This is a genomic window from Enterococcus sp. PLH-Efm8, assembly GCF_053011625.1.
In genome coordinates, this window is the sequence record NZ_CP172568.1 from 115,344 (window position 1) to 230,686 (window position 115,343).

At 39.2% G+C, this 115,343-nt stretch carries 100 protein-coding genes, 14 pseudogenes, 1 riboswitch and 1 other annotated feature (2 of these 116 cut by a window edge); of the genes and pseudogenes, 78 read left to right on the top strand and 36 right to left on the bottom strand.

Going from position 1 to position 115,343, the window contains the following annotated elements; translation table 11 throughout:
• On the bottom strand, positions 1 to 117 hold the 5' end (the start) of the coding sequence (locus ACIFUW_RS00585) for an MIP/aquaporin family protein (RefSeq protein WP_002290500.1). It extends 618 nt beyond the left edge of the window; the window shows 117 of its 735 coding nt (coding positions 1-117); its start codon is at positions 115 to 117; the stop codon falls past the left edge of the window.
• Between the two features lie 326 nt (positions 118 to 443).
• Here ACIFUW_RS00585 and ACIFUW_RS00590 point away from each other — a divergent pair, with 326 nt between their 5' ends.
• The 6 genes from ACIFUW_RS00590 (at position 444) to ACIFUW_RS00615 (ending at position 5,021) form a co-directional block, all read left to right on the top strand.
• The gene (locus ACIFUW_RS00590) at positions 444 to 854 is read left to right on the top strand and encodes a CidA/LrgA family protein (RefSeq protein ID WP_002297153.1); all 411 of its coding nucleotides are present in this window, start codon (positions 444 to 446) and stop codon (positions 852 to 854) included.
• Positions 847 to 1,548 (top strand): LrgB family protein, encoded by a 702-nt coding sequence (locus tag ACIFUW_RS00595; RefSeq protein WP_002294273.1) that lies wholly within the window; start codon positions 847 to 849, stop codon positions 1,546 to 1,548. The genes ACIFUW_RS00590 and ACIFUW_RS00595 overlap by 8 nt, the downstream gene beginning before the upstream one ends.
• Positions 1,548 to 3,134, top strand: coding sequence for a helix-turn-helix domain-containing protein (locus tag ACIFUW_RS00600; RefSeq protein WP_002321200.1), 1,587 nt, complete (start codon positions 1,548 to 1,550; stop codon positions 3,132 to 3,134). Before ACIFUW_RS00595 ends, ACIFUW_RS00600 begins: the two co-directional genes overlap by 1 nt.
• An 18-nt stretch (positions 3,135 to 3,152) precedes the next feature.
• Positions 3,153 to 3,374: a DUF2829 domain-containing protein gene (locus tag ACIFUW_RS00605; protein WP_002290506.1), complete on the top strand. Its 222-nt coding sequence runs from the start codon at positions 3,153 to 3,155 to the stop codon at positions 3,372 to 3,374.
• On the top strand, positions 3,371 to 4,132 hold the full coding sequence (locus ACIFUW_RS00610; RefSeq protein WP_002297149.1) for a 3-oxoacyl-ACP reductase: 762 nt from the start codon (positions 3,371 to 3,373) through the stop codon (positions 4,130 to 4,132). Before ACIFUW_RS00605 ends, ACIFUW_RS00610 begins: the two co-directional genes overlap by 4 nt.
• 379 nt (positions 4,133 to 4,511) lie before the next feature.
• Positions 4,512 to 5,021: a QueT transporter family protein gene (locus ACIFUW_RS00615; protein ID WP_002297147.1), complete on the top strand. Its 510-nt coding sequence runs from the start codon at positions 4,512 to 4,514 to the stop codon at positions 5,019 to 5,021.
• Positions 5,022 to 5,095: 74 nt separating this feature from the next.
• Here ACIFUW_RS00615 and ACIFUW_RS00620 read toward each other — a convergent pair whose 3' ends face one another.
• Both ACIFUW_RS00620 and rpsD read right to left on the bottom strand, forming a co-directional pair.
• Complete coding sequence (locus ACIFUW_RS00620; RefSeq protein ID WP_002297145.1) at positions 5,096 to 5,635, bottom strand: biotin transporter BioY; 540 nt, start codon at positions 5,633 to 5,635, stop codon at positions 5,096 to 5,098.
• Positions 5,636 to 5,774: 139 nt separating this feature from the next.
• Positions 5,775 to 6,386: a 30S ribosomal protein S4 gene (gene rpsD, locus ACIFUW_RS00625; RefSeq protein ID WP_002294265.1), complete on the bottom strand. Its 612-nt coding sequence runs from the start codon at positions 6,384 to 6,386 to the stop codon at positions 5,775 to 5,777.
• A gap of 261 nt (positions 6,387 to 6,647) precedes the next feature.
• On the opposite strand from rpsD, the pseudogene ACIFUW_RS00630 reads away from it, so the two are divergent.
• The 10 genes and pseudogenes from ACIFUW_RS00630 to ACIFUW_RS00675 all read left to right on the top strand — a co-directional run.
• Positions 6,648 to 6,899: pseudogene (locus ACIFUW_RS00630) on the top strand (formate/nitrite transporter family protein); the annotation flags it as partial.
• Between the two features lie 111 nt (positions 6,900 to 7,010).
• Positions 7,011 to 7,919 (top strand): IS982-like element ISEfm1 family transposase, encoded by a 909-nt coding sequence (locus tag ACIFUW_RS00635; protein WP_002295743.1) that lies wholly within the window; start codon positions 7,011 to 7,013, stop codon positions 7,917 to 7,919.
• 15 nt (positions 7,920 to 7,934) lie between these two features.
• Positions 7,935 to 8,546, top strand: a pseudogene (locus ACIFUW_RS00640) (formate/nitrite transporter family protein); the annotation flags it as partial.
• Between the two features lie 27 nt (positions 8,547 to 8,573).
• Positions 8,574 to 9,209, top strand: coding sequence for a DNA alkylation repair protein (locus tag ACIFUW_RS00645; RefSeq protein ID WP_002297142.1), 636 nt, complete (start codon positions 8,574 to 8,576; stop codon positions 9,207 to 9,209).
• A gap of 19 nt (positions 9,210 to 9,228) precedes the next feature.
• Positions 9,229 to 10,002: a Cof-type HAD-IIB family hydrolase gene (locus tag ACIFUW_RS00650; RefSeq protein WP_002294261.1), complete on the top strand. Its 774-nt coding sequence runs from the start codon at positions 9,229 to 9,231 to the stop codon at positions 10,000 to 10,002.
• 407 nt (positions 10,003 to 10,409) lie between these two features.
• Complete coding sequence (locus ACIFUW_RS00655) at positions 10,410 to 11,207, top strand: TIGR00282 family metallophosphoesterase (protein ID WP_002297139.1); 798 nt, start codon at positions 10,410 to 10,412, stop codon at positions 11,205 to 11,207.
• On the top strand, positions 11,185 to 11,598 hold the full coding sequence (locus ACIFUW_RS00660) for a YlbF family regulator (RefSeq protein ID WP_002297137.1): 414 nt from the start codon (positions 11,185 to 11,187) through the stop codon (positions 11,596 to 11,598). Before ACIFUW_RS00655 ends, ACIFUW_RS00660 begins: the two co-directional genes overlap by 23 nt.
• Positions 11,582 to 14,227, top strand: coding sequence for a DNA mismatch repair protein MutS (mutS, locus tag ACIFUW_RS00665; RefSeq protein ID WP_002297135.1), 2,646 nt, complete (start codon positions 11,582 to 11,584; stop codon positions 14,225 to 14,227). Before ACIFUW_RS00660 ends, mutS begins: the two co-directional genes overlap by 17 nt.
• A gap of 17 nt (positions 14,228 to 14,244) precedes the next feature.
• Positions 14,245 to 16,353, top strand: coding sequence for a DNA mismatch repair endonuclease MutL (mutL, locus tag ACIFUW_RS00670; RefSeq protein WP_002297134.1), 2,109 nt, complete (start codon positions 14,245 to 14,247; stop codon positions 16,351 to 16,353).
• A 21-nt stretch (positions 16,354 to 16,374) separates the two neighbouring features.
• Positions 16,375 to 16,935, top strand: coding sequence for a Maf family protein (locus ACIFUW_RS00675; protein WP_002294256.1), 561 nt, complete (start codon positions 16,375 to 16,377; stop codon positions 16,933 to 16,935).
• Positions 16,936 to 17,019: 84 nt separating this feature from the next.
• Here ACIFUW_RS00675 and treP read toward each other — a convergent pair whose 3' ends face one another.
• Complete coding sequence (gene treP, locus ACIFUW_RS00680) at positions 17,020 to 19,008, bottom strand: PTS system trehalose-specific EIIBC component (protein WP_002297133.1); 1,989 nt, start codon at positions 19,006 to 19,008, stop codon at positions 17,020 to 17,022.
• A 222-nt stretch (positions 19,009 to 19,230) separates the two neighbouring features.
• Here treP and treR point away from each other — a divergent pair, with 222 nt between their 5' ends.
• The 7 genes from treR (at position 19,231) to ACIFUW_RS00715 (ending at position 23,885) form a co-directional block, all read left to right on the top strand.
• Positions 19,231 to 19,944 (top strand): trehalose operon repressor, encoded by a 714-nt coding sequence (gene treR / locus ACIFUW_RS00685; RefSeq protein ID WP_002294254.1) that lies wholly within the window; start codon positions 19,231 to 19,233, stop codon positions 19,942 to 19,944.
• Between the two features lie 76 nt (positions 19,945 to 20,020).
• A complete protein-coding gene (gene msrB, locus ACIFUW_RS00690; RefSeq protein ID WP_002294252.1) occupies positions 20,021 to 20,467 on the top strand; it encodes a peptide-methionine (R)-S-oxide reductase MsrB in 447 nt (148 codons plus the stop codon).
• Positions 20,468 to 20,636: 169 nt separating this feature from the next.
• Positions 20,637 to 21,239, top strand: coding sequence for a Holliday junction branch migration protein RuvA (gene ruvA / locus ACIFUW_RS00695; RefSeq protein ID WP_002290528.1), 603 nt, complete (start codon positions 20,637 to 20,639; stop codon positions 21,237 to 21,239).
• Between the two features lie 12 nt (positions 21,240 to 21,251).
• Positions 21,252 to 22,253: a Holliday junction branch migration DNA helicase RuvB gene (gene ruvB, locus ACIFUW_RS00700; protein ID WP_002289812.1), complete on the top strand. Its 1,002-nt coding sequence runs from the start codon at positions 21,252 to 21,254 to the stop codon at positions 22,251 to 22,253.
• A gap of 28 nt (positions 22,254 to 22,281) precedes the next feature.
• Positions 22,282 to 22,860 (top strand): TetR/AcrR family transcriptional regulator, encoded by a 579-nt coding sequence (locus ACIFUW_RS00705; RefSeq protein WP_002289813.1) that lies wholly within the window; start codon positions 22,282 to 22,284, stop codon positions 22,858 to 22,860.
• Positions 22,861 to 22,911: 51 nt separating this feature from the next.
• Positions 22,912 to 23,394 carry a low molecular weight protein-tyrosine-phosphatase gene (locus ACIFUW_RS00710; protein ID WP_002289814.1) on the top strand — a complete coding sequence of 161 codons (483 nt, stop codon included), beginning with the start codon at positions 22,912 to 22,914 and terminating at the stop codon, positions 23,392 to 23,394.
• A 116-nt stretch (positions 23,395 to 23,510) separates the two neighbouring features.
• Positions 23,511 to 23,885: a hypothetical protein gene (locus ACIFUW_RS00715; RefSeq protein ID WP_002289815.1), complete on the top strand. Its 375-nt coding sequence runs from the start codon at positions 23,511 to 23,513 to the stop codon at positions 23,883 to 23,885.
• Between the two features lie 677 nt (positions 23,886 to 24,562).
• Here the strand turns inward: ACIFUW_RS00715 and brnQ are convergent.
• Positions 24,563 to 25,915, bottom strand: a complete 1,353-nt coding sequence (gene brnQ / locus ACIFUW_RS00720; RefSeq protein ID WP_002294246.1) for a branched-chain amino acid transport system II carrier protein — start codon at positions 25,913 to 25,915, stop codon at positions 24,563 to 24,565.
• Positions 25,916 to 26,061: 146 nt separating this feature from the next.
• On the opposite strand from brnQ, the gene ACIFUW_RS00725 reads away from it, so the two are divergent.
• The gene (locus ACIFUW_RS00725) at positions 26,062 to 26,652 is read left to right on the top strand and encodes a TMEM175 family protein (RefSeq protein ID WP_002297079.1); all 591 of its coding nucleotides are present in this window, start codon (positions 26,062 to 26,064) and stop codon (positions 26,650 to 26,652) included.
• Positions 26,653 to 26,779: 127 nt separating this feature from the next.
• On the opposite strand, the gene ACIFUW_RS00730 is transcribed toward ACIFUW_RS00725, so the two are convergent.
• From ACIFUW_RS00730 to ACIFUW_RS00745, 4 genes are all read right to left on the bottom strand, one after another.
• On the bottom strand, positions 26,780 to 28,129 hold the full coding sequence (locus tag ACIFUW_RS00730; RefSeq protein ID WP_002294242.1) for an amino acid permease: 1,350 nt from the start codon (positions 28,127 to 28,129) through the stop codon (positions 26,780 to 26,782).
• Between the two features lie 167 nt (positions 28,130 to 28,296).
• A complete protein-coding gene (locus ACIFUW_RS00735) occupies positions 28,297 to 29,037 on the bottom strand; it encodes an amino acid ABC transporter ATP-binding protein (RefSeq protein WP_002294240.1) in 741 nt (246 codons plus the stop codon).
• A gap of 12 nt (positions 29,038 to 29,049) precedes the next feature.
• Positions 29,050 to 30,642, bottom strand: a complete 1,593-nt coding sequence (locus ACIFUW_RS00740) for an ABC transporter permease subunit (protein WP_002297081.1) — start codon at positions 30,640 to 30,642, stop codon at positions 29,050 to 29,052.
• A 137-nt stretch (positions 30,643 to 30,779) separates the two neighbouring features.
• A riboswitch (Lysine riboswitch) is annotated at positions 30,780 to 30,954 on the bottom strand.
• A gap of 255 nt (positions 30,955 to 31,209) precedes the next feature.
• Positions 31,210 to 31,506, bottom strand: a complete 297-nt coding sequence (locus tag ACIFUW_RS00745) for a hypothetical protein (protein WP_002293448.1) — start codon at positions 31,504 to 31,506, stop codon at positions 31,210 to 31,212.
• A 175-nt stretch (positions 31,507 to 31,681) separates the two neighbouring features.
• On the opposite strand from ACIFUW_RS00745, the gene ACIFUW_RS00750 reads away from it, so the two are divergent.
• From ACIFUW_RS00750 to ACIFUW_RS00760, 3 genes are read left to right on the top strand one after another with little or no spacing between them, the layout of a single operon-like run.
• A complete protein-coding gene (locus ACIFUW_RS00750) occupies positions 31,682 to 32,407 on the top strand; it encodes an NAD-dependent protein deacylase (protein WP_002294236.1) in 726 nt (241 codons plus the stop codon).
• Positions 32,400 to 33,242 carry a chorismate mutase gene (locus tag ACIFUW_RS00755; protein WP_002302825.1) on the top strand — a complete coding sequence of 281 codons (843 nt, stop codon included), beginning with the start codon at positions 32,400 to 32,402 and terminating at the stop codon, positions 33,240 to 33,242. Before ACIFUW_RS00750 ends, ACIFUW_RS00755 begins: the two co-directional genes overlap by 8 nt.
• Positions 33,243 to 33,244: 2 nt before the next feature.
• Complete coding sequence (locus ACIFUW_RS00760) at positions 33,245 to 33,766, top strand: transcription repressor NadR (RefSeq protein ID WP_002294232.1); 522 nt, start codon at positions 33,245 to 33,247, stop codon at positions 33,764 to 33,766.
• A 252-nt stretch (positions 33,767 to 34,018) separates the two neighbouring features.
• Here the strand turns inward: ACIFUW_RS00760 and def are convergent, their stop codons facing one another.
• Positions 34,019 to 34,582, bottom strand: a complete 564-nt coding sequence (def, locus tag ACIFUW_RS00765) for a peptide deformylase (protein ID WP_002289284.1) — start codon at positions 34,580 to 34,582, stop codon at positions 34,019 to 34,021.
• 250 nt (positions 34,583 to 34,832) lie between these two features.
• On the opposite strand from def, the gene rpsO reads away from it, so the two are divergent.
• The 5 genes and pseudogenes from rpsO to ACIFUW_RS00790 form a co-directional block, all read left to right on the top strand.
• On the top strand, positions 34,833 to 35,102 hold the full coding sequence (rpsO, locus tag ACIFUW_RS00770; protein ID WP_002289282.1) for a 30S ribosomal protein S15: 270 nt from the start codon (positions 34,833 to 34,835) through the stop codon (positions 35,100 to 35,102).
• A 187-nt stretch (positions 35,103 to 35,289) separates the two neighbouring features.
• Entirely contained in the window at positions 35,290 to 37,416 is a 2,127-nt protein-coding gene (pnp, locus tag ACIFUW_RS00775) for a polyribonucleotide nucleotidyltransferase (protein ID WP_002297086.1), read from the top strand.
• 509 nt (positions 37,417 to 37,925) lie between these two features.
• A complete protein-coding gene (locus ACIFUW_RS00780) occupies positions 37,926 to 38,192 on the top strand; it encodes a GlsB/YeaQ/YmgE family stress response membrane protein (protein WP_002289280.1) in 267 nt (88 codons plus the stop codon).
• Positions 38,193 to 38,335: 143 nt separating this feature from the next.
• On the top strand, positions 38,336 to 40,327 hold the full coding sequence (locus tag ACIFUW_RS00785; RefSeq protein ID WP_002302827.1) for a KUP/HAK/KT family potassium transporter: 1,992 nt from the start codon (positions 38,336 to 38,338) through the stop codon (positions 40,325 to 40,327).
• Positions 40,328 to 40,680: 353 nt separating this feature from the next.
• Positions 40,681 to 40,854: pseudogene (locus tag ACIFUW_RS00790) on the top strand (CNNM domain-containing protein); the annotation flags it as partial.
• A 7-nt stretch (positions 40,855 to 40,861) separates the two neighbouring features.
• Here the strand turns inward: ACIFUW_RS00790 and ACIFUW_RS00795 are convergent.
• Complete coding sequence (locus tag ACIFUW_RS00795; protein WP_002287760.1) at positions 40,862 to 41,815, bottom strand: IS30 family transposase; 954 nt, start codon at positions 41,813 to 41,815, stop codon at positions 40,862 to 40,864.
• A gap of 97 nt (positions 41,816 to 41,912) precedes the next feature.
• Between ACIFUW_RS00795 and ACIFUW_RS00800 the strand changes: the two are divergent.
• Positions 41,913 to 43,049, top strand: a pseudogene (locus ACIFUW_RS00800) (hemolysin family protein); the annotation flags it as partial.
• 129 nt (positions 43,050 to 43,178) lie between these two features.
• Here the strand turns inward: ACIFUW_RS00800 and ACIFUW_RS00805 are convergent.
• From ACIFUW_RS00805 to ACIFUW_RS00815, 3 genes are all read right to left on the bottom strand, one after another.
• Positions 43,179 to 44,549, bottom strand: coding sequence for an MATE family efflux transporter (locus ACIFUW_RS00805; RefSeq protein ID WP_010729628.1), 1,371 nt, complete (start codon positions 44,547 to 44,549; stop codon positions 43,179 to 43,181).
• A 181-nt stretch (positions 44,550 to 44,730) separates the two neighbouring features.
• Positions 44,731 to 45,054 carry a DUF960 domain-containing protein gene (locus ACIFUW_RS00810; protein ID WP_002289744.1) on the bottom strand — a complete coding sequence of 108 codons (324 nt, stop codon included), beginning with the start codon at positions 45,052 to 45,054 and terminating at the stop codon, positions 44,731 to 44,733.
• 324 nt (positions 45,055 to 45,378) lie between these two features.
• Positions 45,379 to 45,987, bottom strand: coding sequence for a 50S ribosomal protein L25/general stress protein Ctc (locus tag ACIFUW_RS00815; RefSeq protein ID WP_002299254.1), 609 nt, complete (start codon positions 45,985 to 45,987; stop codon positions 45,379 to 45,381).
• Positions 45,988 to 46,316: 329 nt separating this feature from the next.
• Between ACIFUW_RS00815 and ACIFUW_RS00820 the strand changes: the two genes are divergently transcribed.
• The 8 genes from ACIFUW_RS00820 to ACIFUW_RS00855 all read left to right on the top strand — a co-directional run bounded on the left by ACIFUW_RS00820 (position 46,317) and on the right by ACIFUW_RS00855 (position 53,605).
• Positions 46,317 to 47,033 carry a 16S rRNA pseudouridine(516) synthase gene (locus ACIFUW_RS00820; RefSeq protein WP_002289747.1) on the top strand — a complete coding sequence of 239 codons (717 nt, stop codon included), beginning with the start codon at positions 46,317 to 46,319 and terminating at the stop codon, positions 47,031 to 47,033.
• A gap of 12 nt (positions 47,034 to 47,045) precedes the next feature.
• The gene (locus ACIFUW_RS00825) at positions 47,046 to 47,741 is read left to right on the top strand and encodes a YjjG family noncanonical pyrimidine nucleotidase (protein ID WP_002289749.1); all 696 of its coding nucleotides are present in this window, start codon (positions 47,046 to 47,048) and stop codon (positions 47,739 to 47,741) included.
• A gap of 83 nt (positions 47,742 to 47,824) precedes the next feature.
• A complete protein-coding gene (udk, locus tag ACIFUW_RS00830; RefSeq protein WP_002289751.1) occupies positions 47,825 to 48,454 on the top strand; it encodes a uridine kinase in 630 nt (209 codons plus the stop codon).
• Positions 48,455 to 48,968: 514 nt separating this feature from the next.
• A protein-coding gene (locus ACIFUW_RS00835) for an IS3-like element ISEnfa3 family transposase (protein ID WP_086953915.1) occupies positions 48,969 to 50,308 on the top strand; the annotation gives its coding sequence in 2 pieces (ribosomal slippage) (positions 48,969 to 49,410 and positions 49,410 to 50,308; 1,341 coding nt in all).
• Positions 50,309 to 50,376: 68 nt separating this feature from the next.
• Complete coding sequence (locus ACIFUW_RS00840; RefSeq protein WP_002294220.1) at positions 50,377 to 50,979, top strand: TVP38/TMEM64 family protein; 603 nt, start codon at positions 50,377 to 50,379, stop codon at positions 50,977 to 50,979.
• 21 nt (positions 50,980 to 51,000) lie between these two features.
• Positions 51,001 to 51,489, top strand: coding sequence for a GNAT family N-acetyltransferase (locus ACIFUW_RS00845; protein ID WP_002305318.1), 489 nt, complete (start codon positions 51,001 to 51,003; stop codon positions 51,487 to 51,489).
• 321 nt (positions 51,490 to 51,810) lie between these two features.
• Positions 51,811 to 53,184: a hypothetical protein gene (locus ACIFUW_RS00850; protein ID WP_002296549.1), complete on the top strand. Its 1,374-nt coding sequence runs from the start codon at positions 51,811 to 51,813 to the stop codon at positions 53,182 to 53,184.
• A complete protein-coding gene (locus ACIFUW_RS00855) occupies positions 53,168 to 53,605 on the top strand; it encodes a YaiI/YqxD family protein (protein ID WP_002296550.1) in 438 nt (145 codons plus the stop codon). Before ACIFUW_RS00850 ends, ACIFUW_RS00855 begins: the two co-directional genes overlap by 17 nt.
• A 279-nt stretch (positions 53,606 to 53,884) precedes the next feature.
• Here ACIFUW_RS00855 and ACIFUW_RS00860 read toward each other — a convergent pair whose 3' ends face one another.
• A complete protein-coding gene (locus ACIFUW_RS00860; protein ID WP_002296551.1) occupies positions 53,885 to 55,630 on the bottom strand; it encodes an ABC1 kinase family protein in 1,746 nt (581 codons plus the stop codon).
• A gap of 195 nt (positions 55,631 to 55,825) precedes the next feature.
• On the opposite strand from ACIFUW_RS00860, the gene ACIFUW_RS00865 reads away from it, so the two are divergent.
• The 6 genes from ACIFUW_RS00865 (at position 55,826) to ACIFUW_RS00890 (ending at position 62,230) form a co-directional block, all read left to right on the top strand.
• Positions 55,826 to 56,902 (top strand): D-alanine--D-alanine ligase, encoded by a 1,077-nt coding sequence (locus tag ACIFUW_RS00865; protein WP_002293424.1) that lies wholly within the window; start codon positions 55,826 to 55,828, stop codon positions 56,900 to 56,902.
• A gap of 152 nt (positions 56,903 to 57,054) precedes the next feature.
• Positions 57,055 to 58,407, top strand: coding sequence for a UDP-N-acetylmuramoyl-tripeptide--D-alanyl-D-alanine ligase (locus tag ACIFUW_RS00870; RefSeq protein WP_002305320.1), 1,353 nt, complete (start codon positions 57,055 to 57,057; stop codon positions 58,405 to 58,407).
• A 321-nt stretch (positions 58,408 to 58,728) separates the two neighbouring features.
• Complete coding sequence (gene cshA, locus ACIFUW_RS00875) at positions 58,729 to 60,240, top strand: degradosome RNA helicase CshA (protein WP_002296553.1); 1,512 nt, start codon at positions 58,729 to 58,731, stop codon at positions 60,238 to 60,240.
• 129 nt (positions 60,241 to 60,369) lie between these two features.
• A complete protein-coding gene (acpS, locus tag ACIFUW_RS00880) occupies positions 60,370 to 60,720 on the top strand; it encodes a holo-ACP synthase (RefSeq protein WP_002296554.1) in 351 nt (116 codons plus the stop codon).
• Between the two features lie 15 nt (positions 60,721 to 60,735).
• Positions 60,736 to 61,857, top strand: a complete 1,122-nt coding sequence (gene alr, locus ACIFUW_RS00885; protein ID WP_002296555.1) for an alanine racemase — start codon at positions 60,736 to 60,738, stop codon at positions 61,855 to 61,857.
• Between the two features lie 10 nt (positions 61,858 to 61,867).
• Entirely contained in the window at positions 61,868 to 62,230 is a 363-nt protein-coding gene (locus ACIFUW_RS00890; protein WP_002289874.1) for a type II toxin-antitoxin system PemK/MazF family toxin, read from the top strand.
• 175 nt (positions 62,231 to 62,405) lie between these two features.
• Here ACIFUW_RS00890 and rpsN read toward each other — a convergent pair whose 3' ends face one another.
• A complete protein-coding gene (rpsN, locus tag ACIFUW_RS00895; RefSeq protein WP_002293413.1) occupies positions 62,406 to 62,675 on the bottom strand; it encodes a 30S ribosomal protein S14 in 270 nt (89 codons plus the stop codon).
• A gap of 189 nt (positions 62,676 to 62,864) precedes the next feature.
• Here rpsN and ACIFUW_RS00900 point away from each other — a divergent pair, with 189 nt between their 5' ends.
• The 3 genes from ACIFUW_RS00900 to ACIFUW_RS00910 all read left to right on the top strand — a co-directional run bounded on the left by ACIFUW_RS00900 (position 62,865) and on the right by ACIFUW_RS00910 (position 69,244).
• The gene (locus ACIFUW_RS00900; RefSeq protein ID WP_002294206.1) at positions 62,865 to 63,812 is read left to right on the top strand and encodes an NADP-dependent oxidoreductase; all 948 of its coding nucleotides are present in this window, start codon (positions 62,865 to 62,867) and stop codon (positions 63,810 to 63,812) included.
• A 305-nt stretch (positions 63,813 to 64,117) separates the two neighbouring features.
• Positions 64,118 to 66,823 (top strand): YhgE/Pip domain-containing protein, encoded by a 2,706-nt coding sequence (locus ACIFUW_RS00905; protein WP_002296556.1) that lies wholly within the window; start codon positions 64,118 to 64,120, stop codon positions 66,821 to 66,823.
• Between the two features lie 597 nt (positions 66,824 to 67,420).
• Positions 67,421 to 69,244: an APC family permease gene (locus ACIFUW_RS00910; protein ID WP_002294202.1), complete on the top strand. Its 1,824-nt coding sequence runs from the start codon at positions 67,421 to 67,423 to the stop codon at positions 69,242 to 69,244.
• Between the two features lie 141 nt (positions 69,245 to 69,385).
• On the opposite strand, the pseudogene ACIFUW_RS00915 reads toward ACIFUW_RS00910, so the two are convergent.
• Positions 69,386 to 69,526: pseudogene (locus tag ACIFUW_RS00915) on the bottom strand (transcriptional regulator); the annotation flags it as partial.
• 37 nt (positions 69,527 to 69,563) lie between these two features.
• Positions 69,564 to 70,523, bottom strand: coding sequence for an IS30 family transposase (locus ACIFUW_RS00920; RefSeq protein WP_002303350.1), 960 nt, complete (start codon positions 70,521 to 70,523; stop codon positions 69,564 to 69,566).
• A 589-nt stretch (positions 70,524 to 71,112) separates the two neighbouring features.
• Here ACIFUW_RS00920 and ACIFUW_RS00925 point away from each other — a divergent pair.
• From ACIFUW_RS00925 to ACIFUW_RS00935, 3 genes are all read left to right on the top strand, one after another.
• Complete coding sequence (locus tag ACIFUW_RS00925) at positions 71,113 to 71,376, top strand: type II toxin-antitoxin system Phd/YefM family antitoxin (protein WP_002296559.1); 264 nt, start codon at positions 71,113 to 71,115, stop codon at positions 71,374 to 71,376.
• Complete coding sequence (locus ACIFUW_RS00930) at positions 71,376 to 71,642, top strand: Txe/YoeB family addiction module toxin (protein WP_002296560.1); 267 nt, start codon at positions 71,376 to 71,378, stop codon at positions 71,640 to 71,642. Before ACIFUW_RS00925 ends, ACIFUW_RS00930 begins: the two co-directional genes overlap by 1 nt.
• Before the next feature lie 200 nt (positions 71,643 to 71,842).
• The gene (locus ACIFUW_RS00935) at positions 71,843 to 72,331 is read left to right on the top strand and encodes a mannosyl-glycoprotein endo-beta-N-acetylglucosamidase (RefSeq protein ID WP_002296561.1); all 489 of its coding nucleotides are present in this window, start codon (positions 71,843 to 71,845) and stop codon (positions 72,329 to 72,331) included.
• A gap of 540 nt (positions 72,332 to 72,871) precedes the next feature.
• Here the strand turns inward: ACIFUW_RS00935 and ACIFUW_RS00940 are convergent.
• The 4 genes and pseudogenes from ACIFUW_RS00940 to ACIFUW_RS00955 form a co-directional block, all read right to left on the bottom strand.
• Positions 72,872 to 73,543 (bottom strand): ABC transporter permease, encoded by a 672-nt coding sequence (locus ACIFUW_RS00940; RefSeq protein ID WP_002302663.1) that lies wholly within the window; start codon positions 73,541 to 73,543, stop codon positions 72,872 to 72,874.
• Positions 73,540 to 74,457: an osmoprotectant ABC transporter substrate-binding protein gene (locus tag ACIFUW_RS00945; RefSeq protein ID WP_002296564.1), complete on the bottom strand. Its 918-nt coding sequence runs from the start codon at positions 74,455 to 74,457 to the stop codon at positions 73,540 to 73,542. The genes ACIFUW_RS00940 and ACIFUW_RS00945 overlap by 4 nt, the downstream gene beginning before the upstream one ends.
• Complete coding sequence (locus ACIFUW_RS00950) at positions 74,454 to 75,095, bottom strand: ABC transporter permease (protein WP_085811560.1); 642 nt, start codon at positions 75,093 to 75,095, stop codon at positions 74,454 to 74,456. Before ACIFUW_RS00950 ends, ACIFUW_RS00945 begins: the two co-directional genes overlap by 4 nt.
• Before the next feature lie 3 nt (positions 75,096 to 75,098).
• Positions 75,099 to 75,677, bottom strand: a pseudogene (locus tag ACIFUW_RS00955) (CBS domain-containing protein); the annotation flags it as partial.
• 160 nt (positions 75,678 to 75,837) lie between these two features.
• On the opposite strand from ACIFUW_RS00955, the gene tnpA reads away from it, so the two are divergent.
• Both tnpA and tnpB read left to right on the top strand, forming a co-directional pair.
• Positions 75,838 to 76,242 carry an IS200/IS605-like element ISEfa4 family transposase gene (tnpA, locus tag ACIFUW_RS00960; RefSeq protein ID WP_002287522.1) on the top strand — a complete coding sequence of 135 codons (405 nt, stop codon included), beginning with the start codon at positions 75,838 to 75,840 and terminating at the stop codon, positions 76,240 to 76,242.
• Between the two features lie 16 nt (positions 76,243 to 76,258).
• Positions 76,259 to 77,407 carry an IS200/IS605 family element RNA-guided endonuclease TnpB gene (gene tnpB / locus ACIFUW_RS00965; protein ID WP_002287525.1) on the top strand — a complete coding sequence of 383 codons (1,149 nt, stop codon included), beginning with the start codon at positions 76,259 to 76,261 and terminating at the stop codon, positions 77,405 to 77,407.
• Positions 77,408 to 77,559: 152 nt separating this feature from the next.
• On the opposite strand, the pseudogene ACIFUW_RS00970 reads toward tnpB, so the two are convergent.
• Positions 77,560 to 78,165, bottom strand: a pseudogene (locus ACIFUW_RS00970) (ABC transporter ATP-binding protein); the annotation flags it as partial.
• Between the two features lie 192 nt (positions 78,166 to 78,357).
• Here ACIFUW_RS00970 and queA point away from each other — a divergent pair.
• The gene (gene queA / locus ACIFUW_RS00975; protein ID WP_002296565.1) at positions 78,358 to 79,389 is read left to right on the top strand and encodes a tRNA preQ1(34) S-adenosylmethionine ribosyltransferase-isomerase QueA; all 1,032 of its coding nucleotides are present in this window, start codon (positions 78,358 to 78,360) and stop codon (positions 79,387 to 79,389) included.
• Between the two features lie 618 nt (positions 79,390 to 80,007).
• Positions 80,008 to 82,647 carry a cation-translocating P-type ATPase gene (locus ACIFUW_RS00980; RefSeq protein ID WP_002289743.1) on the top strand — a complete coding sequence of 880 codons (2,640 nt, stop codon included), beginning with the start codon at positions 80,008 to 80,010 and terminating at the stop codon, positions 82,645 to 82,647.
• Positions 82,648 to 82,814: 167 nt separating this feature from the next.
• Here the strand turns inward: ACIFUW_RS00980 and ACIFUW_RS00985 are convergent, their stop codons facing one another.
• Positions 82,815 to 83,513: a DUF975 family protein gene (locus tag ACIFUW_RS00985; RefSeq protein ID WP_002296566.1), complete on the bottom strand. Its 699-nt coding sequence runs from the start codon at positions 83,511 to 83,513 to the stop codon at positions 82,815 to 82,817.
• A 217-nt stretch (positions 83,514 to 83,730) separates the two neighbouring features.
• On the opposite strand from ACIFUW_RS00985, the gene tgt reads away from it, so the two are divergent.
• From tgt to ACIFUW_RS01040, 11 genes and pseudogenes are all read left to right on the top strand, one after another.
• Complete coding sequence (gene tgt / locus ACIFUW_RS00990) at positions 83,731 to 84,876, top strand: tRNA guanosine(34) transglycosylase Tgt (RefSeq protein WP_002294183.1); 1,146 nt, start codon at positions 83,731 to 83,733, stop codon at positions 84,874 to 84,876.
• A 96-nt stretch (positions 84,877 to 84,972) separates the two neighbouring features.
• Positions 84,973 to 85,353, top strand: a complete 381-nt coding sequence (gene yajC, locus ACIFUW_RS00995; protein ID WP_002294182.1) for a preprotein translocase subunit YajC — start codon at positions 84,973 to 84,975, stop codon at positions 85,351 to 85,353.
• Positions 85,354 to 85,657: 304 nt separating this feature from the next.
• A complete protein-coding gene (adhE, locus tag ACIFUW_RS01000) occupies positions 85,658 to 88,255 on the top strand; it encodes a bifunctional acetaldehyde-CoA/alcohol dehydrogenase (RefSeq protein ID WP_002296567.1) in 2,598 nt (865 codons plus the stop codon).
• A 228-nt stretch (positions 88,256 to 88,483) separates the two neighbouring features.
• Positions 88,484 to 89,590 carry a beta-galactosidase BglB gene (gene bglB, locus ACIFUW_RS01005; RefSeq protein ID WP_002288261.1) on the top strand — a complete coding sequence of 369 codons (1,107 nt, stop codon included), beginning with the start codon at positions 88,484 to 88,486 and terminating at the stop codon, positions 89,588 to 89,590.
• A 16-nt stretch (positions 89,591 to 89,606) separates the two neighbouring features.
• Positions 89,607 to 90,631: pseudogene (locus ACIFUW_RS01010) on the top strand (TRAP transporter substrate-binding protein).
• Between the two features lie 5 nt (positions 90,632 to 90,636).
• Positions 90,637 to 91,116 carry a TRAP transporter small permease gene (locus ACIFUW_RS01015; RefSeq protein ID WP_002300788.1) on the top strand — a complete coding sequence of 160 codons (480 nt, stop codon included), beginning with the start codon at positions 90,637 to 90,639 and terminating at the stop codon, positions 91,114 to 91,116.
• Positions 91,117 to 91,131: 15 nt separating this feature from the next.
• Positions 91,132 to 91,686: pseudogene (locus ACIFUW_RS01020) on the top strand (TRAP transporter large permease subunit); the annotation flags it as partial.
• 55 nt (positions 91,687 to 91,741) lie between these two features.
• Positions 91,742 to 93,081, top strand: a protein-coding gene (locus ACIFUW_RS01025; protein ID WP_086953915.1) for an IS3-like element ISEnfa3 family transposase whose coding sequence is annotated in 2 segments (ribosomal slippage) — positions 91,742 to 92,183 and positions 92,183 to 93,081 — 1,341 coding nt in all. Because the reading frame shifts where the segments join, the coding sequence is not laid out codon by codon here.
• A 25-nt stretch (positions 93,082 to 93,106) separates the two neighbouring features.
• Positions 93,107 to 93,322 (top strand): annotated as a pseudogene (locus ACIFUW_RS01030) (TRAP transporter large permease subunit); the annotation flags it as partial.
• Positions 93,313 to 93,618 (top strand): annotated as a pseudogene (locus ACIFUW_RS01035) (5-deoxy-glucuronate isomerase); the annotation flags it as partial. The pseudogenes ACIFUW_RS01030 and ACIFUW_RS01035, both read left to right, overlap by 10 nt.
• A gap of 19 nt (positions 93,619 to 93,637) precedes the next feature.
• Positions 93,638 to 94,441, top strand: coding sequence for a gluconate 5-dehydrogenase (locus ACIFUW_RS01040; protein WP_033582433.1), 804 nt, complete (start codon positions 93,638 to 93,640; stop codon positions 94,439 to 94,441).
• 248 nt (positions 94,442 to 94,689) lie between these two features.
• Here the strand turns inward: ACIFUW_RS01040 and fni are convergent, their stop codons facing one another.
• From fni to mvk, 4 genes are read right to left on the bottom strand one after another with little or no spacing between them, the layout of a single operon-like run.
• Positions 94,690 to 95,754, bottom strand: coding sequence for a type 2 isopentenyl-diphosphate Delta-isomerase (gene fni / locus ACIFUW_RS01045; RefSeq protein ID WP_002300048.1), 1,065 nt, complete (start codon positions 95,752 to 95,754; stop codon positions 94,690 to 94,692).
• Positions 95,751 to 96,836 (bottom strand): phosphomevalonate kinase, encoded by a 1,086-nt coding sequence (locus tag ACIFUW_RS01050; protein WP_002288233.1) that lies wholly within the window; start codon positions 96,834 to 96,836, stop codon positions 95,751 to 95,753. Before ACIFUW_RS01050 ends, fni begins: the two co-directional genes overlap by 4 nt.
• A 12-nt stretch (positions 96,837 to 96,848) precedes the next feature.
• A complete protein-coding gene (gene mvaD, locus ACIFUW_RS01055; RefSeq protein ID WP_002300050.1) occupies positions 96,849 to 97,826 on the bottom strand; it encodes a diphosphomevalonate decarboxylase in 978 nt (325 codons plus the stop codon).
• Positions 97,819 to 98,763, bottom strand: coding sequence for a mevalonate kinase (mvk, locus tag ACIFUW_RS01060; protein ID WP_002288231.1), 945 nt, complete (start codon positions 98,761 to 98,763; stop codon positions 97,819 to 97,821). The genes mvaD and mvk overlap by 8 nt, the downstream gene beginning before the upstream one ends.
• Positions 98,764 to 99,078: 315 nt before the next feature.
• Between mvk and ACIFUW_RS01065 the strand changes: the two genes are divergently transcribed.
• Together ACIFUW_RS01065 and ACIFUW_RS01070 are read left to right on the top strand one after the other, a co-directional pair.
• Positions 99,079 to 99,738, top strand: coding sequence for a deoxynucleoside kinase (locus ACIFUW_RS01065; protein WP_002352356.1), 660 nt, complete (start codon positions 99,079 to 99,081; stop codon positions 99,736 to 99,738).
• Between the two features lie 84 nt (positions 99,739 to 99,822).
• On the top strand, positions 99,823 to 100,728 hold the full coding sequence (locus ACIFUW_RS01070) for a magnesium transporter CorA family protein (protein ID WP_002300052.1): 906 nt from the start codon (positions 99,823 to 99,825) through the stop codon (positions 100,726 to 100,728).
• A 1-nt stretch (position 100,729) separates the two neighbouring features.
• On the opposite strand, the gene ACIFUW_RS01075 is transcribed toward ACIFUW_RS01070, so the two are convergent.
• On the bottom strand, positions 100,730 to 101,362 hold the full coding sequence (locus ACIFUW_RS01075) for a pentapeptide repeat-containing protein (RefSeq protein WP_002300053.1): 633 nt from the start codon (positions 101,360 to 101,362) through the stop codon (positions 100,730 to 100,732).
• A 150-nt stretch (positions 101,363 to 101,512) separates the two neighbouring features.
• Positions 101,513 to 101,638 (top strand) — a sequence feature (ribosomal protein L20 leader region).
• A gap of 43 nt (positions 101,639 to 101,681) precedes the next feature.
• Between ACIFUW_RS01075 and infC the strand changes: the two genes are divergently transcribed.
• The 4 genes and pseudogenes from infC to ACIFUW_RS01095 form a co-directional block, all read left to right on the top strand.
• The gene (infC, locus tag ACIFUW_RS01080) at positions 101,682 to 102,206 is read left to right on the top strand and encodes a translation initiation factor IF-3 (RefSeq protein WP_002293357.1); all 525 of its coding nucleotides are present in this window, start codon (positions 101,682 to 101,684) and stop codon (positions 102,204 to 102,206) included.
• Positions 102,207 to 102,277: 71 nt separating this feature from the next.
• Positions 102,278 to 102,478 (top strand): 50S ribosomal protein L35, encoded by a 201-nt coding sequence (rpmI, locus tag ACIFUW_RS01085; RefSeq protein ID WP_002289309.1) that lies wholly within the window; start codon positions 102,278 to 102,280, stop codon positions 102,476 to 102,478.
• 52 nt (positions 102,479 to 102,530) lie between these two features.
• Positions 102,531 to 102,890, top strand: coding sequence for a 50S ribosomal protein L20 (gene rplT, locus ACIFUW_RS01090; protein ID WP_002289310.1), 360 nt, complete (start codon positions 102,531 to 102,533; stop codon positions 102,888 to 102,890).
• Positions 102,891 to 103,141: 251 nt separating this feature from the next.
• Positions 103,142 to 103,607 (top strand): annotated as a pseudogene (locus ACIFUW_RS01095) (citrate transporter); the annotation flags it as partial.
• A 166-nt stretch (positions 103,608 to 103,773) separates the two neighbouring features.
• Here the strand turns inward: ACIFUW_RS01095 and ACIFUW_RS01100 are convergent.
• A pseudogene (locus ACIFUW_RS01100) lies at positions 103,774 to 104,947 on the bottom strand (IS256-like element IS16 family transposase).
• A 105-nt stretch (positions 104,948 to 105,052) separates the two neighbouring features.
• Here ACIFUW_RS01100 and ACIFUW_RS01105 point away from each other — a divergent pair.
• From ACIFUW_RS01105 to ACIFUW_RS01115, 3 genes and pseudogenes are all read left to right on the top strand, one after another.
• Positions 105,053 to 105,940, top strand: a pseudogene (locus tag ACIFUW_RS01105) (citrate transporter); the annotation flags it as partial.
• Positions 105,941 to 105,987: 47 nt separating this feature from the next.
• A complete protein-coding gene (locus ACIFUW_RS01110; RefSeq protein WP_002341584.1) occupies positions 105,988 to 108,117 on the top strand; it encodes a hydantoinase/oxoprolinase family protein in 2,130 nt (709 codons plus the stop codon).
• Positions 108,092 to 108,781, top strand: coding sequence for a hypothetical protein (locus ACIFUW_RS01115; protein ID WP_002302159.1), 690 nt, complete (start codon positions 108,092 to 108,094; stop codon positions 108,779 to 108,781). Before ACIFUW_RS01110 ends, ACIFUW_RS01115 begins: the two co-directional genes overlap by 26 nt.
• 407 nt (positions 108,782 to 109,188) lie before the next feature.
• On the opposite strand, the gene ACIFUW_RS01120 is transcribed toward ACIFUW_RS01115, so the two are convergent.
• The 4 genes from ACIFUW_RS01120 to ACIFUW_RS01135 form a co-directional block, all read right to left on the bottom strand.
• Positions 109,189 to 109,875, bottom strand: a complete 687-nt coding sequence (locus tag ACIFUW_RS01120) for a GntR family transcriptional regulator (RefSeq protein ID WP_002289316.1) — start codon at positions 109,873 to 109,875, stop codon at positions 109,189 to 109,191.
• Between the two features lie 135 nt (positions 109,876 to 110,010).
• Entirely contained in the window at positions 110,011 to 110,205 is a 195-nt protein-coding gene (locus ACIFUW_RS01125; protein ID WP_002315615.1) for a hypothetical protein, read from the bottom strand.
• Between the two features lie 49 nt (positions 110,206 to 110,254).
• Positions 110,255 to 110,695, bottom strand: a complete 441-nt coding sequence (locus ACIFUW_RS01130; RefSeq protein WP_002301667.1) for an acyl-CoA thioesterase — start codon at positions 110,693 to 110,695, stop codon at positions 110,255 to 110,257.
• A gap of 3 nt (positions 110,696 to 110,698) precedes the next feature.
• Positions 110,699 to 111,544, bottom strand: coding sequence for an NAD(P)H-hydrate dehydratase (locus tag ACIFUW_RS01135; protein ID WP_002301666.1), 846 nt, complete (start codon positions 111,542 to 111,544; stop codon positions 110,699 to 110,701).
• A gap of 148 nt (positions 111,545 to 111,692) precedes the next feature.
• Between ACIFUW_RS01135 and pepV the strand changes: the two genes are divergently transcribed.
• Positions 111,693 to 113,111: a dipeptidase PepV gene (gene pepV, locus ACIFUW_RS01140; protein ID WP_002294157.1), complete on the top strand. Its 1,419-nt coding sequence runs from the start codon at positions 111,693 to 111,695 to the stop codon at positions 113,109 to 113,111.
• A gap of 75 nt (positions 113,112 to 113,186) precedes the next feature.
• On the opposite strand, the gene ACIFUW_RS01145 is transcribed toward pepV, so the two are convergent.
• Both ACIFUW_RS01145 and ACIFUW_RS01150 read right to left on the bottom strand, forming a co-directional pair.
• On the bottom strand, positions 113,187 to 114,389 hold the full coding sequence (locus tag ACIFUW_RS01145; RefSeq protein WP_002299302.1) for a hypothetical protein: 1,203 nt from the start codon (positions 114,387 to 114,389) through the stop codon (positions 113,187 to 113,189).
• Positions 114,376 to 115,343, bottom strand: partial view of a DUF6020 family protein gene (locus ACIFUW_RS01150; protein WP_002299301.1) — the 3' portion only. The gene runs 820 nt beyond the window's last position; only the last 968 of its 1,788 coding nucleotides appear in the window; its start codon lies off the right edge, out of view; it ends in the stop codon at positions 114,376 to 114,378. The genes ACIFUW_RS01145 and ACIFUW_RS01150 overlap by 14 nt, the downstream gene beginning before the upstream one ends.

Consider the following 115,343-nt stretch of genomic DNA (forward strand, 5'->3'; position numbering starts at 1 on the left):
GCCATATCCTTTTGTACCTTTTAAATCTACGTTTGCTACAGCACCGTTACCTAGAACGATTAGTAATGCTGTACCAATCATTTCCGCCGCAAGACGGGTCATTAGTGAGTAATCCATAAATACCTCCAAAAGTTATAAAAATGCAAAAAAAAAAGAAACATCAACACGAAAAGCATCGGTGCAGTGTTTCGTGTCGGAAGGATTTCTGCAGTCTTAACAAATGTGAATAAAAAAATGAATTCCATTACTTATAAGAAACCAGACCAACAGTAAAACTCCAACTCTTTTTAAAAGTTCTCCACAAATCACCAAGCTTAACTATAAATATACCAAAAAAAAAACATTTTTTTTCTCAAAAATTGTATCTTAGAAACAGCATGTTTTGAAACTTTCAGAAAAGGTTTGTTAGTAAAATGAAAGCTATACGTAAGGAGTGTTGTTTGATGAAATTTTTTCAAGAGTTTTTCATTATTATTTTCTTTTCTGTATTAGGAGAAGGCATACGGATTTTTGCTCATTTACCTATTCCTGGAAGTATCTTAGGTATTCTTTTTTTATTTTTAGCATTTGAAATGCATCTTGTTGATCCTGAAAAAATCGGAGCAACTGGTGATTTTTTATTGAATAATCTAGCCATTTTATTTGTTCCTGCTGGTGTAGGTTTATTGGAATATTTTGATGATATTGCTTCGATATGGCCTGTTTTACTGGGAGCAGTCGTCGTGTGTTCCATCGTCACGATGGTTGCAGCGGGAAAAACGGCAGAAGGTGTAGAAGCTTTGCTGGGCTATGTCCGTAAGAAAAAAGCAGAAAGGGTATCTGTAAACGAAATGGAGGAGAATCAAATTGACTGAGTTTTTTGTGAATCCATTATTTGGCTTAAGTTTGACTTTAGGAGTGTACGTATTATCTGACAAATTTTTGCGGAAATATAAACTGCCTGTTTTGAATCCTCTCGTATTATCGATTGTTGTTATTATCTTATTTTTGCATTTTTCTGGGATCAGCTATAAAGACTATAATATCGGGGGCAATTTTTTGACTATGCTGATTACTCCTGCGACAGTGGCACTTGCCATCCCTCTTTATAAAAACTTCCGTTTACTGAAAGAGAATTTTTATCCTGTAATGGCTGCGATTTTAGCAGGAATAGTCGCAAATTGCTTGGTTAGTGTAGGGTTCGGTTACTTCTTCTCTCTTCATAAAGAGATGGTGATCTCATTACTACCTAAATCTGTAACGACGGCTATTTCTGTCGATTTATCTCATACGATGGGCGGGGTGAATGCCGTGACACTTGCTATTGTTGTCTCTACAGGTATTTTTGGTTCGCTGATCGCCACTCATATTTTCCGCCTATTCAAGATCGAAAGTCCAGTTGCTCGCGGTGTGGCGTTAGGAAGTACTTCTCATGCTATTGGTACAGCAAAAGCAATCGAGATTGGTGAAATAGAAGGAATCATTTCCGGACTTGCGATATGCGTCAACGGAATATTGACCGTTTTATTGCTACCGTTATTCTTTCAGCCTTTTGCTGGCTTGTTTTGATGCGAAAACCACTATTTTATGCTACAATAACCAAAACGTTCGAGCATAAAAAAGGAGGGAAAGACGTGTATTTGTCTTCCGAGTATCTTAAACAATTTGATAAAGATCTATATTATAAGATTCTCCTCCTAGAAAGTTTTGAGGATCAAGCTTGGCATACCGCTGCACAATTAGCGCAAGTTGTTCAGCTGGATGCCCGCAGCGTGTCGAAATACCTGAACGAGCTGTCTAAAAACTATCAGCAGTTTAGCGGTAAGACACACCCTTTGTTTACAAAAAATCACCGTTCTGGTTATAACTTTTATGATACGCTCGATTCAATTGAACATGAGCGTTTTTTGATCTATCTCGTGCAAAGTACGCTGAAATTCCAGTTGCTGCACGACATTTTTTTTGAAGAATTCCATACAATGTACCAATTTGCGCAAAAGCATTACATTAGTGAATCTACTGCTCATCGAAAAATCAATGAATGGAAACAGCAACTGCAAACTTACGGAATTCGGCTGCAACGAGGTACATATATCGCTCAAGGCGAAGAAGAAATCATTCGACTTTACTTGCATATGACATTCTGGCAGTTGTTTCGAGGGAAAATCTGGCCATTTGAAACGATTTCTCAAATGGACGTAAAGAATATGGCAGAACATATCATGGCTTTTTTTAATGTTCGTCTGAACGAGATCAAAAAAAGACGATTGGAATATATGCTAGGTGCCTTTTTTTTAAGAAAATCACAGAAGCATTATGTTGTATTGAATGAGAAAAAAAGACGGCTGATTTCTGACAATCTGTTGTTCCAGCGATTTTGCCAGGTCATGGAGCCGGTATTTCCTAATTATTTTCAAGTAGAAGACGAGTTAGGCGCATTATTTCTTGTACTGATGACTCGTGAAGAATATTATAGTGATCCTAAGATACGGAAGAAAATTTTTGATTTTCATCAACAAGCAAAAACACCGCCCTTTACAGCCCTTTCAGAAGCAAAAGCCGCTCTTTCTCTTTATCAGGAAGAGCAGGGGCTGCCAGCAGAAAATCTAACCTTCGAGGCAGAAAACTATTTATTCAGCAGTCATTTTTTCGCCTATCTTTTTCCTAATGCGAAAGAAACGATTGATGGCAATAGTAGTGATTTTATTAATCATTTAGTTATTGAAAACAAGGAATTGAAACAATGGCTCGTACATTTTTTTGAAAGTAGACACAAACATCCCAATCATCTGGCATTTAAAAATCATGCGTTTTTGATGGGGCGGTATCTGACTGTGTTTAAAACATTAGGAGCCTTTACTCCACAGCTTCCAAAGATCACGATCCTTTTAATGACAGATTTCCCATTATTTGAAGAGCAACTGTTAGAGGAGGGATTACGGACATTTTTCCGTAATGAGTATCAGCTGATTTTTCTGCCAACAGATTATCGGGGGAGAGAAGTTGATCTTCTGATTTCGACAAGTAAAGTCCACCGCAAACCATGGGCGGATCTTGACTATTTTATTGTGACTGAAGAACTAAAATTAATTGATTACATCCAACTATCTCAAAAATTTGAAATGATTCAAAAACAAAAACTATTAAAACAATAACAAAGAAGGAGAAAAAAGATGACATTTGAAGAAATTTTACCAGAATTGAAAAAAGGTGCAAAGATTATTCGTAAAGGATGGAGTGGATTTGAACTTTATGTTGTTCTCGTATCCGATGATGAATTTGATGGCTGTCCGGTGACGCCGTACTTATTGATCAAAACAAGTGACGAAGGTTTTTCCAGCTTCGCTCCTACAGTTTGTGATATTTTAGCAGATGATTGGGCGATCGTAGAATGAAAAACCAGTATCCAGATCTAGCTAAACAGGTTGTATTTATCACAGGAGCTGCTTCTGGAATTGGTGCTGCGCAAGCCCGAGCGTTTCTTGAACAAGATGCTTTTGTATTTGGATTAGATCAAAAGTTCGGTAAAATGGAAGAAATTTCTTTGCGATTTCCTGAAACTTTTGCCTACGCACTAGGTGATGTTCGACAAATGAAAGAACTCCAACAAGCGGTATCGAAATGCCAAAATCATTTTGGTGAAGTTACGATTTTACTGAATACAGCGGGGATATTGGATGCCTACAAACCCTTGATGGAAACTGACGAATCGCTGTGGGATCTGATTTATGAGACGAATGTGAAAAGCATGTATCAGCTGACAAAAATCATCCTTCCTGATATGATCCGCCAAAAAAGCGGAACGATCATCAATATGGCTTCGATTGCTGGCTTGATTGCTGGTGGAGGTGGGATCGCTTATACAAGCGCGAAACATGCGATTGTCGGATTTACCAAACAACTCGCTCTGGATTACGCAGGACAGGGTATCCGAGTAAAAGGAATTGCTCCAGGAGCCATCCAAACACCAATGAATGCGGCTGATTTTGAAGGGAAAGGTGAGATGGCAGAGTGGGTGGCAAATGAAACACCAGTCAAGCGATGGGCACAGCCGGAAGAAGTAGCTGAGCTGACGTTATTTCTTGCCTCTCCTCAAGCAAGCTACATACAAGGAACGATCATCCCAATCGACGGCGGATGGTTGTTAAAATAACCTTGTGTTTTTTTCAAGCTTCTGTATGATAAAACTAAAGAGAGAAACAACGGTTGATGATAAAAAAAGTCGATGACTGTTCCCGACATTCGATGCCGAACAGCCAGTTCAAAAAATTCTTTTTAATAATCGTTAATATTCGAAACTAAGCGGCTTTTCACGACCTCTTGATATAAACGATATTCAAAAGCTTGCAACTGCGGTAACAAGTCCAGCCAAATGAAAAATATAAGGAGCTATTTTTATTTGACCATTCTTATTACTTGTTGCAGGGCAGCTTTTTCACTACCTTCTGCGACACTTCAGTTGGAATTTTCTTCCCATCCTTTGGTCGCGGTCATTACCAAGATAAAATTATCTTGCAAAGGAGAAATAGAACATGGAAAAAAATAATACCCGTTCAGCCAAACGCTGGACAACGACAGATGTGACTCGGATGGCGCTAGTCACTGGTTTATATGTGGCAGTGACGCTGGTTTTGTCTGTCTTTAGCTTTGGAGTGATTCAGATTCGTCTCTCGGAGATGTTCAACTATCTGTCCTTGTATAACAAAAGATACATCGTCGCGGTAACAGCGGGAGTAGCTTTGGCTAATATTGCTTCTCCTCTTGGACTGATAGATGTTGCAGTAGGAAGCGTCAGCACGCTGCTTGTATTGCTTATCAACTATAAAATCACTAGTCGCATCAAAAACATGAAAATCAAAATGGCCGTGACAGCATGCGTATTTGCTTTTTCCATGTTTACAGTAGCTGGTCAGCTAACGATTTTATATCAACTACCTTTTTTCTTGAATTGGTGGGTGATTGCTTTAGGAGAATTGGCATCAATGATTGTCGGTGGGATAATTATTTATTGGATCGGTAAAAAAGTGGATTTGTCAAAATAAAGATCTGTTTAATTTAAAATAGGGCAGCATGGAAGAGACTGAATGTTGAGTCTTCTTCCATGCTGCTTTTTTGATTAATTTGTATGAAGAAATCGATTTAGCCGTTTTTTCATCAAGATACCGATATAAGCTGCTCCAGTTGCCTTGATTGCTTCCGGCAGTAAAAACGGCAGTAGTCCACTGGCAAATGCAGTTGTAAAAGTAAGATCACCACTTATTTTCAGCCAGATCGTTCCGCAGATCAATGCAGCAAGAGAGCCCATTAGATTGGCAAAGATTGCATATAAGTAATGAGCATCCGTTCTTTCGATCATCCAACCAGTTATCCACGTTTGTAAGAGAAATCCAATCAAATATCCGCCAGTTGGCCCAAATAAAACAGCTATACCTCCAGTCATCCCTGAAAATACAGGAAGACCAATCAAGCCAAGTAAAAGATAAACTCCAACAGATATCAATCCTAGTTTTCTTCCGAGAAAAGTTGCTGTTAATCCAATAGCAAATGTTTGCCCTGTCAAAGGAACCAAACCAAAAGGAATGGTCATCTGAGAAAGGACAGAAATAATCGCGGCAAATTCCGCAGCAAGTATCAATTCTTTCAATGTTCGGTTCATAACGCCCTCTTTTCGTTAACTTAATATTTTTATTTGGTTAACGAAATTGTAAAACAAAGTGATTACTTTGTAAATAGAAAATATAAAAAAAGACCAGCTATCCAATAGATAGCGGTCTTTTTCAAGAAAGCTTTTGAAATTATAAGCTTTGGTTGTAGTATTCAACGACAAGAGCTTCGTCGATTTCTGGATATAGTTCGTCACGTTCTGGTAAACGAGTCAATGAACCTTCCAATTTTTCAGCGTCAAAGCTTACGAATGCTGGGCGTCCAACAGTTGCTTCTACAGCTTCTTTTACTGTTACGATGTTTTGTGATTTTTCACGAACTGAGATCACTTGACCCACTTCTACGTGGTATGAAGGGATATCAACGCGTTTGCCATCAACTAAAATGTGACCATGGTTAACTAATTGACGTGCTTGACGACGAGTCGTTGCAAGTCCTAAACGGTAAACAACATTGTCTAAACGTTGTTCTAGTAAGATCATGAAGTTAACACCATGTTTACCTTCTTTGATTTTGCTAGCTTTTACGAACAAGTTACGGAATTGACGTTCGTTCATTCCGTACATGTGACGAAGTTTTTGTTTTTCAGTTAATTGCATGCCGTATTCTGATTGTTTGCCACGGCTATTAGGTCCATGTTGACCTGGTGCGTAAGGGCGACGTGCTAATTCTTTTCCTGTGCCTGACAATGAGATGCCTAAGCGACGAGAAATTTTCCATGATGGTCCTGTATAACGAGACATTAAAATTTCCTCCAATGAATATAAGTTTTTGGAGTAAAATAATCCGTTGAAAAATTCATAATCATATAGTTTGTTCTTCAATCTTCACCTTTGCAGCCGCGGTTACACAATCGAACCCGAGACGGGGCAACAAACTAGGGATGAGTTATTATTTTTCTGCTGCATTATTTTACACAAATTACAGTATATGATAGATCATCCACGAATGTCAAGATAATTAGTACATAAAAACGCTTTACAAACCTAGGCTGTCTTTATAAAATGAGAGGGTATGTGCAAATGGAAAAAAGCGAAGGAAGTTTAAGGAGAAAATCAATGAATCCGGTATCACCATTATTTGAGAAAATCGATGCTTCAATTGAAAAGAAGGCGAATCTTTTTGAAAACAGCTTTTCACGTTACGCTGTTCGAGCGGTTCTCGCCTGTTTGTTTTTGACTTTAGGAACGGCTGTGGCATTTGCGATCGCGATGAAGGGGGAAGATATCGCGCATGGTCTAGGAAAGATTTTATACACCCGTGGTGCTAGTTAATTTTTTCCTAGAGGAAAATGTCTAAACATGTTGGTAAATCAACAAAAAAACGCATATAGTAGTCTCAAAACTCCCAAGAAATGAGGACTACATATGCGTTCATCAAAATATACTGAACATTATACAGATACTTTTATAACATTCAAGGAAATTATGAGAACTGTTTCTAACATATACCACAATTGTGTACCAGATAAGATTAAAAACCGAAGAAATACTGATCAACTGAAGCAACGCGATACAGTGATTATTGCTTGTGTTATATGGGGCATAATTAATGGCTATACTAGCCAAAGAGCCACGTATAGAGCGGTTTGTTCCGTCTTATTTCCTAATGGTGACTTTCCTAGTAGGAGTCGATTCACTCGCTTAAGTTCAAACTTAGCTTACACTATCAAGATTATTCGATACTTTTTCATCAAGAAGCTCACCAAAGGTGAACTAGTCGGAATTATAGATAGTTTTCCTAGTCCATTATGTAAACCAGTTAGAAATAGACAAGCAAAACTATTGAATCAAATAGCCAAAGTTGGCTATAACTCAACAAAAAAATCTTATTTTTATGGTCTTAAAATTCATATGATCGTTACTAAGACTGGCTTTCCGATTACTTACTCAATCACGAATCCAGGTGTCCATGACGTGAAAGTGTTAGAGACTTTATCGGAAGAAGCGAATCTTCCCAATATCCTAGGGGACAAAGGATATATTAGCCATAAAATCCATGAAAAGCTTGCCCTTAAGGGCATTACTATATCCGTTCCGCCACGTAAAAACATGGATAAATCAGAAAAACTAGACCACAGCTTACTTGGAAAACAAAGAAAAACAGTTGAGACTGTTTTTTCTTCCTTAGAAAAATTAGGTTGTCAAAATTTCAACTCACGTTCTGTTAAAGGGCTAGAGAGTAGATTTGAAAGCATATTACTGGCTTACAGTGTTCTATTAAGTCGAGCACAACGACGTTTTGAAGGAACTTTGAGATATTCTTTAGGATATTAAAATTAACTAGCACCACGGGTTTTATACGCATTTATGTTCAGCTGGGGTCTGGTCATGATTCTATACATGAACGCCGAATTAGGAACATCGAATATGCTTTATATGACCGTGGGTGTTTTTCGGCAGAGACTTGCTTTAAGTAAGGCAGCCAAGATTCTATTTGCCTGTATTTTTTTCAATATGATTGGCGGTATATTATGTGGATTTCTAATTTCTATGACTACGCCATTTCAAGATTTAACGTTGGACAACTTTATGTTAGAATCAATAGCAGTAAAACTAGCAAAACCTTCAGCAACGATTTTGGTGGAAGGGATGTTTGCGAATATCGTTGTCAATACCGCTGTACTGATCAGCATGCGGATGAAAGAGGATGTCGGAAAAGTGATCACAGTCGTATTCATCATTTTCATTTTTGCTTTTTTAGGATATGAACACGTGATAGCGAATTTTCCTGCCTTTACGCTTACTTACTTTGCTTCTCACGGACAGATGGATGGAATGACAGTCAGCAATGTGTTACATAATTTGTTTTTTGCTTTGGCAGGAAATTATATTGGTGGCGGTTTAGTAATGGGACTGGGATATGCTTGGCTGAATCAGTCAAAATCATCCTATGTGGACTAAAAAGTCGTTCATTAAAGGGGAAGTGCCATGGAAGTTTTAGTTTTTCCAAAAAATGAGGAAAAAGCGTTACAAATGGAAAAGTACATGAAAAATCTTTTTTCCTTTGCTGGAGTACCTAAGCCGGAACGCGCTCTTTTACAACAACCGTTACTGGATGAGAGCAAAAATTTATCTATTTCTGAAGTTTTAGCTTTTGTTCATTATTATTATGAACAAATCGAAAGAGAGTATCAGTATGTAGCGATCGATTTAGTCCAGAAAAACATCAAACGGCTTACATTTGAAGACTTAGTCGTATTGTTGCCACTAGTTCAGAAAAAAGAATGGTGGGACAGCATCGACTCTTGGAGAAAAGTATACAGCACATGGTGTAAAGCCTACCCAGAGCAGCGTGAAGAAGTCTTTCAATTGTTTGAAAAAAAGGAAGATTTTTGGCTACGTCGAATAGCAATCACGTTGCAATTAGGTTATAAACAGCAAACAGACACAGGACTATTGATCCGAGCAATAGACGAAGATCGTCAAACAAAGGAATTCTTTATCCAAAAAGCAATTGGTTGGGCATTACGCGATTATAGTAAGACCGATGCCGATTGGGTAAAAAGACAGCTGACAACAGATTTGAGTAAGTTAGCTGTTCGAGAGGCAAGTAAGTATTTATAAGAAAGCGAGACGACAAGAGATGAGACGCAAATTATTTGCTTTTGATATTGATGGAACGTTGTTAGATTCAAACAAACAAGCTTTAGATAGCACAAGAGAAGCATTGGAAAAATTACGCAAAGCCGGTCATCTGGTCACGATTGCTACAGGGCGGAGCCGATTTCATGCGCAAGAGATCATTCGCGATCTTGATTTTACGAACTACATTTTATGTAATGGAGCGGCCGGTTTTTTAGACCATGAACAAGTATATAAGAATTTACTAGATCGCGACCAGTTGGATGCGTTCGTTCAAGAAGCGCATCATGAGCAGATCGATACAGCTTTTGTCAGCTTAGACAATATCAAGCGTTCTTCTTCCAATGATGTAACGGTGATGGAAGAAGCGATGCATTCTTTCGGTGCTGTCTTGCCTGAATTAGATCAGTTTTTTGCAGAGGAACAAGAAATATACCAAGCGTTAGCATTTTTCGATCAAACATATGATGGGAAGTTCTCTTCATATGATAAAATTCGATTTGTCCGCTGGCATGAGAACAGTGTAGATGTCGTACCTAAAAATGGTTCTAAAGCAGCGACAATTCTGCACTTAGCAGAACAAGTAGGCATCCCTCATGAAGACATCATCAGCTTTGGCGATGGACAAAACGACCGTGAAATGTTGCGCATGTCAGGAATTGGGATAGCTATGGGGAATGCTGTGCCAGAAGTACAAGCAGAAGCTAAGATGGTCACTGATACAAACGATCAGGATGGAATTTGGAAGGCATTGAAAGAGTTAAGCGTGATTTAAAAGAGGTTGTGAAAAAGCTGTTCTGCATCAAGTAATAAGCCCAGCCAAACAAAAATAGCTCCTCCTATTTTTCGTTTTTCTGGGCTTATTACCGCAGATGCAAGCTTTCGAACACCGTTTAAGGAAGAGGTCGTGACAGAAGTGGTCAGTTTCAAGAAATAAGAAGGGATTTACGAAAATTGCTTCTCAAATTTTTGTAAAATTACGGCTTATTTCTGAAGAAGTAGATGAAACAACGTTTATTCGGGAAATGGGACTGTGACAAGATGTTTGTCATAGTCCCATTTTTTTATTTTATTTTTCAAAACTAAGAAATACCAGGAAAGAGTTCCTTTTGTTTGACCTTTTCTTTCTTATTGAAAACAACTATAATATAGAGTGATGTTAAAAGAGAAGAGGAATTTAGTGTGCGGGTATTGTTTATTGGTGATGTAGTAGGTTCAATGGGACGAGAGATGATTACTGAATATCTTCCTAGATTGAAGAAGAAGTACCGTCCGCAAGTAACGATTGTAAATGGTGAGAATGCCGCTTCTGGACGTGGAATCACAGAAAAAATCTATAAAAAATTTTTGCAAGACGGCGTAGATGTCGTGACGATGGGGAATCATACGTGGGACAACCGCGGAATCTTTGAGTTTGTAAATGAAGCTAAAAAGATGGTTCGTCCGGCAAATTTTCCGGAAGGGACGCCTGGACAAGGGATGGTCTTTGTCAAAGTGAACCAAGTCGAACTGGCAGTGATCAACATGCAGGCTCGTTCTTTTATGGTGGACTTGGATGATCCTTTTCGTAAAATGAATGAGCTGGTAGAAGAAGCCAGAAAACGTACGCCGATCATTTTTGTAGATTTTCATGGAGAAACAACAAGTGAAAAACAAGCAATGGGCTGGTTTTTAGATGGGAAAGTTTCAGCAGTGGTCGGTACACATACACACGTTCAGACAAATGATGCGCGAATTTTGCCAAGAGGAACAGCGTATCTGACAGACGTTGGGATGACAGGTCCCTATGATGGTATTTTGGGTATGCGCAGAGAACCTGTAATCGAAAAGTTTCTGACTGCATTACCAAAACGTTTTGAAGTTGTGGAACAAGGCCGATCGATTTTAAGCGGCTGTATCTTGGAATTGGATGATACGACAGGTCATGCAAAAGAAATCCAGCTGATTCAGATCAACGATGATCGACCGTTCATGGAGTAGAAAGAGAGGCAGTTTTTTGCAGCAGGAGCCGGAAATTCAAAAAGAAGTAAGGAAACTGACAAAACTTTTAAGAGAGAATGAAACGATCATTCGCTACAAAGAACTTGAAGAAAAGATCCAGCAAAACCAGTATTTAGCTGAGTTGAGAGAAAAAATCAAACAAGCGCAAAAAGATGCTGTTCATTTTGCCCACTATGACAAACCAGCAGCAGAAAAAGAAGCAATCAAACAAGCGGATCAATTCATGCAAGAATTTGATCAGCATCCGCTTGTTGTAGCTTATAGAAAACAGCTGTTGGAAGCAGATGATCTGCTTCATCATTTAACAACTATGATACAAGAAGAAATCAATGGACAAATAGAGGAGGAAAAACATGCCTCAAAAAACTAAAAATACTCCTATGATGGAACAATATCTAAGCATCAAGGCCCAATACCAAGATGCTTTTTTGTTCTATCGTTTAGGAGACTTTTATGAACTATTTTACGAAGATGCGATCAAAGCGTCACAGCTTTTGGAATTAACGTTGACGAGCAGAAATCGAAATGCAGAAGAACCTATTCCTATGTGCGGTGTACCTCACCATGCAGCACAAGGATATATCGATGCCTTGATTGAAAAAGGCTATAAAGTAGCGATTTGCGAGCAGGTAGAAGATCCAAAGACGACTAAAGGGATGGTCAAGCGCGAAGTGATCCAGCTAGTCACTCCTGGTACAGTCATGGACAGCAAAGGATTGTCGGCAAAAGACAACAATTTTTTAACAGCTGTAGTTAGTCAAGGAAATGAATTTGGCTTTGCTTATGCCGATTTAAGTACGGGAGAATTGAAGACGGCTCGGTTGCATGATGAAGAAGCTGTTTTAAATGAAGCCTCTGCATTGCAGACAAAAGAACTCGTATTAGGCAGTGAGATCACTGATACCCTTCGTGAACAGCTAAGCGGGCGTTTAGGGCTAGTCTTTTCTCAACAAAATGAGATGGAAGAAAACGCGGAATTTAGCTTTTTGACAAGCGAACTAGTCGATCCGCTGGAAAAAGAAGCAACCGGCAAACTATTGACTTATTTATCGGTGACACAAAAGCGGAGTTTAGCTCATATCCAAAAAGCAGTAGAATACCAACCAGATCATTTTTTGAAAATGGATTATTATTCAAAATTCAACCTAGAATTAAGCCAATCTATTCGGACTGGGAAAAAGCACGGCACTCTTCTATGGTTGTTAGATGAAACAAAAACAGCAATGGGTGGCCGTTTACTAAAACAATGGCTAGACCGTCCGCTTATCCAGGCAAAACAAATTAAAGCAAGACAAGAAATGGTCGCTTCTTTGCTAGACAGCTATTTTGAACGTATCGATTTGCAGTCAGCATTAACGAAAGTCTATGATCTGGAACGCCTAGCAGGTCGAGTAGCTTTCGGTAATGTCAATGGGCGAGACTTGATCCAGCTGAAAACTTCTTTAGAACAAGTGCCAATGATCAGAGGGTTGATTGAAGGAATCGATCAAGGTCAATGGCAAAGTCTGCTTTCAGAAATGCAGCCGATGGACCATCTCGTCCAATTGATCGACCAAGCTATCCAAGATGATCCGCCGTTACAAATAACGGAAGGAAACATCATCAAAGATGGATTCAATGAGCAGCTCGATATGTACCGTTCTGCTATGAGAAACGGAAAGAAATGGTTGGCAGAACTTGAAGCAAAAGAGCGTCAAGAAACAGGAATCAAGAACTTAAAAATCGGATTTAACCGCGTTTTCGGTTATTATATAGAAATTACAAAAGCAAATCTTGGAAATGCAGAACTGGAGAAGTATGAACGAAAACAAACTTTAGCAAATGCAGAGCGTTTCATCACACCAGAACTAAAAGAATTGGAGACACAAATCCTCGAAGCAGAAGAAAAATCTGTTGATTTAGAATATCAGTTGTTTTTAGCTGTGAGAGAAGAAGTCAAAAAGGCTATCCAGCCGCTACAAGTACTTGCAAAAGCAATCAGTGCAGTAGATGTGCTACAAAGTTTTGCAACGATCAGCGAACGCTATCAGTATGTTCGGCCAGAACTTGTCAGTGACAAGCATCAGCTTCTGATCAAAGACGGACGACATCCTGTAGTAGAAAAAGTATTAGGACATCAGGAATATATCCCTAACAGCGTAGAAATGGCAGAAGACGAAATGATCTTGCTGATTACAGGACCGAATATGTCTGGTAAAAGTACGTATATGCGACAGTTGGCATTAACTGTTCTGATGGCGCAAATGGGCTGTTTCGTTCCGGCAAAACAAGCAGTTTTACCTATTTTTGATCGGATTTTTACCCGAATTGGTGCAAGTGACGACTTAATTGCTGGACAAAGTACTTTTATGGTAGAGATGATGGAAGCCAATCAAGCCCTGCGTTATGCTACGCCAAACAGTTTGATTTTGTTTGACGAACTAGGGCGAGGAACAGCAACCTATGACGGAATGGCGTTGGCCCAAGCAATCATCGAATATATCCATCGTCATGTACAAGCAAAAACACTCTTTTCTACTCATTATCATGAACTGACGGTACTTGAGAAAGAACTTCCGCAGCTTAAAAATGTCCATGTTGGAGCCGTTGAAAAAGACGGAGAAGTTGTCTTCTTGCATAAAATGATGGATGGACCTGCGGATAAAAGCTACGGCATACATGTGGCAAAGATCGCAGGATTGCCTTCCAATCTACTAGAACGAGCAGCAGATATCCTGCATACGCTAGAAAATGGCGATAACGGACACCATACTGTTCCAGCTGAAGTAGAAGAGAAAACTAAAACAGCCAAACAGGAGCAAATAAAACCACCTGCAGAAAAAGTAAATCAAGACCATATACAAGACCGTGTAAAAGAAGAAAACCAACAGCTTTCTTTATTCAGTGAATTATCCGAAAATGAAACAGAAGTCATTGAATCACTGAAGCAAATAAATTTACTAGAAATGACGCCAATGGATGCACTAAACACATTATATGAATTACAAAAACAACTGTAGGAAGAAGGCGGATATCGATGGCCAAAATCCAAGAATTATCTGAACGTTTAGCTAATCAGATCGCTGCGGGAGAAGTAGTGGAGCGACCAGCTTCCGTTGTGAAAGAATTAGTGGAAAATGCAATTGACGCCGGCAGTACTCAGATTGATATCTTAGTTGAAGAAGCGGGACTGCGGACGATCCAAGTGATTGATAACGGAGAAGGCATTTTGGCAGACGACGTAGAGAATGCCTTCAAGCGGCATGCGACAAGTAAGATCCATAATCGCGACGATCTTTTTCGCATACGAACGCTGGGCTTTCGAGGGGAAGCTTTGCCAAGTATTGCCTCTGTTTCTGAAATGACTCTGGAAACGGCGAATCAGGAAGAAAAACAAGGCACCTATCTGTCGCTGAAAGGCGGAGAAGTTATTGAGCATCGACCAGCACCACTGCGTCAAGGAACGAAGATTACCGTCAGCAATCTGTTTTTCAATACGCCAGCCCGCTTGAAATACGTGAAAACACTGCACACAGAATTAGCGAACATCGGGGACATCGTCAATCGACTGGCATTGAGTCATCCATCGATTGCTTTTCGTTTAGTACATGATGGAAACAAAATGCTGGCAACTGCTGGAAATGGCGATCTGAAACAAACAATTGCGGGAATCTACGGATTATCTACCGCAAAAAAAATGCTGAAAATCGAAGGAAAAGATCTAGATTTTGAGTTATTTGGCTATGTTTCATTGCCTGAGGTGACTCGTGCCAGTAGGAATTACTTATCGACGATCATCAATGGACGTTTTATCAAGAACTTTTCCTTGAATAAAGCAATCGTTGCAGGTTATGGGTCAAAATTAATGGTCGGTCGTTTCCCTATTGCTGTATTGGAAATCAAAATGGACCCGCTTTTAGTAGATGTAAATGTTCATCCGACGAAGCAGGAAGTCCGGCTGTCGAAGGAAAAAGAACTAACAGAGCTAATTAGTAACGCCATTCAAAAAGCATTGTCTCAAGAAAATCTGATTCCAAGTGCAGCGGATAATCTACGGTTTAAGAAAAAAGTACCTGATCAGCCTAAAACAGAACAAATCGAAATCGATTTGTCCTACGCTTTTGAAGAAGAAAAACCTAAAAAGCCAAGTAGTTTGAATTTTGATCGAGAGACAGGTACCTTTTTCGTAGAAGAACTAAAGAACACATTTGTTGACAGAATTGTTGATAAGTCTGTGGAAAATGTTGAAAACTATTCTGGTTTTTCTGAAGAAAACACCACTTATCCAGAAAAAACAGCGAAAACGGTGGATAAGTTTGGTGAAAATGTTGATAACTTTGTAGAAAAAACAGTGGAAAAATCTGAAAAGAAAGAATTTCCCATTGTGGATAACATGGAGAAAACAAATGAAGAACAAGCAGATAAATCCGTAGAAGAGGATGAAAAGATTTACGAGGAAGAATTGACACTCCATCCTGAATTTGATTTCACTCAAGGAAACGACAAAACATTAGAACAAGCCATCAAGAAATTAGAAACGGAAAAACCAGTACAACGTTTTCCTCAGTTGGAATATTTTGGACAGATGCACGGAACGTATCTTTTTGCCCAAAGTAGCGATGGGTTGTACATCATTGATCAGCATGCTGCCCAAGAGCGCATTAAGTATGAATATTTCCGGGAAAAAATTGGGGAAGTATCTGATGATCTGCAAGAATTGCTTGTTCCATTTGTGTTAGACTATCCAAACAGTGATGCTTTGAAATTAAAAGAGCAAAAACACTTGCTAGAAGATGCAGGGATTTATTTAGAAGAATTTGGTCAAAACAGCTTTATTGTACGGGCCCATCCTACTTGGTATCCCAATGGAGAAGAAGAATCGATTATTCGGGAGATGATCGATATGCTGCTGACAACTGGAAGTGTGAGTGTAAAAAAATTCCGTGAAGCAACAGCAATCATGATGAGTTGCAAACGATCGATTAAAGCCAACCATTATTTGAATGAAGCACAAGCACGTGTGCTGCTGAAGGATCTGGCACGATGCGAAAATCCTTTCAATTGTCCCCATGGCCGTCCAGTATTGATTCACTTTACCAATTCGGATATGGAAAGGATGTTCAAACGAATCCAAGACCCGCATTAAGTCAAAGAGAAGAGGGAAAACATGAAGATTGTATTAGCATCCCAATCACCAAGAAGAAAAGAGTTATTGGCTCATATCGTTTCAGAATTCGAGATTGAACCTGCTGATATCGATGAAACGCCATTTCCAGACGAACAGCCCGTCGATTATGTTCGTAGAATGGCTGAAGAAAAAGCACGAACTGTCTGGGAACAAGATGAAAAAGAAGACCATTTAGTGATTGCCAGTGACACGACTGTTGTTCTCAATCAAGAGATCATGGGTAAACCAGAAGATCTGGCTGAGGCTGAATTCATGCTGAAAAAACTAAGCGGGGAAACACATACTGTATATACAGCTGTTGTTTTAAAAACAAAGGAACGAGAAGAACGGATACTAGCAGAAGCACATGTCACTTTTTATCCTTTGACAGACGAAGAGATCAAACGCTACTTGGAGACGGGGGATTATGCGGATAAGGCAGGGGCATACGGCATCCAAAATGCTGCGAGTGTATTCGTCAAAGAAATTTCTGGAGATTATTACAGTATCGTAGGATTTCCGATTGGTGCTGTCAATCAGGCACTGAAAACATTCATTTAAACAAAAAAGCGGACTATCTGATTTTCGATTGAAAATCCATGATAGCCCGTTTTTTTTATTGAAAAGATTACTTATCTACTCTGACTAAGATTTTACTTCAGCTTTACCGACTGCTTCGCCCGGGCGAACAAGTCCTGATTGGTCAAGAGAAAGTCCTGCAACTTTTTCATTATTGGTCAAAGCAACAATAATGTCAGTTTTCTTGCCAGCTTGTTCTATTTCTGGCAAATCCATTTCAGCAATCAGGGTCTCTGGTGTGACAAGGTATCCTTCTTTCACGAATACATTGAAAGGAACACCCTTTAGTTCAACAGTATCTAATCCCATGTGAACAAGTACTTCCAGCCCCTCATTAGAAAGAATACCAATGGCATGTTTTGTTTCAAAGACACTCGTCACTTTACCGTTTACTGGTGCATAGACTTTGCCGTTTGACGGTTCGACAGCATAACCGTCACCCATCATTTTTTGTGAGAAAACTGGGTCATTTACTTCAGTTATTTCCTTGATGGTCCCTGCAGCGACTGCGAATAATGTTTCTTTTGTTGCAACTGCCGTACCAGTTGCTGAAACAGGTTCGAAAGACTGTGGCGTTGCTGTTGCGCCATTTGCTGTTTGAAGTTGTACATCAGCAGCATTTTCAGGAACAGCAGGATCAATCTTATTCAAAATTCCCTGACGTCTAAAGATGATCGTCAAGCCAAATGGAATGATGACAGCAATGATCATTGCGATGATGAAAGGTACCCATGTTTCTGCTTGGATAGCTAGTATTCCTGGCAAACCGCCTACTCCGATCGCGTTAGCTCGAACACCCATCAAGTTAGCAAACATGCCAGCTAATCCAGAGCCGACCATTGCAGCGACGAAAGGATAGACGTATTTCAAATTGATTCCGAACATAGCAGGTTCAGTTACGCCTAAGTAACAAGAAATCATTGCTGGAATCGAGATTTGTTCTTCTTTTTTATTCCCACGATGTAAGAAGATGATGGCTAAGACTGCAGAGCCTTGGGCGATATTTGATAAAGCAATCATCGGCCATAAATTCGTTGATCCGAAATCTGCAATCAGCTGCATATCGATGGCATTGGTCATATGGTGGAGACCAGTAATCACTAAAGGAGCATACAGGAATCCGAATACGGCACTAAACAACCAGCTGATAGAAGACGTCAATCCAGTATTTACGATATTTGAGATCCAGCTTCCGACTGTCCAGCCGATAGGACCTAAAATAACGTGTGCAGCTAAAACAGTTGGTAACAATGAAAACAATGGAACAAAAATCATCGAGATCGACTGAGGGATATATTTGCGGAAGAAGATTTCTAGATACGCTAACATAAACCCTGCCAGCATGGCTGGAATAACTTGCGCTTGATAACCAATCATCTGGACTTGAGCAAAACCAAAATCCCAAAATGGAATATCTGCTGCGGCTGTGGAAGCTACACTATAAGCATTTAATAATTGCGGAGAAACTAACGTAATTCCTAAAACGATTCCTAATATTTGTGTAGTACCCATCTTTTTTGCAATACTCCAAGTGATACCTACTGGAAGAAAATGGAAAATTGCTTCACCGGGTAACCACAAAAAGGCATTGACACCATTCCAAAACTTCGAGTGTTCAACGATTGTTCCACCAAGACTTTCAAACTGGATACCTTCAAGTACATTTCTGAATCCAAGGATCAATCCACCGACAATGATTGCAGGAATCAGTGGTGTAAAGATTTCTGCTAAAACGGCAATAGCACGTTGAACGGGATGAAGGTTTTGTTTTGCAGCTGCTTTTCCTTGTTCTTTGGAAACCCCTTCAACTCCAGATACTGCAACGAAGTCGTTATAAAAAGTAGAAACATCGTTTCCTATGATGACTTGGAACTGTCCTGCATTCGTGAACATCCCTTTTACGCTAGGTATATCTTCGATCGCTTTTTCGTCCGCTTTTCCTGGATCATTCAGGACAAAACGCATACGAGTCGCACAATGACTAACTGCAGCAATATTTTCTTTTCCGCCGATATCATGTAACAGCTTCTCGGCATCTGCTTGATATTTTGCCATATCAATAAACCCCTTTCTCTTAACTTGTCTATGCAAGTTGTTTCTTCATTTACTATACTTTTTTTCGGAGAGAATTGCAAGCGTTTTATTAAAAAGTACGAGAGAAAATGATATCGTTTTAAAAAGCTTAAAATAAGCTTTTCTTAAAAATAGGAACATTGAAATACAAAAAGAGCTGTAGTATAGTGAAGAAATGATGGAAGAACGAGTGAGGGAAAAAACATGAATAAGTTCAATGAAATTTTTTTAGATTTGGAACAGAAAATTTTAGCGAAAGAATATCCTCCGCATTCGCTTTTACCCAGTGAGAACCAATTGATCAAAATTTATGGTGTTTCACGAGAAACAATTAGAAAAGCGCTGAATCTTTTGACTACGGAAGGTTATATTCAAAAAAAACAAGGAAAAGGTTCGATCGTACTGGATCGGAATCGCTTCGACTTTCCTATTTCTGGATTGACTAGCTATAAAGAGCTACAGGAGACCCAACGTATTCCAAGTGAAACGATCATCCATACGTTAGAAGAAACAGAAGTGACAAAAGCATTGAACGAGATCACTGGCTGGGAGATCGGTGCGCCTGTTTGGCATTTGATACGCGAAAGAAAAATCAATGGCGAAGTAGTTATATTAGACACCGATTATCTATTAAAGGAAATCGTTCCTATTTTAACTCCAGCACAAGCACAAGGATCGATCTATGAATATTTTGAAAATGAGCTTTCTTTGACGATTGCTTACGCGCAAAAGGAGATCACAGTAGAAGAAGTAACGGAAATCATGAAAACAGCGATGGATCTTCACGATGACACTTATGCAGTAGTAGTCAGAAGCCTCGTTCATCTGGAAGATACCCGCTGTTTCGAGTATTCTGAGTCGGTTCACCGATTAGATAAATTCCGTTTCGTTGAGTTTGCCCGACGCCGAAAAGTGTAAATAGTTCAAAAGAAAGCAAATTGTTGGCATCTGTCCACTTTGGCGCTATGATAGGATCACAAAGGGGGCATTTTTAATGGATAAACCAATAAGACCAGAAAAAGAAGAACTGAAAGAAAAGTTATCACCCATGGCTTATGCAGTCACACAAGAAAATGCAACAGAACGACCATTTAGCGGGAAATATGATGATTTTTACGAAAAGGGGATCTATGTAGATATCGTCAGCGGTGAACCGTTATTCAGCTCTGCAGAAAAATATGATGCAGGTTGTGGCTGGCCATCATTCAGCAAACCAATAACGAAAAGACAAGTGCGCGAAAAAGCCGATTTTTCTCATGGCATGCATCGAATAGAAGTTCGAAGCAAAGAAGCAGATTCTCATCTCGGACATGTGTTTACCGATGGACCAGTAGATCAAGGTGGTCTACGTTACTGCATCAATTCTGCCTCACTGAAATTCATTCCATATGAAAAGATGGATGAATTAGGTTATGGGGAATTCAAATCACTTGTAGAATAATGGAAATACACAAAGAGCGGTACAATACGGGGATTTACTCGATCGTCCGCTCTTTTTTTATTCAAGCGATTGCTATTTGAAAGAAACGCTCCCTAGACTCCTTTTTTCACAAGGTGAAATGTGCTACAATAAAGGGAACGTATGTGTGCAAAAGAAAGAGGACTAGAATATGTATGAATATCTGACAGGTGTGGTTACCTTTATCAACCCCTATTACATAGTAGTAGAAACCAATGGTATCGGCTACCAGATCGCACTAGGAAATCCTTACCGCTACAGTAGCAAACTAAATCAAAAAATAAAAATTTATGTCCATCAGGTAATACGTGAAGATGCGCATCTTCTGTATGGATTTGATTCGCTAGAAGAAAAGCAACTGTTTTTGCGATTAGTAAGTGTTTCAGGAATCGGTCCGAAAAGTGCCCTTGCAATCATGGCAAGCGAAGACCACTCCGGTTTGATTCAAGCAGTAGAATCCAGTGATGTCACTTATTTGACGAAATTTCCAGGAGTAGGGAAAAAGACAGCACAACAAATGATCTTGGATCTAAAAGGAAAATTCGGTGAGCTGAGTATCGATACACCTTTTAGTCTATTTGATGAAGCAAACACAAAAGACGCTACAGCTCTATCTGAAGCAATGGAAGCTCTCTCGGCTCTTGGTTACAGTGATCGAGAAATCAAACGTGTAGAAAAACAATTAAAAGAAGTAGATAATCAGACAACGGATGAGTATCTACGCCAAGCACTCAAGCTAATGATGAAAAAATAAGGAGGAGACCAAATGACAGATGAATACTTGTTATCACCAGAATCTGGCGAAAATGAACTGAGTTTGGAAAAATCTCTTCGACCACAGCTGCTTTCTCAATATATCGGACAGAGAAAAGTCAAACAAGAACTTCAGATTTACATCGAAGCTGCCAGAAATCGGGAAGAACCTTTAGATCATGTTCTGTTGTACGGGCCTCCTGGATTAGGAAAAACGACGATGGCCATGGTCATTGCTAATGAGATGACCGTAAATATTCGTACGACGAGTGGCCCTGCTATCGAACGTCCGGGTGACTTAGTAGCAATCTTGAATGAACTGGAAGCAGGGGATGTCCTGTTTATCGATGAGATCCATCGATTACCTAGAGTGGTAGAAGAGATGCTTTATTCAGCTATGGAAGATTTCTATGTAGATATCATGGTAGGACAAGGGCCAACCGCACATCCGGTTCATTTCCCTCTTCCTCCCTTTACTTTGATTGGCGCGACGACACGGGCAGGTATGCTTTCTGCACCTTTACGAGATCGATTTGGCATCATTTCTCATATGGAATATTATGACGAACAGGATCTGCAGGAGATCGTTTTACGTTCTTCGGATATTTTTCAAACAGAGATCATTGAAGAAGGGGCATTGGAAATTGCTCGCCGATCACGAGGAACGCCTAGAATCGCTAATCGCTTGCTCAAACGGGTTCGTGATTTTGCGCAAGTCCAAGGAGACGGGAAAATCGATCGTCCTATAGCGGATCAGGCACTTACTTTGCTACAGGTCGATCAGGCTGGATTGGATTATGTTGACCAGAAATTGTTGCGAACAATGATCGAGTTATATGGCGGCGGACCAGTAGGGTTAAGTACGCTTTCAGTAAACATAGGAGAAGAGCGTGAGACGGTAGAAGATATGTATGAACCGTATCTGATCCAAAAAGGATTTTTAAAGCGTACACCTAGAGGGCGAATTGCTACTGCTTATGCCTATGAACATTTTGGTTACGACTATCATATATGATTTTTGCTTTTAGATTGGAGGAAAATGAATGAGTGATACAACACGTACGAAACAATTGATCAAAAACGTATTGATTGATTTGTGCCAAACGCAATCTTTTCGAAAAATCAGCGTCCAAAAAATCGCAAACGAAGCAAAAATCAATCGACAAACATTTTATTATCATTTTACAGATAAATACGATTTGCTTCGTTGGGTCTATTGTGAGGATGCATTGCATTATTTAGATCCACAATGTCTTTCACTTGATAATTGGGAAGAGCAAGCATTGAAAATGCTGAAAGCAATTGCTGAGAAGAAAGAATTTTATGCAAATACTGTGCTTTCTGACCCAGAAATTTTACAAAAAGAGTTTTCTCAACTGATCCAAAAATCATTTATCAAGATTTTTGAACAAATGGATGAAGAAAGACAACTTTCTGCAAGAGACAAACTATTTTATGCTCGTTTTTTTTCTTACGGTTGCAGTGGTGTATTAGTCAATTGGATCACGAATGAATATGAAGAAACACCGATGGAAATCGCTATGCAGCTTTTCCGTTTAGCCAAGGATACGGAATTATATTCTTATCGTCTTTATGCAAAAGAAGAGTTGGAAGAACAGTAATAGAAAAATTTTTTGTTGGAAAAGCAATAATCGCTAAAAGGAGATGGGGAAATGACAAAAATTTTATTTGTTTGTTTGGGAAATATTTGCCGTTCACCGATGGCAGAAGGCTTGCTGAGAAAACGAATAGCATTAGAAGGAAGGGAAGCAGAATTTTTTGTGGATTCTGCTGCTACAAGCACGTATGAAGTTGGAAAGACACCGCACCCTGGAACGAAAAAAATATTAAACCAAGAAAAAGTAGATATGACGAATATGGTTGCTCGGCAAATCACACCCCACGATTTTGAAACTTTTGATTGGATCATTGGCATGGATCAAGAAAATGTAGAAGAACTGAAACGAAGAGCACCACGCTCAGCGCAGGGGAAAATCCATTTGTTTTTAAGTAGCATTCCTGGAAAAGAAAAAGAAAATGTTCCCGACCCATACTATACCAATAACTTTGATGAGACATATCACTTGATCACAGAAGGCCTGAATCATTGGTGGAATATTTGGATTGATGAAAATAAAATAACAAACAATTTGTAAAGTTAACGCTTTCTTTTTAAGGCGATGTTAGAGCATTTCCTTGTTTTTTTGTAAAATGTTAGGTAAAATAAAATTAATTAAGTAACACTTTCTTAGCTAAAGGAGGAGTGCATTCGATGAACGAAGAGACAGTATCGCCAATGAAGAAGCTTACGAAGTTAGTTACTCATACTTCGTATCAACTTTTTGATTCTTTTGTAAATGACACTGAAGAACATGCTAAGAATGTACGATTGCAAGGAAAGTTTATTCTTGAGCTGCAAAAAGCTGCTACTGAACATAGTCTAGTTATCTTACAAGTAAGAGCAAATCGTTTGAGTAGCAAGTATGAAACGATCTCAGGCTGGGTGGCGACAAAAACGGTCGAAAAAGACCGAGTGATGATCCGCCTACAAAACGAAGAGCAGCAGATCCGGATGGTTCCTGTAGAACAAATTGAAAAAATAACAATCCTTTCACCAGCAGGGGAACAGGAACGGTTATCAAAATAATTTATACCAGATAGAAAAGCACGTATGAGCTTGTACCATCAATCATTACTAATCAAAAATAACCGAATGCTTTAAGCTGATATCAGTAAAACGGAACGTTTTAGGATGAGTATCACAGCATGACAGCATTGGGTTGATTAGTTGAATCGATTGGATGGTACAAGTTTTTTTGATAAAAAAAGGTCCTGCTAGCCGGGGAGCTAGCAGGATAAGGAGTTAAAAATGAAAAAGTGTTGTTAGGGTTGTTTGTTGGTATGCTTATATAATAGTCACTAGTTGTGAATATTTTGTGACGAAAGTTTTCGAAAGTTGTTAAGTTTTTTTGCGAAAACTATTTTTATATCATATATATGTCTAAAATCTATATTATAAAAGAAATGTTGTTTGATCAGCTTCTCTTCGGTATTAGTTCAAAACAAAACGGCAAAGTATATGGAGCTACTTTGCCGTTTTGTTTCTCTAATACTCAGGTCAGTTTATAGACGCTCAATAAACGGTGTTCAAAAGCCAGTTTCTCGGTATTAAGTCAAATTTATGCAAAAATGTGAGAAGCCATTTTCAAAAAATATTTCTTAATACTCGAAACTGAGCGGCTTTTTCACGACCTCTCAATAAACAGTGTTCAAGAGACAGCCTATCGGCAATAAGGCTGAACGTCTCTTTCACAACCTCTTTTATCAATCTGCTACTTCTTCTTTCTTAGCGAAACTCCAAATCAGTCCGATAACAAAACCGATAACTGCTGGTACGATCCACCCCATCCCCAATTTGAAAAACGGCAAGTAGCTTTCCGCAACATATAAAAGATTTTGAACAATAGGTGTTTGTTTGATAGTTTCTGGGCAAGCGTTCAACCCATCAAAAATCGAAGCAATCAATGTAAAATAAGTAGTCATTCGATAAACAGCCGTACGCTGCTTAAACAAAGGACCAACTAACACTAGTAAAATCAGTGTCATTGCTAATGGATAGATGAACATCAAAACAGGCAACGAAAATTGAATGATATTCGTCAAGCCTACGTTTGCCGCTAAACAAGGAAGGATACTAGCAAGTGCAACAAAGAATGCGTAATTTCTTTGCGGAAACAAATCTGTGAATGTTTCTGCAAAAGCTGTAATCAAACCAATACCGGTCTTCAAGCAAGCTAATATAACGATAAATGCTAATAAGATACTGCCATAAGTACCTAAATAATGATCAGCAATCTGAGCCAGCGTGATCCCGCCATTTTCACTTAGAGCAAAGCTACCTAAGCTCATAGCACCTAAATAAGCGAGCAAAGTATAAATGATTCCCATCAATATAATGCTGATCGCACCAGATTTGATCGTGTCTTTAGCGATTTCAGCAGGTTTTGTTACACCCATGTTTTGGATTGTTGTGACAATGATGATCCCAAATGCTAAAGCAGCAAGCGCATCTAATGTGTTATATCCTTGAGTAAACCCTGTGAAAAAAGCATGCTCTTGATAATTTGGCTGAATAGGCGCTTGATTTACAGAACCTAGTGGATTCAAAAAAGCAAGGAGAAGCAAAGCACCTAATAAAACCAAAAATGCAGGATTCAGGAACTTTCCAACATAATCTAATATCTTTGTCGGTTTTCTTGAAAACCACCAAGCCAGCACAAAAAATACAATACTGAAAATTGCTAGATATAGCGTCTGTCTGCTAGGATCGATAAATGGTGCTAAACCAATCTCGAAAGATGTGGTTGCAAGGCGAGGTAAAGCAAAAAACGGTCCGATAACTAAGTAAAGCAAGATGGTAAAAACCATCGCATATGTTTGATTTATCCGTTTTGCTAATTCATATACACCTGAGCTTTTCGATACACCAATGGCAATCACCCCTAAGAAGGGAAGACCGATACCGGTAACCAAGAAACCTAGATTCGCCCAAAAGGTAGCAGCGCCTGCTTCTTGACCCAAATGAACGGGAAAGATAAGATTTCCAGCACCAAAAAATAGACCGAAAAGCATGGAGCCTATAAAAAGATAGTCTTTAAATGATAATTTTTTTGTCATACATAACTCCTTTACGGTTTTTTTAAAAGTAACAAAATTTCGAAAAATATGCAACAATTTTCAGAAAATTTCCTATATAAAACGACGGTTATTTAATAACGTAAGTGATAAAATAAAAGCGCTGAATCATCTGAGGAGGAATCATCGTGACAAAGTCGAGATTAGAAGCATTTACTGATGGAGTGGTAGCCATTGTTTTGAGAGTTCTTGTATTAGAGATCAAGATCCCTAATACATCTAGCTTTCATTCTTTATGGGTCATCCGAAATACATTATTAGCTTATACCATCAGCTTTATATTTGTTGCGGTGATCTGGGTGAACCATCATCGTATATTTCAGATGGCAGAACGAATTAATTACCGAGTGGTCTGGTCGAATATCTTTTTGCTCTTTTGGCTGACTTTATGTCCTTCTGTTACTAGTTGGGTCGGGCGTAACCCTGAAGCTTTTTGGCCTGAGATGGCTTATGTCTTAGTATACACGATGTGGAGTTTTTCTTTTGGTATCTTGATGAGGCAAATCATGAAAGCAAATAAACCAGATTCCCATGTCGTGAGAGTTTTGTCAAAGGACCGTCGAAGTCTTATCTCCATGATGATTAACTTATGCTTGATTGCCGGTGTCTTTTTTGTACCGTTGATCGGGTTATTCGGACGTTTTTTTGTATCTGGTATTTGGATTTTTTCCTATAAAAAAGCAGATGCCTATTATCAGCGGTTGTTTCCGGGGAAATAGAAAAGAGGCTGGGACAGAAGCTTTTAACTCCAAGAAATAAGCCGAAATTTCACAAAAATTTAAGAAGCAATTTTCGTAAATTCCTTCTTATTTCTCGAAGCTGACCACTTCTGTCACAACTACTTTCTTACTTCTTACGTTCATATTTCATATGATAGATTAGTAATAGAAGCAAGAACCACACAGGTGTTAGTAATAAAGCGATTCTCGTATCTTTTCCTAGGAACAAGACGACACACACAAAGGCCATGTAAAGAAATACCAGATAATTACTAAATGGGTACAACGGCATTTTAAATGAATGAGCTTTTTTGCCGAGGATACTTTTACGATATTTCATGTGCGTGTAGACAAGCATACTCCAGATAAACAAGAAACAAGTAGTGGCAATACTGCTTACTAGTGTGAATACTTCACTAGGCATCACGTAATTCAAGATAACAGAAATGAAAATGACGATAGTAGAAAATGTCAAAGCATTCCCTGGCACATGATGTGTTGTTAACTTTTTGAATTTTTTAGGGGCACTGCCTTCTTGCGCTAAAGAACGAAGCATACGTCCTGTACTATATATTGCACTGTTGCAGGCAGAAGCTGCTGCACTTAATACGACTAAATTGATCAAGGAAGCAGCAATCGTGATCCCAATTTCCGAAAATACTTCTACAAATGGACTGTTATCTGGATTCAAGCTGTTCCATGGATAGATTGCCATAATGACAAAAAGAGATCCTAAGTAAAATAAGATGATCCTGATAGGAATATTATTGATAGCTTCCGGCAACACTTTTTCAGGATTTTCTGTTTCTCCAGCGACTAATCCAACTAATTCTATCCCAGCAAAAGCAAAGGTTACCATTTGGAAAGCTAAGATAAATCCTTTTGCACCAGTTGGAAAGAATCCGCCATGAGACCATAGATTCGTGATACTGGCTGTGCCAATATCTGTCGTATAGTGGGTGAGGATCATATAAGCTCCTACGAGGATAAAGGCAATGATCGCTACAACTTTGATCAATGCAAACCAAAACTCTAACTCACCAAACAATGAGACAGCCACCATATTCAAGCAAAGAAGAAGACCTAATGCAATCAGTTCAGGAAGCCACTGAGGAACACCAGGCGCCCAGTAGCGTACATACATTCCGATGGCTGTTAAATCGGCCATTGCAATCGATACCCAGCAGAACCAATACGTCCAGCCAGTGATGAAAGCCGCTTTTTTGCCAAGATATTCTGCAACAAAATCCAGAAAAGAATGGTTATTGGTGTTTGATAACAGAAGTTCGCCTAACGCACGCATAATGAAAAAACAGATGCATCCAGTAATAAGATAGGCGAGCAATATCGAAGGGCCAGCTAGCTGGATAGACTTTCCGGAACCTAAAAACAACCCCGTTCCAATCGCTCCGCCAATAGAAATCAGTTGGACATGTCTATTTTTCAGTCCACGCTGCAGTTCTTGCTCTTCATTCATTTTTAAATCATCCTAACTAAAAAAGTTTAATTACTTCCATATTAAAAGAGTTTTCTGAAAAACACAACTAAGATTCCAAAATTTTCAGAAATTTACCTTTTATGAGTAATTCATAAAAAAGAACTGCGGTAAACACCGCAGCTCTTTGTCCCAATCAGCTATTGATCCTAAGCATTTAAAATACGTGAAAGGAATTCTTTTGTACGTTCTTCTTTCGGATGGACAAAGATATCTTCTGGTGTACCTTCTTCTGCAATCACACCTTTATCCATAAAAATGACACGGTCAGATACATCTTTTGCAAATTCCATCTCATGCGTCACGATAAGCATTGTCAAGCCAGTATGTGCTAAGTCTTTGATCGTATTAAGCACTTCGCCAACCATTTCAGGGTCTAACGCCGAAGTAGGTTCGTCGAATAGCAATACATCTGGATTCATTGATAATGCCCGAGCAATTGCGACACGCTGTTTCTGTCCACCAGATAATTGTGCTGGTTTGGCTTCGATATAACGATCCATACCAACTTTTTCCAGATTTTCGATTGCTACTTTTTTGGCAGTTTCTTTATCTCGTTTCAGGACAGTTGTTTGACCAGACATACAGTTTTCCAAGACATTCATATTGTTGAACAGGTTGAAGGATTGGAAAACCATACCTAGATTCGTTCGATATTTAGGTAAATTATATTTAGGAGCTAATACATTTTCTCCATTATAAATGATCTCGCCGCCTGTTGGTTTTTCCAGTAAATTGATACAGCGCAAGAAAGTAGATTTACCAGAACCGGAAGAACCGATGATCGTCACAACTTCACCTTTATTGACTGTTACGCTGATATCTTTCAATACTTCATTTTCACCGAAGCTTTTTCTTAGATGTTTGATTTCAATAATTTTTTCATTCATGATTCTTCCTCCTTATTCCTGCAAATTTGAATTGTCGATTTCTTCAAGCTTGGTATAAGCTGAAGGACCATCGATTTTCTTTTCTACCGCCCGCAGGATTCTGGTGATCGTAAAGGTCATGACTAAGTAGATGATCCCGACGATCGTAAATGTTTGGAAGAATTGGAAATTCGCACCGGAAGCAGAGTTTCCTTGGAAGAACAAATCAGCTACGCCGATTACACTTAAAACTGCTGTATCTTTGATATTGATAACAAACTCATTTCCTGTTGCTGGCAAGATATTCCGTAAAACTTGTGGAATAACAACTTTTCTCATCGTTTGGCCATGGGTCATACCAATGGCTTGCGCAGCTTCGAACTGCCCTTCATCTACTGCAAAAATCCCCCCACGAACGATCTCTGTCATGTAAGCTCCAGTATTGAGAGAGACAATAAACAAAGCGGCAATCGTTCGGTTCAATGAAATGCCAAAAGCGAGTGCCAGACCGTAGAAGATGACCATTGCTTGTACCATCATCGGTGTTCCGCGGAATACTTCGACATAGATAGAAAGAAGTGCATTTCCGATTTTTTGGAAGAAGCGAGTCAGTGCATTTCCTGATTCAGGTACCGAACGGAAGACACCAATCAGTAATCCAAGTGTAGTACCGACAACTGTCCCGATCAATGCGATGAACAAGGTAAGTCCAGCACCTCGTAAGAACATATTGCCGTATTGTTTCCAAATCGTAGTGAAATCAGAAATGATGCCAGGTTTTTCTTCACTATCAGTTGCAGCAGGCTGATCTTTGACTGCTTGGTCCATAATTTTGGTTCGTTCATCGTTAGAGATGCCAGAAAGAATCTGGTTTACTTTTTGGATATCCGGGTCGCCTTTACGCATACCAACAGAAATCTGAACATCTTCCGGGTTTGTCTGGAAGCCATCTGCACCGCTGAATTCAAGCATTTCCAAGTCTTTGTTCACACTAGTTGCCGTTACACCTTCCGGACGTTCGCTGACATAACCATCGATCATTCCAGAAGCTAAAGCTGTTCTCATTGCTGAGAAATTATCCATTGCTTGTTGTTTCTGCACATCTGGTATCTGATCGATCACAGTATAGTGGAATGTATTTAACTGAGCAGTAATCTTTGCTCCAGAAAGATCTGCTAAACTTTTTGCTTTTGCATATTTGCTATCTTTTTGAACTACTACTACTAATTGTGATTCGTAATAAGGATCGGTAAAATCAATTTCTTTTCGTCGTTCAGCAGTAGGGCTCATTCCGGCGATGATCGCGTCGATCTTGCCTGATTGAAGGGCAGGAGCCAGACCATCCCATTTCGTTTGGACGATGACTAATTTTTTCCCTAAACCATCTGCTACTTTTTTAGCGATTTGAACATCATAACCGCCGGCGTAACTATTTTGGCCTTGAATTGGCAAGGCATTATTCTCATCTGTTTGTTGAGACCAGTTGAAGGGTGCATACCCAGCCTCCATACCTACGCGAAACTCATCGCTCGGTGTTTTTTCATCTGCATTTGCCAGAGATCCCACACTGAATAGTGAGAAGACAAAAGCAAATAGTACGGCAACTGAAACCATATTTTTTTTCATTTTTTTCTCCCTTTCTGATTATATGATACACGAGCGGTCTAGATGAAATGCGGTAAAGCTTTATCTGAAAAAATAAAAAGCGACCGATTTATAGATATAAAAAGGCCGCTAAAATTCCATAAGGTGATAAACCTCTCACAAAACATAGCGCAACTTAGCATCACTGCTAAGACAGTCCGCAAGCTCTTAACTTGCGTCCCAACATACACTCCAAGCAAAAAAGTGCACATTTCGGCGATCCTCCCTATTCCTGCTTCTCCATGTTTGCTTCACTCCACAGGGTTAATGATTCTCGCGACCTCTACCTCATTGATTGAGGCATCTCGTATTCAGTTATTTATACAAAAAAAGTTTACGATACTCGAGAGGCTTTGTCAATCTATAACTGCTGTTTTTTGAAAAAATACTGATAAATATAGAAATCTTTACTTTTACCGAAAAAACAATCAAAATGTGAATCATCTATCCATTGCAAACGATAGTATAATTATACACAAAAATGTATGTAATACAATAAAAAAAGAACTAGAACAGAAAATTTCCTGTGTCCAGTTCCATCTCGATCATTTAAGCTGCCGCTTTCTTTGGCTCACGTCCTAGGATCGCTTGCAAAAGAACAACGACGCCATAAATGGCTAATATTAGATAAATCAAACTTGAGTATTGGGTGATTCCCCAGCCCCATGTTCGATATACGGCTAATGTAATGGCTAAAACAATTGCGGCAATCACGTTGAATAAAGCAAAAGCCCAAAGATTTCCATTTTCTTTGCGTACAAGATAAAAAACAGAGAAATAAACGCTTAACGCTAACCAGGCGATACAAGCCAGAATAACGCCCCAATAAATAAAGAATGGTAACATATCGATTCACCTCACTTTTATACAGCAGTATTGTAACACGTTTTCATTCTTTTGTCAGTGAACATTGTGATAAATTGTTCAAATGCCCATAACACTTTTTTATTCCCATTTTTCTGACTTTTCAACAATAAATTTGTTCGAGTATGGGCTATAATGGAAAGTGAGGTGACAAAACATGAAACAATTAACAGTAGACGAAGCAGCAAAAGAGATATTAGCTTATCAGCAAATTACATTTTTGACCGGTGCAGGGGTATCCACACCTTCTGGAGTGCCAGACTATCGATCTTTGTCAGGAATCTACCACGGGATGGAGCAGCCGGAATACTTGCTGAGTCATCAAGCAATGGTGAATGAACCGGATAAATTCTATCAATTTGTCAAAAAGATTTATCATCCTGAAGCAAAACCCAATATCATTCATTTGGAAATGGCACATCTAGCGAAAGAAAAAAATGTTTGGGTTGTTTCCCAAAACATCGACGGTTTGCACGCAAAGGCTAAAAGCCCGCAACTCGTCAATTTTCATGGAAGTTTGTATCAATGTCATTGTCGAAAATGTCAACAAACGGTAGACTGGAAAGAATATCTTCACAGCGACAAACATCAAGCATGCGGAGGACAAATACGCCCAGACATCGTGTTATATGGTGAAGGGTTTCAAGATGGAGTCATGGAGCAGGCGGCTTATGCCGTCAGCCAAGCAGAGCTGATCGTCATTGTTGGAACGAGTTTTCAAGTTCATCCGTTTTGTGATCTGGTACAGTTTCGCCAGCCGTCAGCCAAAATCTTAGTAATCAATCAAACGCCTGTTTATTTAGCGGAGCCTTATACGTTTATTCAAGAAGACGGAGCGGTTGTTTTCAAAAAAATACAAGAATTAGGAGCAGATTATGACTGAATTCAAAACCGAAAAAGAAAAAATGATTGCAGGCGAGCTTTATTTTGCCAATGATCCTGAGCTGGTTGCCGACCGTATGTTTGCAAGAAGTCAAAGCCAAATCATCAACCAAGCAGAATCAGCGGAACTGCGATCCCAATTGTTGAAAGAGACTTTTGGCCGTACAGGGAAAAAAATCTATATGGAGCCAGTTATCAATTTTGATTACGGATATAATATATTTGTTGGGGAGAATTTTTATGCAAATTTCAATTGTACATTTTTAGATGTCAGCACGATTGAAATCGGTGATAACTGCATGTTCGCTCCGAATGTCCAGCTTTACACGGCGACGCATCCACTACATCCAGTGAAACGTAACAGCGGTCTGGAGTACGCAAAACCCATTAAAATCGGTAATAATGTTTGGTTAGGCGGAGGAGTTATCGTCACGCCGGGTGTCACTCTAGGGGACAACGTAGTAGTCGGCGCAGGTTCGGTTGTGACCAAATCTTTTCCCGACAATGTAGTGATTGCAGGAAATCCTGCTCGTATCATCAAGACAGTAGAGGAAGAACTAACAGAAGAGTCTCTTGAAACATTACGTCATAAGATCGATATGATCGATCGAGAGTTGATTGCTTTATTAGAAAAAAGAATGGATACGGTAACTAAAATAGGACAAGTGAAAAAAGAAGAAAACCAAGCAGTTTATGATGCAAAAAGAGAGCAGCAAGTATTGGATAAAGTTGTTAGTCTGCTGAAAAATAAGGGATATAAGGAAACAATAACAGATACGTATGTTGATTTGATGAAACACTCGCGCGAATACCAAAACAAAATGAAGGAGGAATAAGTGTGATCGAAGGAGAGACACGGCGAAAACAAATCATGCAAACCTTGGCAAATACAGAAAAACCAGTGAGTGCTAGCAAGTTTGCGAAAACTTTTGGAGTCAGCCGTCAGATCATTGTAGGCGATATTGCTTTACTACGAGCTGCAGGTAAAAGTATCGTGGCAACAGCAAGAGGTTATATCCTCGAAACAGAAGAAACCAATACTGGGCACATCAGTAAAATCGCTGTCCAGCATGGAAAAGATCAAACAGAAGAAGAACTGAGACTAATCGTTGAAAATGGTGGTGAAATCATTGATGTAATTGTGGAACATCCCCTTTACGGTGAGTTAGCAGGAACTTTGCACATCAAAACGCCACAAGATATCGATTCCTTTATGAGACGTTATCAAAAAAGTAATGCTACTTTGTTATCCGAATTAACAGGCGGCATCCATCTGCATACGATCCGCTACCCAGAAAAGCATATGCTGAAAAACATCAAACAAAAACTAGCTGAAGCAGGAATCCTCTACGAAGGATAACATCGTAGCTGCTACTTTTTATCCTAGAAACTATTCTATCATCTCTGAGATAAACACCCATATGGAAGAAATAAGAAAAAATAAGAAAAGATGCGTATCCAATACACAGAATTTTTTGGAATTGCGATTTCTAGATGTCTATCTAAATTTCGATTAGTGGAGAAACATAAAAAAGGGAAGTGCAGCTTTTGAGCACTCCCCTTTTTTATAAAGCTTTCTTGTAGCATAGTATCGAAGGAACCTGCCAATTCTCTACTCGATCACCAATACGCCTTCTTTTAGTGCAAATGGATTTTGATCGTTGATGTGGTCATAGAACATCACACCGTTGATATGGTCGATTTCATGTTGAACGACGATCGATTCATAATTCTTCAAACGAATCTTGTGTTTTTCACCATTCATATCATAATAAGACACAGTGATTTTGGCATGGCGAACAACATATCCTGGTACTTCTCGATCAACAGATAAACAGCCTTCACCTTCCCCTAAACAAGCATCTTGAACAGAATGGCTCAAAATTTTAGGATTATACATAACAGTACTTAGAGAAGGTCCATCTGCCTCTGGGTCAGGACTTGGTACGTGAACAGCAATGATTCTTTTAGAAATATCTAATTGAGGAGCAGCTAAGCCAACACCGCCTCGTAAGTGTAGTTCTTCAGCTTTGATTGGATCTTGGCTGTTTTTTAAGAACTCAAGCATCTCTTTTCCTAAAGAGATATCTTCTTCGCTTAATGGAAGAGAAACTTCTTTTGCAACTTCGCGTAAGGTCGGATTTCCTTCACGAATGATATCATCCATTGTAATCATGGAATATGTACCCCTTTCTTAAAAGACTGTGTTTCAAGTCTATTTTCGCATTATAGTTTACCACAAAAATGGAAAAGTAGTAGTAAGATTGTTTGAAAACTACCTTTTCTTAATGATTAACTACTTGATTTTCAACCCGGTTTCAGGTAAAGTATAGCTGTGTGCTCTAGGCACATGACCTGCCACTTGGTTAAGCGAATCACCAACGTTTTACTCAGTCGCAGGGGAATAATCGAAAGAGGTGAAAGAAATGGCAATTTCAAAAGAACGCAAGAATGAAATCATCAACGAATACGCTCGCCATGAAGGGGATACTGGTTCTCCAGAAGTACAAATCGCTGTATTAACTGAAGAAATCAACCACTTGAATGAACATGCACGCGTGCACAAAAAAGACCATCATTCATACCGCGGCCTAATGAAAAAAGTTGGTCACCGCCGTAACTTGTTAGCTTACTTACGTAAAACTGACGTTCAACGTTACCGCGAATTGATCAAACGTTTAGGCTTGCGTCGTTAATTTTAGTCAAAAAGAGTGGGATTCACATGAATCTCACTTTTTTTACTCGTATATCAATTAAGTAAAATTCCGTGATCAAGCTAGATGGACTCCTACTAACCAAATGAAAGCTGCTCAAAAGACGGCTTTCGGCAGTTTTCATTTGTTTAGTAGCGTCTTGCTTTCACGAGAAGGAAAAGGAGAAGTTATGTCAGAAAAACAAGTATTCAAAACGACATGGGGCGGCCGTCCCTTACAAATCGAAGTCGGTCAGCTAGCAAAACAAGCAAACGGAGCCGTTTTAGTCCGTTATGGAGATACAGTAGTCTTAAGTGCAGCTGTGGCCTCTAAAGAAGCAAAAGATACAGACTTTTTCCCATTAACGATCAATTATGAAGAAAAAATGTATGCAGCAGGGAAAATCCCTGGAGGTTTCATCAAACGAGAAGGCCGTCCAAGTACGGAAGCAACATTGACTGCCCGTTTGATCGACCGTCCAATTCGCCCGATGTTTGCAGAAGGCTTCCGTAATGAAGTCCAAGTAACGAACATCGTGATGAGTGTAGAAACAGACTGCTCGCCAGCTATGGCAGCAATGCTAGGTTCTTCTTTAGCACTATCAATCTCAGATATCCCATTTGACGGCCCAATCGCAGGCGTAGAAGTTGGTCGTGTAAATGGCGAGTACGTCTTGAATCCAACAGTAGAACAAGCAGAACAAACAGATATCGAATTGACTGTTGCCGGAACGAAACAAGCCATCAATATGGTTGAAAGCGGCGCGAAAGAAGTTTCAGAAGAAGACATGCTTGGTGCATTGCTGTTTGGTTTTGACGCTATCAAAGAGTTAGTTGCTTTCCAAGAAGAAATCGTTCAAGCAGTAGGGAAAGAAAAAATGGAAGTGACTTTACTGCAAGTTGATGAAGTATTGAAAAAAGAAATCTTTGATGCTTCTTACGCTACAATGAAAGCAGCAGTAATGACTGAAGAAAAACTTGCTCGCGAAGATAATATCGAGCAGGTGAAGATCGATATCCGCGAAGCTTATGCTGAGAAATTTGCAGGTCATGAAGATGAAGATCACTTGTTGAAAGAAGTTAAACAAATCACAGAAGATCTTGAAAAAGATGTCGTACGTGAATTGATCACCATCGATAAGATCCGTCCTGACGGGCGTAAATTGGATGAAATCCGTCCATTGTCATCAGAGGTCAGCTTATTGCCACGTGTACATGGATCAGGTTTGTTCACACGAGGACAAACACAAGCTTTATCAGCTTGTACACTCGCACCTCTAGGAGAGCACCAAATCATTGATGGTTTAGGGGTGGAAGTCAGCAAACGATTCATCCACCACTACAATTTCCCTCAATTTTCTGTTGGTTCTACAGGACGTGCAGGCTCTCCAGGGCGTCGGGAAATCGGACATGGCGCATTAGGTGAACGTGCGTTAGCACAAGTAATCCCTTCAGAAGAAGAATTTCCTTATACGATCCGTTTAGTAGCAGAAGTATTGGAATCAAATGGTTCTTCTTCCCAAGCAAGTATCTGTGCTGGCACATTAGCATTGATGGATGCAGGTGTACCAATCAAAGCGCCAGTCGCCGGTATTGCGATGGGACTTGTTTCTGATGGTGAAAACTATACGATCCTAACTGATATCCAAGGGCTGGAAGATCATCTTGGCGATATGGACTTTAAAGTTGCCGGTACAAAAGATGGTATCACTGCTTTACAGATGGATATCAAGATTCAAGGAATCACAGAACAAATCCTAACTGAAGCATTAACTCAAGCAAAACAAGCACGTATGGAAATCTTAGAAGAATTGACTTCAACGATTGCTGCTCCACGTGAAGAATTAAGCCAATATGCACCAAAAATCGAAATGATCCAGATCGAACCTGCTAAAATCAAAGATGTTATCGGTAAAGGCGGCGATACGATCAACGGAATCATCGATGAAACTGGTGTGAAAATCGATATCGATCAAGATGGAAAAGTAAGTATTGCTTCAGCTGATGCAGAAATGATCAAAAAAGCTATCAAGATCATCGAAGATTTGACCAAAGAAGTCAAAGTTGGTGAAGTTTATCTAGGGAAAGTTGTCCGTATCGAAAAATTCGGTGCATTCGTCAACTTGATCAAAGGAAAAGATGGACTTGTCCATATTTCCCAATTAGCAAACGATCGTGTCAATAAAGTCGAAGATGTTGTTAAACTAGGTGATGAGATCCTTGTGAAAGTAACTGAAATCGATAAACAAGGACGCGTAAATCTGTCAAGAAAAGCAATGTTGAACGAAGATGGTTCAACGAAAAATGAAGAAAAATAATTTAATTCATAGGAATAATGTACTTGTGATCGTGAAGGTGACAGGGGGACAATAATTATTCGAAAAAAGGGGACTGTGACAAAAGCCGTGTCACAGTCCTTTTTTTTCGAATAAACGGTGTTCAAAAGCTTGCATCTGCGGTAATAAGTCCAGCCAAGTTAAAAACATTAGGAGCTGTTTTTATTTGGCTGTTCTTATTACTTGATGCAGAACAGCTTTTTTACAACCTCTCCAATAAACGATGTTCAATCAGCTGTCCCTCGATATTAGCTCAAAAAACGGCAAAATATGAGGAACTATTTTTCCGTTTGTTTCTCTAATACTCAGGTCAAACCGCTGATTTCACAACCTCTGATTCACGGTGTTCCAGAAGCAGCTTCTACGGAAATAAGCTGAACACTTTTGTTACAACTTCTTTTTTTCTGGAGTTTCTTGGCGCATATTTTTGGAGTCCTTCTGAATAAAGCGTAAAATAAAAGTGAGAAATATGGATAAAGGAGGGAAAGGAGATGCTGAATTTTTTATGGTCGTTATTTATCGGCGGTATATTAGGTTTGATAGCTGGCGCAATTTTAGGAAAGGAAGTCCCGGGAGGCGTATCTGGAAATATCATTATCGGTTTTTTAGGTAGTTGGCTCGGCGAATTTTTACTAGGACCACTGGGACCGGAACTCGGCGGTTTTTATTTGATACCAGCATTATTGGGTGCAATTTTTTGCCTTGCTCTTTATTCATTTGTGGCAAGACGTATCAGAGAACGTCCAAAGAAAGAATAATTTTATTCAAATAAGTTGACACTTCAGTGTGTTACTTGGATAATTAGAAGCAATTTAGGAAAGCGGGTGTCATGGATAAGAATATCATCTATCATTCAAGCTTACCTAAAGGATATCCATATAACAAGAAATGAGGGAAAAACGTGGCAACAACGCACAATACCAAAAAGATATCAATGACTGGCCTGCTTGTAGCGATGGGAGTCGTCTACGGAGACATCGGGACAAGTCCGCTTTACGTTATGAAATCGATTGTTGAAGATAATGGCGGATTGTCAGGAATCAATCCTGATTTTGTTATCGGATCAGTCTCATTGATTTTTTGGACATTGACTCTACTGACAACAATCAAATATGTCGTGATTGCATTGAATGCAGATAACCATGGTGAAGGTGGAATTTTCTCACTCTACACACTTGTCCGAAAAGGTGGGAAATATTTGATCATTCCTGCAATGATCGGAGGAGCTGCCTTACTAGCAGATGGGGTATTGACCCCTGCTGTGACGGTAACGACTGCGATTGAAGGCTTGCGAGGAATTCCGCAGTTTTTTGACCGGTTCGGTAATAACCAGAACGTGATCGTCATTATCACTTTAGTTATTATTTTTGTTTTATTCATGGTCCAACGCTTTGGTACAGATATTGTCGGAAAAGCATTCGGACCAATCATGTTCGCTTGGTTTACTTTTTTAGGCGTAATGGGATTAATGAACTTCAGTCAAGACTGGACAGTTATCCGTGCACTGAATCCTTATTATGCTATCCAGCTGCTTTTTAGTGCAGATAACAAATTAGGCTTGTTCATTCTTGGAAATATTTTCCTGGCTACGACAGGTGCAGAGGCGCTTTATTCCGATCTTGGACATGTCGGCAAACGAAATATTCGTCTGAGCTGGCCTTACGTCAAAATTTGTTTGGTTATCAATTATTTTGGGCAGGCTGCGTGGTTGTTGAATGTTTATCAAAACCCTGAAGCACAGCAAATCAAGAACCTGAATCCATTCTTCCAAATGATGCCTCAAAGTTGGATCGTGATCGGCGTTGCTTTTGCAACAGTCGCTGCAGTCATTGCTTCGCAAGCATTGATTACAGGTTCGTTTACGCTAGTTTCAGAAGCAATCAAGTTGAAACTGCTGCCTCGGTTAAAGATCATGTATCCTGGGAACAGTATCGGGCAAATGTATATCCCAGCAGTCAATCTGATTTTATGGATCGCCTGTTCTCTAGTGGTTGTCACATTCCGAACGTCTCATCATATGGAAGCTGCTTACGGTCTATCGATCACTGTGACGATGTTGATGACAACAGCACTGCTTTACTTTTATCTTATCCAAAATGGGCATTCTCGTTGGCTTGCATATTTAGTTACCTTTTTCTTCGGTGCGATAGAAGTCGTTTTCTTTATCTCAAGTGTTGTCAAATTCTTCCGAGGCGGTTTTGTAGCCGTTCTGATTGGTTTGATCATCTTAGTCGTGATGTTTATTTGGGAACAAGGGAACATTATTCGCGAATCGTCAACCGAGGATGTGTCTTTGAGAGATTATATCCCGCAGCTTAGAGAATTACGTGATGATACTTCTTTACCAATCTATCAGACAAATGTGGTCTTCTTGGTTCCTGATATGGCTGAAGATAAAGTTGGCCGACAGTTCATCTATTCGATTTTAGATAAACGGCCTAAAAGAGCACGAGTCTATTGGTTTGTTCATGTGGAAGTGACGGATGAGCCATATACGAAAGAATATCAAGTAGATATGATGGACACTGATTTTATTGTCCAAGTGAATCTGTTCTTAGGTTTCAGGGTCCAACAGGAAATCAACGTATATGTTCGCCAAGTCATCCATGATTTGATGAAACAAGGCCGTTTGCCAAAACAGCCACAAAGATACTCTCTGACACCAGGGCGAGAAGTTGGCGATTTCCAATTTGTCCTGATTGATGAAGTAGTTTCCAATGTGACAACTCTAGGAAAATGGCAACGTCAAATCATGCAGGCAAAACTGGCAATCAAAAAAATCGCTACCTCGCCAGAAACATGGTTTGGGCTAGAGTACAGCGAAGTAAAACATGAAACTGTTCCGCTTATCATTGGAAATACTCGGAAAACATGGTTGAAAGAGCGGTTGTGAAAGTAGCGCTTTGACCTGAACTAATGTCGAATGTCAGCTACTTGAACACCGTTTATCAGAGGTCATGAAAAAGCTGTACTGCAACAAGCAGTAAGAACGAGCAGATAAAAACAGCTTCTCATGTTTTTCATCTGTTTGGGCTTAATGCCGTAGATGCAAGCTTTTGAATACCGTTTTTATCAGAGGTCATGAAAAAGCTGTTTAGCAACAAGTAACGCAATGATTTTGAAGTGATAAGGAGATGTGGCTGAAAAATGCCGCATCTCCTTTTTTATTCCTAAATATGAATACGCATTATTTTCAATCTTTTTGTAGAAAAAGGGTACAATAGAAAAAGAGAAAGGCGGGAGAATATGGTTATCAATTTCATTATTTTATTTTTGATGATTGCAATTACTTCATTTTTTGTAGCAAGTGAATTTGCTTTAGTGAAAATCAGACGATCAAGATTGGAACAACTAGAAAAGGAAAATGTAAAGAACGCCAAGCTAGCTCTTCATGTTACACACCATTTAGATAATATTATTTGTCAAATTAAGCGAGACAAAACTTTCCATTTACGTAACTCAAAAAAACTTCTAATGGTGTTTGGTAATTTAGTGATTTTCTAGGGATATGGTTTCTTTTGGACGCAACGGATGAGATGAATCCTTGATTGACTTGGTTGAAGTCCATTTCTTTTGGTAGTCCATCTTTTCGGAGGAGTCCGTTTGAATGTTCATTTAATCCCCGTTGGGAAGGCGTTCCTGGGTCTGCGAAATAAATATCAATATCATTCGTATTACTAATACTTTTCCAATTAGAGAATTCTTTTCCACAATCAAAGGTAATTGATTTGAAAAGATTTTTGGGTACGGATTGAAGCCATTCATTAATCGAATTTTCAATATCAACTGCCTTACGGCCTTCTGGTTTCAAGGCGATAATGGCTTTTGAAAGTCGCTCAACGAGTGTGATGACGGCACTTTTATGGTGGATGCCGACAATCGTATCACCCTCTAAATGTCCAAATTCTTCTTCGAAAACGACATAATCTTTTTTACGTTCAGAAATATTTCTTTTGAATGCCTGTTTTCCACGTTTTTCCTTATAACCATTTGGTTTTCGTTTTCCTTGCATCGGTAAATGTAAAACATTGAATTCTCCCGTCTTAAACCGGCGATAGAGGGTACTTACTGAACAAGAGAAGGTTCGCTCTGCACGGCCAATAATGACGTCTGGGGTCCAACCTTCAGTTGATCTTTTTTCAATGTATTCTTTTTCCTCAGCAGGAAAAATGATTTCGGTTCTCCCACAACGTCGCTTATTTTCTTTGTATTGTTCAAAGTATTCAAGTGCTGTTCCACCACATTTGAGAAAGTTATAGACATTGTAAATTGTTTGGCGTCCACGTTTAAGCTGCTTCGCAACGATAGCAACCGGAGTTTCTTGATGAAAATATGCTTCTATCATTACAAGCTCGTTTGGTGTAAGATGGGTATAAGTCATTTATGTTCACTCTCCTTGTATGCTTTAGCGGGTATTACAATTTGAGTGTAACATAAATGGCTTTTTTATTTGTCTCGCTTAATTATACAAACGGCGTAACTATTTATCAGCTAGTCAATTAGGAATTACGCTAACCGGTTTGATCATCGGGTGGGTCGGTGAAGGATCTGTCGCGGCTTTACTAGAACCAGTGATCGGTAAACTACCTTTTAGTTCGGCTATTAGCAGTACAATCTCTGTGGCGCTGGGATTTATTTTAGTTACGTATATCGATGTGGTTATTGGCGAACTGCTTCCTAAGAGCTATAGTATCGTCAATACGGAGAAGGTCGTCTTGTTCGTAGTTAAACCACTTCATTATTTTTATAAAGTAATGTTTCCTTTTATTTGGGTATTGAATCATTCAGCTGCAGGGCTAGGGAAGCTATTAGGTGTGCGTCTCGTATCTGAAGGAGAAGAGACATTGTCTCAAGAAGAGCTGACATTAGTCGCATTGAATTCTTATGAAAAAGGAGAGTTGACCAAAGAAGAATATTATTATTTGGAAAACGTGTTTGAATTTGATGATACCTTGGCAAAAGATATACAAGTAGACCGTACGTCCATGCAAGTATTCGAAGCTTCAGAAACCGTCAAAGAAGCGATAAAAGCTTCGATTGAACAAGGACATACTCGCTATCCGGTTATCTTAGAATCAAAAGACAATGTTTTAGGTTATGTCACCTTGCCAGATTTGATCAAGCAATCTTATAAAGATGACCAGCTGACAGTAGAACAGTTGATTGAAGAGCCGATCGTAACAACTGAAACGATCCCTATAAAAAAATTATTGACGATCATGCGAAAAAAGGGTAAGCATATTGCTATCTTAAAAGATGAATACGGAGGGACAAGCGGCTTAGTGACGATTGAAGATATTTTAGAAGAAATCGTCGGGGAAATCCGAGATGAGACAGATTTGGACGAAGCATTGATAGCGGAACAGTCAGATGGCTCTTATATCATCTCCGGCAAACTAACATTAGATGATTTCCAGCGTTATTTTCATGTAGAGATTCCAGAGTTTGAAGAAACGAATTTTACTACACTTGCGGGCTTTGCTTCTAGCCGATATAAAGAAATAAAAGCAGGAACAATCATTGAGATTGCATCATTCCGTTTCACGGTATTAGAATACCAGCATGCACATATCGATTATTTCAAAGTAGAGTCCACGGAAAGAAAAACAGAATAAAAGAAAAAAGGCTGTGACATTTTTTGTCACAGCCTTTTTGTTATCTAAAAAACCTGTTTTCGGTAAACGAAGAAGATATTTTCAATAAAAGTTTTCATTTTTAGCCGCAACGATTTCTTTTAATCAAGGCTATCTTGCTTCTGCATGTTCTAATGTGAAATGTTCCTCTTCACCCATGTGTTTCAATTGTTTCATCGAACGCATATAAGAGTAAAGCAACACGGCAACAGAACCGATCCAAGCTAAAGGAGAAGCTGCTGCTGCTCCTGGGTATCCCCACATTCCTGTAAGAACGATAGCTGCAAAAGAACGCATAAGCAATTCCATCATACCGGCGATCGTAGGGATCTTGCTTTGTCCAAGCCCTTGAAGTGTGTAGCGTAAAATGAACAGGACTGCTAAGATCCAGTAAAGAGACCCATTGATATTGAAGTAGGTTTGTGCTAATTCAAATACACGTGTTTCTGATGGGTTAACAAACAATTGAACAAAGAAATGACCGAAGAAAATGACGATAGCACCTGCTAAGAGACTAAATCCGACACTCATCAGTAAAGTTTGACGTACCCCTTGCAAGATTCGGCCATATTCTTTCGCACCATAGTTTTGTGCAGTGAAAGTTGCCATTGCAATACCAAATGACATCATCGGCTGATTTGCAAATTGGTCGATACGACCAGCAGCGGCTTGAGCAGCTACGACATCTGTCCCTAGACTATTTAGTGCTGCTTGTAACACGATAGCACCAACAGCGATGATCGAAGATTGAAACGCCATTGGCAAAGCAGCATTTAGGTGTACAGCAAACTCTTCTTTTTCAAATTTGAAATCTTTTTTGCGTAACTGTAACAAAGGCATTTTTTTCTTGATATACACTAGACACAGTACGCTGGAAGAAACTTGTGCGATTACTGTAGCAATAGCTGCACCTTCCACACCCATGCCAAAATAGATAATAAAGATCAAATCAAGTACGACGTTGATGATGACCGCAATGATCAGAAAGAATAGTGGTGTGCGGCTGTCACCAAGTGCGCGAATGACATTAGAAAGCAAATTGAAACTGACTGATGCAAAGATCCCTAATAAAATAATTGAAATAAATGTTTGTGCTTGATCAAGTATTTCAGGAGGAGTTTGCATCAATTGAAGCATCGGACGAATAAACAGGAGACTTAGGACAGTTAAAATCACAGTGACGACAAGACTAATGACAACACTAGCAGCAAAACTTTTCTTCAGACCCCGATAATCTTTTGCACCGTAACGTTGTGCGGTAATAATGGCTAAACCAGCTGTTAAACCTTGGGCAAAGCCAATGATCAAAAATGTCAGGCTTCCAGTTGCACCAACCGCTGCCAGCGCATTTTTACCTAGCGTCTGACCCACGATGATCATATCGATCATATTGTAGAACTGCTGAAAAACATTTCCGATCAGTAAAGGAACAGTGAACATCAAAATCAGTTTAGCGGGGCTTCCTTTTGTTAAATCGCGCATCTTTTAAACTCCTTATATCTTTAAAATTTAGTTAGTAGTATATAGCGTTTATCCTGAGAATACCAATTAGAAATCAATGATAATTTATGAAACTCCATAAAAAGAAGCCAAGAATTGAGTCAAAGAATCAACAACTTGGCCTGGTCTGTAAAATAAGGGACATCCACGTTTATCTATCACCTTAATATTGTCTAATCTCACTTGGTAAAAGGATCGTTTCTCTCGTACCGTCATCATAGGCGTATACTTGAGCAGGAAATTGGTTCGAATAGGCAAACGGCAAATCAATATCCATTTCCACATTGCTTCCTGCTTGAGAAAAATGCATCGTCACTTTTCCACGATTTTCGATCAAATCAAAGGTTAATATATTTTCTAATGGAATGACTCCCTTAAGATCTAGGTCAATAATAAACCATATACTGTCAATCAATTCATCTGGCAAACTTGATACGACACCAACTGAAGCGTAACGGTTGCGGCTGCTATCAAAACTTTCAAACATCTGTTTAACCTCCTTCGAATCAACGAATGTTTTATTTTTATAATTAATCCTAGGATAAACTAGAAATACTTACTTCAACGAGGGTTCATTCTAATAAAGAATCAGGAAAAATGCAACAATAATTGAATACTTTTTTTCAAAGTATAAATTTTTATAAAGGTACGATAAAAGTATGCGAGGAAAAGCTTGGTAAATTAGGATTTTTCGTTTGTAAAGCCATTTACAAAAGTGGAAGCCCCATATGAAAATAAACGATTAGAAATAAAAAAGGCGTGTTAAAAGCTGCTGACCCGCCGCTTCTAACACCACCTGATTGTTTCAGTATTATTCTTCTGTTGAACCGATCACTTCTGGTTCGCCACCTTCACCTGTGCTTTCTTCTTCTTCACTTTGAGCGACTACAGCAGCGATTTGCTCTTCACTGTCGGTCACGAATTTGTAATCGTCGTTTTTTGGAAGATCGGCTACTGTAATAGAATCACCTAATTCCAAGTTTGTCACGTCAACTTCAATTCGTTCAGGCAATTTGTCTGGTGTAGCAGATACGACTACTGTATACAAGTTTTGAGCTAACACTCCACCAGATTTAGCACCCACTGATTCGCCAACAAGAACGACTTCTGTTTCGACTTCTGTTTCTTCCGACATGTTTACAGATAGAAATTCTGCATGTTCGAAATGATTGGTAAAAGTGTTCGTTTGGATCTTGTGAACCAATGTATTGACTTTTTGTCCATCGATGTCCATCGTGATGACTGTGTTCGCTCCATGTTCACGCAACAATTTGCTTAGTGTCAAACCATCGAATGAGATAGGGGTACTTTCTACTTTATACCCATAAACAACAGCTGGAACTTTCCCTTCGTGACGAAGTTTGTTTCTTAATGAACGGGGACGTACTTCTCTTTTACTTACTTCTAATGATACTGACATAACCAAAATTCCTCCTTAAAATGTGACTGTCTGCTTTGGTAACGGACAGATTTTATTTAAGTGAATTCTAAAGGCTAATCTCGTGCACATCATCGAAGGCAGGGCGCTTAAAAAAGCGCAAAAGGAGAGATGCGCGCATCTCCCCTTAGAAAGTCAGGATTCAACTTTTCTCCACCAGGTCATTACGCTGTGTATGAGAAATCCAATTCACTTTACTATTTAACCGTAACGTGAACTGTTAATTAAGTCAAGGAATAACTATGATGATGTATTTGCAAGCAAGAATATTCAAGGTATAATTAATTAGTAGTAATAAGAAAGGAAACAGCATGCGTTTAGATAAATTAATAGAAGAAAAATTAGAAACGACACGCAAGGAAATGAAGCGGCTGTTTGCTTTGAAGCAAGTGATGATAGATGGCACAGTCGAATTTCGACAAAATCGAAATGTAGATAGTTTACTGCATCAAATCGAAGTAGCAGGTGAACACTTAGAAACAAATGAGTCCTATTATCTTCTCAATAAACCTGAAAAAGCTGTTACAGCTGTATCAGATCCAGAAAAGACGACAGTAATCGATCTGATTGCAAGTGCCGATCGTTTCCAACCATTATATCCAGTGGGAAGACTAGATAGAGATACAACAGGACTATTGCTGATCACTTCGAATGGACAATTGGGATATGAAATGCTACTTCCAGAAAAAAAGGTTTCAAAGACTTATCAAGTAGTTGTGAACGAAAGGGTGACACCGGCAGACGTAACAGCATTTGAAAATGGAATCGTATTCGCTGATGGGTATCAATGTAAGCCGGCTGATTTAAAAATACTCAAAGCAGACAAGCACCAAAGTACGGTTTTATTGACGATCCAAGAAGGAAAATTCCATCAAGTCAAAAAGATGTTCTTAGCCCAAGGAAAGAAAGTGACCGCATTGAAACGGCTAAGCATGGGACCATTGGAATTAGATGAACAGCTAGGAGTAGGCGAGTATCGATCGTTGACATTAGCAGAGATGAAAAAGTTAAGTATTTATTTTAAATAGGAGGTCAAAAAGATGAAATATAAAACTTTATTGTTTGATGTAGATGATACATTGTTAGATTTTCAATTAACTGAAGCCAATGCTTTAAGTGCTTTGTTTGCAGAACAAGGAATCACATTGACACCAGAAATCGAAACCAGCTATAAGGCTTTGAATCATCATTTATGGCAGGAGTTTGAAAAAGGCAGACTATCACGAGAAGAAATAATAGGCAGTCGTTTTGGGTTACTTTTCCAGCAATTTGGGAAAACAGTAGATAGTGATCAAATGGAAAAACGCTACCGCCACTACTTGAACCAAGGTCATGATCTTGTTCCAGGAAGTCTAGAAATCCTGAAAAAGGTCCATCCGCATGCTGATCTTTATATTGTGACGAACGGTGTGTCGCACACGCAACATCGGCGATTAACAGATGCAGGAATGCTTGATTACTTCAAGGATATCTTTGTCTCAGAAGCTGTCGGAGCGCAAAAGCCGATGAAAGAATTTTTTGATCATGTCTTTTCCCACATTCCTAATTTTGATAAAAAGCAAACTGTGATCATTGGTGATTCTTTGACTTCTGATATCAAAGGAGGAAATATGGCAGGGATCGATACGATTTGGTTCAATAGAAATAAATTACCAGAAATCGAAGAAATCCAGCCTACTTATCGAATCGATTCATTAGAGGAACTTTATTCATTATTGGAAATTGAAAAGGATTAATTTTCAGAAAAATATAGCATTTTCGTGTTTTTTCGCTATAATAGATTAGAATGAAAAAACGGATACGAAAGAGGTTTTAGTCAATGACAAAAAGCAAGCCAATTATCATTGGTGTGACGGGTGGATCCGGAAGCGGAAAGACAAGTGTCAGCCGTGCGATTTTCAACAACTTCCCGGACCATTCCATCATGATGCTTGAACAAGATTCTTATTACAAGGATCAGAGCCATTTGAGTTTTGAAGAACGATTGAACACAAATTACGATCACCCATTTGCCTTTGATAATGATCTGCTGATTCAGCATGTAGGCGACTTACTGAACTATAAAGCCATTGAAAAACCCGTGTATGACTATGTAGCGCATACAAGAAGTCAGGCAACGATCATTCAGGAACCAAAAGAAGTGATCATTCTAGAAGGAATCCTGATTTTAGAAGACGAACGTCTGCGTGACTTGATGGATATCAAAGTATACGTAGATACAGATGATGACATTCGTATCATTCGTCGTATCAAACGGGATATGGAAGAACGGGGACGCACATTGGACTCCGTGATCGAACAATATTTGACAGTTGTTAAACCGATGTATCATCAATTTATCGAACCAACGAAGCGCTATGCGGATATCATTGTTCCAGAAGGCGGAGAAAACCACGTTGCTATTGATTTGATTACAACAAAAGTAGCTAGTTTCTTAAACCATAAATAGTGCGCAGCGAAACAGTTGAACGGACTGCGACCGTTTGAAAAGCAAGGATTCTGCTTTTTGAACAGTCACCAGCCAACTGTTTTTTTATTTATAACAAGAGGTTGTGAAAACAGCATCTTGACCTAAGTATTAAAAAGAAGAAACGGAAAATAGCTGTTTATATTTTACCGTTTTTTGAGCTAATACCGAAGGTCAGCTGATTGAGCACCGTGAAGTAGAGGTTGTAAAAAAGCTGTCTTTGCATCAAGCGATAAGAGCATCCAAATAAAACAGCTCCTCACGTTTTTCGTTGGGTTGGGCTTATTATCGTAGATGCAAGCTTTTGAACACCGTTTAACGAGAGGTTGTAACAGAAGTGGTCAGATGCAATAAATAAGAAGAAACTTACGAAAATTATTTCTCGAATTTGTGTGAGATTTCGACTTATTTTTTTGAAGAAGCTCTTTTGTCGCACCCCCTAATGATGTGCACCCCAAAAGTTAGACTAGAAATCTAATTAAAAGGGGTGCTTTTTTTGCGGAAATATACATTTGTTTTTAAGAAAAAAGTAGTTTCAGACTATTTAAATAACGAAGGCGGCTACAAATATCTTGCACATAAATATCAAATAAATCGTACACTGGTTAGACATTGGGTAAGGATTTATAACTATCATGGTTGGGAAGGCTTGGTTGGAGGTGGCAAAAGCTACACTACAAAATTTAAACTTGATGTTATAGAATATATGGAAACAAATGGTCTTTCTATCCAAGAAACTGCTAAAAAATTTAATATCGGTTCAAATAGAACTCTAAGTAAATGGATAGAGCAATATGAAGAAGGCGGTGCTTCTTCACTTGAGAGCCAAAAAAGGGGCAGAAAAATTAGTATGAATTCCAAGCTAAACATTCCTAAAAAACTTAAAGATGAGTCTCTTGAAGAAGAAGTTATTCGTTTAAGAGCAGAGAACGCATATTTAAAAAAGTTAGAAACCTTGATTCAAGAACAAGATTTGAGCAAGAAGAAATCAAGGTTAAAACAATCCTTCAGCTCAAAAAAGAATTTAAATTGAATCTATTACTTTCAATTGCACAATTAGCGAAGTCAACTTATTATTACTGGGTAAAAAAATTAGATAAGCCAGATAAATATAGCAAGATAAAGCAAGAAATTACAGCGATTGTAAAAGAATCAAGAAACTCTTATGGTTATCGTAGAGTCACTTTAGCGTTAAAGATGAAAGGATATACAATCAATCATAAAACAGTTAGAAAATTAATGTCCCAAATGGGACTTACCTGTCAAATCCGAATAAAGCGATATAAATCTTATAAAGGAACAGTAGGAAAAATTGCCAAGAATGTGTTAAAACGAAATTTTTCAGTAGATACACCCAATAAAAAATGGGTGACAGACGTCACTGAATTCAAGATAAAAGGAAGAAAAATCTATCTATCTCCTATACTTGATTTATTTAACGGAGAAATAATTAGTTATAGTATATCAACTAGTCCAACATATAAACTGATTGAAGAAATGCTTCAACAAGCAATTAAAAAAAAGGGAACTGAGGGTTCACTGATTCTACATTCAGATCAAGGATGGCAGTATCAGATGCCACAATATCAAAAAAAATTAAAAGAGAATAACATTATTCAAAGCATGTCTAGAAAAGGAAATTGCTTAGATAATTCTGTAATAGAAAATTTTTTTGGTGTGCTTAAATCAGAGTTTTTTTATCGAGAAAAATTCCGATCAATTGAGATATTTCAAAGTAAATTAAATGAGTATATTAGGTGGTATAATAACAAAAGGATAAAACTAAAGTTAAATGGACTATCTCCAGTAGAATATCGGAAACAGTCCATTAAATAGTTCAACTTTTGGGGTTCAGTTCATAAGGAGGCAGTTTTAATAAATGAAAAAAGATGTGGGGAATATAGATGTCTAAAAAAGGATCAGTTTTACAAAAATGTCTTCAGATCATGCCCATTATTGGTCTGTTTTTTTTCTTTGTGTTGATTCTTTATGCTTATCATCATGGGATTTTTCGATCGAGCACGTCTTTGCAAGCGTTTATCCAGCAATTTGGCAAGTATGCAGTGATGATATTTGTTCTGTTGCAAGTGATCCAAGTGATCATTCCTATTTTGCCGGGAGGGATCTCCTCAGTAGCGGGCATGCTGATGTTTGGCAATGGATTTGGGCTTTTATATAGTTGTATTGGCCTAGTGATTGGGGAAGCAATCGGATTTTTGCTTGTCCGTTACTATGGCGTAGCCTTTGTCCAGCTTATTTTATCGCCAAAAAAGTATCAGAAATTTGATGAATTGCTGACAAGAAAAACGAAAGATATTAAAAAAGTACTAGTTGTTACCTTGCTGCTTCCCTTTGCGCCAGACGACTTGATCTGTCTAGTAGCTGGTTTGACGAAATTATCTTTTAGGGAATTTATGCAGATTGTGATTTTCTTGAAACCGTGGTCGGTGGGTGTGTATAGCATGATCATGCTCTTTTTATTCCATCAAGCGCAAGGTCATTTATAATGTAAAAAAGGACGTGGGTGTATGGAAAAAATAAAAGTAACAGAAAATGAACTGGATGAGCTGATGGCAGTCATACAAGAAGTATGGCCGGAAGTTTTTGTGCCGATCATTGGTCAAAAACAAGTGGATTACATGCTGAAAACTTATCAGTCAAAAAAACAGATTCAAAAAGAACTGACAGAAGGTGTGTCCTACTTTTTATTAAAAAGCGAAGAAAAGACTGTCGGTTACACTGCTTATGAAGAGATAAATGGAAAAATTTATTTAAGTAAATTATATTTGCTAAATAAAGTACGTGGTCAAGGATTGACTTCTTCAGTTTTTCGCTGGTATGAAGAACTTGCTGCGCAAACAAAGGAAAGAGAGATCTTTTTGCGAGTGAATCAGGGGAATCATCAAGCAATCGAGGTTTATAAGCATGAAGGATTTGAGATTACAGAAGAACTTATTTCAGATATCGGTCAAGGATTTCAAATGGTCGATTATAAAATGAAAAAAGCTCTCGCATAAACATAGGAACTGTGTTAAAGTAAATTTATGCGACGGGTCGAGAAGGACTCTGGTTTACAGAGCTCCTAATTGATTTTGGAGGCACAGGATAATTGATTTCTATCTTTATCACCTGCCGGATGCAGGGGTGTCGGGCAAGACTTTTGTGGAGAAGGGCTTGTCTGCTTGAGTAATCAAGTACCGTAAAAATGCAGAAAGAAGCTTATGCTTCTTTCTGTATTTTTTTTTACAAGAATATATTCTGTAAAATTGGTTTATTTCCCCTTTAATGCTAAAATCGAAGAGCAGATTAGTTATAAGACTGTTTAAGGAGCCATTGTCATGTTCGAAAAACTCAAACGATTTGGGCGTAATTTTACACAAACAACGCCCTTTATCTTAAGTAACACGGTTATTTTTATTCCTTATCTTTTATTTTTGGGACTAACAGACTCGCATAATTGGCTGACGATTTTGCCATTTACGCTGTTTTATGCCTTTCGGATGACTGGACTATTTTTAGTCAACAGTCTACGATTTGGTCTAGATAGTTACACGTTGCTGATGATCGCTCTGCTGATTGGTGGTGCTGGTTCATTGCTTGGAATATTAGGCGTATTTTATTTTCCTTTATTTTATTTTTCAAGTGTTTTGCTAGGGCTGAGTGCAGCATGGCTTGTACCTGCTAATACCACGGTCAATTTTCACGAAAAGACGCAAGGTTTTATCAATATGGATGGGAAAAAGTACTTATTTGCAGCTATCTGGCTATTTCTCCTGTATCAAGCGATTGAGTTGCCTGCACCGACTCAGATTGCAGCAAGCTTTACTATTTATACACTTTTTTACGTCATGGCCTACCATACGGTTAGTCATTATCCGCGTTACGAACTGGATTTCAAAGACATCAAAAGAAATCTGGTAGCTACGCGAGAGCTTGTTTTATTTTTGATATTCTTTGGCTTATTGTTTCTTTTGAGAAATGCCCGATTGTTATTCGATGAAAGGCTTTTTGATCTTGCTATTTATGGTTTCTTGCTGCTGTTCATCTTGTTCGTGTTTGTTTTAGGACACCAGAAGAAGGAATGGAAGTTGCCAAGCTGGCTAAATCTGTTTACTTTTCTAAATGGAATGCTAGGGAATTTCCTTTTTTTATTTAGCAGTTTTTATGTTGGCATACTGTACGGATTAGAAAAACTTTCGATTTTTATGTATTTGCCTTATGCAGCAGGCTTGATTGCAGCAAAAATAGTCGGACCATGGATTTTGAAACGTTTAACATGGTCTCCATTGGCTATGCAATTGCTTGGACTGAGTTCTTCTTTATTGGTCCTCTTGATTCCAAATGGTTTTGCGATAGGTGTCTTTCTGCTTAGTTTCTGGCACGTAGTAACAGGCAGCTGGCTAAATAAGGAATATTATCAAACTGATACAGCTATTCCAATGGATCGCCGGATCGTTGTCAAGTATACTACTCAAAATAAAGGGAGTGTGATCCACCAGTTTTTATTGATGACGCTTTTGTTTGTTTTAGCAAAAGAAATGGGAGAGCCAATCCATCTATTATTGATCACGCTGAACCATGAATCAGTGCCGATAGAAAGTGTACAACTGCTTATCTTGGCAAAATGGATCAATGTTGGTCTTTTACTGAGCGGATTAGTAACTGTTTATCATTTATGGAAGAAGGCGAAAAAGAATGAGGCTATTCATTGATGGAGATGGTTCTCCAGTAAAAGAAGATGTCATAAAATTAGGAGAATCCTATGGTCTTGACGTGGTTATCGTGACCAGTGTGGACCATTATACGACCAAAGAATACGCTAATCATGTCCAAATCGTCTACGTAGACCGCGGAGCTGATAGTGCGGATTATAAAATCGTCGGTATGGTTAAGAAGAATGACTTTTTGATCACGCAAGATTATGGTTTAGCTTCACTTGTATTGCCGAAGGGTGTGCGAGTGTTCCATCACTCTGGAAAAGAATTTGACGAAGCGAATATCGGCACGCTTCTAGAACAACGTTATCATAGTGGAAAGTTAAGAAAAGCTGGCATAAGGACAAAGGGTCCAAAACCCTTTACGGAGAAAGATCATATGTCTTTTCGTCAAGCGTTAAAAAAGGCAATTGACTAAGGTTTACCAAGTACAGAAGATAGTAGGTAACGAAGGTATTTTATTTATGCTCGAATACATCAAAAAGGGAACAGGGAAACAGGATAAATGTGTTCCATGTTCCCTTTTTGATTGTTCTTATTACTGGGTGCAGAACAGCTTTTTCACATTTTTTATTCTCGGTGTTTCAGAAGTAGCCTCTTCGAAAAATAAGCCGAATTTTCACAAAAATTTGAGAAACAATTTATGTAAAACCCCTTCTTATTTCTTGAAGCTGATTCTTTCTGTCACAACCTTTTTCTACTTTTTCCTCTTCTTATACATTTGGATCAATGCATCGATTGCCAAAAAAATAATGACGAATGCGGCAATAGCATACGTAAATATCCCTAATAAGGAAACGACCTCTGCGTTTTCTACAGGTGCTGCTTGGACAAGCAGGGAGGACCCTACGATCAATGCAGCTAAAATCATACCGAAAACAAGCCGATTGATCATACTTTCGATCCTGCTCAATAATTTGTCTTGCTTTTTCAATTCCAAATTGACTTTTCCTTGTCCCGAAGTCCACATTTCTAATAGATGGTGGAGCTGTTGAGGGATCTTAGGCGCAGCCTTCATCCCTTCCAATAAGTCTAATCCGCTTTGTTTCAATGTATCTTCTACATCCAGATGAGTGAGAAAATAATGTTGAGCAAAAGGCGAAGCGACTTCCATGAGGGAAACTTCAGGATCGAGGACGCGGATCACCCCTTCTAATGTCCCAAATGCTTTCAGCAAAAGCGTGATATCACGATCGAACTGCAGATTATTTTGATGACAAATCGTCACGACATGTGTGAATACTTCTTGCAAGTTGATTTCATCAATAGGAGAATCATAATACTGTTCAAGAAAACTTGTCAGTTCTTGGTGGAACCGACTTTCATCAAACGAGCCTTCTTGCTGACAAAGTCGAAGGACCGCTTTTTCGATTCGATAAGCATCTTTCGTATACAGCGCTAAAACGGCTTGTGTGAGTTTTTGCCTAAGTCCTGCAGAAAGATGCCCCATCATACCAAAATCGATGTAGTTGATGGTATATGGCGCAACAGGGTCTTCTGCAGAAGTGGAGGCTCGAAAAGCAAAGGAACCGAACTCTTTTTCATGGACTGTTTCAGTTTTTCGGCTAGCTTGTGTCTGTTCTTCTTTTGTTAGTACATGGAATAGCAGATTCCCTGGATGAGGATCAGCATGGAAAAAACCATCATCAAACACCTGTTTCATAAAGTTCTCAACTAAAAGCTTTGCAACTTCTTGTTTCAGCTGCTTGTTTTGAATTCCAGTGATAAAAGTTTCAGTTTTGTTTTCGGCGTTCATTAAATGATTCAAGTTTTTACCAGACATTTCTTCCATCACGATCACTTTTTTCGAACAAAAAGCGTCATAAATCTTGGGGCTGCGGATCTCTTTCCAGCCATTGTTCTTTTGATAGAATTGTTCGCCATTTTGACTTTCTTTTAAGAAGTCCATTTCATTGATCAAGGAACGTTTTACTTCTTGGAGTACCCCTTTTAGATCAACTACGCTAGTTTCAGGAATGTATTTGATCAAAGGGATCGCTCGTTCAAATAGTTGAAGATCAAGTCGGATCTCTTCGGCGATGTTAGGGTGTTGGATCTTAACGACTACCGCGTCACCGTTCTTCAGCTTGGCACGATGAGCCTGCCCCATAGAAGCAGAGGCAAAAGGCGATTTTGAAAAATCATCGAATATATCTGATAATGAAAGAGAAAGTTCTGTTTCGATCGTCTTTTTGACCGTTGAAAATGTGTCGCTAGGTACACTATCTTGTAATGTTTTGAATGTTTGAGTGAAGGCAGAAGAAAGCAAATCTTCTCGAACAGAAAGCATCTGTCCTATCTTGATGAAGGTGGGGCCTAGTTCTTCAAAGGCTTTTTTTACCTGTTCGGGATTTTTTTGCTGTACAAAGTTTGGCACTACATTGTAATTGATGAACACTCGAATGATTTCTGCCAAGCGGCTGCGTGGATTTGTTTGCGCCATCATCATCCCTCCTTTTCTTTATCATAACTTTTTATAAAAAACGGGACAAATAATCTAGCTGACAAAAAATAAATGACGCTCGTTCTTTTAGAAGCTGGCTCGTTTTTTTATAAATAAGTTATTCGTTTATTTTTGTTTTGTGCTAAAATATGAGAGTAAATCACTGAACGATTTAGAATACAGGAGGACAATCTTTTGAAGATTACTTTACTATATGGCGGACGCAGCGCAGAGCATGAAGTGTCCATTCTTTCCGCATTTTCAGTTTTAAATGCCATTTATTATAATTATTACCAAGTTCAACTCGTATTTATTACAAAAGAAGGACAATGGGTCAAAGGTCCATTACTAACAGAAAAACCTGCCAGCAAAGATGTCTTGCATCTTTCATGGGACCCAAGTGGACAGACAGAGGAAGGCTTTACAGGAAAAGTGATCAATCCGGGCGAAATCAAAGAAGAAGGAGCCATCGTTTTTCCAGTTTTACATGGGCCAAACGGGGAAGATGGAACGATCCAAGGCTTCTTAGAGACATTGAATATGCCTTATGTCGGCGCAGGCGTATTGACCAGTGCATGTGCCATGGATAAAATCATGACCAAGTATATTTTACAAGCTGCTGGTGTGCCGCAAGTTCCTTATGTACCAGTACTTAAGAATCAATGGAAAGAAAATCCTAAAAAAGTATTTGATCAATGTGAAGGTTCTTTGCTTTATCCGATGTTTGTCAAACCGGCGAATATGGGTTCTAGTGTCGGCATTACAAAAGCAGAAAACCGAGAAGAGCTGCAAAATGCTTTAGCAACAGCCTATCAGTATGATTCTCGAGCAATCGTTGAACAAGGAATTGAAGCGCGCGAAATCGAAGTTGCTGTATTAGGAAATGAAGACGTTCGGACGACTTTGCCTGGTGAAGTCGTAAAAGACGTAGCATTCTATGATTATGAAGCAAAATATATCAATAATAAAATCGAAATGCAGATTCCAGCCGAAGTGCCAGAAGAAGTTTATCAAAAAGCGCAAGAGTACGCGAAGTTAGCTTACACGATGTTAGGTGGAAGCGGATTGAGCCGGTGCGATTTCTTTTTGACAAATAAAAATGAATTATTCCTGAATGAATTAAACTCTATGCCAGGATTTACGGAGTTCAGTATGTACCCACTCTTATGGGAAAATATGGGCTTGAAATACGGTGATTTGATTGAAGAACTGATCCAGTTAGGAATGAATCGATACCATCAGCGTCAATCTTTTTTTGAAAAAAATGAATAAAGAGAAATAAAGAAGAGGCTGGAGTGATTGCGTAACCGCGTTCATTCTAGCTTCTAAATACGAATAGAGAAATTTACTTGGAAGTGAGAGTCATGCGAACCCGCCGTTTAGGCCAAACGCTTTTTTCACAACCTTTTTTAGGAGAGATCTCAATGAATCTAACAATACAAGAAATTGCACAAGCCGTGGGCAGCGAATGCTCTGCACTGACAAAGATTACCAATGTCGAATTTGACAGCCGGAAGATAACCGAAGGAAGTTTATTCGTTCCTCTTGCTGGTACGCGAGATGGACATGAATTTATCCAGCAAGCGATCACAAACGGAGCATCTGCTTCATTTTGGAGCTTGCCTGTTGAACAAGCTCCAAAAAATTTTCCAGTTATTCCTGTAGCAGATCCTTTGAAAGCCATGCAGCAATTGGCAACCTATTACTTGGAAAAAGTAGGCGCAGAAGTCGTTGCAATTACAGGAAGCAATGGTAAAACCACCACGAAAGATCTAACCGCGTCTGTCTTGTCTGAAAAATACAAAACATATAAGACGCAAGGAAATTACAACAATAATATTGGTCTTCCTTACACGATTTTGCACATGCCCCAAGATACAGAAAAGATCGTTTTGGAAATGGGCATGGATCACGCCAATGAAATCACGGAACTTTCACTTATGGCTCAACCAAAAGCTGCAGCAATCACAATGATCGGTGAAGCACACATAGAAAATCTTGGGTCGCGAGAAGGAATCGCTAAAGCCAAAATGGAAATCACTGACGGACTTGTATCAGACGGATTACTCGTTGTGCCCGCAGATGAACCGTTGCTGACACCTTTAACGGCAACATTAGTACAAACAGTCACAACATTCGGTATTGGAAATGGCGATGTTCATGCGGAAGTGACAGCAAAAGGAAAAGCACAAACCGATTTTGTAGTAGAAGGAGAAACATTTACGATCCCGCTGCCTGGAAGTTATAATGTAACGAATGCTTTGATTGCGTATACGATCGGGCGCTTCTTTGGACTGTCCATACCTGAGATACGCCAAGGGCTCGCCCATGTTTCTATCACTCAAAACAGAACCGAATGGCTAACGGCAGGAAATGGTGCAGCTATTTTGAGCGATGTCTACAATGCAAATCCAACAGCCATGGGACTGGTATTAGATACTTTTAAAAATCTGCCAACAAAAGGACGCAGAATCGCTGTGTTAGCAGATATGCTGGAATTAGGGAAAGAGTCTTTAAATATGCATGCGCAAATGAGTGAACATATCGATCCTGAGAAATTCGCCATGATTTTCCTTTATGGGGAACAAATGCATGCACTAAAAGAAGAATTGAACCAAAAATACCCCCAACTACCTGTGTTCTATTTTGAAAAAGAAAAGAATAAATTGATTGATGCTATCAAACAAAATCTTGAAGCAACAGATAGTATTATGCTAAAAGGCAGCAACAGCATGGGCTTATTTGAAGTGGTAGAACAACTTCAGCAAATGAAATAAAAATCTGTAAACTTGCAGAAAACGAAAAACTATGTTAGAATAACCTATTGCCGAAAGATGAAGAGAAATTGGACTGGTTTTGCCATAGAAACAACTTGTTGAAGCCAGATGTCATAATAATGATAAAGCTGAACGCGACCCGTTTGGCTTTTCTAATGCCTAAACTTCGCAAAGTGATTTTTCGGTGGTGCCACAGGGGCTAAGAATGGATAAAAACGTGCGTGGCCACTGTCAAAAAGAAACAATACACTTTGACCGAACAAATCGACGGGGTAGCAAAAAAGCTACATCCTCAGTTAACAACCATATAGGAGGATTCATTTGAAATTTAAAGAACTAGAATTATCACCAGAATTGTTGAAATCAGTCGAACGCGCTGGTTTTGAAGAAGCAACGCCTATCCAAGCAGAAACGATTCCACTAGCATTAGCTGGAAAAGACGTTATTGGACAAGCACAGACAGGTACAGGGAAAACAGCTGCATTTGGATTACCAATGTTAGAAAAAATCGATCCAGATCGTCACGAATTACAAGGTTTAGTTATCGCACCAACACGTGAATTAGCTATCCAAACACAAGAAGAATTATATCGTTTAGGGCGCGACAAAAAAGTACGTGTACAAGCCGTTTACGGCGGAGCAGATATTGGCCGTCAGATCCGTGGCTTGAAAGATCGTCCACATATCGTTGTGGGTACACCAGGACGTATGCTTGACCACATTAACCGCCACACATTGAAACTTGGAACCGTTCAAACATTAGTTTTGGATGAAGCAGATGAAATGTTGAATATGGGCTTCTTGGAAGATATCGAAAAAATCATTTCACAAGTTCCTGATCAAAGACAAACATTACTTTTCTCAGCAACGATGCCGCCAGCTATCAAGAATATTGGCGTTAAATTCATGAAAAATCCACATCATGTGAAGATCAAAGCGAAAGAAATGACAGCTGACTTGATCGATCAATACTATGTCCGCGCAAAAGAATACGAAAAATTCGATATCATGACTCGCTTGTTTGATGTTCAAACACCTGAATTAACAATCGTCTTCGGACGTACAAAACGCCGTGTAGACGAATTGGCACGCGGATTAGAAGCACGCGGTTACCGTGCAGAAGGAATCCATGGCGATTTGTCTCAACAAAAACGAATGAGCGTATTGCGTTCATTTAAGAGCGGTCATTTAGATATCCTTGTAGCGACAGACGTTGCTGCACGTGGATTAGATATTTCAGGTGTCACTCATGTGTACAACTATGATATCCCTCAAGATCCAGAAAGCTACGTTCACCGTATCGGACGTACAGGCCGTGCCGGAAAAGGCGGTATGTCTGTGACTTTCGTTACACCAAATGAAATGGACTACTTGCATGTGATTGAAAACTTGACGAAAAAACGGATGACGACTTTACGTCCACCAACCGAAAAAGAAGCATTCAAAGGTCAATTAGGTGCTGCAGTTGAACAAATCGAAACAAAACTTGCAGAAAATGGTCTAGATAAATACCTGCAAACAGCAGATAAATTATTAGAAGAATATTCTGCACAAGATTTAGTTGCACTTTTGCTAAAAACGACAGCAAAAGATCCAGCTGATGCAGTGCCAGTGAAGATCACACCAGAACGCCCATTGCCAATGCAGAAAAAAGGATACAATAAAAATGGCAAACGTGGTGGCGGAAACAACCGTAATCGTCGTGACGGCGGTAATTATCGTGGAAACAAATCAAAAGGCGGTTATAGCAAAAATAATAACAGCCAAAAAGATGGCGGTAAACGTCACAATGATAAAAAACGCGGATTTGTAATCCGTTCAAATAACGATTAAACATAAAATGAAAGTTTCTCTTTTTTAAGAGAAACTTTCATTTTTGTTATTTGTGGACTTATTTGTGGCAAAATGGTTATAATTTGGTAGAATGAGAGTGTTCTAAATTTATTGAAAAGAGAAAAGCATATGATAAAAGGAATTGGGATCGATGCAGTCGAACTTCCTAGGATCACTCGGCTGATCGAAGAAAAACCAAAATTCATTGCACGAATCTTGACCTCTGATGAAATGAAACTATTCCAGTCCTTGCCTTTTCATCGCCAAGTAGAATTTTTAGGCGGGCGTTACGCTTGCAAAGAGGCTTTCTCTAAAGCTTGGGGAACTGGGATCGGAAAAGTTACCTTTCAAGATGTCGAGATTTTAAAAAATGAAAATGGTCAGCCTGTTGTGACGCGTTCACCTCATGAAGGCAATGTATGGGTCAGTATTACTCATACAAATGAAACAGCTTTTGCACAAATTATTTTGGAAGACTAGAAAGAAGGAAAAACGATGGTTGTCGCTTGGCACCGCCCAACGAAAGCAGTGATACATAAAAAAGCTATAACTGAAAATGTAGCAAATGAAGTTGCAAGACTTCCGCAAGGAAAAGAATTGTTTGCAGTAGTAAAAGCGAACGGATACGGTCATGGAGCTATTGAAACAGCTGAGGCAGCAGTTGCAGGTGGAGCTTCGGGCTTTTGTGTTTCAAATTTAGATGAAGGAGTCGAGTTGAGAGAAGCTGGATTTACTCAGCCCATCCTTATCTTGAATATGGTTCCTTACGACGCACTGACTGTAGCTGTTGCTCATGATTTATCAGTAACTGCAGGTACACGGGAATGGTTGCAAGCAGCAGCTGCTGTTTTAGAGAAAAGTAAGCTAGAGACGCCTCTTTCGATTCATCTAAAAGCAGACACTGGGATGGGTCGTATCGGATTTTGTACACCTGAAGAAGTAAAAGAGGCAGCTGCATTCATCAAAGAAAGTCGTGTATTAGAATGGGAAGGTTTATTTACCCATTTTTCTACAGCAGATCAGGCAGATGATACATATTGGAATCTGCAAAAAGAACGCTTTATAGAAGTGCTGAAAAAACTTCCCGAACTTCCTCGATATGTACATGTCAGCAATAGTGCAACGGCTTTATGGCATGATGAAACAATCGGCAATATGATTCGTTATGGAGTAGCAATGTACGGACTTAATCCCTCTGGGCACGCACTACCGGAAGTTTATCCATTGCAGCCAGCACTTGAGCTGGTTTCTGAATTGATTCAAGTCAAAAAACTCCCAGCAGGTGAAGGAATCGGCTATGGAGAAACATATATCACTCCTGAAGCAGAGTGGATCGGAACGATACCGATCGGTTATGCAGATGGCTGGCCACGAAAGATGCAGGGTTTTTCTCTATTGGTAGAAGGGAACTACTGTGAAACGATTGGGCGTGTATGTATGGATCAACTGATGATCCGATTGCCTCAAGAATTTCCTGTCGGAACAAAAGTGACGCTTATCGGCAAAAATGCAGACAAAGAAATCACTATGCAGGATATAGCAGATCAATTAGGTACGATCCACTATGAAGTGGCTTGCGGATTAGGACAGCGGATACCAAGAGAATATCAAGAATAAGGAGGATCCTATGGTAAAAAGAGGAGATATTTATTTTGCTGATCTTTCTCCAGTCGTGGGATCGGAGCAAGGCGGAACACGCCCAGTTTTGGTTATTCAAAATAATCTAGGTAACCATTTTAGCCCGACGATCATTGTTGCGGCCATAACGGCAAAAATGGCTAAACCTAAGCTTCCGACTCACATTGGGATCAAAGCTACTGGAACAGGAATAGAAAGAGACTCCGTTATCCTGTTGGAGCAGATCAGAACGATCGATAAATCAAGATTGAAAGAAAAGGTCTGCCATTTGGATCGACCCATTATGGCAGAAGTTGACCGAGCATTGAAAATTAGTGTGGGTATCGAAGCACTGACTCCTGTTACTAAATAAATATAGCGAAGTAACCATGCAGCCTTTACATATAAAAAAGGACCAGCTGTGCGTAAAAAAAGATACGTCTGCTTCTAGTACCAGCATTTCTGCTAGAAGAAGCGAACGTATCTTTTTTGATGATCCAAGGAGTGGTCCATGCGCCCTCCTCCTTTACATTACAGCCAGACTTGGATTACCAGCTGGCTTTTTTTACTCCTGGAATCAAACCTTTATGTGCTAATTCACGGAATTTTATACGGGACATCCCGAATTTACGCATGTATCCGCGAGGGCGTCCATCGATTAAATCACGATTTTTCAATCGTTCTGGACGAGCATCTAAAGGAAGTTTACGCAAGCCTTCGTAATCTTTTTGCGCTTTTAATTCCTGGCGTAAAGCAGCATAGCGTTCAATCGTTTCTTGCTGTTTTTTTGCTTTGGCAATCTTTGATTTTTTAGCCATCAACAAATTCCTCCAATTATTTTTTATTAGCGTAAATCGTAATCTTTACGCTTTTAGATAAATAATTTAACACGTTACGCGAAAAAAGACAACTATTTTGTTTTGAATCATGCGCCAAAACGAAAAGACATTTTTTTTGTCAAAATAAAGGCATAAACGTAAACTTAAAGAAAAAGGGAGATGGTGACCATGCGAAGATTTGCAATTAACGGTTACGGAGAAGCACAAGATGTTTTTGAAGAAATCGATGCTCATCCCAGAGAAGTCGGTTCTGGACATGTTCGTGTAGAAATAAAAGCATTCAGTGTGAATCCTTATGATGTTGCCTTGCGTTTAGGAGAAATGAAAGAGATACGAACATTGAAATTCCCTTATGTACCAGGTAATGATGGCGCTGGTATTGTGACAGAGATTGGTTCAGATGTCACAACTGTTCATGTAGGTGATCGAGTAGCTGTCCATGCAGTCGGCGGGACTTACGGAGAAGAAGTCGTGTTGCCATCAGCAAAAGTAGCAAAAATTCCAGATAAAATGAGTTGGGAAGAAGCAGCCGGAATGGTCACGCCAGGAATTACGGCTTATAATCTAATCAACCATTTGACGGAAATCCAGCCGACAGATACTGTAATGATACTAGGAGCATCAGGTGCGGTCGGGTCAAGTCTGATCCAGCTTCTCCATGAAAAGGGAATCCGAATCTTAACCAGTGCATCCAGTAAAAATGAGGAAAAGGTAAAAAAATTAGGAGCTTCAGCATTTGCTGCTTATGATAAAACAAATCCAGGTCTGCAATTTGCTGATCAGGCAGACCTTGTAATCGATGCGACGAAAGGAAGTATCAAAGGAGAAACCGGCATCCAGATCATGAAACCAGGCGGCAGGTATGTTGCATTAAATGACCTCCCAGATCTAGATTTGCGGCAAAAAAAGGAAGGCTTTTATGAATCGTTTGTTCCAAGAAAGGAATATCTAGATGCAGAAGCCTTTGCTGGCATAATCAAAGCCTACCAAAAAGGAGCCTTTCATGTTTTTATTTCAATGAATCTGTCTGCTTCACTTAAGCATGTCATCCAAGCACATCAGCTAGTTGAAGGACATCCTCCTGCTGGGAAAATCATCCTGTCATTCGAAAAATAAGAAATACAGGAATAAAAAACGAAAAAAGCTGAAACATTTTTGTAGGGGCAAAGACAAAAAATGTTTTAGCTTTTTTGCGTATACGTATAATAGATAAAAACTTTGGCATAAAATTATCTTTCCCTTTTATTTCATGATAAAGTAAAGGCTGTAATCCTTAATTATTTCTCAATATGTAAGAGATTACAATGAGACAATTGCCGTGATATGTCCAAAAATTCGACTTTTTTGAAAAAAGCCGATTGAAAAAAGTATGAAATACATGGTAAAGTAATTCAGCTGAAAAAAGAAGAAGGGGGAGAACTATGCAGTCAATCAAAAATACGCTTCGATTATATTTGCTTGACTGGAAACGGATTTTCAAAAACCCGATTGCAACACTTCTGATCATCGCGATCATGATCATCCCTTCGCTATATGCGTGGTTTAACATCAAAGCATTATGGGATCCATATGGAAATACTGGAGAGCTGCCAATTGCTGTTTACAGTGCAGACAAGCCAGCAGAGTTTCAAGGTAAAGAAGTGGCCATTGGGGAGCAAGTCATCGAATCGCTTCATAAAAATAAACAATTAGGATGGCAATTCGTTGATTCAAAAGAACAATTAGAAGACGGAGTCCGTTCCGGAAAGTATTACGCAGGTATTTACTTGCCAAAGGATTTCTCAGAAGATCTGCTGAGTTTTACTAGTGGTGATATCAAGAAACCAAAAATCGAATATACGGTAAATGAAAAAATCAATGCGATTGCACCGAAAATCACCGATAAAGGAGCAAGTTCGATCCAATCGCAAATCACAAATGAATTTATCAAAACAGCCAGTTCGACTTTATTGAAAGTATTCAATGAGATAGGTTACGACATCGATACGAACCTAGTAAGTATCAATAAAGTTAAAGATATGATTTTATCAACAGATGAAAATTTGGACACGATCGACGGCTACACAAAACAAGTCCTCGAATTACAAAGTCAACTACCTGAAATCAAGGAAAAACTGAATAAAGCAAATGAATTCGTGGATTACATCCCTAAAGTAGATGAGATGGGTGAAAAAGTCGTTGCATTGAATGACAAAATGCCTGAGTTGAAAGATCAAGCAAAAATCATCCTTGATTTGCAAGAAAAAATCCCAGAGATCCAAAATGCCGGTAAGCAACTAGCAGAGATCGACGGCGATTTTGCTTCGATCCAAGAGACAATGAACCAAGGAATCGATGAAGCAAAACAAGGCTTGACGATCATCCAACAAGTACAAGATATCTTGCCAGATGTGAAAAATTTAGAAAATCAGGCAAGTGATCTAGCAAACCAAACAAAATCAGGTGCCTCTCAGCTGAAAGATGCGATACCAAGCATCACAAACAGTGTAGATGTTACATTGAAGTCAATTGGACAAGTGGCAACAACGACAGGTTCGTTAATAGATACTGTAAGAACAGCTATTGAAGATGGTAAGCTGACTGATGATGAAAAGAAAAACATCAGCAATGTATTGAACGGCTTTATTGACGGAATATCTCAACAACAAAATGCAATCGATAAACTGGTCGAGTTCCTGACTAAATTGCAAACAAGTGCTGGAAATACGAAATTACAGCCAATTATTGATCAGCTAAATCAATTAAAACCCTTGCTAAGCAATCTGCAAAACCGCCTATCTGCTTTGAACACAGCTGTTCAAAATGAAGACACGAAGGCTATTGATGAATTGCTAGATCAAATTGATGCCGTTGTTAATAATATCAATGGCATCATTGCTGGTATCAATACAGGTCAAATCAGTTCCACTGTCACTTCTCTACTAGACCAAGTCATCGATACGATTGGGACTGCACAAGGCGCACTGAGCAAAGCGGACCAGATCGACTTTGATTCGCTTCTCAGCTCAACGAAAGCAACTGTAACGAATGCAGTGGCAATTTTAGAAAAATATCAAAAAGAAATGCCTGCAATTGGACAAGAAATCCATGATGCCAATACAATGCTGAATGGAAATATGGATACCATCGTCAATGGCATCAATGAAGGGGCAGACCTATACAACAATGAATTACCGATCATTCAGCAAAAATTAGGATTGGCCGCTGATTTTATCCAAAATGATTGGCCAGCACTAAAAAATGAAATCACCGGTACATTGACAACAGTAAATGAAAAAATGCCAGAAGTCGAAACAGCTGTGAACGCTGCTGCGGACTTGATCAACAATGACTGGCCAAATATCAAAGCTGGTATCCAAAAAGCAGCAGACGCGATCCGAAAAGGCGAACAAGAAGTCGATCTAGGCGAAGTCATCAAATTATTGAAACTAGACGCAACAAAAGAAAGTGACTTCTTTACACAACCTGTTGAGCTACAAACCAATGCGCTTTATCCAATCGCAAATAACGGTTCAGCTAGCACCCCGTTTTATACTGCACTATGTCTGTGGGTCGGCGCTGTTCTTCTTTCAAGTGTTGCTACGACAGAATACTATTTAGGAAAGAAAGACCGAAACAATTTTACGAAACGAGAACAATTCGTTGCTCGTATGCTGACATTTTTGACAATGGCGATTGCGCAAAGCTTGATCGTTACATTAGGGAATATTTTCTTACTAGGAGTAGATGTCCAAAATCCGGTCTACAGCGTGTCATTTGCTGTCTTGATCGCCTTAGCGTTCATGATGATCGTCTATGTCTTGGCTGCATTATTCGATAATGTCGGTAAAGGGATCGCTATTATCATCTTAGTACTGTCGATCTCTGGCGGAGGCGGGAACTATCCGATCCAAGTCTCAGGGAAATTCTTCCAAATGATCAATCCGTTCTTGCCATTTACTCATGCGGTAAACTTGTTACGGGAATCTGCAGGAGGAATTTATTGGCCAAATGCTACGAAAGCAATCTGGATCATGATCGGTTTGTTTGTTGTCTTTGGAATCGTAGGAACGGCAATCTATCCGTTCATCGAAGAAAAAATGACGAAATTCAAAGAAGCGGCGCATGAGAGCCATATTTTTCATTAAAAAAAGAGGTTGTGAAATCAGTGTTTTGACCTGAGTATTAGAGAAAAAAATGGAAAAATAGTTCCTCATATTTTGCCGTTTTTTTGAGCTAATACCGAGGGTCAGCTGATTGAACACCGTGTACCAAGAGGTTGTAAAAAAGCTGCTCTGCATCAAGTAATAAGAACGACCAAATAAAAACAGCTTCTTATGTTTTTAATTTGGTTGGGCTTATTACCGCAGATGCAAGCTTTTAAACACCGTTTATCAAGAGGTTGTGACAACTGCGCTATGCTTCGAGTAGTAAGAATGATGGGTAGAAAGCAGCCTTACATCTCTCTTCCAAAAGTTAAGATATCAAAAAGGATAGAACTTGATTTTCTAAGTCAAGTTCTATCCTTTTATTATAGAATTCAAAGAAAAAGCCCATAAAAAAATGTTAGATTTTTGCTGTATTAAAGCGTTTGAAAAAGCGCTTGATATTTTTCTGTTTTTTTCCAATTATTTTCTTAAAGTTTATTGACTTTTAAGGTCAGTGAGCGTACTATAACATCTTGTTTACTATAAATTTTCGACTATAAAACTTGAAGTAAAATTGTGTGTAAAGGAGTTTAGAAATTGGATTACTTAAAAAGGTTGTTAGTAGGTAAGCCTTTAAAATCTGCTGAAAATGATGAGCACAAATTAACCCGATTTGCTGCTTTGGCATTATTGTCGTCTGATGCGTTATCATCTATTGCATATGGTACGGAACAAATCGTTGTCGTTTTAGTCGCTTTGTCTGCTGCAGCCATCTGGTATTCGCTACCCATTGCCGCTTTTGTTATTATTTTATTGATTTCATTAACGCTATCATATCGTCAAATCATCCATGCTTATCCTCATGGCGGGGGAGCATATGTCGTCAGCAGTGAGAATCTTGGAAAGAATGCTGGCTTGATTTCCGGTGGCTCTTTATTGATCGACTACATGTTGACAGTAGCAGTATCTGTCTCAGCAGGTGCTGAAGCGATCACATCAGCGGTGCCAGCACTCTACGGTCATCAAGTCGCTATTTCTGTGACAATCGTTTTGCTACTGATGATGCTGAATCTTCGTGGGCTGAGGGAATCTGCATCGTTCCTATTATTTCCGGTGTACACATTTATCCTTGTGATCTCGTTACTGATCGTTGTTGGTTTATATAATATCGTGACAGGTGCTGTGCCATTGCAAGCTACTGCACTTCCAGGAGCGGCTGTGCCGGGTGTTTCTATCGCTTTGATTTTACGAGCATTTTCTTCTGGTTCTTCCTCTTTAACTGGGGTGGAGGCGATTAGTAATGCTGTACCATTCTTTAAGAAGCCAAGAGCAAAAAATGCCGCTGCTACATTGACGATGATGGCATTGATCTTAGGTTTCTTCTTCGTGGGGATCACATTTATCAACTATTGGTATGGGATCGTTCCTGAAAAAGAAGTCACTGTTTTGTCTCAAATTGGTAAAGCTGTCTTTGGACATGGTATTTTGTATTACGTCCTTCAATTTGCTACAGCGCTGATTTTAGCAGTTGCTGCTAACACCGGTTTTTCTGCTTTTCCAGTTCTTGCATACAATCTGGCAAAAGATAAATTCATGCCTCACATGTATCAAGATCGTGGGGATCGACTAGGCTATTCCAATGGGATTATCACACTAGCGCTAGGTTCGATCGTATTGCTGTTTATTTTCCATGGCTCAACAGAACGCTTGATTCCGTTATACTCTATCGGCGTGTTCATTCCATTTGCTTTATCTCAAACAGGGATGGTCGTCAAATGGAAAAAAGAAGGAAAAAGATGGTTAAGCAAATCGATTGCCAATATTACGGGTGCGTTCATCTCATATGCAATCATTGCGATTTTGTTTGTCTATCGGTTAGGGGACATTTGGCCTTTCTTCATCATTATGCCAATCGTTATGTTCATTTTTTATAAGATCCATGATCATTATAAAAAAGTAGCAGAACAGCTTCGTTTAGAAAATGATGCAAAACTACATGATTATGACGGGAATACCGTTCTTGTATTAGTCGGGAATGTGACACGGGTAAATATCGGTGCGTTGAATTACGCACGTTCGATCGGTGATTATGTCGTTGCGATGCATGTTTCGCTAGACGAAGATGTCGAAAAAGAAAAAGAAATCGAAGCAGAATTTAAAAAGCATTTCCCAGATGTCCGTTTTTCAATCGTCCACTCTTCTTATCGCTCGATTGAAAATCCAATTATCCGTTATGTAGATATCGTAAGTAAAAATGCAGCGAAACAAAACTATACAACTACTGTGTTGATTCCTCAATTTGTACCAAACAGACGCTGGCAGAATATTCTCCATAACCAAACAAGTTTGCGGTTAAGATTGCGATTGTCTTGGCGTGAAAATATCGTTGTCAGCACCTATAGCTACCATTTGAAGAAATAAACCAAGTTTTAAAATCAAAAACAGACCCTCTAGCTCTTAATTGAAGCTAGAGGGTCTGTTTTGTCTTATTCTCAGCTAAAGGTGCCCTCTATAAGCCATTAAAGATGGGAACAGCGTATGAAATGTTATTATTCTTCCTATTTAGCTGTAAAACATTTTGATTTTGATGTCTTGATCATAATTTCCGAATCCTTTGCCAAATAATGTACAGCCTCCTATATTTTCAGCTTCTTCCTTTACCTCGACTCTTAAGTGCCATGTGTCTTCATAAGTAGGAATCTCAGCCTCGTCAAGTGACCATTTTTTGTTATTTCGTTTGTCAAATTAAGTTAGACAAATCATCTTTTGTGACGTAACTCAAAAATACTTCCATTGGTGTCCGATAGTGTAATGATTTTCTAGGAATATGATTTCGTTTCGATGCCACCGATTGGATAAAGGTTTCAGATACACCATTAAAATCCATAGCTTTATACAAACCATCTTTACGTAATAAGCCATTTGAATGTTCATTCAATCCTCGTTGAGAAGGTGTTCCTGGATCCGCAAAATAAATTGAAATATCGTTGGTATTACTAATCTTTTTCCAATTTGAGAATTCTTTTCCACAATCAAATGTGATGGATTTAAATAAGTTTTTTGGGACACAACGAAACCATTGATTCAGCCTATTTTCAATGTCTTTAGCCTGTCTGCCTTCGGGTTTCAAGGTAATGATGACTTTAGATAGCCGTTCAACTAATGTGATGACCGCGCTTTTATGTTTTCCACCCACGATAGTGTCACCTTCCAGGTGACCAAATTCATGATCAAACTGGGTATAGTCTGTCTTTCTGTCTCGGATTGACCGGCGAAACCCTTGTTTTCCTCTTTTTTCTTTATGACCGTTTGGTTTTCTTTTTCCCTTCATTGGTAAATCGTGAGTGTCAAAGGTTTTATCTTTAAACATTCGATACAGTGTGCGTACCGAACAAGCAATAGGAAACTCTGCTCGACCAATAAGGACATCAGGAGCCCACCCTTGAACAACCTTTTTTTGAATGTATTCCTGTTGCTCATCAGGTAAAACAATCGGATGTCTTCCGCAGTTACGTTTGTTTTTCTTATATTGTTTATAGTAGCTCATTGCGCTTCCACCAGATTTAAGAAAACGATAGACCTTATAAATAGTTTGTCGAGAACGTTGTAACAGATTGGCTACTTTTGAAACAGGTTGTGATTGATTGAAATAAGCTTCTATCATTACGAGTTCAGTTGGTGTAAGATGGTTATAGGTCATTTGTACTCACTCCTTATAATTCTTTCGTCGGAACTATTTTGAGTGTAGCACAAATGACTTTTTTTAGTTGTCTAGCTTAATTTTACAATCGGCGTTACCATAACTCAGTGCCATTTTTAATTGGTGATTCACAAACCCAACGGTCTAAGCAAGTATCAAATCGATAGTGAACATGAATGACAGGAGACGAAAGAGGCAATCATTTTTGAGGCAGTAGAAGACTTGACGGCCAAAATCAGTTTTGAATAACCGTTACAAATCTTTCGTGCGTATCCTCAGGTTATTCAAGATATCAATCAAGTCACACTGCAACGAGGAACCTTCGTGTATTGGTGTTGTTGCATAGACTCACAGGCTTTGGATTCGACCTTTGCTAAAGATGATACGTTGTTACCAATTACTTTACGTTTGGCTACCGCTAGTCGTAAAGGAGTAAGAAGTGAGCGTGGACAAAGATCCTCCCTAAAAAGGGGTCTTTTTCTCTATGTAAAAAAGAGGAAAAGTTTGCTGAATTTAAGTGCTTTATTGTATTTTTTTGACGTACTTAATCAAGTACGCTATAATTATATCAGAAAAAGGAGGAGAGACAATGGCTAATACAACGATGAATCCTAGCACTGCTCGTAAAAATTTTTATCAGTTATTGAAAGAGGTAAATGAAAATCATACTGAAATCGAGATTATTAGTGATCGTAGTGGAAACAATGCTGTATTGATTGGGCTGGAAGACTGGAGAGCGATTCAAGAAACCCTTTTTCTTGAGCAAACAGGTACTTTAGATAAAGTACGAGACCGCGAAAAAGACGACAGTAGCTTTACGAATATCGATGATATTGATTGGGAAGCTCTTTGATGAGTAACTATACAGTCGCAATCAAAAACTCTGCGAAAGTGGATTTAAGAAAAATCAAGCAAACGAATTTAAAGAAACAATTTGAAGAAGTGATTCAGACATTGAAGGAAGATCCATATATGCCCACGCAGTCTTTTGAAAAGCTGAGACCTACACATGAAGGCAGATACTCACGCAGGCTGAATAGACAGCATCGAGTGGTTTACAAAGTTGATGAGGAAAATAAAGTTGTAGAAATTTATTCTGCCTGGACACATTATGAGTGAAGTGAGAAGAGCCAACCTTTTTAGATAGTTAACAAAGAGTCTCCCCAAAAAGGAGACTCTTTTTTTGTTCTAAAACCAACCTTCTTGGATTTATTGCATGATTTCTTTAATTTGTTCCTATATCTCCACCTTTGAAGGGTCATTGTTTGAGTTTAGGAATGGAATGTTGACGGGTTTATGTAAAACAAGGAGGAAGAAGTGTGACAAGGAAAATCAGTAAAATTGGAGCATCGTTGTTAGTGTTGGCAGTGGCAACGACCATCGATTATCGCCAAAGTGAGGCGAAGACAATTGGAAATGTCGTTTATCGAGAAACAGCCAAAAGTATGTTGAAAAAAGCAATGGACAATCAACCGGAGTCGTCTTATTGGTTCCCAGAGGATTCGTTGGCATGGTCTTTTGGAAAAGATACAGATACGAAATACAATACCAGTGTCGTTCCTTTAGCAGAGCGGGTATCCAAAGCGACATTGCCGAACATGAATGTCACTCAAACGGAAGAAGTTAAAGTCGTGGCGCTTTCGGCCATGAATAGCAGTATCAACGGCAATGCATCACGAGGGATCGATATCTTTTACGCCAATGTCTTTTCTTATTGGCAATATATCGATCAATTGGTTTACGGGGGTGCTCTTCTGGTGAAGGATCATCGTATCGCCAAGTCTAGTTGCGACGGATGCAGTCCATAAGAATCGTGTACCGGTTTTAGGAACCGCAAACCTCCCATGGCGAGAAGCTGGAATGGCTAGATATGTTTTTAGCCAAGGATGAGGATGGCAAGTTCCCGATTGTATAAAAGATGATCGAAGTTACCGATACGGCAGTCACCAGTTTTGATGATGCAGCTGAAGGCATCGAACAATCGAGGACTGATGGAAAAGGCTTAAATGAAAGCCACGCCAAAGGATGTAAGAATTGATGCCCAATTCAAAGAACAAGCAGACGAGTATTTAGAGATCATGTGGTATGAATTCCATGACGAGTGATGGGAAAATGGATTGGCAAAATGCCTTAGCGGATAAGAAAAAAACTTAGTCGGTGGATGCAGATATGAACCCGTTGGCAGTATGAAGTTGGAGTATACGGAATGGATAAATAGCTAAGAAAAGCAACTCTTTGCCCATAAGGAGGGAAGAATCAGAGTGGATTATTGCCTTAAAAATGACAGAACTAAAAAAGCCTTTGCGACCAACAAATGGTCGCAGAAGCTTTTGTTTTTTACAATAACATCAGCGTGATGTACGGCTGGCTGGATCTAGCCGTCTTTCCAAAATACCTAAAAGCCAGTCCGTGATGATCGCCATTAATGCAGTTGGCAATGCACCTGCTAAAATAATCGATGTGCCCTCTGTTGCATTGGTTCCTCGGATAATGATATCTCCAAGACCACCAGCACCGACGAATGCACCGATCGCGGTTATCCCGATGGCAACAACTAACGCGTTTCTTATGCCTGCCATGATAACAGAAACAGAGAGTGGTAACTCTACCATGAATAGTCGTTGTCTAGCAGTCATCCCCATGCCTTTGCCGACATCAAGGATGTTTTTGTCTACTTGGATCATCCCGGTATACGTATTCTTGATGATCGGTAAGAGGGAATACAAAAATACAGTAACAATCACGACATTGACTCCCAGGCCTAATCCAATGATTAAAATGGAGATCATGGCTAGAGAAGGGATCGTCTGGATGATATTCGCCAAACGAATCACCCAGTTTGCTAATTTACGTCTCCTAGAAATCATGATCCCAACCGGAATCCCGACAACTGCTGCAAAGAGGACACCATAGATAGAAATCAGGAAGTGACGGATAAATTGTGCAAAGATATAGGAGCCATTTTCCTGGAAATAATAGAAAAATTGTTGAAAGACATTCATTTTATCCAATTGCTTCACTTCCCTTCAAAATAGTGGTTTTCTTGTAAGAAACGTTGTGCTACTACTGATGGTTCCACTAGATTATTATCTGCTTCGTAGTTCAATTCCTGCATTTTTTCCGTACTGATGGTATGACCTAACTTATTTAAGGCTTCTTTTAAATGAGGCGTATCAGCTAATATCTTGTTGTCTACAACTGGAGCAGCATCATATGGTGGGAAGAATTGACGATCATCTTCCAACATGACTAGATCATAACTGGCGATCCGTCCATCCGTAGAGTAGCCAAGAACAATATCCATTTTTCCTGCTTCGACTGCGTCATAAACAAGTCCAATCTGCATAGGTAATATCGAATTGAAGGAGAAGCCATAAGTTTCTTGGAAGCCGTCATAACCGTCTCCTTTACGATTGATCCAAGAAGTATCTACACCAGCTACTAATTCATCCGCTACATTTTTCAGATCGCTGACTTTAGATAGATGGTATTTTTGTGCGGTGTCTTTTCGAACAAGAAAGACATACGTATTTTCAAAACCATAGGACGGGAACCACGTTTGACCGTATCTTTTCTCAAATTCATCTTTCACGGTAGCAAACGCTTTTTTCGGATCTTTTTCAGGAGGAAGGTTCAATGTAGTCGTTAAATCTGTTCCTGTGTAGCGAGCCGCTGAAATTGAAGCATCTCCGTTCATCATCGCTTGATGGTTGATAGTTGTAGTAGCCAGATTGTTGATGATTGCGGTATTTTTATCTGTATAATGTTCAACCATTCCGGCAACTAGACTTGCTAAGATCTGTGCTTCTGAAGTGATTCCACCTGTGATCGAAATGGTGTCTTCATCTGTATTGCTGGCAAGACCAGGGAAGGAACAACTCGCAAGTATAAGAAGAGAGAAAAGAACCATGGTCATTTTTAGTATACGTTTCATTCTTCATTCTCCTCTCTAAGTGCGATCGGTGTCAGCCGGTGTTCCAAGAGACCTAGAAGCCAATCAGCCAATAGTGCTAAAATTGTTACAGGGATCGTACCTGCCAAAATGAGATCTGGTTGGTAATTATTCAGTCCACTAAAAATAAAATCGCCTAAACCACCAGCGCCGATATAAGAGGCAAGTGTAGCCCATGCAATCACGTAAACGGCAGCTAAACGAATACCAGCCATGATCGTTGGCATAGCAATGGGCAATTCAACGGAAAAAATGGATTGGAACTCAGTCATCCCCATGCCTTTTGCCACATCCCGATAATTCCAATCGACATTTTTCATCCCAATGTACGTATTACGTAAAATCGGCAATAATGAATAAATAAAGAGTGCGATAATCGCAGGTAATTTACCTACGCCAAATAGCGGGATCATCAATGCCAATAAAGCAAGAGAAGGGATTGTCTGCAAGGCACTGGTTAAGCCAATCACAATCGTGGCAGCTTTTGGAAAACGTGTCAGTAAGACACCAAGCGGTACAGCAATGATGATACCAATGATCAAAGCAAGTCCTGAAATATAAAGATGTTCAAAACCTTTTGAGAGAATTTCTGAACCGTGCTGATGAAAAAACTGCTGCATAGGTCAGACCTCCTTAGATTCTTCAGGAGTAGCTGACTCTGCAACATCAGTAGTTGCGGGATCTTCTCCCCAAATCACATCGTAGACGATATCCACTAATGATGCACGAGTCAGGATACCTACGACTTTGTTCTGTTCATCAACGACCGGCACGTATTTCAGCCCGCGTTTTAAAATGCGTTGCAAGGTATCACGAAGATAGGCGGATTCTTTTACGTAAAAAACATGTTTATTCAAAATGTCGCCGACACTGGATACTTTTCCTCGTTTTTTATTCAACGTTTCTACATCGATAAATCCTTTTAATACATTCGAATTATCGGTAACTAACAACGTATCTACACGTTTTTCCCTCATCAGTTTGATTGCTTCTTGTAATGATTTTTCCGGTGTAATCGTGATTGCTGTATTTAGCATAACTTCGCCGACTCTTGTCGCATTTGGCTTGGCTTGTAGTAGGCGATCTTCTCCAATCAACTCTTCTACGAAATCGTTTGCAGGATGACGTAAAATATTTTCTGGTGTATCAAATTGGATCACACGGCCTTCACTCATGATGGCGATACGGCTTGCTAGTTTAACAGAATTAGGCAGAAGTCGCCCATCCTCTATAGGTGGGTGATGAATGCCGTTCGGTATGAGGGTTACCGTTGGTAACTCGAAGACCGACAACTAAGGCGTATTGCCTTTTTATTTTGTTCCATGTTACAATCAGTCTATACAAGAAATGAGTTGATATAACATGGAATTAGATACAAATAATCATTCAGTATTTCTTCTTTATTACCACCTTGTTTTAGTAACGAAATATCGTAGACAAGTGATTGATGATGAAATATCTGATTATGCCAAAACTACTTTTGAAAGAATTTCAGAATCGTATCACATTACTTTAGTGGAGTGGAATCATGATAAAGACCACGTTCATATTATGTTCAAAGCTCAACCTAAAACAGAATTGACAAAATTCATCAATGCCTATAAAAGTGCCAGCTCAAGATTGATAAAACGTGACTTTCCAAGAGTCAAACAATTTCTTTGGAAAGAAATGTTCTGGTCTAAAAGTTTTTGTCTTCTGACAACTGGTGGCGCACCAATTGATGTGATTAAGAAGTATATCCAAAATCAAGGAAACAATCATAAATAGAAAGTAGGTGAACTTTATGGAACAACTAAAAGCATACAAATTCAGAATCTATCCAACAGAGGAACAAGAAATCTTCTTTGCCAAATCTTTTGGTTGTGTCCGTAAGGTCTACAATCTAATGCTTGATGACCGAAAAAAGGCGTATGAAGAAGTTAAAAATGATTCTTCTAAAAAAATGACTTTTCCGACACCAGCTAAATACAAGAAAGAATTTCCGTTTTTGAAAGAAATTGATAGCCTTGCTTTAGCCAATGCCCAACTTAATTTAGATAAAGCATACAAGAATTTTTTTCGGGATAAATCCGTTGGATTTCCACGTTTCAAAAGTAAGAAAAATCCTGTTCAGAGTTATACAACGAATAATCAAAATGGTACAGTTGCTTTGATTGATAGTAAATTCATCAAAGTTCCTAAATTGAAGTCATTAGTAAGAATTAAGCTTCATAGACAACCAAAAGGGATTATCAAATCTGCTACAATATCACGTCATTCTAGCGGTAAATACTATATTTCTTTGTTGTGTAAAGAAGAAATTATCGAATTACCTAAAACTAATTCCACAATTGGTATTGACTTAGGTATTATGGACTTTGCGATTCTTTCTGATGGACAAAAAATTGATAATAATAAATTCACGTCCAAAATGGAAAAGAAACTAAAGCGTGAACAACGCAAATTGTCTAGGCGTGCTTTATTGGCTAAAAATAAAGGTACCAATCTATTTGAAGCTAAAAATTATCAAAAACAAAAACGCAAAGTAGCTAGATTGCATGAAAAAGTAATGAATCAACGTACTGATTTTCTGAATAAGTTGAGTACAGAAATGATCAAAAATCACGATATTATCTGTATTGAAGACTTAAACACAAAAGGTATGTTGCGAAATCATAAATTAGCTAAAAGTATTTCTGATGTTTCTTGGTCAAAGTTTGTGACTAAATTACAATACAAGGCTGACTGGTATGGACGAAAAATCATCAAAGTAGATAAATGGTTTCCGTCTAGTCAGATTTGTTCAGAGTGCGGACATAAAGATGGCAAGAAATCTCTTGAAATTCGAGAATGGACTTGTCCTGTTTGTCATACTCATCATGATCGTGATATCAATGCTAGTATCAATATTCTGACCGAAGGTCTAAGACTACATTCTATGGGATTGGCTTAGATCCAATCATCAAGAACCGTAGGAACTACGGGGATAGCTTGGTAAATAAGAGACACCGCTGTTAGTAAAGAAATACGCTATCAAGTATGCTCTATTCCCAAGAAGCTCCCACTTCAAGCGTTAAGAACCGTCAGGTTTAGCTAAGTGGTGAGTAGTTCACTCGCTTCATCCATGTCATGGGTTACAAATACGATCGTTTTTCCCAAACGCTCTTGTAAATCTTTGACAAGGTCTTGCAAGGAATCACGAGTGATTGGATCAAGCGCACCGAATGGCTCGTCCATCAAGATGATATCTTGATTCGCTGCAAGGGCACGAACGACTCCAATACGCTGCTGCTGACCACCAGATAATTCATGTGGGTAGCGATCTAACATCTCACGGGGCAATTCCACAAGATCAATCATTTTTTCAGCTGTTTTATTCCGTTCTTCTTGACTGACTTTCAACAATTTTTGGACAAGAGTGATATTTTCACGGATCGTCATGTGAGGCATCAATCCAATACTTTGGATAACATAGCCGATCTGACGTCGCAATTCCACTGGATCAATTTCTTGGATGGATTTTCCATCAATCAAAATTTTCCCTTGTGTTGGATCAGTCATTCGGTTGATCATCCGCATCGTCGTCGTTTTTCCGCTTCCGCTCGTACCGATAAAACAAATGAACTCACCCTTTTCAAATGAAAGATTGACGTCCTCTACAGCGACTTTTCCACCTTTATAAATTTTTGACACATTTTGAAATTCAATCATGGTGCCACCTCTTTTTCTATTTTCAATGAAGAACTATCTATTACTAGTATGCCTAAAACAATGAAAAAATACAAATAGGGTAGTTTTTTTATTTAGGAAAACAAAAAATAGAAGTGAAAAAGTGCTGATTTTGCCAACAGAACGAAAAACATGATAGAATGATGAAGCACATGATAGAAAGTGAGTGACGATATGTTAACAACAGAAGATTTTGATTTTGACTTGCCGGAAGAATTAATCGCACAAACACCATTAAAAGACCGCGATCATTCTCGTTTACTTGTTTTGGATCGGAAAACTGGAGAGATGGAAGATAAACATTTCCATGAAATCATTGAAGAGTTACAGCCTGGTGATGCGCTAGTTATGAATAATACACGAGTTCTGCCTGCTCGTTTATATGGAGAAAAACCAGATACTGGTGCGCATTTAGAAGTCCTTCTTCTAACGAATACACAAGGAGATACGTGGGAGACATTGATCAAACCTGCGAAACGTGCCAAAGTTGGGACAAGAATCTCTTTTGGTGATGGCAGATTGCAAGCAGTAGTGAAAGAAGAATTGGAACACGGCGGACGGATCATTGACTTTGAGTATGAAGGAATTTTTCTAGAGATTCTTGAATCATTGGGAGAAATGCCATTGCCTCCATATATCAAAGAACGTCTGGAAGACCCAGATCGCTATCAAACTGTCTATGCGAAAGAAAATGGTTCTGCTGCAGCGCCAACAGCTGGATTGCATTTTACGAAAGAATTACTTGATGAGATCGAAGCAAAGGGTGTTGAATTAGTCTATCTGACACTACATGTAGGGTTAGGTACATTCCGACCTGTCAGCGTAGATAAAATTGAAGAACACCATATGCATAGTGAATTCTACCGTTTGACGGAAGAAGCGGCTGAGCGATTGAACCAAGTACGTAAAAATGGCGGGAAAATCGTGGCTGTCGGAACAACTTCAATTCGAACATTAGAAACGATTGGAACGAAATTTAATGGAGAAATCAAAGCAGACAGCGGATGGACTGATATTTTCATTACGCCTGGCTATGAATTCAAAGTGGTAGAAGCTTTCTCAACTAATTTCCATTTGCCAAAATCGACTTTAGTCATGTTAGTTAGTGCCTTTGCAGGAAGAGAATTGACTTTATCTGCTTACCAGCATGCGATTGAAGAGCGCTATCGTTTCTTTAGTTTTGGAGATGCGATGTTCGTGAAATAAGGTTATGAAAAGCCGCTAGTTTTGAATAACAAAAAAGCTTTACAAAGATTTTATGACAAAGAAAAAGCCGAGCTCTCGATAAGCTCGGCTTTCTTGTACCTCGGAAGGATTCAAATAAACAGAAATGATTGTAACTTTCCATCATACATGCAAAGCACGGTGTTGAATTTCTTCATGTTAAACAAAAATTTTGTTTTCGTTACATCTTCAACATTTGAAACATCTCTTGTTCCTATTCAATTTTCAGACGTTTACGTTATTCAATTGTTACGTATCGCATTACTTCTTGTTTCGGATACTTCGTGATCCAAACATCCATACGCATTCACTATTTATAGGTTTGTACTCTACACGCATGTCTGGGTGAAACCTGTACTTCTAACAACTTTGTTTGCTTACACTGTTCTATCGAGAAATTCTTCTGTCTATTTGATGGTATCCTCCTTCCTTACATCTATATAATAGCATCCTTTGGTAGCGTTTGCAAATATAAGCACTTTAAATTTTACGCTTTCTTAACAAATAATCGATAAGCCCTTTATTTGAAGTAAATAAAAAAAGGATGTTATAGTAAAATAAGTACCTTTTTTTGTACGAAGATTTTAAAGGAGGAATAGGATGGAAGAATACAAGCAGACAATAGAAGAAGTAAAGAAGGTAACAGAAGCAGATCCAGATACTGGGTTGTCTTCACAAGAAGTGGATGAACGGCGAAAAAAGCAGGGATTGAATAAATTCGATGAGGCGCCGAAAGAATCGATGATCAAAAAATTCTTTCGAAGCTTGTCCGATTTTACAACGATCATCCTTCTTGTAGCAGCGGTGATTTCCTTTTATACCGCATTTGCTACAGAACATGGGGATTTATTTGAAGGACTGCTGATCATCGCTATCGTTGTGATCAACTCGGTATTGGCGATTGTCCAAGAAGGAAACGCAGAAAAAGCACTGGAATCCTTGCAAGATATGAATAAACAAACGGCAACTGTCATACGAGACGGCAAAGTGACCACTGTTGAGTCAGAGCAACTGGTAGTGGGTGATATTCTTGTTTTAGAGTCCGGTGATGCTATTTCTGCCGATGCCCGTTTGATCGAAGCATCACAATTACGTGTAGAAGAATCGGCGTTGACTGGAGAAAGTGAAGCAGTTGAAAAAGATGCAGCATTTATTGCTGAAGAAGATGAGTCATTAGGTGACCAACTTAATATGGTATTTAAAGGATGTACGGTTGCTGCAGGTCGTGGGAAAGCGATCGTCACTGCCATTGGCATGGCTACAGAAATGGGTAAGATCGCGGATCTTTTGAACGAAAATACTATGCAAAAAACACCTTTACAGGTCCGATTGAATCAGCTAGGCAAACGAATCAGTATGATCGCTTTAGCGGCTGCGGCTTTAGTATTTGTGATTGGTGAACTGCAAGGAGAACCACTCCTTGAGATGTTCATGACTTCGATTTCCTTGGCTGTTGCAGCTGTACCGGAAACCTTGACTGTTATTGTTACGTTGACACTTGCATACGGTGTGCAGAAGATGGCGAGGAAACATGCGATCATCCGACAGTTGCCAGCAGTTGAAACGCTAGGAACCGCTAATGTTATCTGCTCAGACAAAACAGGAACGCTGACACAAAATGAAATGCGCGTCCGCCGGGTATGGAGCAAAGAAGATGAAGTAACGAATATCGAAGATTCAATGACGAACAGCGCGATGGAAATATTGAAAATGGCTGCACTATGTACAGATGTGACGGTCGAGCAAGAAGATGACGACCTTGTTATCAAAGGTAATCCAACAGAAGTAGCCATCGTAAGGGCTGTTGAAGAGAATTATCATACAAAGGCAGAATTAGAAGAAAAATATCCACGAGTAAACGAGCTTCCTTTTGATTCTGAACGAAAAATGATGACAACAGTTCACCAAATGGGCGAAAAATACATCTCAATCACCAAAGGAGCATTCGATGTTCTTGCTCCGCGCTTTAGTTCAGGCGATGTAGAACAAGCGGCGATCGTTAATGATCGCTTTGGTAAACGGGCACTGAGAGTGATTGCTGTTGGTTATGCTACTTATGACGAAGAACCGCAAGATATTTCTTCTGAAGCACTGGAAAAAGACTTACGTTTGATTGGTCTGATCGGAATGATCGATCCACCACGTCCAGAAAGTAAAGGAGCAATCAAGCGAGCGAAAAAGGCTGGCATCAAAACAGTCATGATCACTGGAGATCATGTGGTGACTGCCAGTGCCATAGCGAAAGAATTAGGTATCTTGAATGATCCGTCAGAAGCACTTTCAGGATCAGAACTGCATCAATTATCAGACGAAGAATTAGATGCGCGTGTCAAAGCTCTCTCTGTCTATGCTCGGGTAACGCCAGAAGACAAGATCCGGATCGTCAAATCTTGGCAACGTACGGGTGCAGTCGTAGCGATGACTGGGGATGGTGTGAATGATGCACCAGCGTTGAAAGCAAGTAACGTTGGGTGTGCCATGGGGATCACAGGAACAGATGTGGCGCAAAGTGCCGCAGATATGATTTTGACGGATGACAACTTTGCGACGATCGTAGACGCTGTCAGTCAAGGACGTTCGGTTTATCAGAATATTCGTAAAGCTATCAACTTTTTGCTAAGCTGTAATATTTCGGAGATCTTTATTGTTTTGATTGCGATGCTGTTAGGATGGGGAGCACCATTTACAGCTGTGCAACTACTGTTTGTCAATGTAGTTGCTGATGGACTTCCAGGATTTGCTTTAGGAAGAGAGCCAGCGGAACACGGCATCATGGATCAGCCACCCATTCCGAAAAATGAAGGGATCTTTGCTCGAGGTTTATTGCAAAAAATTGCCATAAATGCAGGGGTCTTCACCATCGTAACCTTGTTTGGTTATTATTTAGGTAGTTATGTCGATACTATCAGCCCATGGGTAGACGCAAGTCAGCATGTCGGTCAAACTGTTGCATTCTTGATCTTAGCTTATTCATCGATTCTGCATGTGTTCAATGTACGCAGCAGCCAATCGATCTTCAAAGTCAATTTAGCGACCAATAAAGCTTTGGTAGAAATGGCGTTACTGGCATTAGCTATTACAACGGCTGTTGCTTTGCTGCCATTTACGCAAGAACTATTCGGCCTAGTACACATCAGTTTGAATCACTGGTTCTTGGTAGGGATTTTATCTATCGTACCAATCGCGGTGAATGAACTGATCAAGTTCCATCGATTACCGGAAGCAGAAGAAGAGGAATGATTAACTGTTTCTAAGTTGATTTTCTTTTTACTGGAACTATACAAAAAGGAGGTGTGACATGAATGTTGTCACACCTCCTTTTTGCTAATGGGCTGAATGTTTCTTTTACTGCCTCTCGATAAACGGTGTTCTCCTGCCACCCCCTCGGTCACAAGTCACACTCTCTTTTAAATATCTTTTGGCAATTGTTCATAAAATGCTGCTTTTGTTGCAGAAATGTATGGGCTGAGCCATAGATAACCAATACCAGCAGTTGCTAATGCTAAGATATGCCAGCCGATAAATGAAAGATCTAACCAGAAAAGTTGTCCTTTATAACCATCCATCAATTTTCGACTTGCAGTGATCGTATCCAGTACTTTAGGTGTTTGTCCTGTTTCTTGGACGATATCGTAGTAAATAAAATAGCTTTGAGAATAAGAATAGCTTTTAATGATTCCAGGAATAACTAATAGCAAACCCCATAATGTTGTAAAGATCGAGATCAGCACAGCTAAGCTGATCACTCCGCCGATAAACAAACCTTTGAATCCACGAAATGCATCTTTGAATGGTTCGATCTGATCTTTTTGTCCACGTAAAATATCAAGATAAGTCCAAGAAATACCGCTCATGAACAAAGCGCTAATGATGCTGGAAATAATTCCGCCACCGCCTCCTGAACTACCGCCTCCTGAAGTTGTCGCTTCTGAGACGCTCGCTGATCCATCATATATGGTGGTGGCAAACAAGATAATAGGAATCATAATAAGAAGAATAGTAGCAATACCAATCAATGTAGGGATTAGATTTAGTAAAACAGCTTGTCCCCAACGTCCTTTTAGACTCTCTTTTGCTTGGCGTTTTAATTCTGCAGAAGATTGCATGATTTTTCCCTCCTTTTCTTTAATAACACCAATATACCATGTATCAAAAAATATTTCTGTCATAATGTTTTTCTTTTTTTTGTTATTCATAAAAAAAGGATAAAAAAAAGAATATTAAATAAAGTAGAAGGAAGCCGAGGGAACTTGCAAAAAGCACTTGAAACGATTATGATGGTGGGAGTTGTCAAGATATTTTATATAGAAAGTAGGGAAATGAATGACGCAACCTGCCATTCGCTATCGTTTAATCAAGAAAGAAAAACATACTGGCGCGCGTTTAGGGGAATTGATCACGCCACACGGAACTTTCCCCACACCAATGTTCATGCCAGTAGGAACATTAGCTACAGTAAAAACAATGTCCCCAGAAGAGTTGAAAGAAATGGGTGCTGGCGTTATTTTAAGTAATACATATCATTTATGGCTACGCCCTGGTGAAGACTTAGTAGAAGAAGCTGGCGGACTGCATAAATTTATGAACTGGGATCAACCGATTTTAACAGATTCAGGCGGCTTTCAAGTTTTTTCATTAAGTGATATGCGGAATATCGAAGAAGAAGGCGTGCATTTCAAAAATCACTTGAACGGTTCGCGTATGTTTTTATCACCAGAAAAAGCAATCAACATCCAAAATAAATTGGGCTCTGATATCATGATGAGTTTTGACGAATGTCCACCATTCGATGAAAGTTACGACTACGTGAAAAAATCAGTAGAACGTACGTCTCGATGGGCAGAACGAGGATTGAAAGCTCATGCTAATCCAGACCGTCAAGGATTATTTGGAATCATCCAAGGAGCAGGGTTTGAAGATCTTCGTCGTCAAAGCGCGAAAGATCTAGTCGGGATGGATTTCCCTGGTTACTCAATCGGCGGGTTATCTGTCGGGGAACCTAAATCAGAAATGAATCGTGTATTAGAATTCACTACACCGTTGATCCCCGAAAACAAACCACGTTACTTGATGGGTGTCGGTGCTGCTGATTCATTGATCGATGGTGTTATCCGTGGAGTAGACATGTTTGACTGTGTCTTGCCTACTCGAATCGCTCGAAATGGCACATGTATGACTTCTCAAGGCCGTCTAGTAGTGAAAAATGCGAAATATGCCCATGATTTCCGTCCAATTGATGAGAAATGTGATTGTTATACATGTAAAAACTATACACGTGCCTATATCCGCCATTTGATCAAATGTGATGAAACATTTGGGATTCGTTTGACTTCTTACCACAATTTATACTTCTTGTTGAATCTAATGAAACAAGTACGTCAAGCAATCATGGATGATAATTTGCTTGAATTTAGAGAAGCCTTTTTTGAAGAATACGGGTTCAATAAAGAAAACGCAAAAAGCTTCTAAAGGAAAATCTTTTAAAAATTAAGTAAAAAACTAGTGTTATCAGCATTTTTCTGCTAAAGTGTTTTTTGTAGATACAGAATTAGTGAGGTGAAAAAAATGGGAACATTACCAATGCTTGTGATGTTTATCGCGCTATTAGCAATGTGGTTTTTTATGTCACGTTCGCAAAAGAAACAACAGCAAGAACGTCAAAACTTGTTAGATAGCATGAAACCAGGTGATTCAGTCGTAACGATCGGCGGATTACATGGAGTTGTTTCAGAAATCGACAATGACAAACGGACAGTTGTTTTAGACTGCGAAGGGATCTTCCTTGAGTACGATCGTGCAGCAATCAAAACGGTCAAACCAGGGACTGTCGTAACAAATGATGCAACGACTACTGTTGAAACAACAGAAGAACCAGCTGAGACAGTTGAAGTAAAAACTGAAACAACAGAAACGCTGGAAGAGACAGAAGAGAAGGAAGAAAAATAAGTATCAAAGCTTATTTAAAGACGAGGTAGGGCAGAAAGATGTCCTACCTCATTTTTTATTCAAAAAAGAAAGAGATAAGAGCATGGGATATATTGCTCAATATTGAATAATCGGGTGTGTCATATAAATAATAATAAATAACTTTATATATTTTTCTATACAAACACCTGTAAATAAAGCAATTTTATATTTAAAAATAACTGTGAAAAAAATCACAAAAAAGTGTTTACATAGAAAAATAAATATTGTATGATATACATGTGAATTATTTAACAAATAACCATGACCCATTAGGAGGATAATGATGGCTAAAGTAATAGAAAAAGAAAAAACGAAGACAATTGACGTACAAGCAATGATTGATGATTTGGCAGAAAAAGCAAATGCAGCATTGAAAGAAATGGAAAGCTTTGATCAAGAAAAAGTAGACCATATCGTGCATGAAATGGCAATGGCAGCTTTGGATCAACATATGCCATTAGCGAAGATGGCTGTAGAGGAAACAGGCCGCGGTGTTTACGAAGATAAAGCAATCAAAAATATGTATGCGTCCGAATATATTTGGCATAATATCAAACATGATAAAACAGTTGGTGTGATCAATGAAGATGTCCAAAAAGGGTTGATTGAAATTGCTGAACCAGTCGGTGTGGTTTGCGGAGTAACTCCAACAACGAATCCGACTTCCACAACGATTTTCAAATCAATGATCGCGTTGAAAACAAGAAATCCAATCGTTTTTGCTTTCCATCCAAGTGCCCAAAAATCTTCTGCAGAAGCAGCACGAGTGGTACGTGATGCTGCTATCGCTGCCGGAGCTCCTGAAAATTGTATCCAATGGATCGAACATCCTTCGATCGAAGCGACTTCTATGCTAATGAACCATCCAGGTATCGCGATCGTCTTAGCGACAGGTGGAGCTGGAATGGTCAAGTCTGCTTACTCTACAGGAAAACCAGCTTTAGGTGTAGGTCCAGGTAACGTACCAGCTTATATTGAAAAAACAGCAAAAATTAAACGTGCAGTGAACGATTTGATCGTTTCGAAAACATTTGATAATGGAATGATTTGTGCTTCTGAACAAGCTGTGATCGTGGATAAAGAAATCTATGCAGCAGTAAAAGCAGAATTCCAAGCACACCAAGTTTATATCGTAAAACCAGATGAATTGCAAAAATTAGAAGATGCAGTGATGAACGAAGGAAAATATGCGGTCAATCCATCAATCGTTGGACATTCTGCGATGGAAATCGCAAAATTGGCAGGAATCAGTGTACCAAAAGGAACGAAAATGCTGATTGCTGAATTGGAAGGCGTAGGCCCAGATTATCCGCTATCAAGAGAAAAACTTTCTCCAGTTCTTGCCATGATCAAAGCTAACAACACGGACCATGCGTTTGATTTGTGTGAAGGTATGTTGAATCTTGGAGGATTAGGACATACAGCAGTTATCCATTCAGAAAACGAAGAGTTGCATGTCAAATTCGGTCTTCGAATGAAAGCTTGTCGTATTTTAGTGAATACACCATCTGCAGAAGGCGGCATCGGTGATATCTATAACGAAATGATTCCGTCATTGACTTTGGGATGCGGTTCTTATGGTAAGAACTCTGTTTCTCGTAACGTCTCTGCTGTAAACTTAATCAATGTCAAAACTGTAGCGAAACGGAGAAATAACATGCAATGGTTCAAATTACCGCCAAAAATCTTCTTTGAAAAGAACTCTCTATTGTACTTAGAGAAAATGGAAAACGTTGAACGTGTCATGATCGTTTGTGACCCTGGTATGGTCCAATTCGGTTACTGCGATACAGTTCGTGAAGTATTGGCACGACGTAAAAATGATGTGAAGATCGAAGTCTTCTCAGATGTTGAACCGAACCCATCGACAAATACCGTATACGCAGGAACGAAACTGATGGCAGACTTCAAGCCAGATACAGTAATCGCTCTTGGAGGCGGTTCTGCAATGGACGCAGCTAAGGGAATGTGGATGTTCTATGAACACCCAGACACATCTTTCTTTGGTGCAAAACAAAAATTCTTGGATATCCGTAAACGGACATATAAGATCGACAAACCAGAAAAAACACAATTCGTATGTATCCCGACAACATCAGGGACTGGTTCTGAAGTAACGCCATTTGCGGTCATCACTGACAGTGAAACACATGTGAAATATCCGTTAGCAGATTATGCATTGACGCCAGATGTCGCAATCGTCGATCCTCAATTCGTCATGTCAGTTCCAGCATCTGTCACAGCAGATACCGGGATGGATGTGTTAACACATGCAATCGAATCCTATGTTTCAGTCATGGCTTCAGATTATACACGTGGATTGAGCCTACAAGCAATCAAGTTAGTCTTTGACTATTTAGAAAAATCAGTAAAAACACCTGATATGGAATCACGTGAAAAAATGCACAACGCTTCTACAATGGCTGGTATGGCGTTTGCTAACGCATTCCTAGGTATTTGTCACTCAGTCGCACATAAAATCGGCGGGGAATACGGGATCCCTCATGGACGGACAAATGCGATTCTTTTACCGCATATTATCCGCTATAATGCAAAAGATCCACAAAAACATGCGATGTTCCCTAAATATGACTATTTCCGTGCAGATACAGATTACGCAGATATCGCAAAATTCTTAGGTCTGAAAGGCGAAACAACAGAGGAATTAGTCGAAGCTTTAGCAACGGCTGTTTATGAATTAGGAAAATCTGTCGGCATCAACATGAGTCTAAAAGCTCAAGGAGTCACACAAGAAACACTAGATACAACCGTAGACCGTATGGCTGAATTAGCTTACGAAGACCAATGTACGACAGCTAATCCGAAAGAACCATTGATCTCTGAATTGAAACAGATCATCATTGATGCTTACAACGGATAAGCAAAAGAAAGCGTAGAAAAAAGATAAGAAAATAGATGAAAAAGAACTTGGAAAACGTTGTTTCTCCAAGTTCTTTTTTTAATTTCCAAGTAACTGAAAGTTACTTTTGTTATTTAACATTTAGGTCAATTTTAGACAGTTTTTGTTCAAAAAGCGATATTTATAGTGGACGGTATTACTGCTATATTAAGGATATAAAATGAAAGCGTTTAAAAAGGTGGCGTAAAGATGATTATTAAAGAAGAGATTTTTGTACCTAAAGAATTAGTGAAAGAAAAAATTGACCTGCTCGTTGAAAACCTGACAACGATCAAAGACGATAATGGTGAATTTTTGTTGGACTTTGATGGACTGAAAGTAGATGACAAAAGCTGGACAGTGTGGAATTGGCCACAAGGTGTCGGTCTATATGGTATTTATAAAAATTACCAGATGACAAAAAATCCTCGCGCTTATCAAGTGGTCAATGAATGGTTTGAGGATCGTATGGAAGAAGGCGCTCCGCCCAAAAACGTCAATACAATGGCACCGCTATTGACTATGGCTTACTTGTATGAAGACACGAAAGATTCACGCTATTTGCCTTATTTAGAACAATGGGCAGAATGGGTCATGAATGACATGCCTCGGACAAATGAAGACGGGTTACAGCATGCCACATATGGACCGGAAAATAAGAATCAGTTGTGGGACGATACATTGATGATGACAGTGCTTCCTTTGGCAAAAATCGGGAAACTGTTGAATCGCCCAGAATATTTAGAAGAAGCTCGTTACCAGTTTATGATCCATATCAAATACTTGATGGATAAACGAACAGGATTGTGGTATCACGGCTGGACGTTTGAAGGAAATCATAACTATGCCGAAGCATTTTGGGCTCGTGGAAACTGCTGGTTGACGATTGCTATTCCAGAGATCATTGAAATCTTAGAATTATCGAAAGAAGATGCATTGCGCAAATTATTGATCGAAACACTTGAAGCACAAGTGCGTGCATTAAAAACTTATCAGTCTGAAAGCGGTTTATGGCATACGTTGTTGGATGATCCTTCTTCTTACGTAGAATCTTCTGCAACTGCAGGATTTGCTTACGGTATTTTGAAAGCGGTCCATAAACGTTATTTACCACAAGAATATAAAGAAGTCGCTTATCGTGCTATCCAAGGATTGCTTGAACAAATCGATGAAAAAGGAGAAGTTCAAAACGTTTCAATCGGGACAGGAATGGGGGACAGTTTAGATTTTTATCGGAATATCGGAATCACAGCAATGCCTTATGGACAGTCGTTAACGGTGCTTTGTTTGACAGAATTGCTCGTCTCTTATTGTTAAAAGAAAGGAAACCCATATGAAAAAAACATCACTGCTGTTTGCAGCAAGTTCGCTTAGCCTAGGTCTGCTAGGTCTAAGCGGCTGCGGAAATAATTCTAGTGTGGCAACTGTCGCAGATGCAGACGTAAATGAGATAGTTACCTTGCGCTTTGCTTATGCAAGCAACAGCCAGTAATTGATGCAATGAATGAATTTGGGCGTTTAGTAAAAGAAAAAACAGATGGTTCCGTACAGATCCAGTATTTCCCAGATGGACAACTGGGTGGAGAACGTGAACTGATCGAATTGACACAGTCAGGAGCAGTAGATTTCACAAAAGTAAGTGCCTCAGCGTTGGAAAGTTTCTCTAAAGATTATTCGATTTTTTCCGTTCCTTATCTATTCAATGATGAAGAACATTTCTTTAAGGTGATGGATAATGAAGAAATAATGGAGCCAATCTACCAATCGACCAAAAATTTAGGATTTACCGGATTGACCTATTATGATTCTGGTCAGCGCAGCTTTTATATGGTAGACGGTCCGATCCATACGCCGGAAGATTTGAAGGGAAAGAAGATCCGTGTGATGCAAAGCGAAACCGCTATCAAAATGGTAGAGCTTTTAGGCGGTTCGCCCGTACCTATGGGAAGTGATGAAGTGTACACGTCTCTTCAATCCAATTTGATCAACGGATCAGAAAACAATGAATTTGTCTTGTATACAGCTGGACATGGCGGGGTAGCTAAATACTATTCCTATGATGAGCATACACGTGTGCCAGATATCATCATCATGAATGATGCCATCAAAGAACAGCTAACTGATGAACAGGAAAAAGCCATTGAAGAAGCAGCGAAAGAATCAACGGTTTTTGAAATTGAAGCTTTTGCAAAAGCAATTGAAGAAGAAAAAGCTTTAGCACAAGAAGAACATGGAGTCCAATTCAATGATGTAGATAATACACCGTTTCGAGAGGCAGTTGCCCCACTTCATGATATATTCAAAAACGATCCTACCTACAAAGACCTTTATCAAAAGATCCAAGAGCAAGGAGCGTAGCTGTAATGAAAATGATTTTAAACAAGGTATTAGAGATCCTGGGAGCTGTTTTGCTTGTTGGGATGGTCGCTGTTGTTTTATGGCAAGTATTTTCCAGAACGGTTTTAGGAAATCCAAATACGGTCACGGAAGAGCTTGTTCGATTCGGTCTTGTCTGGTTTGCCATGTTGTCTTCCGCGTATGTTGTGGGACAAAAAGCACGTTTAGCCGTAACGGTTTTAAGTGAAAAATTAACTGGCAAAAAAAGTAAAATTTTAGAAGTTGTTGTTCAAAGTTTATTTCTGGTATTTGCTGCGATGATCATGGTGTATGGCGGATGGAATGCTGTCACATTGACAATGGGGCAGATCTCGCCTTCTTTAAGTATTCCTATGGGATATGTTTATCTGTCAGTACCTGTATCGGGGGTACTCATCATTATCTATAGCCTGATCAATCTAATCGATACATTAAGCAACAAGCCAGCAATTCAAGAAAAAATATAAAAATGGAGGAATAAAATGGCAATAGAAGCCGGATTAGTGTTATTTTTTGTATTTGTTGTGTTGCTTGTATTAGGGATGCCGATTGCTATAAGTATTGCATTCTCATCGATGATGACTTTATTGTTAGTTATACCGTTTGATGTTTCTGCTTTTAGTTCAGCTCAAAAAATGGTGGGAAGTATCAATAGTTTTTCGCTGATCGCTATTCCGTTTTTCGTTCTCTCGGGCATTATCATGAATAATGGAGGGATAGCTAAGAAACTAGTGGATTTTGCGATGTTGTTCGTCGGGCGCGTGCCGGGGGCTTTGGCTCATACGAATGTGTTAGGGAATGCTTTATTTGGTTCCATCTCTAGCTCGGCCATTGCCGCTTCTACCGCGATTGGTGGAGTGTTGATCCCTCAGCAAGTGGAAGAAGGATATGACCGGAAGTTTGCGACAGCGGTCAATATCGCGTCAGCTCCGACAGGTATGGTCATTCCTCCAAGTACTGCTTTTATCATGTATTCACTTGTTGCTGGTGGTGCTTCGATCTCTGCTTTGTTTATGGGAGGTTATCTCGTAGGCGCTTTTGATGTGCACCCCAAAAGTTAGACTAGAAATCTAATTAAAAGGGGTGCTTTTTTTGCGGAAATATACATTTGTTTTTAAGAAAAAAGTAGTTTCAGACTATTTAAATAACGAAGGCGGCTACAAATATCTTGCACATAAATATCAAATAAATCGTACACTGGTTAGACATTGGGTAAGGATTTATAACTATCATGGTTGGGAAGGCTTGGTTGGAGGTGGCAAAAGCTACACTACAAAATTTAAACTTGATGTTATAGAATATATGGAAACAAATGGTCTTTCTATCCAAGAAACTGCTAAAAAATTTAATATCGGTTCAAATAGAACTCTAAGTAAATGGATAGAGCAATATGAAGAAGGCGGTGCTTCTTCACTTGAGAGCCAAAAAAGGGGCAGAAAAATTAGTATGAATTCCAAGCTAAACATTCCTAAAAAACTTAAAGATGAGTCTCTTGAAGAAGAAGTTATTCGTTTAAGAGCAGAGAACGCATATTTAAAAAAGTTAGAAACCTTGATTCAAGAACAAGATTTGAGCAAGAAGAAATCAAGGTTAAAACAATCCTTCAGCTCAAAAAAGAATTTAAATTGAATCTATTACTTTCAATTGCACAATTAGCGAAGTCAACTTATTATTACTGGGTAAAAAAATTAGATAAGCCAGATAAATATAGCAAGATAAAGCAAGAAATTACAGCGATTGTAAAAGAATCAAGAAACTCTTATGGTTATCGTAGAGTCACTTTAGCGTTAAAGATGAAAGGATATACAATCAATCATAAAACAGTTAGAAAATTAATGTCCCAAATGGGACTTACCTGTCAAATCCGAATAAAGCGATATAAATCTTATAAAGGAACAGTAGGAAAAATTGCCAAGAATGTGTTAAAACGAAATTTTTCAGTAGATACACCCAATAAAAAATGGGTGACAGACGTCACTGAATTCAAGATAAAAGGAAGAAAAATCTATCTATCTCCTATACTTGATTTATTTAACGGAGAAATAATTAGTTATAGTATATCAACTAGTCCAACATATAAACTGATTGAAGAAATGCTTCAACAAGCAATTAAAAAAAAGGGAACTGAGGGTTCACTGATTCTACATTCAGATCAAGGATGGCAGTATCAGATGCCACAATATCAAAAAAAATTAAAAGAGAATAACATTATTCAAAGCATGTCTAGAAAAGGAAATTGCTTAGATAATTCTGTAATAGAAAATTTTTTTGGTGTGCTTAAATCAGAGTTTTTTTATCGAGAAAAATTCCGATCAATTGAGATATTTCAAAGTAAATTAAATGAGTATATTAGGTGGTATAATAACAAAAGGATAAAACTAAAGTTAAATGGACTATCTCCAGTAGAATATCGGAAACAGTCCATTAAATAGTTCAACTTTTGGGGTTCAGTTCACTTTGTGGGCGCTAGGAATCATGCTAGTAGCATTCATCGTTGCTAAAAAGAATAAATACCCTGTTGTCGAAAAAGGACAGATGGCTCATGCTGGAAAAATAATAAAAGAGGCGATTCCTAGCCTTCTATTGATTGTCATCATTATCGGTGGTATCTTGACGGGGATATTTACAGCAGTAGAAGCTTCAGCGATAGCTGTCATTTATAAATGGGTTATACGATTTTAGAACCAGGAAGTGCTTGGAATACGATGCCTTGTCATACACATGAACGTCGTATGGAAGCTTATGTCTATTTTGATTATGCCAATGAAGATACACGTGTGTTCCATATGATGGGCAAACCAGATGAAACAAAACATTTAGTCGTAGACAATGAACAAGCCATTATTTCGCCAAGCTGGTCGATCCATTCAGGTGTAGGTACAAGCAATTACTCATTCATCTGGGCAATGTGCGGAGAAAATATCACCTATACAGACATGGATATGGTGCAAATGGATCAATTAAAATAAGCATAAGGGAGAGAAAATGATGGAATTTAGTATGGATATGTTTCGTTTAGATGGAAAAGTAGCATTAGTCACCGGTGCTGTCTATGGTATTGGATTTGAGATTGCACGCTCTTTAGCTACAGCAGGAGCAAAAATCGTATTTAATAACTTGAATCAAGAATCAGTTGATGAAGGTATAGCGCATTATAAAGAAGCAGGCATCGATGCAAAAGGTTATGTCTGCGATGTGACCGATGAAGAAGCGGTTCAAGCGATGGTTCAACAGATCAAAGAAGATGTAGGTTCAGTTGATATTCTAGTCAACAATGCAGGGATCATCAAACGGACACCGATGATCGAAATGGATGCGGCAGACTTCCGCCAAGTAATCGACGTGGATTTAAATGCCCCATTCATCGTTTCAAAAGCAGTTATTCGGGATATGATCGAAAAAGGCGGCGGTAAAATCATCAATATCTGCTCCATGATGAGTGAATTAGGACGCGAAACGGTCAGTGCTTATGCTGCGGCAAAAGGCGGATTAAAAATGCTGACGAAAAACATCGCTTCTGAATACGGTCAATACAATATCCAATGTAATGGAATTGGACCAGGTTATATTGCTACACCGCAAACTGCTCCATTACGCGAAACACAAGAAAACGGTGAACGTCATCCATTCGATCAATTTATCGTTGGACGTACGCCAGCAGCACGCTGGGGCGAGCCAATCGATTTGGCTGGACCATCTGTCTTCTTGGCTTCTAGCGCATCTGATTTCGTTAACGGCCATGTCTTGTATGTGGACGGAGGCATACTTGCCTATATCGGAAAACAACCTTAAAAGAGCTTTAGTACACCGTTTAGTGGAGAGGTTGTGAAATCAGCGGCTTGAACGAATACCGAAGGACAGCTGATTAAACATCATTTATTCGAAAAAAGAGGCTGGGACAGAAGCGTTTAACTCCAAGAAATAAGAAGGAATTCACGAAAATTGCTTTTCAAATTTTTGTGAATTTCAGCTTATTTCCGAAGGAGTTGCTTTTGCTTCCGCCGTTTATACGTGTTTAGAGCGTGGGATAAAAGTGTTCTTTACTTTTGTCCCACGCTCTTTTCTGTGCGTCTTCCATACTTCACTAAGTCGATCCCTCTTGCTTCGCACCAATCCTTCACTGGTCCGGAAAAGATCAGTGATTGTTGGTGTAGGGCCGCGGTATTCGTTGCGCCGACCATAGTATAAAGCAGACGAAGCTCTTCTTGCCATTGCTTCATCAGTATAATAGTTTCTTCTACGCCGTGATTCATCAGATGCGTCAGTACGGTTCCTGAAGTACCCACTGCATTTGCGCCGAGACAAAGGGCTTTAAATATGTCATAGGCATTGCGGATACCTCCGGAGGCTAGGATTTCCATAGAAGTGTCTGCTTCATTTGCTTCAAGCAATGAAGAGACTGTCGATTGCCCCCAGTCAGCTAAATAACTCAGTTCCCGCTTGGAGCGACGGGCGTTTTCGATCTGGGTGAAGCTTGTTCCGCTTCGACCGCTGATATCAACTGTATGAACTCCTAAAGCAGCTAGATCATTGAGCGTTTCTCTTGTCATGCCAAAACCGACTTCTTTTACGATGAGGGGGACGTCAATGGCTGTTTGAGTCTCTTGAATAAGTACTTTCCAATTGGTAAAATCACGGTCTCCCTCAGGCATAACCAACTCTTGAGGTGCATTCAAATGAATCTGTAAGGCATCTGCGTGAAACAATCGGATAGCTTCTTGGGCTCTTTCGACAGAAGTCCCTGCACCGATGTTGGCAATGATTTTCCCGTGAGGATATTCTTGTCGCATAATCGTATAAGTATCGGCTAAAGAAGGGTCTTTCAAGGCAGCGCTGACTGAACCAGTGGCAATCATCAAATCTGCTTCTCTTGCGACGATTGCAAGATCTTGGTTGATTTTTTTTGTTTTTTCGCTTCCGCCAGTCATCGCATTGATATAAAATGGGCTGCTTAGTGTAAACCCAACTGCCTGTGTACTTAGATCGACATCAGAAACTGCTATTTGCGGCAAAGGGTTATGGATGATCCGTACGAAGTCAAATTCGTTTTTTTGTTTATCATGAAAGGCTTTAGCTAGTGAAACATGTTCGTCTTTTCGATTCATCGGTTTTCCTTTCTTTGATCGCTATAGACATGTAACGGCAGTGGAGTGATTTCTGCTTTTTCCCATGCACTCATTAAAGGAAGGATGCCAGATTTCTGGTCAACAATTACGATTCCGCAATCGCCACCACCTGCACCAGAAGATTTTGCGGCTCCTTCATACTGTTCAGCTAAATTACACAATTTGTTCAAAGCAGGCGTTTCGATGACGACCCCAGTGATTGCAGATAAATCATGCAGTAATTGTCGGTTTTTTCGAATCATCTGTTGGATCAACGTTACATTATTTTCTTTAAACCCTTTGATCATTTCGTTGACACATTCTGTACTGTTTTTTAAGAAAAGCTGATAAGCCACCATTTTGTCTTCTCTCGAACGGTGAACTTGATCGACCAAATCAGAAGTAGAGGCAGGGCTACCCGTCCAACCAATCAATAAACGTAAATCTTCAGGAGCAATCAATGGCTCAATGGATAGACCTGGCCAATCCAGGGCAAGTAACTCACTGATAGAATGCTGAGTTTCTTGTTCTTGGAGCCAAGGATGGTCGAAGGTTGAGAAAGCGATCCAGCCACCATAACAGCTAGCAGCGATGTCGCCGCAGGAACCATTATCTTGAACTGCTAAATTGGCTAGTGCTGCAATCTTGAAAATCTCCAATTGAGATAAATTCAACGCGTAAAAAACATTCAAGGCTTTGACCGTTGCAACGGTCACGGCACCGCTAGAACCCAATCCATATTTCCGGCCATTTGAACTGTCTAACTCACTTGTTACTTTCAGATCATAAAAGGATAAAAGAATGTTTTTTTCTTGTGCATACTTTTCAGTCAAACGAATAGCAGCAAGGATATAATGAAAAGGATTTTCCCGAATATCTAAAACTAATTCTCCGTTGCGTCTTGTCCAACGTACAGGCATCCCACTATATTGTGCAGATTGGATACTTCCGACTTTTCGTGCGGATTCTACAGTGACTGTTACGAATTGATCGACTGCAGCGATAACTGCTGGATGTCCTGTTTCAACAACTGCATATTCTCCGGCAATATAGAGTTTGCCTGGTGCAGATACTTCAATCATAAAAATCTCCCTTTATTCAATAATCGCAATTCCTGGACCAGCATGGGCAGTAATTACTTGTTCTTTGCTAAATAATTTGGTAAATGTTTCTTGTACCTCAGATAAATGGCTGTTTTCCACTAAAACTTTGACATTAGGGCCAGCATCCATCGTAAAGTAGCATGGAATGCCTTTTTTTCTCAATTGCCGCACCGCATCCATCGCTTTTAAGCTGTCAGGAGACCAGTAAGTGAATGGAGGCTGGGCAGCTAAAGTCGTTCCATGCATTTTTAGTCCGTTTCTTTCCATCGTTTCTCCGAGAAGTTGGAAATCTTTTGTTTTGATTGCTTGTTTCAATTGATATAGATCCCCTTCAACGGAATCTAACCAGCCTTGATAAAAACTGGATGTTTCGACTGTTCGACGCATCCCATTTCTGCTGGACACTTCTTTTTTCTGGTCGTTGATCAAAACGAAAACCATTGCTAAATCGTCTTCGAAAGAATCGGAAGGGACTGGCTTAGCGTAAGAACTTAAGTCGTCATGGCCTTTTTCCCATTCAACGAAACCACCGAAAATACTTCGGCAAGCTGAACCAGACCCGCGTCGAGCAAATCTTGAAAGAGAGAGATCGTCTAATCCAAGCTTAAGAGCAGTATTGCAAGCTCCTGCTAAAGCAGCTAGCCCGCTGGCAGAGGAGGCTAATCCAGCTGCGGTAGGAACGAAATTCTGACTGATTACTGAAGCTTTTAGTGAGAGGCCGGCTTCTTTACGAAAAAGGTCAAGAAACTGACTGACTTTTTTTGTTGCTTTTTCGTCTTGTAAGGTGCCATCTAGATAAAATTCATCTACCATATAGCTATCAGAAAAGATGACTTCTGTCTCTGTATAAAATGCATCCAATGTTAACGAAAGGCTGTTGTTCATTGGAAGGATGAGTTCTTCATTTTTCTTACCCCAATATTTGATTAGAGCAATGTTGGTATATGCGCGTGCTTTGCCTTTAAACATAGGTATGTACTCCTAATCCTTGTATCCAAGTTTCAGCAGCACCCGCATCTTCAAGTGCTTGACTGATTTCTTGGGCTTTTGTTTTTGTTTGTGCTAATGCAATCATACAGCCACCGCGTCCACCGCCAGTTAATTTGGCACCCAATGCCCCGGTATCTTTTGCTGTTTGGATCAATAGATTAAGAAAATCATTGCTGATTGTCAGCTTTTCCAGAAGTGACTGTGATTCATCCATTGTCTGTGCCAACGTTTCTGGTGAATTCTCAATGATTGCTTGTTTTGCTTGCTTCGTCAAGTATCCTAATTTTTGGATCATTTGTCCAGTTTCATGAGGCTGGGTTTCAAAGAGGTGAGCGACATCTTTGACGGCTTCTCTTGTTTGTCCTTTGATTCCTGTATCAGCGACAATCAAAAAAGCATCGATGTTCAAAGAAAAGTAGTCAAAAGGATGCCCTTTTGTAAAATAAATCGGCTGCAAGCTGCTAGTAGCGGCTGCATCGATTCCACTAGGATTACCGTGGGCGATTTTTTCCGAAAGCTGGACATTTTCTAATAGTATTTCACGAGACAAAGGAAATGCTAAGTAATCATAAAAAGCACGAGTGACTGCTGTGGCGACTGCAGCGCTTGATCCCATTCCACGTTCAGCAGGAATCGTGCTTTCAATGGTCAGTTGCAAGTTTTTTTGGATGTCATGCTGTTTTTTTAAGTGAATGAATAATTTTTTGATATTTTTTAATGCATGAGGAGCTTCGGCTAAATTTCCTGAATAGTAGGAAGAAACCAGTTGATCGTCCATTGCATCCAGCTCTTCAAGGAATGCGGTGACTTTTGTTGCATAGAAAGGAAAGGCAATCGCTGGTTCTCCATAAACAACCGCGTGCTCGCCCATCAATATGATCTTTCCGCTTGATTCTCCTTGGCCATAGTTTGCCATAATCTAACTCCTTCTCACGTAAAAGTGATTTTTAAGCAAAAAATAAAGCGCCCAAAACGAGTTGCGCTGCTTCACGAATTTTTTTGTCCACTAAGGGTCTCAAAAAACATTCCTCCTTTATTTTACTAAAACCATCTCAGAAGTAAAACTAAGAATACGTTTTCTAAAGAAAAAACACTTTTTTCTTAAGAATTTTTTGACTTTTTTTCTTCTTTGACTAGAAAAAATACAATTGACACTACTAGATATTGGGGGTATATTTAAAAAAGGTTGGAGTTAAACACAATATTTAGTGATGAAGTGAGCTGGAGGTAAATGAGCGTGATCGTTTTAGCAGGTACAATTGGTGCCGGAAAATCAAGTTTAACAGAAATGATGGCTGAACACTTTGATAGTCAGGCATTTTATGAATCGATTGATGATAATGAAGTCTTGCCCTTATTTTATGCAAACCCTGAACAGTATGCTTTTTTGCTGCAAATTTATTTTTTGAATAAACGTTTTGCAAGCATCAAACAAGCAATGAAAGATGACAATAATGTATTGGACCGTTCGATTTATGAAGATTCACTGCTTTTCCATCTAAATGCAGATCTAGGAAGAGCAACAGAAACAGAAGTTTGTGTGTATGATGAACTGCTGGAAAACATGATGGAAGAACTTCCCTATGCTGCCCATAAAAAACATCCGGATTTATTAGTTCATATTCGTGTATCTTTTGATACGATGTTAGAGCGTATCGAAAAACGTGGTCGTTCGTATGAACAATTGTCCTTTGACCCAAGTCTATACGATTATTACAAAGAATTGAACAGACGTTATGATCAATGGTATGAAGAATACAAAGAAAGTCCAAAAATCCAAATCGATGGAGACCGCTATAATTTTGTGGAAGATCCTCAAGCAAAAGAAGAAGTCTTGAAAATGATCGAAGAAAAATTAGCAGAGATTCGCCAAACCAAAGTATCCATTTGATTTACAGTTGCTCAAATAAAGGGTAAACCTTTATTTGAGCGACTTTTTTCTTTATACTGGAAACAAATGTCAGGAGGATAGAGTATGCGGGAAAAACACTATTTTAATCAAGACCGTAATTTTTGGATCAATGTACAGCAAAACGATGTGCTAGCTGTTAAAAACTTAAAAGAAGAATATGGCATTAGTGACGAGATGCTGACTTATTCTCTAGATAAAAATGAACGGGCGCGCGTAGAGTACGATTCTTTTGATGAAGCGTTACTGCTTGTATCAAATGTTCCGCACCAGCAAAAAGTCGATAATCATTATGAAACTAGTCCTATCGCTTTTATTTTAAAAGAAGACGGTTTGTTTACATTTACCACGCCGAATACCGAGTACGTGATTCGACTAATTCGATCGCTTTTGGAACGGATGCCAGACATGAGTGTATACAGTTTATTGTTTCGTACATTGTTTTTGATTTCTGATTCCTTTTTTCCTTTAATCGAGGAAGTGAATAGTGAACGTCAGCGGCTTAATCTGAAATTAAGAGAAAAAACAACGAACAAGAATCTGCTGCAACTTTCAGATTTAGAGATCGGTTTGGTTTACTTAGTTACAGGAACAAAACAAAATGTAGTACTTTTAGAACAAATCAAGGCACTGGCTATTTATCGCAAGTTGTCAGAAAAGGAAAAAGAAGAGTTGGACGATGCACTGATCGAAGCACGACAAGCAGTTGAAATGACGAACTTAGCTTCGCAGATTTTAGACCAGCTCTCTGGCACTTATAATAATTTGCTGAATAACAACTTGAATGACACGATGAAATTTTTGACGGTCTGGTCGCTGATCTTGACCGTTCCAACTATTGTGACAGGATTCTTCGGAATGAATCTCCAGTTACCCTTTACCCATTCCGTTTTCGGATGGGAAATCGCCTTGATCATCAGTTTGGTCTTATCTATTTGGATGCTTATTGCACTGTGGCGGCGGATTCGTTGATCTAGTCTTTGATCTGCAAACCAAGGGCTTGGGCGATCACAAGTGCTTGCTCTTGATTGACGATTAGTCCCGCCAAAGAATCTTGAGATAAAGCGATTGTTGTGAAGAAATTAGTCGTAAAGTCTAATCCCTTCAGAGAAGTTCGAAACCAGTTCGAACCGGTTAACTGATTGTCAGACAAAAAAAGGTTTTTCCAAGTGACCTCATAAAATTCGCTGTCTTCTAATTGACAATGATCGAAGGAGACAGCTTTCAAGTTTGTACTACTAAAGGAAGCCATCGAAGCAATACAATCAGTGAAAGTACAGTCTCGAAGATAACTTTCGGCAAAATTCGTACCTGTTAATTTACATTGATGAAACACGACTTGGTGGAAACTGCCACCAATCCACTCCAGATTGGAAAAATCACATTTTTCAAAAATGACATTACTGCATTCAAAATGACGTAAACCTGTTTTTTGCATCGTAAGTTTTTGGATATGACTCTCTCTTAATACCATATTTTTGGCATCGAGATAGCTTTGGTTACCTCCGTTGATCAGAAGACCAGAGAAGATCTCCTCATCTTCTAAATAAAACTCTCCCTTTGTAAGAAGAGGAAGAGAAGGTGGAATAGGTTCGATTTTTTTCATGTGGGTTCACCTCGTTTTTCTTTAGTATAGCAAAGAAGCGGGAATCACTGCTAGAAAGCCTGCTAATCTAATCATTTTCAGAAAAGGAAGACAAACTGTATGAAAAACATTGACAAAAAGATTAGTTTTTGCTATACTATAATGGTTGAGAAATAAAAGCAGAAGCACCCGCTTCTCGCCTTAGTTGATAATGTCACTGGGCTAGATAGTTTTCACTGGTTCTATTAGGTGAAGTACGCGCGGGTTCTGTAAGAGAACTCGTTTTTTTATTGCCGTTTATTCGGTAAGCTTTTCTTTCTCTCATAATATTTGGAGGTGAATGACCATAGCAAAGGATATGATGGTTAACGACGGCATTCGTGCACGAGAGTTACGATTGATCGGTTCAGATGGTGAGCAATTAGGAGTTAAGACAAAAGCAGAAGCATTGAATATTGCAGAACAAGCAAACTTGGATCTTGTGTTAGTTGCCCCTGGTGCGAAACCACCAGTTGCGCGAATCATGGACTACGGTAAATACCGTTTCGAACAACAAAAGAAAGACCGCGAAGCGCGTAAAAAACAAAAAGTGATCAATGTAAAAGAAGTTCGCTTAAGTCCTACGATCGACTTGAATGACTTCAATACAAAACTTCGTAATGCACGTAAGTTCTTGGAAAAGGGCGATAAAGTGAAAGCTTCTATCCGTTTCAAAGGCCGTGCCATTACCCATAAAGAAATTGGTCAAAAAGTCTTGAATCGCTTAGCTGAAGAAACTGCGGATATTGCAACAGTGGAACAAAAAGCGAAAATGGACGGACGCAGCATGTTCTTGACGCTGGCACCGAAAAACGACAGTAAGTAATTTGAATGACTAACTGGCTGTTGGACAGCCGATAGTCGGATAACGAAAGATTTTGAGGAGGAAATATAGTCATGCCAAAACAAAAAACACACCGCGGATCAGCAAAACGTTTCAAACGTACTGGTAAAGGCGGATTGAAACGCTTCCGCGCGTTTACAAGTCACCGTTTCCACGGCAAAACAAAAAAACAACGCCGTCAATTGCGTAAAGCAAGCATGGTTTCTAGTGGCGACTTCAAACGTATTCGCCAACAACTAGCAAAAATGAAATAAGAAGTACAAATAACAGAATCTGAAGATTTATTTTTATTAGGAGGAATTATACATGGCACGTGTTAAAGGTGGAACAGTAACTCGTAAACGTCGTAAAAGAGTGCTAAAATTAGCAAAAGGTTACTACGGTTCAAAACACACTTTATTTAAAACAGCAAAAGAACAAGTAATGAATTCATACAACTACGCATATCGCGATCGTCGTCAAAAGAAACGCGACTTCCGTAAATTGTGGATTGCTCGTATCAACGCAGCAGCTCGTATGAATGGCTTGAGCTACTCAAAATTAATGCACGGTTTGAAAGTTGCTGAAATCGACATCAACCGTAAAATGTTAGCTGACTTGGCTGTTAACGATGCAGCAGCATTTACTGCATTGGCTGACCAAGCAAAAGAAGCTTTGGCTAAATAAGCTAAACAATTATAAAGAGGAAAGAAGATAACGAAAAGTTATGTTCTTTCCTCTTTTTTTATTTACAATCCTCCATCAAATGAAACAGGACAATAACGTATAAGTCTAAAATAACATAATTAAGGTTTTTTAATTGAAAACTGAACATTTATGGTCATCCTTTAATGAAAGCGCTAACTACATAAGTTAGAATGAGTTTGACTGATATATTAGTTTGCTTATCAGAAAAACAAAATGGACGGAGGAATAACATGAGTGATATTATTATTGGTATTTTGTTAGTTATCTCATTCTTTTTCATGGTCTGGTACTGTGTAAAAGGCTACAACTTGATGGTCGGCTTTTGTCATCATGGCTACTGTATGGATGGGATTAGCGCTAGTCGGAAACACGTTTTCACCAAACTCGGCGATGGAAGGGCAAGGAGTAATTGATGTGTTGACGCATATCTATACGACGGGGCCAGCTGAGTACGCCAAATCGATCTTGGTAAATGTCTTCTTTGGTGCCTTTTTCGGGCGTGTTCTAGTAGATAGCGGAATCGCAGCTACCCTGATTCGAAAGGTAGTTGAACTTGGAGGGGACAAGCCAAGAATCACGATGAGCTTACTATGTATTGTAACCGCTGTTATATTCATGTCGATGACAGGAATCGGACCAGTGATTTCTATTGCAGTTATTGTGTTGCCGATCTTGATGTCATTAGGTATTTCAGTCAAGTCCACAATCTTGTGTAAAAGTTCAACCTCATCAAAAGCACAATGTTTTGCGTTGTGAACCTAACTGCCATGCCTTTCTTTCTGAGGAGAGAGGTCAGGAGCAGTAGCGCAGCGACTCTTGATGTCTCTCCTCAGAAAGAAGAGACTCGCACAGGTTCATGGTGCTAAATGTTATTCGAATTAAATTCTAAATATTTTCGTGGAGAAGCCAGCCACTCAGTGTCTTTTTCCATCAAAAGTGTTCCAATTATCCGAGTGATGGAATTGATATTTGGAAAAATCCGAATCACTCGTTCTCTCCGGCGAATCTCTTCGTTCAACCGTTCCAACACATTGGTTGTACGAATCCTTCGGCGGATATTTTCAGGAAAAGACAAAATTTGAATAGCATCTTCAAAGCCGTTTTCTAAAATGTCGCAAGCAGCACTTAATTTTGAATCACAACCATATTTTTCCAAGAAGTGCTCTTTTCTTTCACGTGTCAATTCAAGTTCAGAGGCTTTAAAGATACTCTTCAACTCGTCTTTTACATCAGAAGAAACTTTCTTTGGCAGCTTATCAAAAATATTTCTCAAAAAGTGGGCAGCTCGCACCTAAAAAGTTCTTGCGAACAGCCTTAACTAACCCTTTGTGTGCATCAGAAATGACCAGTTTTACACCGAACAAACCTCGTTGAACGAACGATTGAAAAACGGTATCCCAATTATCTTCCGATTCGCCGTCTTGAACATCAAAACCAAGAATCGTACGTCGTCCATCAGAATCAATGCCGATACCAATATATACACCTTTTGAGACAATACGATGATTTTCCCTTACTTTCATATACAGGGCATCACACATGAAAAATGGATATTCCGAGCCTTCTAGGCTCCGGTTTCTCCACTCAAAAACAAATGGATCCAACTGTTTCATCAGATTTGAAACGAATGATTTAGAAACAGTCGCACCATCCGTTAGCAGTTCAACTGTTTTAGTTACTTTGCGAGTGGAGACACCAGAAATGACCATTTCAATCATGGCAGCGATCAAAGCTTTTTCGCTTCGCTGATATCTTTCAAAGATAGTAGGACTAAACTTACCGTCTCTGGTTCGTGGAACATGAAGTTCTAACGTACCAATTCGAGTTGTAAACGAACGATCGTAGTAACCATTTCTTTGTGATTGCCGTTCTTCTGAACGTTCATAGGCATTTGCCTGAATATATTGATTTCGTTGTTCTTCCATCAGCTGATTAAACATGATAGTCATAAGTGTTTTTGCGGTATCATTCGCACCGCTTTCGTTTATAATTGCTTGAATTTCTTCGCTTTCAAAAGTAAAATGTACTTGAGTCATTGATATCAGTCCTATTCGAGTATGTTTTCTGCAAAAAACATTGTACTCCTAACTGAGATCAATGGCTTTTTTGATGCTTCACTTTTACACAATTATATGGACGTAATCGGTATTTCAGTACCGGTTGCACTGTTCTCATTTATGGGCTCGATTATGGCTGGAATCTTTGCTAATATCGTCAATTTCAAACAATATCAAACGATTTATGCTGGTTTCAATCCAGCGGCTGAAAGCTATACTTATAATGACTATTTCCAAATTGGTATGATTGGGATGATTGTAAGCTTAGTTGTGGTACTAACGGTCGCTAATATATCAATGAACAAAAAGAAACGCTATGCAATGGCAGCAAACGTACCAGCTGAAGGTGGCGACGCACCAATGATCTCATGGTTAGCCGTATTATTACCAGTTTTAGGGGTCGTTCTTTTAGATCTTCAAATCATCTTAGGTTTTATTCTAGCAGGTATCTGGGCATTGCTGTTTACTGGAAAATTGCGCGGAGGTTATAAAGAAATCTGTCGTCAGTTTGCGAAATTATTTACAGATGGCGCAGTCGATGTTGCACCAATGGTTGGTTTCTTGATGACCTTAGCGATGTTCAATAATTCAGCTGCGTATGCTTCTCCTTATTTTTCAGCTATTTTTGGAGATTGGATACCGCAATCACCATTAGTCTTGGCAATCGTATTTGCTATATTGACACCACTAGGATTTTTCCGCGGTCCAATGAATCTAGTCGGTTCAGGCTCAGCTATTTTAGCTGTCGTGTTAGCTGTTAATCCAACGATGTCGCCAGCCTTTTTGTTCCCGTTATTTGCAATTACAACGATTGCTCCTCAGCATTTAGATATTACACAATCTTGGGTTGCTTGGGGATTAGGTTATACAAAAGTAACTTCTCGAGAATATATGAAGAAATCCATCCCAACTGGTTGGATCATCGGTGCGATCTTATGCCTGATCACGTTCTTATTGTACGGGAACGCCTAGTAAACAAAACGTCGATAAAAACGATTAGATAAATGGAGGAAAAGAAAATGAAACGTTTTGTGCGAATGGGAATTGATGTTGGCGGTACACATACGAAAGCAGTCGCAATCGATAATGCGACGCACGAAATCATCGGAAAATCTTCAGTGAAAACAACCCACGATGATGTCCGTGGAGTAGCTGCAGGTGTCGTTCAGTCTTTTCAAAATTGTTTGCGGGAAAATAATATCAGTCCAGAAGATGTTGTGTTTGTTGCACATTCTACCACACAAGCGACTAATGCACTGATTGAAGGAGACGTAGCAAAAGTCGGCGTAATCGGGATGGCAAAAGGTGGATTAGAAGGTTTTTTAGCAAAACGACAAACTAGATTGAACGATATCGATTTAGGGAATAAGAAAAAAATAGAGATTGTCAATGCATTCTTACCTGTCAAAAACTTAAATGTAGACCGTGTTTCAGAAACGATTTCTTCTTTAGAAAGAGAAAGAGCGGAGGTCTTGGTTTCTTCTATGGCATTTGGAGTAGATAATGGGGAACCAGAACGAGTTGTTTATGAAGCAGCATCTGTGAAAGCGATCCCTACAACGATGGCTTCTGACATCACAAAATTATATGGATTGACAAGAAGAACTCGGACAGCAGCAATCAACGCATCTATTTTACCAAAAATGCTAGATACGGCAACCTCGACAGAAGACTCCGTACGAGAAGCAGGGGTCAATGTTTCTTTGATGATTATGCGCGGAGACGGCGGAGTAATGGAAATCAATGAAATGAAAAAACGACCTGTTTTAACCATGCTTTCCGGTCCTGCTGCATCAGTCATGGGCTCTTTGATGTACTTGAGAGCGTCTAATGGTGTTTATTTTGAAGTAGGCGGAACAACAACCAATATCGGGGTCATTAAAAATGGACGTCCAGCAATCGATTATTCAATTGTAGGTGGCCACCCAACATATATCTCTTCATTAGATGTTCGGGTTCTAGGTGTGGCAGGCGGTTCGATGGTACGGGCTAATCAGTCAGGAATCATCGATGTCGGTCCACGTTCTGCACATATTGCCGGTCTAGATTATGCAGTATTTACGGAGACAGAAAAAATCAAAGGTCCTAAGGTTGAATTTTTCTCTCCTAAAGAAGGAGACCCTGCTGATTACGTCAAGGTAGTGATGGAAGACGGAGAAGAAGTGACTATTACAAATACATGTGCAGCCAATGTTCTTGGATTAGTGCAAGAAGAACATTTTTCTTATGGAAATGTCCCATCTGCACGAAAAGCCATACAGGCATTAGCAGACTATTGTCATACGACGGTTGAAGACATCGCAGAGCAGATCATGGAAAAATCCTATGCTAAGATTGAACCGGTGATTTTAGAATTGGCAGACAAGTATCACTTGGAGAAAGATCAGATTTCTCTTGTAGGTGTAGGGGGCGGCGCTGCCTCATTGATTACTTACTTTAGTAATAAAATGGGTGTGAAATATTCGATTCCTGAAAACGCCGAAGTGATTTCTTCTATTGGTGTAGCACTTGCAATGGTCCGAGATGTTGTAGAACGTATCATCCCTTCGCCAAGTAAAGAAGATATACGATCGTTGAAAAATGAAGCGATGAATAAAGCGATTGAATCAGGCGCTACACCAGAATCGATCGAAGTCCACGTAGAAATCGATCCACATACTTCAAAAGTAACGGCTATCGCTACTGGTTCTACGGAAGTGAAAGCAACCGATCTAACCAAGGAGATCACAACAGAAGAAGCACTAGAGCTTGCTGCAGAGGATATGCGATTAAATAAAAATGAAGTTTGCTTATTGGAAAATACACCTTTCTTTTATGTATGCGGCGAACAGAATCGTTCAAAAAATGCTGGAAGTCTTCGGATCATCGATCAAAAAGGATTTATCAAGGTCCAACGTGGACATGCTTCATGTATGAAAACAACTGCAGCCAATTATATGACAGCTGTCGAACAACTTTGGGAAGATATGGCAGTTTATCAAACTGAATTGATTGCCCGACCAGAATTTTATCTCTGCTTAGGAGCAAGAGTCTCTGATTTTACAGCGACGGATCTGGAACAACTACAGCTTTTGATGGATCTGGAAGTATCTACTATGGAACCGGAGGAAGAAGTGATCGTCGTTGCCGGAAATATCAAACAAACATAAGTTAGAAGAGTTACTAAACGAATTACAACAGATCCCCGAAGAAATTTGGGGATTCTACCAGTTTCGGCGAGATTTATTTTGGAAAAAGATTCCTTTGTCCAAGCAGAAAATTCTTATACAACAATCAATCGATTGTGGTATCGAAACGGCATGTAGCATCAAAAAAAAGTACCCTTTTGCCGATGTAGGAGAAATCTGTGAACAAATGGCTGTTCCAATCGTTTCCTGTGAATCAGAGCAAATAAACGAACGAATCACTTTTGCAACTTATGCAGAAGATGAAGGGATCCGATTGATGACGGAGCCGTTAGAAAAATTAAAATGTTCAGGACTAGCTTCGATCTCTAAAGAAACAGCGCAAGCTTTGATTATTGGACATGAACTATTTCACCACATCGAAGCTTCTGTTAAGGGAATTTATACGCAAAGCGAAAAAATTGTGCTGTGGCGGTTGCCTTTTTATACACATCAATCAAACATTCGTGCATTGAGCGAGATAGCAGCGATGAGTTTTTCAAAAGAGATGAATCAAAGCGATTTTTCGCCTTATGTATTAGAGGCAGTCTTACTTTGGCCATATAATGAAATTCGTAGCCAAGGGATCTTAGAAGAAATAAAAGAAATAGAAAAAAGATGTACGGAGTATGATTTAGATTACAAATAAAGAGACTGTGACAAAAGTCGTGTCACAGTCCTTTTTTTCCGAATAAACGGTGTTCTCCTGTCAACTCCTCGGTCACAAGTCAAAATATTCAACAAACATGAGAAGCTGTTTTTTGAAATTGTTCCTTGTGACTCGGAGATGAACGGCAGGCTCACGACCTCTTGGAAAAAGGTGTTCAAAAGCTTGCATCTGCGGTAATAAGAACAGCCAAGTTAAAAACATAAGAAGCTATTTTTACTTGGCTGTTCTTATTACTTGATGCAGGGCAGCTTTTTCACAACCTCTCAATAAACGGTGTGCAATCAGCTGACCCTCGGTATTAGCTCAAAAAAAACGGCAAAATATGAGGAACTATTTTGCCGTTTATTTCTCTAATACTCAGGTCAAAACGCTGATTCCAAAACCTCTTATTTGATGGGTCTGTCCTGAATATCTTCAAAATAATCGGGGTAATTATGAATCACGTATTCTTGCTCCTCGATAATCATATGTAAATGCATCGTGCAAAGAAATCCGACTTCATCAAAGTTATGATCAATCATTGATTGAAGCATTGTCTGATGTTCATCTAATACTCGACCCCAGTCTAATTCTGAAATCGTCAAACGTAACCATCTGAAACGGTTCAAGTGCGTACTATAACTTTCTAGCCAATCCCAAATTTCTCGTTTTCCAGCAATTTCATAACAAGTTCGGTGAAAATCAGTATCCAAATCAAAAAAAGCTTTTTTATTTTGAGCGATCACTGCCTGATCGGTTTGTTCTAGTATTTTTTCTAGTTTAGCTTGATCTTGCTTGGTCATTTTCGCACTGCATTCTTGCAGGATCGGTTTTTCCAACTTTTCCCGCGTATAACGGGCTAATGAAGCAGATCGGATATCGATTTTTGAAACATAAGTGCCGGACTGTGGAATGGTTTTTACAAGCTCTTGATTGCGCAGTTGGATCAGTGCTTCTCGAATCGGTGTACGCCCGATAGCTAGTTGTTCTTCTAACACTTTATCGGAGATTTTACTTCCAGGTGCTAACTCGGAATAAATGATTTGTTTACGTATAGATTCATAAGCTTGCTGTTGCAAATTATTGATAACCATTTAACCTTCCTTTCTATGCAGATATAATCTATTATAACATAAATCGCTTACAAATCGTGTGGGCATAAAAACACAGTCTGCAAAAAAAGCCCTGATAGGCATGCCTATTAGAGCCTCGAAAAGAAAAATATTGAATCAATCTGGTCGTACCTCTTGGATCGGTTTGACACGACCGCCGATTCTTTTAGCAAAAGCTTCGGATTCTTTTTTGTCTTTGAAAATGAGCAGATTGTCTAAGTTTTTTTCCCGAGTGCGACAGCCAGTTTTATCGATGTAACCGTGCATTACTTTAACGACATACATGGGGATCACCTGCTTTTTTCTTTTCATTATACGAACTACTCGACACAATACAAGAAAAATGCTTAGACGGTCTTTATTAAGAATTTACATCATCCAAAGAAGCGTACGCTTGGAATAACTGTTCTAACTCCGGATTGACTTTGCTCAGCTTCACTAATCGTTGCGAATCAGAAAGTAAAAAACAGTGTTTACTACTGCCAGTAGTTTTTAATTTTTTGTCTTCAGTTCCCACAATTTCGTAGCTAAAATCCAACCGTGTTCCCGTATACTTTTGGATAGTTGGGTGGATGCTCACTTTTTCTCCGTAATGGATCATTTCTTTATAGCTGCAATTTACTTCCAGAACGGGGATGATGATCCCAGATTCTTCGATTTTTTTATAGGGAAACCCTAGATGTACCAATAAGGCTACCCGAGCCTCTTCAAACCAGCGGATATAATTGCTGTGATGAATAATCCCCATTTGATCTGTTTCATAATAAAAAGGTTCTCGCACATAACCTGTAAATTTCTCCATGACTCATGCCTCGTTTTCCATTGATTTTTTACAAAAATAATTCATCCACTTCGGAAGTGCTTCGCTGATTTGTGTCGGCAAAACAATATATTGTTCTTTTGCCAGCTGGTCTCCAATGAAACTATGAAGATAAACAGCTGCTGCAATCGTTTGGTCATTTTGAGGAAACTGGGCTAAAAATCCTGTGATCATCCCAGCTAAAGTGTCACCCATGCCGCCTGTTGCCATAGCAGCAGAACCTAAAGGATTGGTGTAGAAGTGCTGGTGACCATAAATTTTTGTCTCATGACTTTTCAAAACGAGCACAGCACCGATTTCCTGTTGCTTCTTTTTGTTTTCTTTATCCCGTTGTTCTTGTATCGGTAGAGAACTCAACCGTTGCCACTCCATTTGATGAGGTGTAAGTACAGTTTGTTCGGGATAGGGTAGCAAAAGATGATTAGCAACAAGTAAACTTAAAGCAGAGCCATCAATCACCAGCCATTGTTCTTTTGATTGTTTTTCTAGTACTTGTTTGAAACGTTCCAAACTCTTAGAAGAAGTACCCAATCCGGGACCAATCAAGAGTACATCTGCTTGCTTTATTACGGAAAGAAACTGGTCAGTATCCGTCCAATCTACAATCATTGCTTCTGGCAGATGACTGTGAAGAGCACTCCGATTTTTTTCATCAGTTACTACAGTCGTGAGACCCGCTCCACTGTGTACGGCAGCTAAAGCACTCATAATGATTGCTCCGCCATATTGTTCATTGCCGCCAATCAAAACGATACGTCCAAATGTTCCTTTATGTGAAATCTTTGGACGAGGTGTGATGACTCTTTTCACTAGTTGTTCGTTTATCAGCATCGAAAAACCTCCTTTTACTCATTATAGCGTATATTTTTTTTAGAGAAAAACAGATAAGAAAAGGAATTGTCAGATTTTTTGAACTATTTTTTTCTGTAATTTGTGGTATCATGAACACGAAGACTTAAATAAGTGGAGGATTAACTTTATGACAATTGATTGGCAAAAAGAAGTAGAAGCACGTAAAGAAGACTTGCTTGAAGACTTGAAAAATCTTTTACGTGTCAACAGCGAGCGCGATGATTCAAAAGTAACACCAGATGCACCATTTGGACCTGGACCTCGCGACGCATTGAAACATATGTTAGCTTATGGCGAACGTGATGGATTTAAAGTAAAAAATGTCGATAACTATGCAGGGCATATTGATCTTGGCGAAGGAGACGAAACGCTAGGGATATTTGGACACATGGATGTCGTTCCTGCAGGAGATGGCTGGGACACAGATCCTTATGAACCAGTAATCAAGGATGGAAAGATCTTTGCACGCGGATCAAGCGATGACAAAGGTCCAAGTATGGCAGCTTACTATGCGATGAAGATCATTAAAGAACTTGACTTGAAACTATCAAAAAAAGTTCGCTTCGTAGTCGGCAGCGATGAAGAAAGCGGCTGGGGCGATATGGCTTATTATTTCGAACATGAAGAAGAACCAGATTTTGGTTTCTCACCAGATGCTGAATTCCCAATCATCAATGGTGAAAAAGGAAATGTTTCTTTAGCTTTACGCTTCAAAGGCGACAATGCAGGAGATTATGTCTTGAAATCTTTTGTTTCCGGACTTCGCGAAAATATGGTGCCAGGAACAGCAACTGCAGCACTTCAAGTACCAAGTGCAGATGCAGCTATCGCGATGGAAGAAGCATTTTACCAATTCATCGAAGCAAATCCAGTAAGCGGAACGATTGAAGCGGACAATACGTATGTAAAAATCGAATTAGTTGGTAAAGGCGCACATGGTGCAAGCCCACAATCTGGTATCAATGCAGGTTCTTTCTTGGCATTGTTCTTAGATAACTATGAATTCCTAGGATCTGCTAAACAATTTATCCATGTAGCAGCTGCTTATGTCCATGAAGATTTTTATGGAGAAAAACTAGGAGTCGCTTATGAAGATGAAAAAATGGGCAAATTGACAATGAATGCTGGACTATTTGCTTTTGAAGAAAATGGTACAGAGGAAGCGAACTTCATCAATATGAATTTCCGTTTTCCAAAAGGTGTAACAGTAGACGGATTGCAAAGTGACATCGAACAAACAGTGGGGCAAGAAGGCGCAACAGTTACTCGAGGTGCTCGCGTAATGGAACCACATTACGTACCAATGGATGATCCATTGGTGGCTACATTATTGCAAGTCTATGAAGACCACACTGGAGAAAAAGGCTACGAACAAATCATCGGTGGCGGAACTTACGGACGTTTGTTGAAACGTGGCGTTGCTTATGGAGCGATGTTCCCAGGATATACTGATACAATGCATCAAGCAAACGAATTTATGAGTCTTGATGACTTGTTCAGAGCAACAGCAATCTATGCAGATGCCATCTATCGTTTGGCGAAATAAAAATACTAAAAAACTCCGGCTATCTCTGACAGCTGGAGTTTTTATGTTTAAAAATGAATTAGTACATCGGTATTCTTAAAAGTAATTTAGTTCGTCTTTTGATTTCTCAGGAGGGATCAAAAAGGCGAAAGCACTAAGTATAGCAAAACTTGTGATGATTTGCGTACGATACGTAAACCAATAATGAATCTGTGAGTGATTAGCTAAAATATTGTACCAAATATACGGCGTTACAGCAGCTAAAACAAACAAAACTAGAAGTTGGAACGGACGCCAGCTATTTCGTTTACGATAAGCAAAATAGAGAAAAACAAGACAAGTAATCAATAGCAATAATATTGCTACTTTTGGATACATCAATCTAATATTGCTTTTCAGCATCTCTAATCGATGCAACGGGTATTTGTCGTTTCCTTCCGTTCGAAAGAGGATTTGGTTGATTGCATCTTTTACAATGTTTTTGTTCAATATGATCGATGATAGGATCCATTTAGCCACCCATGTCAAACCATAGCCTAATCCCCAAAAGATACCGGTAAAAACAAAACTGCCTACTTGTTTGCTCAATGAACTGCGTTTATCCATTAAATACTTATTTGTTACATAATAAATAATGATCACAGGTATCCCCCAAGAGATGACCGGTGTTGTCAACAAGTCAAAAAAGTTAGCTAAAGAACCAATGACAAAGAAATACAAGAATAATTGTTGGTTGGTGTTGGAGAGTTGTGGTTTTGTTAAAAATAGTAATACAGACAATAAAGTCAAAATCCAAATATTTGAAAATTGCATACTGAAGAAAAAGGTTGCAGCATTTCCTATAGCAAGCGAAATCAACAAGGCTGTCGTTAAATAGATGTCGCTACACTTGGTTAAAAAGTAGCTCGTCAATCCAATCAGCAGAAAAAGAATGGCTGCGTAAATCATTCGAATACTCCCCAAACTCATCCCTAGCAGTAAAGGTCGTAAAAAAAGCTGATAACCATGCCAATAACGGGGATAATCCGCCATAGACATCGCGTTCTCCAAGGAGTTCAATTCAGGATCTGCTTTTGTTTTTCGTATCATCAAATGATCAGTAAAATTATCTAACCGAGTGCCTAGCATATTTCCTTGATTGATAGAAGGATACATTCCTTCTTTTTCAACCATCTGTAGAGATTTTTCTGCATTCGATTCAATAGAGTGCTGCGGAATGAAAAAAGTAATTGTCAGTAGTACGCAATAGCTAGCGATCAAGAGAACAAAAGCAAAAAATATCTTTTTAAATAGTTTCATGAGTATCTCCTATATCTGTTTTCATTTTTTCTCTTTTATCTAGTAAAAAAGGAGAGAGGATATAAACAGGTAGACCTAATGCTAAAACAAACACATACCGTAAACTAAAAGCCACAGGAGTAGCAATCATAATAGTAGCAAAAACAAGCATACCGGGAAGAAAAAGGAGTAAATACCGATATTTTTTCTTAAAGATTGCTAAAAGTGCACTGCCGATAGCTAACCACAGTAATGTGCCGGAACCAAAGAAATCACGAGCATCGATGATTTTTTTCATTCCTGACAATCCAGTAAGATGTTCAATCAAATCTACTTGCTTCATCCCATAATTATTCGTGTTTACACGAGTATCTAAAAAGCCGTAACTATTTTTTGTACCAGGTACCCAGAACCCGAACGTTTCTAAAATATAAGCATCTGTATAGATTTTTATATTACTTGGTAAATTTCTTGCCCATAGTGATAGAAATTCTTTTTTATGTGTATTCAAAAACTCATTGTTAAAATTTTTATGCCACTTGATTGAGTCTGCAAGACTAGGAGAATACGCTTCATAATCTTTTATCGGGAGTAGCTGATTCATGAATGCTTTATCTTTCTTAGACAAGTCACCATCCATAACAATAGTTCTAGAAATTTGCTGCAAAGGAACACCTAATTGTTCAGCAGTTTCTGTAGGAATAGCATAACGAGCCATCAACGGGTGGATGAGTAGTCCAGCAATCACTGTATAACCCAGCACCACTTGAAAGAATGCTTGATACCTTTTTTGTTTCAAAATAATCAAGCCGCAAATCAAACCTGTGCCGGTTACTACATAAATCCCATTATTTCTTAGATAGGTGGTCAGTAAAGCAAGGATGATTACGTAAATCTGATTGAGAATCGTTGGCTTTTCTCGTTGAAAAATAAAGTCAAAAACCGCTAAGGAAAATAAAAAGCAAGCGATAGAGA

What these genes read in the sequence shown, in the direction of transcription:
- ACIFUW_RS00810 (WP_002289744.1), bottom strand. Translation starts at nt 45,054, where the DNA reads ATGTTTGAAAGTTTTGATAGCAGCCGCAACCGTTACGCTTCAGTTGGT.
- ACIFUW_RS00805 (WP_010729628.1), bottom strand. Translation starts at nt 44,549, where the DNA reads ATGCGCGATTTAACAAAAGGAAGCCCCGCTAAACTGATTTTGATGTTC.
- ACIFUW_RS01120 (WP_002289316.1), bottom strand. Translation starts at nt 109,875, where the DNA reads ATGGTTATCAATAATTTGCAACAGCAAGCTTATGAATCTATACGTAAA.
- rpmI (WP_002289309.1), top strand. Translation starts at nt 102,278, where the DNA reads ATGCCAAAACAAAAAACACACCGCGGATCAGCAAAACGTTTCAAACGT.
- ACIFUW_RS00620 (WP_002297145.1), bottom strand. Translation starts at nt 5,635, where the DNA reads ATGAACCGAACATTGAAAGAATTGATACTTGCTGCGGAATTTGCCGCG.
- ACIFUW_RS00610 (WP_002297149.1), top strand. Translation starts at nt 3,371, where the DNA reads ATGAAAAACCAGTATCCAGATCTAGCTAAACAGGTTGTATTTATCACA.
- ACIFUW_RS01075 (WP_002300053.1), bottom strand. Translation starts at nt 101,362, where the DNA reads ATGAAAAAAATCGAACCTATTCCACCTTCTCTTCCTCTTCTTACAAAG.
- ACIFUW_RS00890 (WP_002289874.1), top strand. Translation starts at nt 61,868, where the DNA reads ATGGTAAAAAGAGGAGATATTTATTTTGCTGATCTTTCTCCAGTCGTG.
- ACIFUW_RS00615 (WP_002297147.1), top strand. Translation starts at nt 4,512, where the DNA reads ATGGAAAAAAATAATACCCGTTCAGCCAAACGCTGGACAACGACAGAT.
- ACIFUW_RS00925 (WP_002296559.1), top strand. Translation starts at nt 71,113, where the DNA reads ATGGCTAATACAACGATGAATCCTAGCACTGCTCGTAAAAATTTTTAT.
- mvk (WP_002288231.1), bottom strand. Translation starts at nt 98,763, where the DNA reads ATGGCAAACTATGGCCAAGGAGAATCAAGCGGAAAGATCATATTGATG.
- mvaD (WP_002300050.1), bottom strand. Translation starts at nt 97,826, where the DNA reads ATGTTTAAAGGCAAAGCACGCGCATATACCAACATTGCTCTAATCAAA.
- ACIFUW_RS00815 (WP_002299254.1), bottom strand. Translation starts at nt 45,987, where the DNA reads ATGTCAGTATCATTAGAAGTAAGTAAAAGAGAAGTACGTCCCCGTTCA.
- ACIFUW_RS00860 (WP_002296551.1), bottom strand. Translation starts at nt 55,630, where the DNA reads ATGGCGCAAACAAATCCACGCAGCCGCTTGGCAGAAATCATTCGAGTG.
- ACIFUW_RS01125 (WP_002315615.1), bottom strand. Translation starts at nt 110,205, where the DNA reads ATGAAAAGAAAAAAGCAGGTGATCCCCATGTATGTCGTTAAAGTAATG.
- ACIFUW_RS00820 (WP_002289747.1), top strand. Translation starts at nt 46,317, where the DNA reads ATGCGTTTAGATAAATTAATAGAAGAAAAATTAGAAACGACACGCAAG.
- ACIFUW_RS00745 (WP_002293448.1), bottom strand. Translation starts at nt 31,506, where the DNA reads ATGTTACCATTCTTTATTTATTGGGGCGTTATTCTGGCTTGTATCGCC.
- ACIFUW_RS00650 (WP_002294261.1), top strand. Translation starts at nt 9,229, where the DNA reads ATGAGACGCAAATTATTTGCTTTTGATATTGATGGAACGTTGTTAGAT.
- ACIFUW_RS00920 (WP_002303350.1), bottom strand. Translation starts at nt 70,523, where the DNA reads ATGACCTATAACCATCTTACACCAACTGAACTCGTAATGATAGAAGCT.
- ACIFUW_RS00710 (WP_002289814.1), top strand. Translation starts at nt 22,912, where the DNA reads ATGACAAAAATTTTATTTGTTTGTTTGGGAAATATTTGCCGTTCACCG.
- ACIFUW_RS01015 (WP_002300788.1), top strand. Translation starts at nt 90,637, where the DNA reads ATGAAAATGATTTTAAACAAGGTATTAGAGATCCTGGGAGCTGTTTTG.
- ACIFUW_RS00605 (WP_002290506.1), top strand. Translation starts at nt 3,153, where the DNA reads ATGACATTTGAAGAAATTTTACCAGAATTGAAAAAAGGTGCAAAGATT.
- ACIFUW_RS00735 (WP_002294240.1), bottom strand. Translation starts at nt 29,037, where the DNA reads ATGAATGAAAAAATTATTGAAATCAAACATCTAAGAAAAAGCTTCGGT.
- tgt (WP_002294183.1), top strand. Translation starts at nt 83,731, where the DNA reads ATGACGCAACCTGCCATTCGCTATCGTTTAATCAAGAAAGAAAAACAT.
- ACIFUW_RS00590 (WP_002297153.1), top strand. Translation starts at nt 444, where the DNA reads ATGAAATTTTTTCAAGAGTTTTTCATTATTATTTTCTTTTCTGTATTA.
- ACIFUW_RS00600 (WP_002321200.1), top strand. Translation starts at nt 1,548, where the DNA reads ATGCGAAAACCACTATTTTATGCTACAATAACCAAAACGTTCGAGCAT.
- fni (WP_002300048.1), bottom strand. Translation starts at nt 95,754, where the DNA reads ATGAATCGAAAAGACGAACATGTTTCACTAGCTAAAGCCTTTCATGAT.
- ACIFUW_RS01110 (WP_002341584.1), top strand. Translation starts at nt 105,988, where the DNA reads ATGAAACGTTTTGTGCGAATGGGAATTGATGTTGGCGGTACACATACG.
- ACIFUW_RS00950 (WP_085811560.1), bottom strand. Translation starts at nt 75,095, where the DNA reads ATGCAGCAGTTTTTTCATCAGCACGGTTCAGAAATTCTCTCAAAAGGT.
- ACIFUW_RS00855 (WP_002296550.1), top strand. Translation starts at nt 53,168, where the DNA reads ATGAGGCTATTCATTGATGGAGATGGTTCTCCAGTAAAAGAAGATGTC.
- infC (WP_002293357.1), top strand. Translation starts at nt 101,682, where the DNA reads ATGACCATAGCAAAGGATATGATGGTTAACGACGGCATTCGTGCACGA.
- adhE (WP_002296567.1), top strand. Translation starts at nt 85,658, where the DNA reads ATGGCTAAAGTAATAGAAAAAGAAAAAACGAAGACAATTGACGTACAA.
- ACIFUW_RS00715 (WP_002289815.1), top strand. Translation starts at nt 23,511, where the DNA reads ATGAACGAAGAGACAGTATCGCCAATGAAGAAGCTTACGAAGTTAGTT.
- ACIFUW_RS00780 (WP_002289280.1), top strand. Translation starts at nt 37,926, where the DNA reads ATGCTGAATTTTTTATGGTCGTTATTTATCGGCGGTATATTAGGTTTG.
- alr (WP_002296555.1), top strand. Translation starts at nt 60,736, where the DNA reads ATGGTTGTCGCTTGGCACCGCCCAACGAAAGCAGTGATACATAAAAAA.
- ACIFUW_RS01135 (WP_002301666.1), bottom strand. Translation starts at nt 111,544, where the DNA reads ATGCTGATAAACGAACAACTAGTGAAAAGAGTCATCACACCTCGTCCA.
- ACIFUW_RS00795 (WP_002287760.1), bottom strand. Translation starts at nt 41,815, where the DNA reads ATGACTTATACCCATCTTACACCAAACGAGCTTGTAATGATAGAAGCA.
- mutL (WP_002297134.1), top strand. Translation starts at nt 14,245, where the DNA reads ATGGCCAAAATCCAAGAATTATCTGAACGTTTAGCTAATCAGATCGCT.
- ACIFUW_RS00870 (WP_002305320.1), top strand. Translation starts at nt 57,055, where the DNA reads ATGAATCTAACAATACAAGAAATTGCACAAGCCGTGGGCAGCGAATGC.
- ACIFUW_RS00985 (WP_002296566.1), bottom strand. Translation starts at nt 83,513, where the DNA reads ATGCAATCTTCTGCAGAATTAAAACGCCAAGCAAAAGAGAGTCTAAAA.
- ACIFUW_RS01070 (WP_002300052.1), top strand. Translation starts at nt 99,823, where the DNA reads ATGCGGGAAAAACACTATTTTAATCAAGACCGTAATTTTTGGATCAAT.
- acpS (WP_002296554.1), top strand. Translation starts at nt 60,370, where the DNA reads ATGATAAAAGGAATTGGGATCGATGCAGTCGAACTTCCTAGGATCACT.
- ACIFUW_RS01050 (WP_002288233.1), bottom strand. Translation starts at nt 96,836, where the DNA reads ATGATTGAAGTATCTGCACCAGGCAAACTCTATATTGCCGGAGAATAT.
- yajC (WP_002294182.1), top strand. Translation starts at nt 84,973, where the DNA reads ATGGGAACATTACCAATGCTTGTGATGTTTATCGCGCTATTAGCAATG.
- ACIFUW_RS01040 (WP_033582433.1), top strand. Translation starts at nt 93,638, where the DNA reads ATGGAATTTAGTATGGATATGTTTCGTTTAGATGGAAAAGTAGCATTA.
- ACIFUW_RS00850 (WP_002296549.1), top strand. Translation starts at nt 51,811, where the DNA reads ATGTTCGAAAAACTCAAACGATTTGGGCGTAATTTTACACAAACAACG.
- ACIFUW_RS01065 (WP_002352356.1), top strand. Translation starts at nt 99,079, where the DNA reads ATGAGCGTGATCGTTTTAGCAGGTACAATTGGTGCCGGAAAATCAAGT.
- ACIFUW_RS00755 (WP_002302825.1), top strand. Translation starts at nt 32,400, where the DNA reads ATGACTGAATTCAAAACCGAAAAAGAAAAAATGATTGCAGGCGAGCTT.
- msrB (WP_002294252.1), top strand. Translation starts at nt 20,021, where the DNA reads ATGGATAAACCAATAAGACCAGAAAAAGAAGAACTGAAAGAAAAGTTA.
- ACIFUW_RS00905 (WP_002296556.1), top strand. Translation starts at nt 64,118, where the DNA reads ATGCAGTCAATCAAAAATACGCTTCGATTATATTTGCTTGACTGGAAA.
- ACIFUW_RS01145 (WP_002299302.1), bottom strand. Translation starts at nt 114,389, where the DNA reads ATGAAACTATTTAAAAAGATATTTTTTGCTTTTGTTCTCTTGATCGCT.
- rpsN (WP_002293413.1), bottom strand. Translation starts at nt 62,675, where the DNA reads ATGGCTAAAAAATCAAAGATTGCCAAAGCAAAAAAACAGCAAGAAACG.
- ACIFUW_RS00740 (WP_002297081.1), bottom strand. Translation starts at nt 30,642, where the DNA reads ATGAAAAAAAATATGGTTTCAGTTGCCGTACTATTTGCTTTTGTCTTC.
- ruvB (WP_002289812.1), top strand. Translation starts at nt 21,252, where the DNA reads ATGACAGATGAATACTTGTTATCACCAGAATCTGGCGAAAATGAACTG.
- tnpB (WP_002287525.1), top strand. Translation starts at nt 76,259, where the DNA reads ATGGAACAACTAAAAGCATACAAATTCAGAATCTATCCAACAGAGGAA.
- mutS (WP_002297135.1), top strand. Translation starts at nt 11,582, where the DNA reads ATGCCTCAAAAAACTAAAAATACTCCTATGATGGAACAATATCTAAGC.
- rpsO (WP_002289282.1), top strand. Translation starts at nt 34,833, where the DNA reads ATGGCAATTTCAAAAGAACGCAAGAATGAAATCATCAACGAATACGCT.
- pnp (WP_002297086.1), top strand. Translation starts at nt 35,290, where the DNA reads ATGTCAGAAAAACAAGTATTCAAAACGACATGGGGCGGCCGTCCCTTA.
- ACIFUW_RS00930 (WP_002296560.1), top strand. Translation starts at nt 71,376, where the DNA reads ATGAGTAACTATACAGTCGCAATCAAAAACTCTGCGAAAGTGGATTTA.
- ACIFUW_RS00750 (WP_002294236.1), top strand. Translation starts at nt 31,682, where the DNA reads ATGAAACAATTAACAGTAGACGAAGCAGCAAAAGAGATATTAGCTTAT.
- bglB (WP_002288261.1), top strand. Translation starts at nt 88,484, where the DNA reads ATGATTATTAAAGAAGAGATTTTTGTACCTAAAGAATTAGTGAAAGAA.
- def (WP_002289284.1), bottom strand. Translation starts at nt 34,582, where the DNA reads ATGATTACAATGGATGATATCATTCGTGAAGGAAATCCGACCTTACGC.
- treP (WP_002297133.1), bottom strand. Translation starts at nt 19,008, where the DNA reads ATGGCAAAATATCAAGCAGATGCCGAGAAGCTGTTACATGATATCGGC.
- ACIFUW_RS00840 (WP_002294220.1), top strand. Translation starts at nt 50,377, where the DNA reads ATGTCTAAAAAAGGATCAGTTTTACAAAAATGTCTTCAGATCATGCCC.
- rpsD (WP_002294265.1), bottom strand. Translation starts at nt 6,386, where the DNA reads ATGTCTCGTTATACAGGACCATCATGGAAAATTTCTCGTCGCTTAGGC.
- udk (WP_002289751.1), top strand. Translation starts at nt 47,825, where the DNA reads ATGACAAAAAGCAAGCCAATTATCATTGGTGTGACGGGTGGATCCGGA.
- ACIFUW_RS00675 (WP_002294256.1), top strand. Translation starts at nt 16,375, where the DNA reads ATGAAGATTGTATTAGCATCCCAATCACCAAGAAGAAAAGAGTTATTG.
- rplT (WP_002289310.1), top strand. Translation starts at nt 102,531, where the DNA reads ATGGCACGTGTTAAAGGTGGAACAGTAACTCGTAAACGTCGTAAAAGA.
- queA (WP_002296565.1), top strand. Translation starts at nt 78,358, where the DNA reads ATGTTAACAACAGAAGATTTTGATTTTGACTTGCCGGAAGAATTAATC.
- ACIFUW_RS00705 (WP_002289813.1), top strand. Translation starts at nt 22,282, where the DNA reads ATGAGTGATACAACACGTACGAAACAATTGATCAAAAACGTATTGATT.
- brnQ (WP_002294246.1), bottom strand. Translation starts at nt 25,915, where the DNA reads ATGACAAAAAAATTATCATTTAAAGACTATCTTTTTATAGGCTCCATG.
- ACIFUW_RS00635 (WP_002295743.1), top strand. Translation starts at nt 7,011, where the DNA reads ATGCGTTCATCAAAATATACTGAACATTATACAGATACTTTTATAACA.
- ACIFUW_RS00645 (WP_002297142.1), top strand. Translation starts at nt 8,574, where the DNA reads ATGGAAGTTTTAGTTTTTCCAAAAAATGAGGAAAAAGCGTTACAAATG.
- ACIFUW_RS00900 (WP_002294206.1), top strand. Translation starts at nt 62,865, where the DNA reads ATGCGAAGATTTGCAATTAACGGTTACGGAGAAGCACAAGATGTTTTT.
- ACIFUW_RS00825 (WP_002289749.1), top strand. Translation starts at nt 47,046, where the DNA reads ATGAAATATAAAACTTTATTGTTTGATGTAGATGATACATTGTTAGAT.
- ACIFUW_RS00730 (WP_002294242.1), bottom strand. Translation starts at nt 28,129, where the DNA reads ATGAATGAAGAGCAAGAACTGCAGCGTGGACTGAAAAATAGACATGTC.
- pepV (WP_002294157.1), top strand. Translation starts at nt 111,693, where the DNA reads ATGACAATTGATTGGCAAAAAGAAGTAGAAGCACGTAAAGAAGACTTG.
- treR (WP_002294254.1), top strand. Translation starts at nt 19,231, where the DNA reads ATGAATAAGTTCAATGAAATTTTTTTAGATTTGGAACAGAAAATTTTA.
- ACIFUW_RS01130 (WP_002301667.1), bottom strand. Translation starts at nt 110,695, where the DNA reads ATGGAGAAATTTACAGGTTATGTGCGAGAACCTTTTTATTATGAAACA.
- ACIFUW_RS00945 (WP_002296564.1), bottom strand. Translation starts at nt 74,457, where the DNA reads ATGAAACGTATACTAAAAATGACCATGGTTCTTTTCTCTCTTCTTATA.
- ACIFUW_RS00980 (WP_002289743.1), top strand. Translation starts at nt 80,008, where the DNA reads ATGGAAGAATACAAGCAGACAATAGAAGAAGTAAAGAAGGTAACAGAA.
- ACIFUW_RS00660 (WP_002297137.1), top strand. Translation starts at nt 11,185, where the DNA reads ATGATCGACCGTTCATGGAGTAGAAAGAGAGGCAGTTTTTTGCAGCAG.
- ACIFUW_RS00845 (WP_002305318.1), top strand. Translation starts at nt 51,001, where the DNA reads ATGGAAAAAATAAAAGTAACAGAAAATGAACTGGATGAGCTGATGGCA.
- ruvA (WP_002290528.1), top strand. Translation starts at nt 20,637, where the DNA reads ATGTATGAATATCTGACAGGTGTGGTTACCTTTATCAACCCCTATTAC.
- tnpA (WP_002287522.1), top strand. Translation starts at nt 75,838, where the DNA reads ATGGAATTAGATACAAATAATCATTCAGTATTTCTTCTTTATTACCAC.